Raw genomic sequence first — 110,893 nt, 5'->3', positions numbered from 1 at the left:
GGGCGATCGCCTCATTGATGTCGTGGGTGACGAACAGGATCGTCTTCTCTCCTCGTTGCCACAACTTGACGAGATCCGACTGAATATGGAGCCGAGATTCGGCATCGAGCGCCCCGAATGGTTCGTCCATCAGGATGACGGGCGGATCGTAGGCCAGCGTTCTGATGATGGACGCGCGCTTGCGCATGCCGCCGGAAAGTTGGTGTGGGTAATACCCTTCGAAGCCACCTAGCCCCACAGTATCGATCAACTCGTCGACGCGCGCCCTGGTCTCGCTGTTGAGTCGACCCTGGACAACGAGCGGATACTCGACATTTTCCCGCAGAGTCCGCCAGGGCAAGAGATTATCGTCTTGCATCACATATCCGATGCGACCGCCGCATCCCGGAGAAGGCCTGCTGCGGCTCGAGTCGTTGATGACTTCGCCGCGAAACAATATCTCCCCTTTCGAAGGAATATCGATCTGCGCGATCATATTGAGCAACGTCGATTTTCCGGAGCCTGAGGGTCCGATCAGCGTGACGAATTCACCTTCGTAGAGCGCAAACGACATTCCCTCTACGACCCAGCGAATTCCGTCTTTGCTCTGCCCTTGGAATCGCTTGCCAAGATTGCAGACATCCAGGAGCGGCTTACCATTCTGTCTCATGTGAGGCTTCCCGAACTAACGCCTTTGGAATGAGAACCCTTCCAAGCCAGCAGGCGGTCGTGCAAACGATCGATGCCGACGTTGGTGATGGTTACGACTAGCGCGAGAGCAGTTACGGCGGCGAGCGCGCCCGTGACTTCGAAATTCCCCGCAGAAAATTGAACAAGATACCCCAATCCGCGGTTCGAGGAGATCAGTTCGGCAATGGCTGCTCCGCCAATCGAAAGAGGTAGCGTGACCTGCACGGCCTGAAAAATGAACGGCAAAGCAGAAGGCCAGACGACGGTGCGCAACAACTGCGCTTCACTCGCACCAGCAACCTTTGCCATCCGGAGCAGGCGAGGATCGACGCCTCGAACGCCTTCCATCGTACTGAAGAACACGAGGAAGAAGCTGACGCTCGCGACGAGTGCAACTTTGCTCCAGATGCCGATTCCAAACCAAATGATGAAGAGGGGAATGAATGCGACTTTGGGCAGCCCGTATCCAATCAAAATGAATGGATCGAGCACCGCCGTCACGAACGGCCGTTTCCGCAGGACAAACGGAAGCACCACGCCCGGCAATCCGCCGACAACAAATCCGAGGACGGCAGCCAGCAACGTATAGCCTGCGTTGGCACCCAGGACGCCGTTGAGCGACCACAGATACAGCTGCTGCCCAACGAGAAGCGGCGAACTTATCAACTCGGGCCCAGTCCAGACACTTGCTGCTTGCCACACAAGCAGCAGCATGGCTCCGAACCCGAATCTATCGAAGGTTGCTCTACTCATGGGTTCTATTCCGCGGTCCCTCTACGGAGTGAACGCTGTTGAATAAAGTTCCGACTCGGGGGGCAGTTTGGCGTCCGGAGGAATGATTCCGCTGATCCGATCGAAGGCGATGACGTTGTCCAGCATCGCGCTGGTCAGCTTCATGTCCGGCTGAGCGAACGGGGCAAACACCTCGTAGGATGCCTTCAGGATATCAGGCTCCATCTTGTCGAATGACTTGCCGAGCGCCTCCAGACTCGCGGAGCGGTCCGCTTTCATCAACGCGATCGCGTCCTTCAGAGCCGCCACGAATCCCTGACAGCGCACCGTTTCGGTATCGCAGTAGCCCGGCCGAACCAGAACGACGTTATATGGAAAGGGCTTCAACTCGGGGAGAGATACTTCCGGCCCCGACAGCCATCGAATACCCCCTTCTTTGACGGCCAGAAGAGAGAACGGAGGCGAGAACACCATGGCGTCGATCGTACCCGCCTTGAGCGCCGCGACCATCGCGGGTGGCTGTAGCGCGGTAATCGTGAAATCGGTTTCCGGGTTCATTCCCGCCTTGACCGCGACAAACCGCAGGAAACTGTGGGGCAGACCATTGATTGCGTCGACCCCGATCGTGAGTCCTTTCAAAGCGCGGATTTTCGCCGTTGCGTCCGCGTTCGGCGCTATTTCCAGCTTTTTGGCTACCGCGTCGCGGATCACGATATCCGTCGTGAAGCGATCCTGTGTATTGGCTATCGCGACGAGCTTTTGATTTCGGGCCGCGGCCGCGATTTGGATGCCTCCCGAGATCAACGAGAAGTCTGCGCTCTTGCCGAGCATCGCGTTGATGACGCCGGGACCGGCGACATAGATGACCTTCGGCTCGATCCCATGTCGGCGAAAGAAGCCGCGCTCCTGCGCGATGTAGAGCGGCGCGAATAGGAGGGATTGAGCCGGCAAGGCAATCGTTGTCGGGACCGGCGATTGTGCGAGCGCTGGCGAGGAGCCGTGCAGGGCGCCCAGAGCGATCATCGCAAGACTCAATATTCGTCCTGCGTACTGCATTCCCTTGTTCATAGAGTCCTCCCTGGCATTATTGTTGATGTCGTGATTTGCGTTGCTCTCAAGCGGCGGACGGCTCCTCGTCGCTTCTGATGTCCGCTCCCGCCAATGCCGTTCCAAGAGCACGTTCGACGAATTTTTCTGGATCGGGCACGGCGTTGAAACTACGCGCGGCTACGTAGCCGTCGGGCCTGATCAGGACCATCCCTCGCGGACCGATGCCGTACGATTGGGCGAAGAGTCCGTCTTGATCGATGTAATCGCCGCCCGCGCCAATGCTGCAGGAGCGCCCTGGAACATGAAGCTCTGCGGAAACCTTCGCAAAGGCGCGCCGCCAATCTTCTGCGCCGGGCGTCGTCAGCATCAAGAAGTAGCCGGCACCGGCAAGATCGACGGTCGACAATCTTCCGCTTGGTCCTTGCAGCCAGAGATGGGGTGCTCGGTGTCCGGGACAGGCGACCGGTTCGTACTGCTCAATGCGGAAGGGCGGAGCCGACGTCCCGTCAGGCGATATCCATCGGGAGGAATAGGCCTGGCCGAATGTCTGACCTATGTAGTCAAAATGCTCGCGAAGGCTCGGGATCACGTCCCGAATGTGACGCTCCGCTGCGGCGGAATCCGGGCCCTCGAGCATCTTGGCGATCGGGCTGTCGTGCGTTGCCATCCCGGAGAGACCACTCTCCGCCATCTTCATTGCGTTGTGAACGCTCTGCTCGATATTGGTCTGAGCGACAGGACGGCGCTCCTCGTTATAGCTTTCGAGAAGCGAGGCCGGAGCGTTGCCGCGCAACACGAAGGCCAATTTCCACGCCAGATTGTGCACGTCACCAATGCCGGTGTTCATTCCTTGCCCGCCCGTCGGCGGCAGCGGATGGGCGGCGTCCCCCGCGATGAAGACCCGACCTTTGCTGAACTGGTCCGCAAGGCGAGCCTGCATTCTCCACGGCAGGATGCTATGGATCTCGAGCGGAACGTCGTTCGAGCCGATGGCTGCGCGAACGATCGCTTCGCAGCGCTCGGTCGTGAACGACTCGACGCTTTCCTGGTCTGGATCGAAGGCGAAATTGTACGTCCAACGTCGTCGGCCATCGAGAGCAATGAGCACTCCGCATGTCGCGGCGTTGTAGATCCACCACAGCAGGTAAGGCCGCTTTTCGACGAACTCCCATAGGTCGGCCTCGAAGTAGATGCCGATCTGCCGGCCGATTCGTCCTCGTCCCGTCATCCCGATGCCGAGGCGCTCCCTCACGAAGCTGCGCGCGCCGTCCGCGGCAACCACGTAGCGCGCGTCGATCATGAGGTCGCCGGCCCCCTGCCGACATTCGAGCCGCACACCATCAGGTCGGGACGCGAGTTCTTTGAGCTCGGTCGAGAACAGCAATTTGACGGGCGCAAAGCTTCGCGCGACATCAACCAAGATCGGCTCAAGCACGTCTTGAGGGCATGACGTCTTGCGGCTCGGACTGGCGGCTTGATGGGCCCGGTCGCGGTCGGGAATGCCCCGCGTCGCCAATACCGCGATATCCGGTCCTATCAGCCGGGACAGGAACGAGACTCCCGCGTTGCGCTCTGGAGGCAAACCGGCCTTTGCTACTGGCTCGTCGCAACCGATCGATCGGAATATTTCCATCGTACGCGCGTTGACCACATGCCCCCGCGGATGAGCCGATGTCGACGCATTTCGTTCGATGAGGATCGTGTTCACGCCCAACGAACCCAGCAAGCCGGCAGCCGTCAGACCCACCGGTCCGGCACCGACAATTGCCACTTCGGTCTCCATGAGACCTCCTCCCGATCGCCCTGAATTATTTTTCGCGACCGAGAACCAAGCGCAACTTTGACTGACAGTCAATATAATTTTGACTGACAGTCAATGACGCGGCGCGGTATGCGCCATCAACCCTCTGTCACACGGATGGAAGATTCTTTTCGCCAAGAAGCTCGGCGTTGGCAACCGCAAGCGGGAAAAGCCGAAAAGCCATCTCGACGATGGCCGCCTTGTTCGAGATCTGTCCCTGAACCCAGGCCAGAACGAGCTCATCGAAATAGCCGAGCCAGGCCCGCGTCGCGACAGCAAGTTCGAGCGAGGGCGCAGTCACGCCATAGAAGCCCAGGACCAGCCGAATTCCGTGGCTGCGCGAACGTTCCCAAATGTCCTGGATTGCCGCAGTCCCACCGCCGCGCGAATGGAAAACGTAATCGACTCGGCGTCGATAGACCTCCTCCATATGCGCGACCAAGAAGCTGCGGAGCTTTTCGGGACCCGACCCCGTGAGTGTCGCCTGCAGATGAATACGGTCCAGCCGGTCGGCGGCAGCTTGTGAAATTTCCTCGTAAAGCTTGGACTTCGATCCAAAGTAGTGGAACGTGAGTCCATGGGCCACGCCCGCTTCGCGGGCAATATCTTCCGCTGAGATCTCGTCGAACCGACGTTGGGTAAACAGTCTGGTTGCTGCTTCAAGGATTCGGTCGCGAGCCGGAATGTCGGCGCGCTTCTTCTTTCGTGCAGTGACCACCGGTTCGACTCAGCCATTGAACTGTGACGGCATGACCTAACCACTCAGATTGACGGCGAGTCAACCGACGACCGCAATGGGTGGTGGACCGGACGCGAACCGTGCTCATTTGACCATTGGCGGTGACTTGGCACGTTAAGCTGTTCGCGTAGGTAAGCTGCTAGTGGCCGTGCCCGCCTTGCCTTGAGCATGTGGCTTGGCGACGTCGCGAACGCGCTTGGCGAAGGCTTGCGCGACCGGGCTCAGCATTCGACCTTAAGCGCGAACGCTGCCGTGTGCAGGTGCCACCTCAGCAATGCGACGAATAGCGCCCTCAGCACATTGGCTGGGGCCGAACCGCAGCGCCGAGCTCGTCCAGATGGAGGACAGTCTCACCGAAGGGGCGGTCGCAGAAAGCTAACGCCGCCGCGCGACCGCGACGCCAAAGAGGAAAGCCACGAACAGGCTGGCAAGCGGCGCTTCGCGCGTGATCGCCGCGACCGTCGCGAGGGCGCCGCCGGGCTTGCGCGATTCCTCGATGGTCGAGGTGAAGCGGTCGACGGCCGCGTGCAAGCCGCCCGCGACTTCACCGATCGTGCGGGAGACATCCGCTGCCGTATCGATGGCACGCTCGGCCATGCCGGGTTGGGACGAGGATTGCGGTATCTCCGTGCTCAAGTGCGCGACCTCCAAACCTGATGGCGGAGGCCGGCACCTTTGGCTATCCGCGCGAGCGCTTGTTTTGAACAGCGGGTCTGACGACCTTTGGCTATCCGCGACAGGCGCCGTCATTAACGGCGGGTGCCGGCCTTGGATGGGCAATGCAGCGCAGGGGCTTTTGTTCCAGTCGGATGGCAAGTGCCCCGTGAAACGACGGATGCGAATCTCTGTTAGGCTGGCTCGACCTTGTTGGATCAGGAGGCGGCCGTGACCGATCGGACCATGACGGATCGAGCCCGGCGCATCGCTTTGCTCGGCGCGCCCATCGATATGGGCGCATCGCAGCGCGGCACATTGATGGGTCCTGCGGCGCTGCGCACCGCGGGCCTTGCGACACTGCTCGAAAGCCTGGATTTCGAGGTCGTCGACTACGGCGATCTTTCCGCTGGCGGAGTCCCGGACCTCACCGACAGGCCGCCGGAAAGAGCCAATCACTACCGCGAGATCCAGCGCTGGACCCGCGCTCTGAGCCGCAAAGGCTATGAGATCGCGAAGACCGGTGCGCTGCCGATCTTCCTGGGCGGCGATCACACGCTGTCGATGGGATCGGTCAATGCGATGGCGCGCCATTGGCAGGAGCGTGGCCGGGAGCTGTTCGTGCTCTGGCTCGATGCCCATGCCGATTACAACACGCCGGAGACGACGATCACCGCGAACATGCACGGCATGTCGGCCGCGTTCTTGTGCGGCGAACCCGGCCTCGACGGCCTGCTCGGCGACGACCCCCGCGCGTCAATCCATCCGGACCGGCTCGACCTGTTCGGCGCGCGTTCGATCGACAGGCTGGAGAAGGAGCTGATGCGCGCGCGCCGGATCAGGGTCGTCGACATGCGCCAGATCGACGAGTTCGGCGTTGCCGTGTTGATCCGGCGCGTCATCGAGCGGGTCAAGGCGAGCAACGGGGTGCTGCATGTCAGCTTCGACGTCGATTTCCTCGATCCCTGCGTGGCGCCGGGCGTCGGCACCACGGTGCCGGGTGGCGCGACCTATCGCGAGGCACACCTGATCATGGAGCTGCTGCACGATTCCGGCGCGGTCGGATCGGTCGACATCGTCGAGCTCAATCCCTTCCTGGATGAACGCGGCCGGACGGCACGCACGGCTGTCGAGCTGATCGGCAGCCTGTTCGGCCAGCAGATCACCGACCGGCCGACGCCGAGCAACGCGATCGCTCCGGGCGAGTGAAGCGTCGGCGATGATGATGATGAGCTTCAATCTGCCATAGGTCCCAGCTTGTCGCTTGGCGGTATCAGGGCTTCATCGTCGACGAGGAGAATTGAAGCACTCACGGATTGCGGAAACCTCAGGCGGGACCCGTTTGCTGCGAGCCCGCGTTCAAGAGCTGAGATACAGCGGCAACCACTTGGGCCGGCGCAAATGGCTTCTGCAACAGGATGCTGTTCGGCACCCCTAGGACGGGCCATTGATCGGCAGCGCCGCCCGTCATGTAAACCACCGGAAAACTCGGATCGATCTCCCGGGCCGCTCTTGCGACCTCCCAGCCATCGAGGCGTCCGAGGAGATTGACGTCCGTGACAAGAGCCCGGTAGGGCCTGAGACGGCCCTTCAGCAGTGTACTGGCTTCCTCGCCCGTCTTCACGGTTGCGATCTCGAAGCCTCCCTCGGTCAAGGCATCTTCAACGATAGCCTGGATCATATCGTCGTCTTCGATAACAAGAATGATCGGACGCTCTGTCACGGCACCAGTCCCCCTGTCATCTTCCCCGTCTGTTACAAAGTGTACACAGCGCCGTTTGTTCCCCGGCGGAACAAATCACCTGGATTCAAGAGTGGAATAGTCGGGTCCAATTCCGCGGGCCAGGAACTTTCCTGTAATTGCCAAGTTTTCCCGATGCCCTTCCCCAAGGGTGACCCCGGTGGCCCCAGCTCCAACGCCCCCCTGATCCCCGCGAGCTGGGGCCCTTTTTTTATCAAGACCGGGCCGCGGGCGCGGCCGGAACTCTGCCCGCGCATCACCATTCCAGGTGCGCAGGCACGAACGTAGGCGGACGCCATGAAATGGATGCTTGTGGTCCTCGTCGGTGGCGTCGCGCCGGTCAATACCGATCTCGTATTCGACAAGTTCAGCGACTGCCTGTCCGCCGAGGCGCAAATGCGACAGCATTACTCTGACGCGTTCGATGCCTGGGACCGAGTCGCCGCGGCAAGAATCGACCGGCGTAGCGATTACAGGAAGGCCCGCGAACTCGAGGCGAAGAGACTGCTCAGCAACGTCGGGACCTGTGTGCCCCATGGCGGGGAAAAGTCTGTTGCGCCGGCGGAGCCGCCCAAGCCGCCTGCCGCACCTTCACAGCAACCTGCTGCGCCGGCGCAGCCAGCGCCGCGAACCTAGCAAGACGCGCGCCTCATCGAGAGAAAAGCCGCGCTCCTGGGGAGCGCGGCTGCATTGCGATTTTGTTCATCGAGATACCCGTTCACAACGCATGACATCCGCCCCGGAGATAATGGGAAAAATAGGCAATAGTTGCCAAGTGAAAGATCGTCCCCGCCAAGGGCCAGTCTGCCTGCGTCAGAGCCCCCCACGACCGAAACCGTCCCGCGCGATGTCGTCCGTTCGACTAAAGATGCCGGGAAAAACTGGAAACATCAGGAGTGCCTTGAGTTGGCAGCGATGGATCCGGTGTCGTGGAGAGCAAGCATCGTGGACGACGTTTTGAAGAACGCCGCCGAAACGGCCTGGACGGTGTACCGGGCGTGGAATCCCGACGTCGACGCATGCGACAGTCGGCGATGCCTGCTGGAACGCCATTTGCTCAGGAGAAGGGAAGAGCGCGAGAGCGATGCCGAAGAGCTCGTCAGCTTCGGGATAGCCTACCTGTCCCGGCTTCCCAGCGACGAATGTTGACGAGCATGAAGATGCTCGTCGCGCGCGTAGCCCGCGGAAGCACAAGGCCGAGTTGGACGCTGCTGGCGATTTCGTTTCTCATCTCGGCGGTCATCGTGATCGCCTTGCGCATCGTCTTCGGCGGTTAGTTGCGGAGACACCCCGCAATGCCGGCCCGGATCGCGCCGAAGGACTCTAGGTCTAGGGCAGGGGACTGCAGTCCAGGACCTTGATCCTGCCGGAGGTGTCAAACGCCAGTGCCGCGCTCATGACGCCCGTGCTGGTGAGGTAGGAGATCACGGTTCCGCGGTCCGAAGGATTGAGATCGTCCAACGTGCCCGCCGGATATTTTCGGAGGTGCTCGATCCAATAGGCACGAAGTGCTTCGCGGCCGGTGATGGTCTGGACGCCGTTGCAGCCGCAGTGCACCACGGCATCGTCGGCATGAAGGTCCAGGATCGCTTCGATGTCGCCGGCGCGATAGGCGTCAAGCCAGTCGACCGCAACGGCCATGGGGTCAAAGGAGATATTTGTCACTGACTGCCGTCCAACCTTATTGAGGCCAGGGGAACCAAATCGATTGCTTGTATTTTATTATTCCACCCGGCCACGGCCATATGCCGAAGGACATAGAGGACCGGGCCGAGGCAAAGTCGATGTTGGACGCGTCCGCCAAGCAGGGAATCCTCAAACCCATCCGGCTTGTGCTTGTTGATCGGCAACCGATCGTCCTGCAGGGACTGAAGTCAGTCCTCGGGACACAGCAGGATTTCGATGTTGTTGCGTCCGCCAGCGACGGGGCAAGCTGCCTCGAGGCCATCCGGACTCTGTCGCCCGACGTCGCGCTCATTGCCGATACCTTGCAGGACCTGACGGCGTCCGACATCCTCGCGATCGCGAAGGCCGAGAAGCTTTCGACACGCCTGGTGTTCTTTGTCGAATCCGACGCCAACCACGGTCTGGCCGCAGCGATCGCTGCCGGCGCCTGCAGCGTGATTTCGAAATATGTGGCTCCCGGCCCCATGCTGCGATCGCTGCGGCTGATGGCCAAGAGCGGTGTGTCGCTGGAGCAGACCGATCTCGTACCAGGCGGCGAGGACGGCGACGGCGGCAGCAAGCTCGAAAAGATGCTGGAGCTATTGACGCCGCGAGAACGTCAGATCGTCCGACTGGTCGCGGAAGGGATGTCGAACAAGGAGATCGCGCGCCGGCTCGACGTTTCCCAGGGGACAGTCAAGGTCCACCTGCACAACATCTTTCAGAAGCTCGAAATCACCAACAGAACGGTGCTTGCGACCCTCTCGTGGCTGCAACGCACCTCCGGCTTCAGCGCGCTCGCACTGGCCTTTCTGGCATTCGCGATTGCGGACGAACTCAAGGCGTCGGACGCGAACGACATGTTGGCGAACGACGATGGCCCAGGCCAGACGGCCGAGCAGGCCGGATATGAGGTCTGGAAGAAGGCCATCCTCCAGCGCTTCATCGTCTCGGAATCCGGCGAGACGTTCCCGCTTGCCGCGAGGGACTTGCTTGCGAAAGCCAGCCAAGCCACGAACCCCGCGACGGCAATGGAAGCGCTGCGCGCGGCGGAGCAATTCCTGGGTTCGCGACCGTGGAAAGACGGCGCTGCTGTCGGATCCGGCGCGCCAAGTCTTGCTGCGCTCTTGCAGCGAGAAGCCAACGACACTCCGACCGCAGGTGACCTTACCGCGGAAAATCACCTTCCGCGGTCGGTTGTCCATCCAACGTCGATCCCCGGAGGCTATGCCACCTTCGCCGCTCTCGCCGGCGCGTTGATCTACACCCTCAATGATTCCCATCATGGCGCGCAGGCGCGTGAGTTGGATCAGGCATCGATCGACAGCTTCCTGACCGGCACCGGAGACGATGCGGCCACAAAGCTCGCCGCGATCACGCATGTCGACGCCGATCGCGCTGAGAACTCAGCCCCGCATTTCCTTCCGCACGATGATGGCCGGCCTTCCGGCCCTGTGACCGGAAGCGGTGACCTGGCTCACCAAGGCGTTCAGGGGGAAACGGGCCGGGGCGCGGCAGGCGACATTGGCCAAGGAGACAATGGCCACAGAATTGATGGCGTGTTGAATCCTGGCGATCCTTCCGGCCCCGGCGGCGATGGCCGCGATCAACTGATGGACGGCAACGTCGAAAACGTTGTTCATCGCGGCTCGTCCGATTCGAAGTCCAGCTCTTCCGACACGGCGGATGTCGTAGCCGAACCGGACAGGCTCAATCTGGCGGCTTTCGGGGCACTTGCTTACTTGCATCTGACGGCGGCAGCCAAATTCATACCGCCACATACCCTGGCCTGGATCTACGATCCCGCAAGCAACCAGACGATCGTCTATGTCAATCCGACCGACCATATCCTCGAGATCGGGGATCGCGGCCTGCTGGAAATCCATCTGCAGGGAATCGTATCCGTCGCGGACCTGGATGTCGTTCACCAATCAGATGGCGCGGTTGTCGCGGTCACGCTGGAGCAGCTCGAACAAGCGCTGATACCCGTGACGGCAAGCGATGAGGCTGCTTCCAGTACGGACAGCATCCATGGGAGCGGGAGTGCACTTGGCGCGGTTTGGAGTGCCTTGGCAGACGACAATTCGAGCTTCCAATTCGCACGCGTTGGGACAGGCTCCGGAACGCCGGCAAAGTCCGGCGCCTTCACGCGCGCCCCGACGGATAGGACTGAGGACAGCGCCGGAGAGTCCAGCGCGTCCGCCTCCGCATCACCGATCGTGGCGGGTCATGGTGGGACGCCTCCGACAGTCGAAAATCCCACCTCGAAGAGTGAGCCGGCGAACGCCCGCGCTCCGTCGACCACGCAGAACGAGATGGTGCCACCGGGTCTCCAAACGGCCGACAGCGTCAGCCGTGGCAATTCCGATCACGCTTCGGACCCGGGACCGGAAAGGGTCGCGGAGAAGACCGAAGCGGACTCCAAATCCCATGATGGCGCTGGGAAGGACAAGGAGCATCATTCCCAGGCTGCGGACAATTCCCCGGGGGGGACCAACGCGCCACAGCCGAGCGCCGCCGACCACGGCAATTCGGGCCACTCGGCTTCTGGCAAAGCAGCGGAAGCAGGCGAGCGCGGCGCAACGCAAGGCAACACTGACCACGGAAAATCTCAGCATGCTGCGAAGGCGGAATCCACAAAGGCGGCAACCGCCGAGATGGCCGAGGCCAGGCCCGACCCGCACAGCAACGCCGGGAAGGACAACAACCACCATTCCCGGGCTTTGGATGGTCCGCAAGGAGCGGTGGCGGAGGCAGAACCCGGCGGCGCCAGTCACAGCAAATCGGGCCATTCATCTTCGGCCCAAGGAGCGAACGCAGACGAGCGCGTCGCAACCAACGGCGACACCGACCATGGCAAACCGCAACAGGTTGCGCATTCAGGTGGAGGCGGATCAGAACCCGCGCAGCCGGCAAAAGCTGCCAGCGATCCTGGCGGCGCCGATCAACAGCCAGTATTCCGCTTCGATGGCGAGGCAGCTGCGGCAACGTTCGTCGGGTCCGTCGATCCTCAAGACCATCACAACCCGCACGCCGCGCCCGGTCAGGAAGGCCTCAGGGCGATCGTCGAAATGGTCCCTCATGGTCCGGACGAACACGTGGTGCCGCTGGGCCATCATGGTCAGCATCCCGGCATTCTACCTGGGTCCCATGATTTGCTGACTTGAACATCCTCATTGCACGACACGTGCAGCACCGCGACGCCGCGGCGCAATGTCGAGTGGAACCAGGTTGACGTTGCAAGGGAACCGGCAGGGGCGCTTTCGAGTTAACCTGCAATAGGACAATAGCGGATCATGTGATGAAAAGCGGTCGCTTTGGCAGTTCGATTTCTACCGCCCTTCGCCATCCCGGCGTGATCGCGTTGGTCGTGGCCGGCGTGGCGATTGCGGCCATGCTGATCGTCGATCACGGCCCGTGGAATCGTGCCAAGACCCAGCCGGCCCATGTTGCGATGTATGCGACCACGGGCGAAGCGGCACGGGCCGCCGGGGCCAAGGTGCTTCCGACCACTCCGAAATCGCCGATCGAGCCGGCCCGACCCGGGCCCAAGACGTCCCCTGTCGTCAATCCCGTGACGCCGTAATCTCGTCAGTCCTTGCGAGCGAAGGTCAAAGCCCGCTGCTCGCCTTCGCAGCTTGGTCGCGTCAGCCGATCGCCGATGAGGCGAGCAAAGCGAGGACGGCCAGCGCCATCAGCGCGGTACCGAGCCAGCCAAGCGCGATCAGCGACGGCCTTGCCCTGAAGCGGCCCATGATCGCGCGGCTCGAGACGATCAGCATCATCATCGCCATGATCGGGACGGCGACGATGCCGTTCAGCACCGCGCTCCACACCAGCATCTGGATGGAGTCGATCCCGGTGAAGCCGAGGCCGAAGCCGATGAGGGTCGCCGCGGCGATGATGGTGTAGAAGCCGGCCGCTTCGTCCGGCTTGGCCTCCAGCGTGGCGCGCCAACCGAAAATCTCCGCAACGCCGTAAGCGGCCGAGCCCGCCAGCACCGGGATCGCGAGCAGGCCCGTGCCGATGATGCCGAGCGCGAACAATGCGAAGGTGAAGTCCCCGGCGAGCGGTCGCAGCGCTTCGGCCGCTTGCGTCGCCGAATCGATGTTGGTGATGCCGTTGGCGTGCAGCACCGACGCGGTGGTCAGAATGATGAAGAAGGCGATGCCGTTGGACAGCAGCATGCCGGAGATGGTGTCGGTCTTGATGCGGTCGAGCTCCCGATGGCCGCCGCGCTTGAGCTCGCGCAGCGGCTTGTCGCGTGTGCCCTGGTTCATCTCCTCGACCTCCTGCGAGGCCTGCCAGAAGAACAGATAGGGGCTGATCGTGGTGCCGAGCACGGCGACGACCATGAGGAAATAATCGGCGCTGACATGGGCCTTGGGCCACACCGCGGCGAGCAGCGCCGTGCTCCAGGGGATCTTCACGGTGAAGGCGGTCGCGACATAGGCGAACAGCGCCAGGGTGAGAAATTTCAGCACCGGCGAATAGCGGCGATAGGGCAGGAAGACCTGCAGCAGGGTCGAGCCCGCCGCGAAGATCAGCGCGTGCTCGTGGTTGAGCCCGCCGATCACGAGCGACAGCGCCTCGGCCATCGCGGCGATGTCGGCGGCGATGTTGAAGGTGTTGGCGGCAACCAGCATGGCGACGAGACCCAGCACCGTCCAGCGCGGCGCGATCTGCATGACGTTGGCGGCGAGCCCCTTGCCGGTGACGCGGCCGATCCGCGCGCTGACGAGCTGGATCGCGATCATGAAGGGGGTGGTGAGAAACACCGTCCACAACAGCCCGTAGCCGAATTGCGCGCCGGCCTGCGAATAGGTGGCGATGCCCGAGGGATCGTCGTCGGCAGCTCCGGTGATTAGGCCCGGCCCCAGCCGTTGCAGAAGCGTCGGCGCGGATTTCGTCGGTGTAAGGGCGCTGTCGCTCATGGAAGGGGGACCTCGATCGGGCGGTGCTTTCATAGCAAATACTAAGAACGGAACATAGGTTCCATCCTGAGCGGGGGCGCCGCCGCTTCTGAAAATGCTAATTCAACTTGACCGCCGGGCAAAACACGTGTAGATTGCCATCATCGCAAGCCTTCTAAACCGCTGGTCGCTTGGGCGACTCCATCGCGTTCAGGCGGAGTCTGGAGCGGTCGCGACGGGAGGTCCTGCGCCGCCGCGCTACTTGATGCTGACGAACATGCCCCAGGCCGCCGCCAGCGCCGCGCCGGAAAAGACGATCAGCGGGTTGTCGCAGAATGCACCACCATAGGTGCACATGGTGACGCCGAACGAGCCGATCTCGTGATGGCTCGCCGAATAGAACAGTCCCGACAGCACCAGCAATGCAGCGGCGACGTAGTACATGGGTGATCTCTCCGAGGCTCGTCCGATGGCGCCCGCGCAAAGAGAGCAAGCGGCGCGCTTCAGCATGGCGCGAGGAGCTTTCATTCCGCCAAATCCGATGCGCCGGATTTTGCTAAATTTGGTGCGATTTCCGGTTTGTCCCGATGGGGCAGAGGTGGATCGCGCTCATGAAAAAAGGCCCCGCATTGCGGGGCCTTTGCCGTTATCTTGCTTGACGAGCGCTTATCGCCGCGTACCCGCGCCGTAGAGCTCGCGCTCGCGGCCGATGTCCTCCGGCGACAGCGGCGGGCTTGCCGCATCGAAGTCGGTCCAGCCGCTCTTCTGCCAGGCCGCACTGCGGTCCTGCAGGTTCACGGCTCGCTCGTTGAGCAGCGCATCGAGCCGCGCGTGGTCCTGGTCAGGCACCCGCGCCGACACCAGCGTGCCGCCGCGCCGAACGCCCTCGGCATAGCGCGAGGCCTCTTCCTTGGAGACGCCGGCTTCGGTCAGGGCACCGACGATTCCGCCCGTGGCCGCACCAGCGGCTGCGCCGGCCGCCATCGAGGCGAGCCACCCTGCCGCGACGACCGGCCCGAGGCCGGGGATGGCGAGCAGGCCGAGACCTGCGAGCAGGCCCGCCGCGCCGCCAAGGCCGGCGCCGATGCCGGCACCGGTGCCGGCGCCTTCGGCGCGGTCGTCGACGCCGTCGCGGTCACGATCGACCTTGCCGGAGCGGGAGCCGTACCAATTATCGGAATTGTTGGCGACGATGCTGATGTCGGAGTGCGGCACGCCGGCGCCTTCGAGACGGGTCACGGCGCGCTCGGCATCGGCATAGGAGTCGTACAGGCGGGAGATGGTGGTTGTCATGTGCATGATTCCTTACTTGGTCGGCCTTACTTGGCGGGGTTCACGTTGCCCTGGAAGTCCAGGCTGACGTCGGTCTTGCTGCCGGCCTTGTCGGCCTTGCCGCGCCAGACGCCCTGGTCGTCCTTGTGCAATCCGGACACGTTGGAATAACCGGCGCCCTCGATCCGCGATTTCGCCTGTCCCTCGGTGAAGCTGTTGCGGCCCTCGACCGGCTTGTTGGAATTGTTCTGGTCCGAGCTGTTGACGGCGTTGTTGCCCGGCCCGCTTTGGGCGGGCTGCGACTGCGCGCTTGCGGGCACGGCTGCGAGCATCAGCAAGGTCGTGACGAGTGCGGTAAGACGTCTCATTGTTTTGTTCTCCGGCGGTGAATGTGCCGGCGACAACACGTCAGATTCGAATTGGTTGCTATCGTGCGAAGCTGCGAATGCGGCAGCGGCGTCTTGCTTCGATCGCGGTCGCGCCGGTGAGGGGCGCGAGCAACGATTGCCACGCTAGTCGGAGGAACTTCGCCTCCGGCGACCGATTGTCTTCGCTTTCACAGCAGGCGAGACAGCTCAGACCATGCAATCACGCTATCCGTTGTTGAAGAGGTGGATGACGGAGGAGCATGAGCAGTTGAAGACCATGGCTGAGGCCGGCAAGCGGCCCGACGAAATCGCCTCCGCGCTCCGACGGAGCGAAGCGGCCGTGAGGGCGCGGGCCTGGCAGCACGGCATCGATTTGCGGACTGTGACGGGAAAACGCAGCAAATAGGCGGCTTGGCTGGTCGCGTTACTTCGCCGGCTGAGCGTCCGCGCGGGTCGCTGCCGGCTCCCACGGGGCCGGCAGGATGACGCGGATGGGGCGAACTTCCGCATCGCCCTGCACGGCTGAGGCGGCGCGATCCTTTGTCGGCTCGGCCAGCGCTACGGACATTAACGCGATCAGCATCGCCAGCGACGTCGTCACAAGTCTTACATCCAGCATCGAAGCCTCCAGTTTGCGCCTTCAACGCTGGCGCTCGCAATTGGTTCGAGGCCCAATCCGGGAACAAGTGGCAATATTTGAAGTTTAAAGCAGACAGGTCCGGATCACCGGGTTGCTGGAGGAGGACGTTATGAAGATTAAGACCATCATTGCTGCTGCCGCCGTGCTGACGGCGTTCGCGGCGCCCGCATTCGCGCAGTCGTTCTACGTGGTGCAGGACGTCAAGACCAAGAAGTGCACGATCACCGAGGCGAAGCCGACCACCACGGAAACGACGGTCGTCAGCGGCGACACGATCTACAAGACCAGGTCTGAAGCCGAGGCCGGCATGAAGACCGTCAAGGTCTGCACCTCGAACTGAGGATGCACTGAGACGACGATCGGCGCCGGGGCTCCTCGGCGCCGCGCTTTCGAGGGAGGCCGCGCAAGCGGCAAACGAAAGCCCGCGTGGAGCGATCCGCGCGGGTTTTTGATTGATGAGCGGCTCAGGCGGAAACTGCCTCACCCCGCGAGCGAGACGTCGATCCGTTCGAATCCCCGCACCGCCGGCAGCGACATCAGGGCGGGCCTTGCGAAATAATAGCCTTGAAATAGCGCGATTCCGGCGGTGCGCAGGGTGACGAGCTCGGCCTCGCTCTCGACGCCCTCGGCCAGAACCGTGATGTCGAGCTCGCGCGCGATTTGCGCCAGGCCTGAGACGATCACCTGCTAGGGTCGGCTGAGATGGATGCCGCGCAGCAGCTCCATGTCGATCTTGATCAGGTTCGGCTGCAGCCGCGCCAGCAGGCCGAGGCCGGCATAGCCGGCGCCGAAATCATCCAGCGCCGTCCAGAAGCCGAGCGCCTTGTAGGTGCGCACGATGTTCTCGACATGGGCCGGATCGCTCATCCGCTCGTTCTCGGTGAACTCGAACATCAGGCTGGACGCGGGAAAATTCACGCGGCGCGCCGCTTCCAGCGATTTCCGGATGCAGGCGCGCGGCTCGTACACGGCGTTCGGCATGAAGTTGATCGAGAGCCGCGTGCGCGGATCCACAAACAGCCGGCCGGCGGTTTCGATCGCCATCACGCGGGCGGCCTGGTCGAAGCGGTAAAGCTCCTTGTCCGTGAGCTGGCTGAGCACGCTATGCGCGCTCTCGCCGCTGGGGCCACGCACCAGCGCCTCATAGCCCCAGATCCTGTTCTCGGCGACGTCGACGATCGGCTGGAATGCCATCTTGAACTCGAACGGCAACTCCGCCCCGTCAGCGCATCCGGCGCACGTCACGCCCATCTTGCAAGTCTCCTGCAGCCCTTCACCTGCGCGGACGTTATGGCGCACCCGTTAAGGAACAGCGAAGCGCGGGCAGGGGCTCCCTGAGGGCGTTGCCCAGGTTCATTTGTGAACACAAGCAGGCGGGCCATCAGCGTCAGGATCTGACGAAACACGCCTGAAACAATGCTGAAACCCGATTGTCCTGAACTTCGTTCGCCCGGGCCTCGACCAACGGAGCGAAAAGGAGATCATCATGATCCAGATCGGTTCGAAGGAAGAAGTCGCGTTCCTGCTGGCGCTGTTCGGCACCCACACCCAGCCGGTGCGGCGGCCGAAGCCGAAATCGCAGCAGAGGTGAGAAGCAAACCCATGCCCGGTTTGGCCGAATGCCAGAGCCTGCTCCGGCTCCTGATCGCCAGGGGCGATCCCAAGGCCATCCCGCTCGCCAAGGGCGCCATCGATCAATATCTGAACACGGCGCCGGTGAGCTGCCGCGGACGGGGCCTGCGCGTGCTCCAGCGCGACGCACTCGACCAGCACGACGTGGCGGTCGGCGTGCAGCGCTCGTTCGCCGAGACGGTGGACGCCTATATCGAGCGCAAGCTCGCGGAAGAGTAGGGGACTGGCGTCAGCGGGCCGGCTTTCTCTCGGCCGGTCGATGCGACAGGAGTCTCCGGACCCATCGGGTCGAACGGAATGTTTCTCCTCGTTTGCAACCTTTGCCTGCTTCTCGACCTGTTAGGGCAAAGGGAATACACACATGCCGCGATATTACTTCGACTTACATGACGAGCTCGGCACGGCGATCGACGAGGAGGGGCTGGAACTGTCCAGCATGCGCGCGGTTCAGGGCGAGGCCGCCAAGTCGGTCGGCGACATGGCGCGCGACGCCATTCTTTCCGCGCCGACAACCGGCGTCAGGCGGAGGATGGCGATCGACGTTCGCGACGCCGGCGGGCCTGTCATGCAGGTGACATTCAGCTTCGCGATCGAGACGTTCAACGCACGAACGCCATCCGGCGATCATTGACGCGTCAGCGTCGGCCGCGATGGCTGCGGCGGTGGCGGCCAGGATTGCCCGGACTCGAGCACCGCGATCTTGCGGCCGAGCTGCCATACCTCGACCTTACCGTGCCGCGTGAACTGCCGCGCGAAGGCCAGGGCGGAATCGTCGGACGCCGCTTCGAAGGCTTCGGCCGAGCGGAAGACGCCGTTCTCGCCGACGAGATAAGCGCGATATTGCTGGTTCATGTCGGCGCCCTCAGGCCGGGCGAGCGCAGCCAGGCCTCGATCTGCATGGCCGTCTCATCCTGCCGGGCCCGGCGCAGCAGCATCTCGCGGCGGCGTCCCGGCGCGAGCGCGCGCGCTTCGTCGCGGCAGCGCGCCGCTTCGTCCGCGAGACGTTCGGTCAGTGTTCTGGTCTGCTTGAAACGGCGACGCGTCAGCATGGCGCATGTCCCTTGTTCGAGGGGGGCGGGAGCGCGAACCGGCGTTCTCAACACCGGTCTCGTGCCACGGGCCTTGCGGTGATGCCTGAAGGCTACGCCCGCTGCATGGGTGAGTCTGTATCTTTTGATGCGTCTCCAGATTAAATTTCGAAGCACAAGCTGAGCTTGTTGAGCGGCTTACTCAATTTGAGTGCGAGGCTTTGCGCGAGCTCATTTCGCTGGCGCGTGCGCACATGCCGCGAGCCGCCGGCCGACTTTTGCCGAACGCAAACAAAGGCAAGTGCGTGGCGAAGGACGCGTCGGCGGCGGTGCGGGCTGCGGCAACGCCCGCGTTCGCGCGGGGGCGGCGCGCACCACGGGCCGTCTCCTGCGCGGCCGGGATCCTCCTCGGCTCCTCCAAAAACGTCGATTGACACCGTTCTCTTTTTGTTCTAGTTGATCCATATTTCAACCTGTGGGCGAACGCCGACGCATCGGTGTTGGCCTGATTTTTTTCGCGGGGCAGTCGATGAGTAGCTCGCTTCTGGCTTTTGTCTTGTTGGACGATCCGGTGACGCCGGACATGTCGGCGGTCGCCAAAGTTCTTCGCGCCCGCCATCCCGAGCTGGCAACGGAGGCGACCGGGGAAGAGCGGGCGCAGCAGGCCCAAGCAAATTCACCGCTCATTCGCTGCGGCAACGAGCTCGTCGCCGTCATGCCGATGCCGGCGCCCATCCCGCACGACCAGGGGCTGTGGGCGCGGGCCGCCACGAATTGGCCGGAGAGCAAGGCCGTGGCGGGGCGGCATCGCGGTCATCTGATCGTATCGACGCTCGGAAAGAGCGAGCAGCCGCTGGTCTCCGCACGCATCACGACCGCGGTGATCGGGGCTTTGATCGCGACGATGCCGGAAGCCTGCGGCGTCGTGTGGGCCGGCCGGGTCGCGCGGCCCGCCGAGCTCTGGCTCGAGACGTCCCGCGATGCTTTCGCACCGTTCCCCGACTATCCCTTCACGCTCTGGGTCGACATTCTTCCGTTCCGGTCCGGCGCCAGGATCGGTGCGGTCACGATGGGATTGTCGGCCTTCGTCGGCCGCGAGATCGAGTTCGTCACGGCCAAGCTCACGCTGCCCGCGTTGTTCGACAAGGTGGCCGGCCTTGCCGCGTATCTCATCGAGCATGGCAGCGTGGTGAAGGACGGCGACACGATCGGGGCCAGCGCGAGCGAGCGAATCCTGGTGCGTCACCAGGACTCCGAGGCGTTTGGCGGGATGCCGGTGTTTTACTGCGTGGATGAGTTCGTGCAGTGATGTCGAGGCGCGACTTGCGATCGGGACTGGCGGCACGATTCATTGCTCGAAATCGGTCGTTTGACACGTCGGGCAAAACACCAGCAGAATGGCATCATCGGAAGAGCCCGACCGATCGCGGGAAGCCGCGAGGTTTATTGTTGCGCAGTCGATCGTGGTCTTCGCCGCGCGTCATTGCAGACATGAGGCCTGATAGGTTCAAGTTATGAGCGACGACAAGGCGTATTCTGTTGCAAAGCGGCCCAGACCGAGCAAGCGCCGTTTCTACGAAATCGGCCACAGTTTTAACAGCCGACCGGGCTTTCAGGTTTTGGACGAGAGCGTCTTTCCTCCCTACCGAGAACGTCGGCTGCCGGCTTCTATGCCGCCCGTGCCTTACATGTTTGACAAATCTGATGGCAGGCTGGATTACGACCTAGCTCTCTGCTTCGCTTGGTGGCTTGTTTCGGATCGAACCAAAACGGTCTTCGAGAGGGTTGACCCGGAAGCCTTTGTTTTTGTGCCGTGCGACGTGCGAGTGCCGCGAGGTCGCTATCATGGGCCGGACTATTGGGTCTGCGATGTTGTTCGCGTCCTCGACGCACTGGATGAATCGGCGTCTTCCGTGAGCATCGGAGTCCAGGACGATGTTCGCTGTATCAATTACGGCCAGAAATATTACACGCTCATTTCCGACTTCAAGCTGGCCTTCAGAGAAGCTGCGATCGGCGACGCGCACATCTTCCGCATGGCCTACAACGACCTGACTGTCATCTGCGATCAAGAATTAAAGGACGCTTGCAAGTCGGCGGGGCTGAAGGGAATTCGCTTCCACGACACCTCAAAGGGCTTGTTTTGACGTCGAGCCTTTCTGAGAGGTGACGTTGGCTGCAGGCGGCTGCGCTTCGCCGAACATGCGAGAGCAGCCGGCCGCCCTCGCTTCGACGATCCATCGGTTCAGGCCTGCTGATTTCTGCTAGCGGACAAGGCTGATTCCACCGAGCAGACGGGCCGCCAATGCTTCTTCTCCTCCAAAAAATAGCACTTCATAAGGTCTGGGGCTTCCGGACCCGTGACCAATTCAGCGCGCCATAAGGTTCGACTGCGGTCGGTCTGATTGATCATCATACGTCTGCTCCAAACTCCTTCGGAATATCCAAGCCTTGTTGACGAACGCGCGGGCCTTCCCGCGGCGGCCGCGCTTGCGCGCTTCATCCGTTCATTTCGCCAGCTCCCATACTTGATGAGATCCCTTTGTGAGGGTGCATGTCGATTTTTTTCGATCATCACATTATTCCCAAGTCCCTTCGAGGCCACAGCGCGTTTCGAGGTATCGACAAGAAGACGTTCTCGACGCGCCCGCAAACCGTGTCTACTTGCCCGCTGATCAGCAGCTCGCGGCAAGGTTGAACGTGTCGCCTCATCCCGGCGGGCATCTTGACCCGTACGAGCAGCTCGTTTGTCAAAAGCTCAAGAAGATCGGAGAGATTGAGAGTCCAGACGAGCGACTAGCGAAGATCAAAACTCTCATCGATGCTATGCGCGTCGGCTTCCTGAACGGCCATCTCTATACGAATGTGCCTATCGGTAAAACACGAGAGGAAGTTGTCGAACAGCTTAGCAAGGTTTTGGCGGACCCTGAGGCTTACAGCAGTCAATATCCGGATCAATTGAGGTTCATCAGAGATGTCGAGCGAAGGGGAGCGGACGCCGGTCAGGAGCATCTGATCAAATGGTTGCTCTACCTGGATCATCCGGAGCGGCGGAAAATAATAGATGAGGCAATTGCTCGCAATCCCGATGCCAACGTGACGGCTGGCAATCGCGATCTGCGCGGAACGGATTGGTCCAAGTTCGAAGCGTCCGACCCTTCCTCGGATATTCTTCACACACCGGGTATCGCGCCAGCGAAGCCGGGCGACTTCCCGCCGCTGCCGGGCTACAATTCACCCTCGATTGCAGGTCTAGATCAACAGGAGGGGTTCGCGCGAAGTGATCCCCGCTTCACACGCGCGCTGCCTCCGTTTCCTCAGCTGGATCCCGATGAACAACGGATCGGTCAATTGCCTCCGACAACCGCCGCTCCATCAGATCCGCTCGTGCTCCAATCCGATCCGCACTCCGGAGTGACGTATCAATACTACGACAATCCGTTGGCTGGAGGCACGTCTCCGGAGCGCAGTGTTCTCCCTTGGTTGGCCGGAGGTGCCGCCGTCTTAGCGGCTCCCTTCGTTCCCAGTTGGCTGCTTGCCCTAGGGAGCGCTTTGGCGCTTTCGCGCGTTGTCAACGCCCAGGAAAGCACCCGGGGCGCGACGACAGGCACCGCCGCTCCTAGCGGAGGAGTGTTGTCGACAGGGGCCTCGCCGTTCATCGGCACTGGATTGAACGTCGACGACACGGCTGGGAACGCCGGCTCTTCGGCCTCATCGAGCCTCGGGCGACAGTTGGGCGGAGCTTCCTCGATCGATCCAGAGACCCACGCTAGCAATTTTGCGGATCGCTTTGGCAATTGGGCCAGCACGCCAGACGGCTCCGTGCCCGCCGAGAACGTGGATAACGTGCCGGACACTCCTGCACGCGGAACAGTGGCGCCCGAAAACGTTCGGCGCCTCACGCGGACCAACGCGTCCAATGCCGGCAGCGTGTTCACGTCCGGGAGTGCGCCGGTCCCTCATCTGCCTTCCACGGAATTCAGCGAGCGGTTCGGCAACTGGACAGTGCCGATCGCTGGCGGCGGGCGACCGCAGCCCAGCAGGCCGGTCGGTCTATTTGCCGACGAGCCGAGCTATCTCGTTCCACCTCCGATCTTCGGCGTGGACAATCCAGGCAATCCTCGTACCGACGCCGAGGAGTGGTTCTCGCGCTGGATACGGCCGTTGCTCCCACCGCGGTGAGGACCGTACGGGGCGGTCGACGCCGATCAGATCGATCGTTTGACACGTCGGGCAAAACACCGGCAGAATAGCATCATCGGAAGAGTTCGGATCGAGCCCGCGGCATGCCGCGGGCCTTCTTTATTTCGAGCAGCTGCCACGTTGTGCTCTACGCGCCACCCGGTCCAAACCACCTCGTCAACGCCTCCGCAAGCCCGCGCTGGCTCCCGTCTCCCACCCAGGCCACATGCCCGTCGGGCCGAACCAGCACGGCGCCCGGCGCGGCAACCCGTCCGACCACCGGAAGCTCCCAGGCGTTATCGGTGGCGGCGTCGACGACATCGATCCGATTTGTCCAGGGCGCCGGGTCGATGCCGCCTTCCTCGCCGAAATTCAGCAGCACGCCGCGCGCGCGATGCAGCAGCGTGAACAGTCGCAGCTTCCTCCCCGCAATGCTCAGCTCGAGATCGGGCATGCGCCGGCCGAGCAGCGCGTGGCCTTCGCCGAGATCGTAGGCGATGTCGAGCCCGCTCATCATCGCGCCGAAGCGCCGGCGCGGCTCGTCCATGGCGAGCAGCTCGGCGATCGCCTCGCGCGCGGCCTTGCGGCCGTCGTCGCCGCGGCGGAGCAGGGCGATCTGCGCCCTCGTGTTCTTCAACACGCGCGCGGCCACCGGATGGCGCTCGGCGTGGTAGCTGTCGAGCAGGCTGTCCGGCGCAAGGCCCTTGACCACCTGCGCCAGCTTCCAGCCGAGATTGACCGCGTCCTGCACACCCAAATTGAGGCCCTGTCCGCCGACGGAATGATGGATATGGGCGGCATCGCCGGCGAGCAGCACGCGGTCCTTGCGATAGCAGGCGGCCTGCCGCGCCGCATCGGTGAAGCGGGAGATCCAGGCGGGGCTGTGCACTCCGAAGTCGGTGCCGTAGACGGCGATGAGGGCCTCGCTGAGATCGCGCAAGGCCGGCTGGCCGGTCGCCGCGAGCGTTGCTTCCGTCACCACGACCAGCACGCGGCCGCTCTCGGTCCTGCTGAGGCCGTGAAAGCCGAGCGCATCGTGACGCAGGCCGAACGCCGGCGCCTCGCGCATCTCGACCTCGGCCATGAGGTTGACAAGCGTCGGCGAGGTGCCGGGGAAATCGATGCCGGCCGCCTTGCGCACCAGGCTGCGGCCGCCGTCGCAGCCGACCACATATTTTGTGCGCAGGCGCGCGCCGCCGGACAGCGTCACGGCGATGCCGGTCTCGTCTTCCGCAAAGCCGGTGACCTCGCGCTCACGATAGAAGGGGACGCCGAGCTCCGTGGCCCAATCGGCCAGGATGCGCTCGATGCGGGTCTGCCGCAGCTTGAGCCCGTAAGGATGCCGCGTGGGCAGATCGCTGATGTCGAGCGGGGTCCAGGCAAAGCCTGTGAGCTGGAGGATCTCGCCTTCGCGCAGGAAGCGGTCCGCGACGCCGCGCTGATCGAGCACCTCGATGGTGCGGGCGTGCAGGCCGCCGGCGCGCGTCTCGACGATCGCCTGGTCGGGGCGTCGCTCGACCACGGCGACGTCGACATCGGCAAGCGCGAGCTCGGCGGCCAGCATCAGCCCGGTCGGGCCGCCGCCGGCGATCACGACGGCATGCTCTCTCGGCGTTGCCATTGCAGCGTCGGCGCGCTGGGCGCTGCGGCGTGAACGGGACGTCGGAAGCAGGACAGGCATGTTGACCCCCTCGATGGTCTGGTTGGGTCGGGGGTTCTACGGCAGGATCGGGGACTTGAAGCAAGCCCGTCGCGCACCACATATTGAGCTGGGAGGAGGGGCTTTCGCTTCCGCACCCGCCGCGTTGACACGTCGGGCAAAACACCGGCATAGTGGCATCATCGAAAAAATTGAGTTCAGCCCGCGCGGACGCCATCCGCTGCGGGTTTTTCATTGGCCTCTTTTATTGGCTGTGGTCAGTGAATGCCTGCGGTTCGCTGCAAGACGTCGGCGAGCTCCTCGAACGAGAACGGCTTCCGGATCATCGGCAGGCCGCCGCGCCGGGGCTCGCGCCCCGACAATTGCAGCATCTTCAGCTCGGGGCGGAGGCGCCGCGCCAGCTCGGCCAGTTCATGACCGTCCATGCCCGGCATGTTGATGTCGGTGATGAGGACCGAAATGTCGCGGTTCTCCCCGAGCCGCTCGAGTGCATCCGCGCCGCTCCTGGCGCTGATCACCTCGCAGCCGAGATCCTCGAGCATGGCCACGATGGTCTCGAGGACGGGGGGATCGTCGTCAACAACCAGGACAGTGTGACTCATCAACGTTCCCTCCAACCAGGACGTCAACGCGCCTCTCGCCGCGTAAGTTCCGGCGCACCTAATCGTCCTTCGACAAATCGCCTGGCCTCGCCGGAAGTTCGATCGTGCCGCCTTCGCCGCGCGCGAGGTCGCGGCCGCCGTCGGCGCCCTCGCCGGGCTGTTCGATGACGGCATGGTCCGGGCCGCGGTCCTTGTCGTTGCGCGGCTTGGCTTCGCTGCGCGGCTTGGCGTCGCCGCGCGGCTTGGCGTCGCTGCGCGGCTTGCGATCTGTCGTGGGTGTCATAACGGTCCTCCGACCGATCAACTTCGGCGCGGCGCATTGGTTCGTTTGACACGTCGGGCAAAACACCGGCAGAATGACATCATCGAGACGAGTATGATCGACCCGCGCGGACATCATCCGCCGCGGGTTTTTTCGTCTCGGTTGCAGAATCGGACGGTGGCCGCGCATCCGGCCACGCACTCGACAAACCTGGAGCGCCGATCGGCGCGCCGCCGTCCGAACCATTGCTGGCCGTGCACGCGCGAACGTGCCGGCCTGCGGCGCTGGGGCCGATGGCCCGCGCCGCTGCGGTCTCCGGAAGACACGGAGATAGGGTTCGCGCCCGAAACGATCGCGCTTCGCCTGGCCGATCTGCCGCGCATTTTCTTCGCATGGAGGATGATGATGACCGCTTATCTGATTTCGCTCGCGCTCGCGGGCCTCGTCGCAATCGCGCTGTGGGAGATGGCGTCGTGAGCGAAGACATCGAGATCGCAGGCGAGCCTTCACCGCCGCCGGCGGTGAAGGCAAAGTCCAGGGCGCGCACGCCGACCGAGATCCGCTTGCTCGCGCGTGGCCACACCAAAGCCGCCCTGAAGGTGCTGGTCGGCCTCATGCGCAACGACGAGGCGACGCCGGCGGTGCGCCTCTCCGCGGCCAACGCCATCCTCGATCGCGGCTGGGGCAAGTCGGCTCAGCCGATCGAGAGCGGCGAAGAGGGCTTGGAAACGGTCCACCGGGTCGAGCGCATCATCGTGCGGCCCGAGGACGCCGTGGAGGGCGATGCCGACCCCAAGGCCTGAGATGCCGGATATCTCGATCCGGTGTTCGTCTCGATTCGTTTGTGGCGGGGTGGAGAATGCGGGCGAGGGGGGAGCGAGGGAGCCTCATCAGAGGCGGGGATGGCGTCTTTCGTCAAATTCTGCACAATCCCGACCTTGAATCGTCGAAATCCTTCATGATTCAAGTCCGACTTTGCGAAGGGGCATCCGATATCGGCGAACCGCGGTCACTGCGGACGTAGCCGTCCCCGAAGGTTGGTGGAGGCGAGTGATGGACACTGAGCAGCTCGTGGACGCGATGCCTGCGATCAATGATATCTCGACGGTCGCCTCTATCGTATGCGTGCTTCCAACATACTTTATTCGTCTTCAGCCTGCGGCTTATAGGCTCGTCCTGTCCCTGGGCATCATTTCCGGTCTTTCGACGTTGGCGGTCGCTGTGGCAACGATCGTTTGGCCGGCTCCGCATCAGTTTGATCGGTTGGCTATATTCTCTCCGGTCGTCTATTTTTCGCCGCTCGTCGTTATCCTCATCGCGGTACTTGCAAACATCGCGCTTGTATCCCGCGTTGGCGTTTGGAGCACGGTGGTTCTGGCTTGCCTCGTCCTCGATTGGGCCGGGATCTTTGCGCTTTTCTTTGCTCTTTCTTAAATCCCCGCGTGCCGAGGCGTCTAGGTCCGGAGTGTCAGCTGAAGTGATCGCGGGGGCTTTGGCTCAAGAGCTATGACATGACCACGTCAGGTCCGTTTCTTGGAATCGGTATAGATCTGTTGCATCGCGTCTGGACAATAGGCCATGGGGCCTCCGGGGCGCCTGAATTTGCCGTCTTGGGTCTCGCGCACAAAGATCGTCCTCTCGTCGATCTTCTTCAGGAGAAAGACCTCTTTGTAGGAACGTTCTCCTCTCTCGGCAGAATGGCAGACGACATCGAGCTTGATGCTGCCGGGAGCGGTATCCGATAGTTTGGTGATCTTGCAGCCCTCTTCGCCACCCGAGATGAAGTTGGAGCTCCAATCGATCTGTGCGTCGCCATACTCTCCGCATCTCGCATCGAAGCTGGGGCCCGGCTCTGCATAGGTGCCGTCCTTTGGCCGCCATTTGCCGGAGGTGCTCTTGGGGCCCTCCTGCGCGTGGAGAGACAGGCCGACGCATGGCAATAAAACCACGGCAAGCGTCGACGCCATAGTGACGCGATTCATACGGTTCAATTTCAACAATTCAATCCTCCAGAGATTTGGTCCTGATCTGTATCTGGGCGCCAATCTCAGAATAGTGGACCAACCACAGGTTGGGCAAGTGGCCGTGCGTTCTTACGCAACCTGGTCAAGCACAATCGTTCGATCACGAGGAGATCTGCATGTCCTGGGAAGACGCACTGCGACGAATGTTGCCGCCGGCAGACGGTTTTCAACCGCACACCACCAGCCCATACGGTGTGCTCCGGAACGTCGGCACATCGCCACATCGTGGCGTGGATGCGAACTATAACGTCGGGCCAAACGGACAGCAGAGGGTCAATCTGAGACATCCCGCCTTGCGGTCTCCAGTCGATGGCATCGTGACGAATGCCGGCGAAGGATCCGCAGGTCGAATAGCGATCAGGGACGCCGACGGCATCTCACACGAACTGCTGCACACGCACAGGCAATACGTCAGTATCGGTGATCGCGTTGTCGCTGGGCAGATGGTCGGTACGATGGGCAACATGGGAGTGCGCGCGAAATACGTGGAGAGTGGTGATCATCATCTTCATTATCAATTGATCGATGCCGCCGGGCGGCGTCTGAACCCTCAGGAATATTGGGATCAACGCGAACTGCCGGCCCCGAGCCCCCCCGTTTACGTTCCGGAGCATCAACGATATCTTCAAGATGCGGCTCTCGTCCCCGGGACGCGCCCCGAAGATGTGCGGATTCTGAGGCGGATGTCCGCAGGAAAGTCGGATCGATCCGTCTTCAATTCGAGCGATGGCGCGCCGGTGCCTTTTGTCTCTCCCGATGAGTCGTTTCCGCTCTCGCCACAAAGCGACTTGGAGGGACGATTCGGATCGTGGCCGGCGCCTGCCGGCGGCGTCCTTGCTGGTGTCTATCAAGCTCCGCAAAGTCCATCCGACACACCAAACAACGAAGACTGGTCCGCGATGTGGCGCAGGCGCACCGGCCTGCCCTAGGGCCAGCGCGGTTTTTCGTTCGATGCCTTCGGCTAATTCTTGGTCTGCTTGCTGGTCCGGCGTTGCACGGCGTAGGCACGCTGCACCTGGTCGCTGCAATAGGACAGCTTTCGGCCATCGCCGGTAAAGTGTCCGTCCTTGATGATCCAGAGGATGACGGTCTTGTCGTCGATCTTCTTGAACATCAGGTTCTTGCGGTCCTGAATGGTGTCCGGGTCCTGCACGCCGACGGCGTCAGGGCCTGGAGGGGATTGCAACGTGCAGTCGGAGTCGATCCTGACCGTGTCGGGAAGCTGAACCTGCGTATTCCTGATCTGGCAGATATTCGAGGCCGTCGTGATCGACTTTCCGGAGAACGTAACGACCGTGTCGTTGAACTTCGCACAGCGCTCCTCAAAGTCGGGGCCGGCCGCTGCATAAACACCGTCCCGCGGGTGAGCGCCTTTCAGAGCTTGCTCCAGTTCGGCCTTCCGTTTTGCTTCCACCTTGGCCCTCAGCGTGGCTTCGGCAATCGCGCGCTGGGTCTTTAGAGGGCAATAAGCCGCACGCCAGGGAGGGTCCTTGAGCTTTCCGTTCAAACTCTTCTGAACGGAGATCGTCGCGTCATCGATCCGCTTGACGAACATGACTTCGTTGAATTGCCTGGTCTCCCAGTTGGGATCGCGCGGGTTGAGGTTCTGCGCCAGATTGTAGTCGCTGCAGATCATTCCCACTTTCAGCGAGCCCGGGGCGAGATCGACAATTCTCTTGACTTTGCAACCCCATTCAGAGCCGCTGACCGACTTCTCGCCGAGATCGATCGTCATGTCATTGCCTTCGTCGCAGTTCGACTCGAAATTCTTGCCAGGTTCCGCATAGGCACCGGCCTTAGGACGCCATTTGTCCGCAGCCATCGCGGGCCCTTCTTGGGCAACAACTGACAGATCAGCTGCCAACATCAGAAGAACGACGACCGCCATGAACGACGCGCCACGTCTTATCTCATCAAGCCTCACGAATTGCTCCTGCATTGAGGGTGGGCGTCCAGCCGCTCGCGATGTGTTGCGTCTTCGTGCGCAGAATAGTGGAACACCCAGAAGTTGAGCAAGGGGCTCTATCGTCGGGTACCGCGCTCTCGGCTCAGGAATGGTGCTTGGAAATATTGGAGAGTGGAATGTCTTGGCAGGAAGCCTTGCGGCGAATGTTACCCCCAATTGCGGGTTTCGAACCTCATACAACTAGTCCATACGATGCGATACGGGACCGTGGTACCTCACCACATCGGGGCGTAGACGGAAATTACAACGTCGGCCCCAATGGGCAGCGGGGAATCAATCTGAAGCATCCTGCGTTGCGTTCTCCGGTAGACGGTATCGTGACAAACGCTGGCGAAGGCACCGCCGGCAGAATCGCGATCAGGGACGCCAATGGTTTTTCGCATGAGCTTCTGCACACGCACCGGAGATTCGTGAGTGTGGGCGATCCAGTCGTGGCAGGGCAGTTGATCGGAACGATGGGCAATACAGGAGTGAGGGAGCCGTATGTCGAAAGTGGCGATCATCATCTTCACTATCAATTGAAGGACTCTGCCGGCCGACGGCTCAAGCCACAAGCGTTTTGGGAGCAGCAAGGCCCAATAGATCCAAACCCGGCACCGCCCGCCTATGTCGACGAGTATCGCGAATATTTGCGCGATGCACGGGGCGTTCCTGCAACCTCTCGGAAAGACGTGAGAATTCTGACGAGAATGCCTGCAGCAACCCCAAACCGATCCGCGTTCGACACAAAGCCGCCAGAGGTCCTGAACGTCGGCCCCGCTTCCACGCTCCCACCAGCTGCGCAGAACCAGTTCGGCGGGCTCTTCGGGCTCTGGCCGCCATTCTCTGAAAACGCGACCTCTCCTGACCTGGGCCAAACCCGGCAAGGACAATCTGACCCCCCCGACCACGAAGACTGGTCCGCGATGTGGCGCAGGCGCACCGGCCTGCCCTAGGGCGAGCGAGCGTAGCCATTGTCGATCCTGAAAATTCCGACGGCCAAGATCTTCGAGCCGCTGCTGAAGCCTGCGCGCTACAAGGGCGTTTACGGGGGGCGCGGCTCGGGCAAATCGCATTTCTTCGGCGAGCTCCTGGTCGAGACCTGCCAGGCCGAGCGGGGCACGCTCGCGGTCTGCATCCGCGAGGCGCAGCGTTCGCTGGCGCAATCCTCCAAGCGTCTGATCGAGGGCAAGATCGCGAGCCTGCGGCTCGGCCACGGTTTCAGGCTGTTCAGCGACAAGATCGAAACACCAGGGGACGGGCTCATCATCTTCCGCGGACTGCAGTACGACGCCGGAAAATATCGCTTGATGATGAAGGCGAAGGATGCTGTGACGGCTAAGCCGATGCCGCCAGTGCAAAGGCCGGGCATGGCGTCAAGCCGGGGCGAACGTGATCAACACGATCTCCGAGCGCTGAACGCGCGGCTTTCCAGCACGGGCGATCTCAAGGACGCGGTTGCGCTTTATCGCGCGAAGACGGCCGCTCGACCATGAGGCGTGTACCGGCGCGCCTTCGCGTATCATAATATCGAACCAACCTTGGTCGTTTCGGTATAGAGGCTCTGCTTACTGGATAGGGTGCCAATGCTGTTCAGACTTGTTTTGTCCCTCGTGATTGTCGCGACAGGCCTTCTTTTCTCGCTCGAGGCCGCCTTTGCCGGTGACTACATCGTTTCGTATGCCTTCGACGGTACGACGAGGGCGGACGTTGCCGCTGGCGCGACGAGCGGGCTCAACGAAGTCGGGAGCACGAAGGAATGTCAGTACGACAGGCGTTGCAGGATCGAGCTGACAAAATCGGATCTGGCGATATCGCTCTACGTCGAGCGTCGAGGGGCCCATGAAGTGATGGTCTTCGCCGATGGCGGCCGCAGCCTCAGCGACAATTGTTGCTATTTTTGGGGTGGCGATCGCCTGGTTACCAGGAAGCTTGCCGAGCCATTGCTTCGCCTTTGGATCTACGAAGGGCAATCTCGCAAGAGAAATGAATACGTTGAGAATCGTCCCTTAGGGCTTCTGTATCTGCAGTTCTCGGACTTCAAATTGGTTCGCGCCCGGGCGCGCGGCAATCTGCCGTTGGCCGTATGTTACCGCGATCTAGATGTGGTCGCTGAGCACGATCGGTTCGCCTTCACAGGAGTCCACAATGGCTGGGATGAGCGACAATATCTGGCTCCACCGGACACCGCGACGACTCTCGCAGAGACGGATCGTCAGCGCGCCTAACGGGAGGACGAGATGAATTTATCGACGGTCCAGTGGCTATCGATCGTCCTGCTCGATGTCTTAATCAAGTTCGTGCTTGTGACGGCGGTGGGCCTCTTGGTGACCTACGGGCTCATATCCATCGCGATGCTCGTCATGGCGGCGATTTCTCTATCGATGCTGCATTTCGTCTGTCTTTTCGTGGGCGCAACTCTCGTCGTGATGCCGGAGCTGTTTGGCGTCAGATTTTCGCCGAGGCTGAGGTTCACGCTCGGCGTGGCGCTCGCCAACATATTGTTCGTAGGGGTTCTCGTTGTGATGATGTGGCCCGGTCCGCACGACATTCCGCGAACCGCAGATGGCCCCATCTCGGTGGCTCTTGTCCTGGCCGCAACCAATCTCGTTGCATTCTTCGCGGTTGCGGCCGCAAGCCGCCTGTTCAGGTGGATCAAGCCGGGGTCAGGCGCTGGCGAATCCCCGCCAGGCGTCTGAGCCGGTTTGCTGCTCCCACCTTGATTCCTGAGCTTGGGATCTTCAGCTTCACGGATCAGGTTGCGCTTTTCGATGTTCATTGGCTGGGTGTCGCTCTGCGATCGGCATGAGGGCGAGCCCCGCATCCGCGCCGCTGCAAACCTTCAGGCCGCTGCGCCGCTTACGCGGCGCTCGACCTACTTAATCGATCCTCCACATCTTTAACCATCGAGACTCGCACACCTCGAGAGGCCGTGCGCTCAATTGTCATTGCAGGCAAGCGGAGTATTTCGCGTGGACCCCACGATGCAATCCCCAATCAAACTTGGAATCCCCTTTTCAGGCGGCAGACAGATCACAGTTCCGAGCGGGCCGCACCATTATCGAAGGGAGCAGTGGGTCGGAAATACCAGGCAGGGCAACACCCCCCAATCAGCGTTCGAATCGCTCAAGAGACACGCGATACCCTTTCAAGGTGGCCAAATCAGCAGCAACGGAGCGGTCATGAATGTCCCGGGTTTGGGGCAGATTCGCCAGCATGTGGATGACGATCGATGGACGATCGTGAATGCCACGATGCCTGGGCATGTCCTCCATCCGGGTAACGTCTTCCGGTCGATCATCCAGAGAGGCGACGATCTCTATGTGGTGACCGAAGGGTACGGGACAGGAGCTCTTCCCCGCCCGAACGAGAGGGGAGAATTCATCTGGTCCTGGCCGGATCACATGATGCGACGGGAGCTCAATCCATATCCGGCCTCCGGGTATGCGATGGATGAGATGAACGCGTCGGCCGCAACCGGGGTCCCGATGGACACAATGTCCGGCTCCACGCCGACGCCGCAATCGGTCGAGAGACCGGAGCATCGCATTCCGCCGCCGATCTTCTTGCCGTACTGACCGGCCAATCGAAGTGAAACGTCCGAGGGAGCATATTCATGACTGAAGACGACAGGAATTTCATCGAACGCGCCGAATCCATTACCGGAAATCTTTACGGCGAGCCGATGTCGCCGGATCGCATCGCGGAGAACTTCGCGCTCTATGGACTGAAGAAGCGCGTGGCCGCGCTCGAGCGATTCGACGCTGAACTAGGCGGCGAGATCGATTCCAGCCCGCACAGCTTGCGAAAGCGCGTTCAGCTGGTCGATCTGCGCCGGCGCATGGGCAATCTCCATGAGGCGCTGCGCAAGGCCAGGCGATGACCCATCCACTGCTGACGGCGCTTGCGCAGGCGCGCCTCCGCGATGCGCCGATGTTCGTCAAATGGTGCGAGTTGAACGGTGTGTCGGCCTGTCCGGCGTCGCCTGCGTCGGTGGCGTGCTTCGTCACCGACTGCGCCTCGCTCGGCATGAGCCGTCTCTGGCCGGCCGTGCAGGATATTTCGCGGATGCACGTATCGCTCGGCCTCGCCGACCCGACGCTGGGCGGCGCGGCCGCGAGCGCGATCAGCGCGATTGCAGCCATCCCCCCGCCGCGGTCCTGGCCGGGACCGTTCAAGCAACGGTTCGCCGCGCTGCCCTACGACATCCAGCTCCATCTCGCCGCGCACGAAGCCCAGCGCGAACGCGCGCTCCGGCGCGCACAGAACGAGGCCGCGGCCGCCCGCCAGAAACTGGCGGCGTTCGAGACCGAAACCAAGGAGGGAAAGATTGATGGCAACGAAGCCGCAACGCGCGACCAGAATTGAAGACCGCATCGAGGAATTGCGAGCCGAGATCGACGGGATCATCGACGCACGCGTCGCCCGGATCGCAAGCGAAAGTCCGGGCGTCCCCACGGGCGTGATCCGCAACCTGCTGACGGCCCGAGCGCCATCCTGTCGCTGCGCTCAGTACATCGAACTATGCAGCAATGAGCCCACGGCGCCGGACTGACGGCGGGGCAGCGGCGAGTTGCTTGCTACGTATCGGCAGCTCATGAGCGCCTTTTCACACCAAGGATACAGTATGACCCTCTACAAATGGTCTCAAACGGCGTCCGTCGACGCCACTGCGGATTCGACGATCAACTGGGCGGAAGGGCAGTCCCCCGCCAGCGTCAACGACTCGGCGCGCGCGATGATGGCGGCGATTGCGAAATACCGGGATGACATGACTGGCGCGATCGTGACGACCGGCACCAGCACGGCCTATGCGGTCAACAGCTATCAGGTGTTTCAGACCCTCGCGCAATTGAGCGGTCAGGTCATCGCGTTCACGCCGCATGCGACGAATGGCGCGACTGTAACCATCAACGTCGATGGTCTTGGTGCGAAGCCGCTGCGATCGGCGCCTTCGACCGACTTGCCGGCTGGTGTTCTAGTGCAAGGAACGCCTTACGCGGCACTATACAATTCGAGCGATGCGGCGTTCTATCTTCAGGGCTTCTACGGCAATCCGTACAGCGTCCCGATTGGTGGGAGCATCGACTATTGGGGCACAACCGCGCCGAACAGTTCGTTCGTACTAGCCTACGGGCAGGCGATCTCGCGCACGATGTACTCGGGCCTGTTCTCTTTGTTGAGCACGACTTTTGGCGCGGGAGATGGTTCTACCACGTTCAACGTCCCGGATCTTCGCGGGCGCGTCGTCGCTGGCGCTGACGGGATGGGAGGCGTATCGGCCAACCGTCTGACCGATGCCGTTGCTGGCATCGACGCTTTGGGCGATGCGGGCGGTGCGCAATCGCGAACGCTTATCACCGCGAACCTTCCTCCCTATACGCCGGCAGGATCGCTAACGGGATCGCAAAGCTTCGTAAACATTCAGCAGAACAGTACAACTTTCAACCCGCAGGGCGGGGGCTCTGGTACTGCGGCATTCGCTAATAATACGACGATTGCTGTTCTCGGCAGCGGCTTTCCCTTCACTGGGGAGGCGCAGGGCGGCACCAGCACTCCCTTTTCCATCGTGCAGCCGACAATCGTTGCGAACAAGTTGCTGCGAGTTATCTAGCTGAGAAAACAAAGTTTGAGCAATATCCGGCGCTCTTCCAGAACCATTCACCCTCCCTCCGCTGGTGTGTTTCTTCGCGGAATTGAGAGACCGGGAATGTCTTGCCACGGCGGACGAAGGAGCCGTGATATCCGATCTTCTCAAGGCGTCGGAATACATCACTGATGTTGCTCTCTCCGAGGTGCCTTGCTTCGCACTCGAATACCAGCAGCGGCTTGTCTCTGCGGAGAATTCGGTCTGCGCCTCGGAAGACATCCGTTTCGGCACCCTCTACGTCGATCTTGAGGACCGAAACGAAATCGCGCTCGGGGAAGTAGTCGTCCAGTGCCACGGTGGGAACGGTGATCGTGTGTAGCGTAGCGTACGATAGGCCCCCGGCCTTCAGTGAGGCGCCGGGTTGATGCCCGTTCGGGATGAACAATTCTCGTTCGCCGGTTTCAGAAAAGGCGGCGCGTTCTTCGACGATAACATTCTGAAGCTTCAGCGCTGAACACATTCGCGCGAGATACGCCGCCAACTCTGGCTGCGGCTCGAACGCGACCACCTTGCCGGCTTCGCACCAACGAGACAGCCAGAGTAGGAAGCTGCCCTTGTTGGCGCCAACGTCGCACACGACGCCGCCCGGCCTGATGTGGCCGCGAATGGCCGCAAGTTCCGCGCGGTGATCTCGGAAGCGAGACCTCAGCGCACGCCAAATAAACCGGGAAATCTCAGCATCCATCCCGGAGGAATATCACCGCAACCCACGATAGATCAAGGCAACCGAAAGGATCTGCCAATGACCGACTTCAACGCCCTCACGCGGGCGAACCTAACCCGCTGGAAAAATGCCAAGCCGACCCGGAAGAGCCTGAGCGACAAGATCGCTCAGGCTCTGGTTTCCGCCAAGATCCGCTATCAGGCGGTCGAAGCCAAGACCGGCGTTCCGTGGTTCGTGATCGCCGTCATCCATGAACGGGAATCGTCCCAGAATTGGGGCCGGTCGCTGGCCCAGGGCGAGCCCTGGAATAAGGTCTCGGTTCACGTTCCGGCAGGCCGCGGCCCGTTCAGCTCCTGGGAAGAGGCTGCGATCGATGCGCTGCTCAATTGCCACCCTTACCTCGCCAAGCGCAAGGACTGGTCTCTGGCCGGCGTCCTGATCGCGCTCGAGATGTACAACGGTCTTGGCTACGCCAGCAAGGGCGTTCCGAGCCCGTATCTCTGGGCCGGCACCAATCAGTACTCCTCCGGGAAGTACGTCCGGGATGGCGTCTATGACCCCGGCCATGTCGATCAGCAGCTCGGCTGCGTGGCGATGCTGCTCTCGATGATGGCGATCGACCCGACCATCACCTTCACGGGCGCGAAGATCGCGCCGGCCTCGCCGAAACCATCCGCCGCCAATCCTTCCAAGGGTTCTATCGGCGCATTCATCGCCAACATGTTCAACGTCATCTCTAGGAGGAAGCCATGACCACCTGGTGGGACAAGACCAAGGCCTGGTTCAAGGATTCGATGACGATCCTGTGGGCGCGCATTCAGTATCTCGTCGGCATTCTCGCCGCCGGTATGATCGCGGCATTTTCCGGGTACGACTTCACCCAGCTCACGAGCATGGACGCCAAATCGGCATTCAAGATGCTCTGCGCAGTCGCTGCCGCCGGCATCCTTACCGAAATCGCAAGGCGCCGGACGCTCTAAGATGTGGATGACCATCATCTCATTCCTCGGCGGGCCCGTCATCAAGGGGCTGATCGACGCCTACCAGGCCAAGCTGAAGGCCGAGAATGTCGACAGCAAGATTGCCGCCGATCTCGCAGCAGGCGAGATCGCGGCGCAGACGGCCGAGATCAACGCCGTCATGCAATATCGCATTGCCGAAATCGGGCACTGGCACGAGCCGGATAAGCTGATGGGATATTGCGTAGCGCTGTATTTCGCGAAGCTGCTGGTCTGGGACAAAGTCCTCGGTTTGGGCTCCACGGACGCCCTGGCCGGGTTTGCAGCGATCACGGCAAATCTGGTTGTCTCCTTTTACTTCGCCAAGCGCGGCTTCGAGAACGTTGCGAGGATCATCAAGCGGTGAAGATTCAGGACGAAGAGATTCGGGCGATTGTCGCGCAGACACTGGCCGAGCAGCAAAGGGTTCAGCAGGAGAGCGTCGACGCCATCGTGTTGAAATCGGTGGCATCAGTCCTGGCCTCCTTCGGAATCGAAGACGATGACCGGAAAGAGCTTCGGGCCGACTTCCAGCATCTGCGGCGCTGGCGAAAGAGCGTGGAACAGGCGCAGAGCTATACCTTCAAGGCTGTGATCACGGTGGTCGCAACCGGCTTGATGGGGGCGGTGTGGCTCGGCGTCAAGGTCGCGCTGGGCAAGTGAGCCTCGACCACTAAGGCGGCGCAGGTCACGCAGTTGCGACGATCCCTGCCAATAGGGCCATCCCATGTACAGAATTCGGATCGTCGATGCGGACGATGACGAGACCGCCGAGACTCTCGGCGAGTTGCACCGGCTGACATTCTTCGATGGGGCCGCCGTGCCGCAGTTCGAGTCGGGGGCATGGTGGATCGCCTACCACGATGACGACGCAGTCGCCTTCGCCGGCGTCGTGCCGTCGACGCATGCGCGGAACAGCGGATATTTCTGCCGGGTCGGGGTCTTGCGGCGGCACTGGGGACGGGGACTTCAACTCAGGCTGATGCGGGCTATCGAAGTGCGAGCGCGGCGCCTCGGATGGGACAGCATCGTCTCCGATACGACGGACAATCCGGTCTCGGCCAACAATTTTATTAGTGCGGGTTATCGGCTCTACGAGCCCGACGCGCCGTGGGCCTGGTCGCATACGCTCTATTGGCGAAAATGGCTGCGCTGATCGATCGGAGCGGGTTTCCCGTGATGCGGAACGTGACCTTCTCAAACCAGAATGGCTGCGCAACGCGCGTGACCTTCATACACCCGGAAATGTCTAGCGGCCCGGCAGCTTGACGGCTGCCGGGCCGTTTCTGCGTTTCGGGAAAAGCAAGCGAGGTACTTGCGAAGCTGGTGGTGCCGGGCTTTAAGTTTGCTATTGCAGGAAATTCGGCGGCCACAAGCCGATGTAAGGGAGCGCCATCCATGCCCAACAAGCCTCAATTGCCGGAACGGCCGTCGCGGGCGGCGGCAGGGCTGACTGCGCTCGATGGTCTCTTGGTCATCGATTTCACGCGTGTCGTCGCCGGACCAGCCTGCACGCAGACGCTGGCCGATTTTGGCGCGCACGTCATCAAGATCGAGAATCCCGACGGCGGCGACGACACGCGCGCCTATGAGCACGCCGAAATCGGCGGCGAGAGCGCCGCCTATCTCAGCCTGAACCGCAACAAGCGCGGCATTGCGCTCGACCTTTCCGTGCCGGAAGCCCGCGAGATCGCGCTGGATCTGATCCGCAAGGCGGACGTCGTCGTGGAAAATTTCTCGAGCGGGGTCATGAAGAAGTTTGGACTCGACTACGAGTCGGTCGCGCCGCTCAATCCACGGCTGGTCTATTGCTCGATCTCCGCCTACGGCCGCTCCGGACCGTTCGCCTCGCGGCCCGGTTTCGATCCCATCACGCAGGCGGAGAGCGGCTTCATGTCGCTCAACGGGTTTGCCGACGGCCCCGCGGTTCGCACCGGCCCGCCCATCGTGGACATGGCGACGGGGATGTCTGCCTGTAACGCCATCCTGCTGGCGCTGCTCGCGCGCGACAGGCTCGGCCGCGGACAACGTGTCGAAGTCGCACTGTTCGACGTCGCGATGGGAATGACCGGCTTCTACGGTATGGCTTATCTCATCAACGGCGAAAATCCCGGCCGCTTCGGCAATTCGCCCAGCGGGTCGCCAACCGTCGGCGTCTATGAGGCCTCAGATGGGCCACTTTACATGGCCTGCGCCAATGATCGGCTCTATCGCCGGCTCGTGGTCGAGGTCCTGAACCGGCCAGATCTCATCACCGATCCCAAGTTTGCCACGCGCAAGGCCCGTTCCGAGAACAAGGAGCTCTTGCGCGCAGCCATTGCCGAGGTCTTTGCCAGCGATACGCTCGAGAGCTGGATGGCGAAGATGAAGCAGGCCAATATCCCGGTCGGCTATCTCCGGACGGTCGAGGAGGGGTTCAATGCGCCCGAGGCACGCGAGCGCCAGCGCTTGAACCGGATTCGGCACCCGACGGCGGAATGGGTGCCCAACATCGAGCCGCCGATTACCATGAGCCTGACCGGCACAGTCGATCCCGTTGCCGCCCCGCTGTTGGGCGAGCATACCGAGGACGTCATGCGCAATATTCTCGGTTACGACGAGCGTCGGATCACCGAATTTGCCCAGAAGGGAATCTTTGGCGCGAGCAAACCTTCGACGGGCTAGCCCCGCGCGATCGGTCCCCATGGCACTGGGCTCCGGCTTGCGGGCCGGTGCCGGCTGCATGGCTTGATTTGGCGGTGGGGCGGCCGCATAAATGTGTGAAAGCGAGGGACACAAATGGCGCCTGGTCGAAATCCGAGCATGGATCAGCCCGCCGGCCCGGAAGCCGGCGGACGCGCCCACGCAGAAATGATCGCGAAGGCTGGGGCGCTCGTGCCGCGACTACGCGAGCGGGCGGCGCGAACAGAGGAGCTGCGGCATCTCCCGCCGGAAACCGAAAGGGATCTCCACGATGCCGGCCTGTTCCGAATGCTGCAACCGGCACGGATTGGCGGCGCAGAGCTTGACTATGTCGCCCTCGTCGATTGCGCCGAGCTGCTCGGACAAGCGGATGCGTCGGTCGCCTGGAATCTCGCCAATCTGGCGAGCCATCACTGGATGCTCGGCATGTTCGAGCAGAAGGCGCAGGATCTGGTCTGGAACCGTGATCCGGACGTGCTGATCGCATCCTCGTTCATTTTTCCTGCCGGACGCGCCACGCGGGTGCAGGGCGGATACCAGCTTCGCGGCAGCTGGCCGTTCTCCTCCGGCGTTGCCTCGTGTGAATGGAACATGCTGGCAAGCGTCGTGTACTCTGACGACGAGGCGGACGGCATCGAGTATCGCATCTTTCTGCTGCCCAAGGGCGACTACAACGTGCTGGACACCTGGAATGTCGCGGGATTGCGCGGGACGGGGTCTTGCGACGTGGAGGTCAGGGACGCCTTCGTGGCCGACTATATGACCGTCGCTGTCGGCGATCTCGCCGGCGGCCGGACGCCGGGGAGCAGGGTCAACCCGAATCCGCTGTATGCGCTGCCTGTGTTCTCGTTGTTTCCCTACGTCCTCTCGGGTGTTGCGCTTGGGAACGCGCAGGCGTGCCTCGACGATTACGTCGAGGTCGCACGTCACCGCATTTCGACCTACAACCGCGCCAAGCTGAGCGATTTTCAGAGTACCCAGATCAAGATCGCGGAGGCCTCGGCGAAGATCGACGCCGCACGCCTGATCATGCGGTCGGCATGCCTCGAAGCCATGGAGGACGCGCGGCGCGGTCACATCGCCGATATGGCGACCAAGACCCGATATCGGCGCGATGGATCCTTTTCCGTGAACTTGTGCACGGACGCGGTCTCGATGCTGTTTGCCGCGAGCGGGGCGCGCGGCCTGTTCACGAGCGGCGTGTTGCAGCGCCAGTTCCGCGATGCGCACGCGATCAACTCGCATCTCGCGTTCAACTTCGATGCGGCCGGAACCAATTATGGACGTGTGGCGCTAGGGCTGCCGTCCGAAAATCTCACGCTGTGAGGCCGGCCGATGAATGATCAGCCGCAGCAGCCCCGTGTGCCCCATCCCGCCAACGAGTTCGCGAGCGACAGCTCGTCAATCGATCCTCGCGACTTTCGCAACGCACTCGGAACCTATGCAACGGGCGTCACGATCATCACGGCCGCGGCGCCCGATGGCAAACCTTACGGCCTTACGTGCAACTCGTTCGCCTCGGTCTCGCTGAATCCACCGCTGGTGCTGTGGAGCCTCGTCGTCTATTCCTCGAGCCTGACCATCTTCCAGAACGCCAGCCATTTCGCGGTCAACGTGCTCGGCGCTTCGCAGCAGGCTCTTGCGAACAAATTCGCAAAATCCTCGGACGACAAGTTCACCGGCGTAGACTGGACGCCGGGCCTCGGCGGGGCGCCGGTGCTTGCCGAGAGCGTTGCCAACTTTCAATGCCGGTCCGTGAATCGCTATTATGGCGGCGACCACGTGATCTTTCTCGGTGCGGTCGAGGCCTATACCTACAGCACGACCGAGCCGCTGCTCTTCGCGCGAGGGGCATTTGGCCGATTTCTCGCCGACGACGAGCGCAAGAAGTGATCCTGATGGGTTTTAGCGTGCGCTCGACAGCTCAGCCCTTTGCGGCTGAAAGCTTGTAGATCTCCAATGCGTCCGCATCCGCGCCGTGCGCGGCCCTGGCCAACCTGAAGAGTTGTCCGGCAAGCGAGGCCATCGGCACCGGCGTCGAGGTCGCCTGTGCGACATCGGCTACCGTATCGAGATCCTTGAGCATCGTGGCGATGTGACCAAGCGGCGGCGAGTGAATGCCTTGCGCCATCCTCGGCACGAACAGCTGAAGCGGAATGGAATCCGCGAAGCCACCGGCGAGCGCCTCGGGCAGGCGATTGGCGTCAATCCCGGCGTTGACGGCAAGGCGCGTGGCTTCTGCCAGCACGGCCATCGCGCACCCGACGATCACCTGATTGCAGAGCTTGGTGGTCTGGCCGGCGCCGGTCGGGCCCATATGGGTGAGCCGGCGCGCCATGGCCAGTACGTAGGGTCGGACCCGTTCGATATCGTCTGCTTCCCCGCCGGCCATGATCGCAAGCGTGCCTTCCTCGGCGCCCTTCGTCCCGCCGGACACCGGCGCATCGATCCAGCCGGCGCCATTGGCGTCTTTCAATCGCTTTGCGAGGCGGCGCGCGGCATCGGGGTGTATCGATGAGAAATCGACGACGAGCTTGCCGGCACCAGGCGCCGCAGCGAGCCCCTCCGGTCCGAAGATCACCTCCTCGACGGCCGTCGCATCCGTCACGCACATGAAGGCGATATCGGAGTTCGCCAGGAGATCGCGAGGCGTAACTGCGCGCTTGGCGCCGGCCTCGATGAGCGGAGCCGTCTTGCCCTCCGAGCGGTTCCAGACCGTGACCTGATAACCGGCCTTGAGCAGGCGCCGGGTCATCGGCGTTCCCATCAGCCCGAGGCCGAGATAGCCAAGCCTCTCGGCGCCGTGCGGGTTTGCCTTGCTCGCATCAGCCATAGGTTGCCTCATTCTGTCGCAGCGCGACGCCGGCTTATCATACATTTCGCGTCGGACGGCAGAACCCTTCGGCCCGCATGGCTTGCCTGAATGTTTGAACCATGAAACATTTGAGGCGGTCGGGTTGGGTGGCGCCCGTCGGCGCCGGAGCAGCGGAGTGGGCACGATGCGAACCGTTTCGAAGTGGATCCTGGCTTTGGGGGCGGCAGCTGCCGTGAGCGCGGGGGCAAGCCCGTCATGGGCGCAACAGACGATCCGCGTTGGCTGGACGATCCCGGCCGAGGAATCCAAGTACTGGATGATGCGCCGTCAGGCTGAATTTCCCAACCTCGGCAAGGCCTACAACATCGAATGGACCCAATTTCAGGGCACCGCGCCGATGACGCAGGCCTTGGCAGCCGGCGCGCTGGACTGCGCGACGCAGGCACCGCTGTCGCTTGCCAATGGCGTGGTCGGCGGCAATCTCAAAGCCTACATCGTGGCGCAGCACGTGTTCGAGAAGCCCGGCGGCTTCTCGGTCTACTGGGCTGTCAAAGACGACTCCCCGATCAAGACCATCGCCGATCTCAAGGGCAAGACGGTCGGCATTTCCGTGATCGGCGGCGGGACCCAGGGTCCGTTCAATCTGCTCCTGAAGCAGAATGGCGTCGATCCAGCCAAGGATATCAAGCTGGTCGAGGTCGGTTTCGCGGTCTCCGAGGACGCGCTGCGCCAAGGCCGTGTCGATGCGGTCAACATGAACCAGCCGTTTGCCGCGCGCGCGGAGGCAAAGGGCGGCACGAGGAAGCTGTTCTCTCTGTCGGAGGCCATGCCGAACATCGTGCATATCCTGGAAGCCTGCCGCGCGGATTTCGTCGACAAGAACCCCGAACTGGTCAAGACCTATGTTCGCGACATCACCTCGGGCATGAAGAAGGCGCTGGCGAACCGCGAGGAGACTCTCAAGGTCGTCAACGAAGTGCTGAAGGCGCCCGTTCCGGTGCTCGAGACCTATCTGCTCAAGGACAATGATTTCGGCCGTGATCCAGGCGCGGCACCGAACTTCCCCGCGATCCAGAAGATGCTGGATATCTACGCCGAGACCGGAATGCTGCCGAAGCTGGATGTCACGCAGTTCAAGCATCCGACCATCGTCGCTCCGCTGGAATAGGCGGGCCAGCGATCCGGGCAGGGATCCAGCCGCGTCCCGGATCCGGGACGCCGCACAATGAAGATGCACGCATGAAGAAGCTGCGATCACGAGTAACGACAGACGGCCTCGACCGGGCCCCGCATCGCGCATTCATGCGCGCCATGGGGCTCGACGACGCAGCGATCGCGAAGCCGATGGTAGGCGTCGTCAGCATGAAGGGCGAGCAGACGCCCTGCAACATGACCCACGACTTCCAGGTGGCTGCGGCCAAGACTGGCATCGAGGAAGCCGGCGGCACACCGCGCGAGTTCTCGACCGTGTCGGTATCCGACGGCATCAGCATGAACCACGAGGGCATGAAGTTCTCGCTGTTCTCGCGCGAGCTGATCGCCGACTCGATCGAAGCTGTCGTCCATGGTCTGGCCTACGACGCGCTGATCGGATACGGCGGATGCGACAAGACGCTTCCGGGCGTCATGATGGGCATGGTTCGCTGCAACGTGCCGTCCATCTTCATCTATGGCGGCAGCTCGCTGCCGGGCCGCGTCGATGGGCGTACGCTGACGGTGCTCGATTCCTATGAGGCCGTCGGCAGCTTCATGACCGGCGAGATCGACGGCGCCACGCTCGAGCGGATCGAGCGTGCCTGCCTGCCGACCATCGGCGCGTGCGCCGGCCAATTCACCGCGAACACCATGGGCATGGTCTCGGAGGCGATGGGACTGACCATTCCCAACGTCTCGATGGTGCCCGGCGTCTATGCCGAACGCGCGCAGATCTCGCGACGGGCGGGACGCCTGATCATGCAGATGCTGGAACGCGGCGGGCCGCTGCCACGCGACATCGTGACGCGGAAAGCCCTGGAGAACGGCGCGGCGATCGTTGCGGCGACGGGAGGTTCGACGAACGCTGCGCTGCATCTGCCGGCGATTGCGAACGAGGCCGGCATTGCATTCACGATCGATGACGTCGGCGAGGTCTTTGCAAGGACGCCGTTGATTGGGAACCTGCGGCCGGGCGGCAAATACACGGCAAAGGATGTCTACGACATCGGCGGCGCCGCCGTGGTGATCCGCGAGCTGATCCAGAGCGGTCACATCGATGGCAGCTGCATCACCATCACCGGCCGCACGCTCGCTGAAGAATACGGCGCGGCCAACGCACCGGATGGAGAGGTGGTCTACGCGGCTCGCGCGCCGATCATGCCTGACGGCGGCGTGGCGGTGCTAAAGGGAAATCTCTGTCCCGATGGCGCGGTGATCAAGGTTGCCGGACTGAAGAGCCAGTTCTTCGAAGGCGTGGCGCGCGTGTTCGAGGATGAGGAGGCCTGCGTCAAGGCGGTTCGGGATCGTACCTACGCGGCGGGCGAGGTTCTCGTCATCCGCAATGAAGGGCCGGTCGGCGGCCCCGGCATGCGTGAGATGCTCGGCGTCACTGCGCTGATCTACGGGCAGGGCATGGGCGAAAAGGTGGCGCTGATCACCGACGGCCGGTTCTCCGGCGCCACCCGTGGCATGTGCATCGGTTACGTGTCCCCGGAAGCATTTGTCGGCGGTCCGCTGGCGCTGGTTCGCAACGGTGACAGGATTCGGATCGATGCCGCAAACCGGCGGATGGACGTCCTGCTCGACGAGGGTGAGCTCGGCGCGCGACGACGCGATTGGAAGCAGCGTCCGCCACGCCATCGTGCAGGGGCGCTTGCGAAGTATGCGCGACTGGTTGGTCAGGCGCCGGGCGGAGCCGTGACGCATGAAGGCCCCGCAGAATGGCCGTGGTTCGAATGACGTATCGCACGGGTGCGAAGACGATCGTCAGTCTGGCAGGCTTCTTGCTAAGTCCGTGCCTCACGGTGAAGCGAGCGACGGGATGACGGTGGTGCCTGCGAGATCGAGCGAATGGGTGAGACCGGTGACATCACGAGAGCCGGCTTCGGCAATCATCGAGATTGATCGCGTCTCGCAGGTCTTTCAGACCTCCGCGCGCAGGGATCATGTGGCGCTCTCGGACATTTCGCTGACGATCGAGGAGAGAGCCTTCGTCTCCATCCTGGGTCCGTCCGGCTGCGGCAAGTCGACACTGCTTTATATCGTCGGCGGTTTCGTCAATCCGACCAGCGGTGCGGCGAAGATGAAGGGACAGGCGATCACAGGCCCCGGTCCAGATCGCGGGCCGGTGTTCCAGGAATTTGCGCTGTTTCCCTGGAAGACCGTTCTCGGCAACGTGATGTATGGCCCCCGGCAGCAAGGTGTGCGCGCTAGCGAGGCCGAAGCGCAGAGCCTGGCTTTGCTCGAGATGGTCGGCCTCAAGGGTTACGAGAGTTTCTATCCCAAGGAGTTATCGGGCGGCATGAAGCAGCGCGTGGCGCTTGCCCGGACGCTCGCCTACCATCCCGAAGTGCTCCTGATGGACGAACCGTTCGGTGCGCTCGATGCCCATACGCGGACGCGCTTGCAGAACGACCTTCTCAACATCTGGGAGCGCGATCGCAAGACGGTGCTGTTCGTCACTCATTCGGTTGACGAGGCCGTCTTCCTCTCTGACAAAGTCGTCATGATGTCGAAATCGCCCGGCCGCATCCGCGAGGTCATCGACATCGATCTGCCGCGGCCGCGCCGTCGCAGCGAGCTGTTGCTCGACCCGCGCTATCAGAAGTATGTCGTCGATATCGAGCGCATGTTCGATGAAAGCGACGAAGCCGGGACTGCGGTATGATGTCGCCGGCTGCCCTGATCAGACGAGCCGCTCCGGTGCTGGCCTGTATCGGGTTGCTCGCGGTGTGGCAGCTTGCGTCGCTCGCGCTCAAGAACGACAGCTTCCCGACCGCGGTCGAGGCGATCCGGGCGATTCCGGACATTCTCGGCGACAAGGAATCCCTCCTCAACATCCTGGCGTCGCTTCGCCGCATGGCGCTCGGGTTCTGTGTGGCGGTCCTGATTTCGATTCCGCTGGGCTTGTTGATGGGACGAAGCCGGAGCGTTGCGGCTTTTTTCAATCCGCTCCTGATGGTGATCTATCCGGTGCCGAAGGCCGCCTTGATGCCGATCATCATGCTGTGGCTCGGCGTCGGCGACATCACGAAGACGTTGGTGATCTTCCTCGGTGTCAGCCTTCCCGTGATCTATCACAGCTTCGAGGGCGCCAAAGCTGTCGAAGAGAAGATGCTATGGTCGGGTGCCGCGATGGGACTTTCGCCCGCGCAGCGCCTGGTACGGATCGTGCTGCCCGCGGCGCTGCCGGAAATCCTGACCGGCTGCCGCACGGGTCTGGTACTGGCGCTGATTACGATGATCACCAGCGAGATGATCGCGCGGCAGTCCGGCGCCGGCAACATCCTGTTCAATGCGCTCGACATGGGCCAGTACGACACCGTCTTTGCGATGATCATCATCGTGGGCACCATGGGAATCTGCCTCGACGCCATTTTTGAAAGGGTCCGAGCCAGGCTCGTGCGTTGGTCCGAGCCTCAGTTCGACATGCCGCTGAGTTTCTCCTGATGTCGCGCCTTCTTCCCGCAAACGTCCTTCTTGGCATTGCCCCGATCGCGCTGATCATCGCCCTGTGGCAGGGGCTGGTGTCATTCGGCTTTGCGCCCGCGGTCTTGCTGCCGCCCCCGGGCTTCGTCTTCAGCCGGCTGCTCCAGCAGCTCGCGACGTGGGGCTTTCAGCAGGAGATCGCGGCGACCCTGATCCGGCTGTTTGCCGGGTTCGCCATTGCAGTCGTGCTCGGCGTCAGCATCGGCATTGCTGCTGCCGCAAGTCCGGCGATCAACGCCGTGGTTCGGCCGATTGTCCGCATCCTGGCCCCGCTGCCCAAGGTTGCGCTCTATCCGGCGCTCCTGCTCTTGCTCGGGTTTGGCCACGGATCGAAGGTCACCTTGGTGGCCGCGGACGCGCTCTTTCCCATTCTGCTCTCGACCTATTACGGTGCGTCGACCGTCGAGCAGAAGCTGATCTGGTCGGCCATGGCGGCGGGAACGCCGCGCATCCAGATTCTGTTCAGGGTGGTGCTGCCGGCGGCGATGCCGTCGATCCTGACCGGATGCCGGATCGGACTTGTCATTTCCTGCATCGTGGTGTTTCTGGCCGAGATGATCACGTCGACGGACGGATTGGGGCACGCGCTCGTGACCGCGGCGCGGACTTTTCAGGCCGTCGACATGTTCGTGCCGCTGATCACGATCTCGCTGCTGGGGCTGATCCTGAACGCCTTGCTGGGTGCTCTGCGGTCGTACCTCTTGCGCGGCTTTCCAGACGCGTGATCTGAACGAAGAATAGACAAGACCGGGAGTGACCCATGCTGGCTGACCGCATCGAGGCAAAATGGATCGACGCATTTTGCGAGATTTTCGAGCGATGTGCCGTCAAGGCCGGCGATACTGCGGCGATCCTGTCGGAGACGCAGTCGCGTGCGCTGAACGTTCATCTGGCGGAGCTCGCGCTGCTGCGCCTGGGCGCGCGGCCGTTTCACGTGGTGATGCCGACGCCGCGCAACCGGAACATCGTTCCGGTTCGCTCCACCGGCGCGAGCGAGGCGATCCAGAAGCTTGGCCCGGTCATCACCGCGCTGCAGCAGGCCGGCTTCGTGGTGGATTGCACGATCGAGGGCCTGATGCACGCGGTGGAGACGCCCGAGATCCTCAAGGCCGGAGCACGGATCCTGGTGATCTCGAACGAGCATCCCGAAGCGCTGGAGCGGATGGTGCCGGATTCGGCGCTCGAAAAGCGCGTTCGGGCCGCGGCGAAGATGCTGCGGGGAACCAAGCGGATGCGCGTGACCTCGAAGGCCGGCACGGCGCTCGACGTCGACATGGTCGGCGCGTCCACGGTCGGTGTGTGGGGCTGGACCGACAAGCCCGGCACGCTGGCGCATTGGCCTGGCGGCATCGTCGTCAGCTTTCCAAAGAGCGGGACGATCAACGGCACGCTGGTGATGGCGCCAGGCGATATCAATCTCACGTTCAAGCGTTACCTGACGTCGGCCGTGAAGATGACTCTGAAGGACGATTATGTCGTCGAGCTGGAGGGCGAGGGCACCGATGCCGCGATGATGCGTGCCTATCTCGCAGCCTGGGGCGATCGCGAGGCCTATGCGGTCTCGCATGTCGGCTTTGGCATGAATCCCGGAGCGCGTTATGAGGCGCTCTCGATGTACGACCAGCGCGACACCAATGGCACGGAGATCCGGGCCGTCTCCGGCAATTTCCTGTTCTCGACCGGCGCGAACGAATTCGCCGGCCGCTACACGGCGGGGCATTTCGACCTGCCGATGATGGGAACGACGATCGAGCTCGATGGCGTCGCGGTGGTCCGGGAAGGCGTGCTTCAGGACGTCTTCGGCTAGTCGGGATCGAGCACTGGCGGACGCGCCAGATCGAAGTGGCGGAGCAAATCCACCATGGCCTGCAGCCGCTTCGCGCGATAGGCGTCGACGTCCATCCCCGAATAATCGAGAAAGCCGGCGCCGGTGCGCAGGCCGATGCGGCCCTCATGCATGTTGCGGGAAATGACATCCGGCGCCCGATAGCGGTCGCTGCCGAGCGCGCCCTCGAGATAGCGGCTTGCGTAGTAGAGGATGTCGCCGCCGCCCCAATCGATGAATTCGAGCAGGCCGAGCACGGCATAGCGGAAGCCGAAGCCGTAGCGGATCGCCTTGTCGATCTCTTCCGCGCTGGCGACGCCCTCCTCGACCATGCGCGCGGCCTCGTTCATCGCCAGCGCCTGGATACGCGGCACGATGAAACCGGGCGTCGCCGCGCAGACCACCGGCACCTTGCCGATGCGTTCGAGCAGACTCTTGACCTCGTCGATGATGGCGGGGTCGGTGGCCTTCCCAGGCGAAACCTCGACGAGCGGAATGAGGTAGGCTGGATTGAGCCAGTGCACGTTGAGAAAGCGGCGGGGATTTACGATCGCACCCGAGAGATCGTCGACGAGGATTGTCGATGTGGTCGATGCAATGATCGTGTCAGGTCCGACCTGCCTTGAAGCCGCCCCGAGCACCTCCCGCTTGAGCTCGACGACCTCGGGAACCCCTTCGAAGACCATGCCGGCGTCGGATAGCGCTGCGCTGCTCTGGCTGACGGGCACTACCGAGACGCGCGCGATCAGAGGGCCAACGTCCGCTTCGCTCAGCATTCCCAGCTTCGACAGGCTGGCAAAGGTCTTGCCGATTTCACCCAGCGCGTCCACCTCCAGCTTGGCGAACTCCTCCGCGGAGCGCGCCTTGACATCGATCATCGTGACTTTGTGTCCAGCATAGGCGAACGCGACGGCAATGCCGCGCCCCATGCGGCCAGCGCCGAGACAGGCGATATTGGCGCGATTTGTCATCGATCAGAATCCATTGCGAAGCAGCGTCTGCAATTCAGCCTTGCTGAGATTGTCGAGGCCCAATGTCTTGAGCGTCCGGCCACCCTGCGAAAAATCCTCGCCGCAGACCGCCCCGCCGATCGACAGGAACGCTTTTGCCAATGGAGTGGCCACGCCAGCCAGGCCGGCGATGGAGACAAGCAGCGACAGTCCGAGCCGCAAATCTTCGCGCATATAGCGATGCTCGGTCAGCACGATCCGTTCGCGCCAGTCGCCGGAATCGGTCAGGCGGTCGTGCGAGCCGCGGCCGTACATCCAGATCTCGCCTTCCCTGGCGTAGTGATGCGCCAGCGGGAAATGCGGCGCGCCATAGCCGAGCGCCTCGCGCACGGCAATCCGCTCGGCGTCGAGCGCATCCGTGACCCGCCGGATCGCGGCCTGCGTGCCTTCCTTGTGGATATCCCATTTCTCGAAATGCTCGATCGGGCCTGCGTTCATCACGATCAGCGGCGGATGGATGATCGGGCCGGCATTCATCAGCGCGCCGGACAATGCGTCTCCGCACGGTTCGACCGCCTCGGGGAATGCCCGCCCGATCACGTCGAGGGCGTGCGGCGCCTGGTCGAGTGGGAACACACCGACCGGTAGCCGCTTGGCGCGGATGGTGATGGCGACTTCAAACGGTCCGTGCTTGCGCGTCAGCCACGGCAGCGTGCCGGTTTCGGCAAAGCTTGTCTTGGCACGGTTGCCGGCATCTCGCATGGCCTGAGCGAAGATCATGGAGCCGAAGGTCGCCGGCGGCAAGAAGACGACCTGGCCGTCCCGCAGATGCGGGGCGAGCAGGCGAGCGATATCTGCTTGCGCGAAGGCAGGGGCGGGGCACAGGATTAGCGCCGTTCCGCCGACGGCCTCGGCGATGTCGGTCGTGACCAACGCGAGCGTCACGTCGTGGCGGCCGTTATGGTCCTTCACCAGAATGCGCGAGCCGGCGGCGCGATGCGCCGCGACCTGATCGGCATCGCGGCGCCAAAGCCGCACCTCGTGTCCCGATAGGGCAAGATCGCCTGCGGCTGCGAACGAGCCGTTTCCCCCACCCAGAACTGCAACCTTCAAGATGCTTCTCCTTGCGCGCGAGACTGCGCATCGAGCTGCTTCAGCAGGAAATGCTGGACCTTGCCGAGCGCCGTGCGCGGCAGATCGGTGACGAAGACGATGTCGCGCGGCACCTTGTACCGTGCGAGTTGCGCCTGGATATGTGTTCTGAGTTCATCCGCTTCGAGCGGAGAGCCGGATCTCCGGATCACGTAAGCGATGGGGACCTCGTCCCAGCGTGGGTCGGGTCTGCCGATCACGGCGCATTCGCTGACATCGGGATGTTCGAGCAGGACGCGCTCGACCTCGGCCGGATAAACGTTCTCGCCGCCTGAAATAATCATGTTCTTCTTGCGGTCGCGGACCCAGAAATAGCCGTCGGCGTCGCACAGGCCGATATCGCCGGTGCGGTACCAGCCGTCGTGCAATGCCTCGCGCGTTGCGGCTTCGTTGCCCCAATATTCAAAGAACACGTTGGGGCCGCGCACCGCGATCTCGCCCGGCGTGCCCGCCGCTACCTCGCTGCCGGAATGATCGACCACCTTGGCTTCGCAGCACAGGCCGGCGAGGCCGGTCGATCCCGTACGCGACAGATCGCCGCCGAGCCGCGTGTAGATGGCGACGGGGCAGGTCTCGGTCGAGCCGTAGACCTGGAGCACGGGAACGTTCCGGGCGACGAAACGCTCGATCAGGTGCGGAGGCACGATGGTGGAGCCGGTCGCGACGGCCCTGAGTGACGAAAGATCGGTGCTCGTCCAGGCGGGATGCTCGCTCACGGCCTGGATGATCGCAGGCACCATCACCGTGAGTGTCGGTCGTTCCCGTTCGATGGCTGCAAGCGCGGTATCCGGCGCAAAGCGCGCGTGAATCGTGACGGTCGCACCCAGCTGCAGGGCCGGCGTGGTCTGGATGTTGAGGCCGCCGACGTGGAAGAATGGCAGCACCGTCAGCACGTGGTCGTCGGACGTCATATTATGCATGTGCTGGCTCATGACGCCGTTCCAGAACAGCGCCTCCTGGCGCAGCACCGCGCCTTTGGGCCGTCCGGTCGTTCCTGACGTATAGACGATCAGGAGCGGGGAAGAGAGGTCGGTGTGCGGGTTTCGGCTGGTGCCGTCACTGCGGGCCAGCAGGCTTTCGAATGTGGTGCCGCGAGGCGGTACGAAGTCGAGGCCAACGACTGACGTCCCCGGCGCAAGCTCGGGGAGAACCCCCTCGAACGCCCGTTCGAGCACCAGGACCTTGGCTCCTGCATCGGCGAGAATGAAGAGCTGCTCGGCGACGGCGAGCCGCCAGTTCAGCGGCACCAGCATCGCGCCTAGGCGTGCGCAGGCATACAGCAAGACCAGATAGTCCGGCCGGTTCAGACTGAGGATGGCGACGCGATCGCCGCGGCCGACGCCGAGTTCCTGCTTCAAGGCCGTTGCGGTCCGTTCGATGCGCGCCGCGAACGCGGCATAGCTCAGCCGCTCGCCTTCGAAGGCAATAGCGGTCTTGTTAGGCGAAAACGCCGCGTTGCGATCGATCAGGCTGCAGAGGTCCACTGTCAGTCGTCCGTCTCGCCGGCCTCGTATAGCGCCTCGCGTCCAATGCGATCGAGGCAGAGCTCGGCCGTCCAGGGCAGCATCAGCGAGCCGCAGCGGCTGTCGCGGTAGATCCGCTCCAGCGGCAGCGAGCGAAGCATCGCCTGGCCGCCGCAGGTGCGGATCGCGAGCGCGGCCAGCTCATTGGCGCCTTCCATGACCGAATATTGCGCAGCATAGGCCCGCAGCACCTGCTCCTTGCTTGGATTGGCGCAGGCTTCGGTGACAGCCTGGAACCAGATCCCCTTGATTTGTTCCAGCTTGATCTGCATCTGCGCGACCGCGATCTGCTTGGTCGGGTACATCCGGCGCTTCACCGGCGGCATGCCCGGAACTTCGCCGCGCAGATAACGCACGGTGAAGTCATAGGCGGCTTGAGCCAGGCCCATATAAGTCGGCGACAAGGTCAGGAACATGTGCGGCCAGCGCATCGCGGCCTGGAAATAGACCCCGGGCGGCATCAGCGCAGAATCCTCCTGAACGAACACGTCCTTGAACAGCAGCGTGCGCGACACCGTTCCGCGCATGCCGAGCGGATCCCAGTCGCCGACAACCGAGACGCCTTCCGACTTGGCCGAGATGGCGAGGTAAAGCGTGTTGCGGCGAGACGCTTTCTCGCCTTCCTCGATCTCGGTGCAGAGCACGCCGTAATAGTCGGCATGGCCGGAGAGCGACGCAAAAATCTTCTTGCCGTTGACGATCCAGCCGCCTTCCACGGGCTTCGCCTCGGTGCCGAACGCGACGCCGCCCGCGGCCGCCGCGCCACCCTCGGAGAAAGGCTGCGAATAGATCGCGCCATCCTCGACGATCCGCTTGTAGTGGATCGCGCGTCTCCGTTCGTGGTCGGCGCGGGTCGCCGCGTCCATGTCGAGATCGTCGGCGAGGGGGCCCGACCACAGGGTCGAGCAGACATGCATATTCCAGGTCAGCGCGGTCGCGCCGCAGTAGCGGCCGATCTCGGCGGCTGCCAAGGCGTAGGTCTGGTAGTCCGCGCCAAGCCCGCCGTGTTTCTTGGGAACGGCAATGCCGAGCAGGCCGACGCGATGCAGATCGCGATAATTCTCCGTCGGGAAGATTGCCTCGCGATCGTAGGTGGCGGCGCGATCGGCAAACACGGTCTGCCCGATCTCCCTGGCGCGGGCGATGATGCCGGCCTGTTCGTCGCTCAGGCGGAACGCGACGGGATCGAAGATCGGCGCATCCAGCGCGACCTTATCAGTCGTGCCGAGAGTCTTGCTGACTTGCATGGTCATTGCGCAGTCACCTTACGCTTTGGTCGCGAGAGAGTTCAGGAACCTGCCCAGCGCTTCGTCGAAGGCATCGGGCCGCTCGAGGTTGGCGAGATGGCCGACGCCGGGAAGCTCGACGTATTCGGCCCCCGGGATGTAGGTCGCCGTCTTCGCCATCATCGGGGCCGGCGCGTTGTTGTCCTTGGAACCGGATAGCAGCAGCGTGGGGACCGAGACATCCTTGAGCGTGCTGCGCTGATCGAAGCCGATGAGAGCGAGCATCATGGCGCGATAGCTTGCCTCGGGTACGCTCCCCATGCATTCGCGCGCAAGCTCCATCCCCTTTTGGTCTGGATCGTCGCCGACCAGCTCTTTCACCAGCGAGGGCGCCAGCGACTGCATCGTCTCGCCGCGATCGAGCGGGCCGAGCCGCGCCGCGATGAACGATTTTTGCCAGTCGCCGTCGGCCTTGCCGAAGGCAGGGCTGGTCTGCGCCAGCACGACGGCGCGCGCCAGTTTGGGGGATTGCACGAGCCATTTCTGGACGATCATGCCGCCGATCGAGTGACCGACCAGGATGGGTCTGGTGGCACCGAGCTGCGAGATGAATTGCTGGAGCGCGTCCGCCAGGGCAGCGATGCTGACGCTCGCGAGCGGTGCCGAGCCGCCATAGCCCGGCATGTCCCACGCGATGGCGCGAAAGCGGTCGCCGAACGTAGCCAGCTGCCGTCGCCAGGCTCGCGCCGCGCCACCGATGCCATGCAGGAAGATCAGAGGGATCGCGTTCGGATCGCCCGCGGTTTCATAGGCGAAGCGTCCGTCCTCTGTTATCATTGGCCCAGGCTGCGGCACGCGACATCCTCTTGCTTGCCCCATCGATGCTAACAGGCCTTTCGGGGATGGGAAGCTATAATTTTACACTTAAAGCAATTTCCGGGCCGGTCTCCGTCGCATGAGTTCTGCGCCTTCGTTGCAAAAGTTTGAAGGTTAAAATATATCGGTGCAACGGTCACAGATCCGAGGGAGCCAGCGCATGTCCGGATTGCCGCACTCGCCGCACGCGCTGGTCACCGGCGGAGGCCGCGGCATCGGCCGCGCGATCGCGGCGGCCCTTGTCGGCGCCGGCGCGACCGTGACGATCATCGGCCGGAATGCCCAGGTCCTCGATGAGGCGGTCAATGATGGCGCCGCGCATTTCGGCGCGGTCGCCGACGTTGCGAACGAGACGGCCCTGAAGGCCGCCATTGCCGAGGCCCATGCGCGAAGGCCGATCGATATCCTGATCGCCAATGCGGGCAGCGCCGAATCCGCGCCATTCGCGAAATCGGACAGTGCCCTGTTCGCGCGCATGATGAACATCAACTTCATGGGCGTGGTTCATTCCATCCACGGCGTGCTGCCGGGCATGAAGGACCGCCCCTATGGCCGTATCGTCGTGATTGCGTCGACCGCGGGCCTCAAGGGCTATGCCTATGTCAGCGCGTACGTAGCGGCCAAGCACGCTGCGATCGGTCTGGTTCGTTCGCTTGCGCTCGAGCTCGCCGGCAGCAGCGTAACCGTGAACGCGATTTGCCCGGGGTTTACCGACACGGACCTCGTCGCCGGCAGCATCGACAACATCATGAAAAAGACCGGACGAAGCCGCGAGCAGGCCATCGCCGAGCTTGCCAAGCACAATCCCCAAGGGCGCCTGATCGCGCCTGAAGAGGTGGCGGACGCCGTGCTTTGGCTGTGCGGGCAGGGCGCCAGCGCGATCACCGGGCAGGCCATCGCAGTCGCAGGCGGCGAAATCTAGCGCGCGGAACAGACATACCAAGGAGATCGCATGAGCAGACCAGCCAATCCCGTCACCGTGCCGCTCGCGGACTATTCGCCGCAGCATTTTCTTCTGGCCGTGGTCGATGGCGTTGCGACGGTCACGCTCAACCGGCCCGAACGGAAGAATCCGCTGACGTTCGAAAGCTACCGGGAACTGACCGACTTCTTCCGCGCCTGCGCCTTCGACGACGAGGTCAAATCCATTGTCGTCACCGGGGCCGGCGGCAATTTCTCCTCGGGCGGCGACGTGTTCGAGATCATCGGCCCGCTGGTGAAGATGGATACCAAGGGGCTGACCGCCTTCACGCGGATGACCGGCGACCTCGTCAAGGCGATGCGGGCCTGTCCGCAGCCCATCGTCGCCGCCGTCGAGGGCATCTGTGCCGGCGCTGGTGCGATCGTCGCCATGGCCTCGGACATGCGCCTGGCGGCAAGCGGGTCCAAGGTTGCCTTTCTCTTCAACAAGGTGGGGCTGGCTGGTTGCGACATGGGCGCCTGCGCGATCCTGCCGCGGATCATCGGACAGTCCCGCGCCTCCGAGCTGCTTTATACCGGCCGCTTCATGACGGCGGAGGAGGGCGAGCGCTGGGGCTTCTTCAGCCGCATCGTCACGTCCGAGCAGGTGCTGCCCCAGGCGCAAGTCCTGGCCAAGCAGATCGCGGAAGGTCCGACCTTCGCCAACACCATGACTAAGCGGATGCTGGCGATGGAATGGGCCATGTCGGTGGAAGAAGCGATCGAGGCGGAGGCCGTTGCCCAGGCGCTGTGCATGACCACGGCCGATTTCGAGCGTGCCTTCGAGGCCTTCGCCAACAAGGTCAAGCCGGTCTTCCGAGGCGACTAGGGCCGGTCAGCCTGTGACTAGGCCAGCAACGGGGACTTGCGCGAAATTATTTTAGGCTTAAAATAGTTTCATGGCCGGGTGAATTGGCGAGGCTCCCCATGAAAGTCGCGATCATCGGTGGCGGACCTGCGGGTCTCTATGCTGCGATCCTGCTCAAGAAGCAGCGCCCCGGCGCCGACATCACCGTTTACGAGCGCAATCGGGCCGACGACACCTTCGGCTTCGGCGTGGTGTTCTCGGATGCCACGCTGGACAATTTCGAAAAGCATGATCTGCCGAGCTATCGTCGCATCACCCAGGAATTCGCGTACTGGGACGATATCGCGGTGCACTTTCGCGGCACCGTGCACCGGGTCGGCGGCAATGGTTTCTGCGGCTGCTCCCGGCGCAAGCTGCTCTTGATCCTGCAGGAGCGGGCGCGCGAGCTCGGGGTCGTCCTGCACTTCGAGGTGGACATCGAGGACGAAGCCCGCTTCGCCGATGCCGATCTCGTCCTGATCGCCGACGGCATCAACAGCCGCTTCCGCGAGAAGTATGTCGATCATTTCGAGCCGGAAGTCGATCTGCGTGCCAACAAGTTCGCGTGGATGGGCTCGACCAGGCCGCTCGACGCCTTCACCTTCATCTTCCAGGAGACCGAGTGGGGGCCGTTCATCGCCCACGCCTATCAGTATGAGGCCGGACACTCGACCTGGATCTTCGAGACCGATCCCGAGACGTTCGAGCGGGCCGGCCTGACAGGGCTGGACGAGACGCAGTCCGCCGCGCGGATGGCCGCAATCTTCGGCTGGTTCCTCGATGGGCATAAGCTGCTCACCAATCGCTCGATGTGGCGCAATTTCCCGATGATCCGCAGCAAGCGCTGGGTCAAGGACAACATGGTGCTGCTTGGCGATGCCAAGGCGAGCGCGCATTTCTCGATCGGCTCCGGCACCAAGCTCGCGATGGAAGACGCGATCGCGCTCGCCGACGCGATGGAGACGGCCCCGGACATCAAGGCCGCGCTCGACATTTACGAGCACGGCCGCCGCGAGGAGGTCGAGAAGACGCAACACGCGGCCGACGTGTCGCTGGTCTGGTTCGAGCACGTCGACCGCTTCTGGGATTTCGACCCCGTACAGTTTGCCTTCGGCGTGATGACGCGGTCGAAGGCGATCACCTACGACAATCTCAGGCTTCGCGCGCCCGACTTCGTGGCTGAGGTCGAGAAGTCGTTTGCCAGACAGGTTCGCGACAGCGGCTTTGAGGTCGACACCAAAAAGCCGGCGGTGCCGTTGTTTCAGCCGTTCCGGCTGCGCGAGATGGAGATCGCCAATCGCGCCGTAATGTCGCCGATGTGCATGTACTCGGCGAAGGAGGGCGTGCCGACCGATTTCCACCTCGTGCACTACGGCTCGCGTGCGATTGGTGGCGCTGGCCTCATCTTCACCGAGATGACCTGCGTCAGCCGCGATGCCCGCATCACGCCCGGCTGCGCCGGATTGTGGAACGACGAGCAGGAAGCGGCTTGGCGGCGCATCGTGGATTTCCTCCACGGCAACTCGGCTGCAAAGATCTGCCTGCAACTCGGCCACGCCGGCCGCAAGGGCGCGACCAAGCTGATGTGGGACGGGATGGACCGTCCCCTCGAGGAGGGCGGCTGGGACGTGGTCTCGGCATCGCCGCTGCCCTATTTCCCGGACAGCCAGGTGCCGCGCGAGCTCGACCGCGCCGGCATGAACGCGGTGAGGGAGGCCTTCGTTGCGGCGGCCGAGCGCGGCGAGCGCTGCGGCTTCGACATGCTCGAGCTGCATTGCGCCCACGGCTATCTGCTCGCGAGCTTCATCTCGCCGCTGACGAACACCCGCACGGACGAATATGGCGGCTCGCTCGAGAACCGCCTGCGGTTCCCGCTCGAGATCTTCGAGGCGCTACGCGCTGTCTGGCCGTCGCACAAGCCGATGTCGGTGCGCATTTCCGCGACCGATTGGGCCGACGGGGGCATCACCGGTGACGACGCCGTCGCCATCGCGCGCGCCTTCGCCGAGGCCGGCGTTGATCTCGTCGACGTCTCGACCGGACAGACCGTGCGCGATGCGCAGCCGGTCTACGGACGCATGTTCCAGACGCCGTTCTCGGATCAGGTTCGCAACGAGGCGCGAGTGGCGACGATGTGCGTCGGCAACATCACGACGGCCGACCAGGCCAATACGATCCTGGCAGCCGGCCGGGCGGACCTCGTCGCCCTTGGTCGGCCGCATCTGGTCGATCCCTTCTTCACGATGAAGGCGGCGGCTTGGTACGGCGCAGAGAACGCGTTCTGCCCGCCGCAATATGTGCCGGGAAAAGAGCAAATTTTCCGCAACAGCGTGCGCGACCGGCAGGACCTCGAGGAGCTGAGAATTAAGGCTAAGCCCAAGACCCGGGCCGAGCTCAAGGCGGAGGCGACAAAGCCGCTTGCGGCGGAGTGACCGCCCGTGCGACGTTAACCCATTGCCTGTGTTTCGAGTGGAGTAAGGGCGATGAAGGCGATTATCGTCGGTGGCGGTATCGGTGGTCTCACCACGGCATTGATGTTCCGCTCGCGCGGCCTCGACTGTGAGATTTTCGAGCAGGCCGACACCATTCGCGAGCTTGGGGTCGGCATCAACACGTTGCCGCATGCCATGCGGGAACTTGCCGGTCTCGGTCTGCTCCAGAAGCTCGACGACGTCGCGATCCGCACCGATCAGCTCTATTATCTCAACCGGCATGGTCAGGAGGTCTGGCGCGAAGCCCGCGGCATCGACGCCGGCCACGACGTGCCGCAATTCTCGATCCACCGCGGCCGCCTCCAGGGCGTGATCCACCGCGCCGTCGAGGAACGGCTTGGCGCTGATGCCATCCACACCGGCTGCCGGCTGGGCGCGTTCACGCAGGATGAGGGCGGCGTTACCGCCTACTTCTTCGATCGCGCCGGCGCACATGTCCACACCGCGCGCGGCGACATCTTGATCGGCGCCGACGGCATTCATTCCCGCGTCCGCGAGACGTTGTTCCCGAACGAGGGGCCGCCGTGCTGGAACGGCTTGATGCTGTGGCGCGGCGCGCGCGACTGGCCGCTGTTCCTGACCGGCAAATCGATGATCGTGGCCGGCGGTCTCAATGCCAAGGTGGTGATCTATCCGATCGCGGAGGGATCAAGTCCGTCGAGCCGCCTGACCAATTGGGCCGTGCTGGTGAAGGTCGGGGAGGGTAACGTTCCGCCGCCGCGCAAGGAGGACTGGTCGCGGCCGGGCCGCCGCGAGGAGCTGATGCCGCACGTCGCGCGCTTCTCGGTGCCCTATATCGACGTGAAGAGCCTGATCGCGGCGACGCCTGAATTCTACGAATATCCGACCTGCGACCGCGATCCCCTGCCTTACTGGTCGTCAGGACGCGTCACGCTGCTCGGCGATGCCGCGCATCCCATGTATCCCGTCGGCTCCAACGGCGCCTCGCAGGCGATCCTTGATGCGCGCTGCCTTGCCGACGCGCTGGTGCGCGCCGAGCATCCGCGCCAGGCGCTACTCGAATATGAGAAGAAGCGGCTGCCGATGACGGCCGATATCGTTCGCTCCAACCGGCGCGGCGGCCCCGAGGGCGTCATCGACGCCGTCGAGCAGCTCGCCCCTGATGGATTCGACAATGTCGACAACGTGCTGAGCTATTCCCAGCGCGAGGCCATCGTGCGCGGCTATGCCGCCAAGGCCGGTTTCGCCGCCGTGCCGGGACTCGCGGCGGTGCGCGCCTGAACCGCTTTAGGTTGTTGTTTAAGCATGATCTTTTCGGAAAACCGCTACGCACTTTTCCGGATCATGCTTTAGCCGCCGGGCGGCGGCGGCAGGAAGTGGATGTTGAACTCGGCGGCCATCGCCACCACGTCCTCCGGCTTCTGCTCCTTCATGTTGTGAAGGCCCCAGAACAGGTCGAACAGCTTGCGGCTCGGGGAGACCCAGAACAGCACCTTGGCGGTCTGCTCCGACTTGTTGAAGATGCCGTGCGGCACGCCCATGCCGAGCCGGATCAGATCGCCGGCGGTGGCCTGCGCCTCGGAATTGCCGAGCACGAAATCGAGCTTGCCCTCAAGCATGTAGAGATATTCATCCTGATCGGGATGGATGTGCGGCGGAACGAACGTGCCCGGCGGCAGCGTCGCATGCCAGGAGAAACTGTTCTCGGCGTAGCTCTTCGGCACATAGGTCTGGCCAAGAATATTCCAGGAGATGCCCTGGATGCCTTCATTGGCCCGCGTGATGCCGGTGATTTCACTCTTCATTGCAGCAGTCCTCCCTTAACGCAGTACGCCGCTTAGTTCGCCGCCTTGCAGTCCTTGGCATAGCGGTCGCCGTAATTCTCGAAGACCTTCTGCACGATCTCGGTCTGGAACTTGCCGTCGGGACGCTTGGCGACCTTGGTCAGATAGAAGTCCTGGATCGGATAGCCGTTGGTGTTGAACTTGAAGGCGCCGCGCAGCGAGGTGAAGTCGGCCTTCTTGAGCGCCGCCTGGACCGCTGCCTTGTTCGACAGATCGCCCTTCATGGCCTTGACCGCGCTGTCGATCAGCATCGCGGCGTCATAGGCCTGGAAGGCGTAGGTGCCGGGCACGACGTTGTAGGCGGCCTCGTAGGACGCCACGAACTTCTTGTTCTGGGGATTGTCGAGATTGGGTGCCCAGTTCGCACCGCCAAACATGCCGACAGCTGCGTCCTGCTGGGCCGGCAAGGTCGATTCATCCACCGTGAACGCCGAGAGCACCGGAATGCTGTCGGCGAGGCCGGCCTGCCGGTACTGCTTGACGAGATTGACGCCGAGACCGCCCGGCATGAACGTGAAAAGAGCGTCCGGCTTTTGCGAGGCGATCTTGGACAGCTCCGGCTGGAAATCCAGTGTGTTCAGCGGCATATAGGATTCCTCGACGATCTCGCCCTTGTAGTCGAGCTTGAAGCCCGCCACCGAATCCTTGCCGGCCTGATAGTTCGGCACCATCAGGTACATGCGCTTGTAGCCGCGATCCTGCGCGACCTTGCCGAGGATCGCGTGCACCTGGTCGTTCTGGTACGAGGTCACGTAGAAGAACGGATTGCAATCCTTGCCGGCGAAGGTCGACGGACCGGCATTGGGGCTGATCAGGAAGGTTTTCGATTCCGTGATAGGCCGGTGGATCGCCTGCAGGATGTTGGAGAAGATCGGGCCAACCACGAAGTCGACCTTGTCGCGCTCCAGCAGACCCTTGACCTTGGTCACCGCCGCATCCGGCTTGAGCTCGTCATCCGCAACAATCACCTCGACATCGCGGCCGCCCATCTTGCCGCCGAGATCCTTCACCGCGAGCGCAAAGCCGTCGCGGACTTGCTGACCCAGCGCAGCGGCGGGCCCCGACAGGGTCACCACCACGCCCAGCTTGATCTTCTCCTGCGCCACGGCTGGATTGAGGGCGGTGCCGACCAGCAAGGCTGCGGCCAAGGTCAATTGCGTCTTCATGATCTGTCCCCGTGACATCGAGGCTTGCGCTGCAAGCCGCGTACTTCAATCCAAGCTTATGCCGATGACGGCTGCCGCGGCAAGCAGCGCGCAAACCATTGCCATCCAGCGGGCAGCACGCATGCAAGCGGCGCGCCAAATATTTGAAGCCTAAAGAAATTCCTCTGCGGTCGATTGTTGCAGCTTTGGACTTGCGGCCGGCTCCGATTTACTTGAAGCTCAAAATGTTGGGGAATCCGTGCTGGCGCCAATGCCCGCCGAGAGTGACTGCATCGAGATGCTCGATTCCGAGACCAAGGCCGTCGAAACGCCGGAAGACCACGCCGACGAGCTGCGGCTGTGGTTGCGCCTCTTGACCTGCACGACGCTGATCGAGGGCGAGGTCCGCGGCCGGCTGCGGCAGCGGTTCGACGTCACGCTGCCCCGGTTCGACCTGATGGCGCAGCTCGACAAGGCGCCTGACGGCATGACGCTGTCCGATGTCTCCAAACGCATGATGGTGTCGAACGGGAACGTCACCGGGCTGGTCGAGCGCCTTGTGGAGTCCGGTCATCTCGACCGCCGCACGTCGGAAACGGATCGCCGTGTCCAGGTGATCCGCCTCACGAAGCTCGGTCGCGCCGAGTTCCGCCGGATGGCTGCGGAACACGAGACCTGGATCGCCGATCTGTTCGCCGATCTCTCGCCGAAAGACGTCCGCGAATTGATGCGGCTGCTCGCCAAGACTAAGGCGTCGGCGCAGAAATCGGCCGCGCGCCGCCGGCCGTAAGCGCGGGGTCGGAGGGCCGCCCCATCCCTTTTGCCGCATGAAAAAGCACGGGATGCCCAAAATCCACTATTGCGCCGAATTGTTTTAAGCCTAAAATGTTTTCCAGATCGTGCTGCCGGGTGCAATCCATGCTGAAAGGAGCGTGCGATGGCCAACGCCGCCAAGGTTCAAGTGACGGGCTCGCATGACGGCAACGCCGCCACGGCCCATGTCGACACGTTTGCGCAGCAGCATCTGCCGCCGCGCGAGCTCTGGCCCGACTTCATCTTCACGCGGCCGGAGTTGACCTATCCGCCCCGATTGAACTGTGTCAGCTACTTCCTCGACCGCTGGGTCGGGCTGGGCCACGGGGATGCGCCCTGCGTCATCAGCCCCGCCGTCAGTTACACCTACCGCGATCTGCAGGCGCTCGTGAACCGGATCGCCAATGTGCTGGTCGGCAAGCTCGGCCTCGTCCCCGGTGGGCGGGTGCTGCTGCGCTCTGCCAACAACCCCTTGATGGTTGCGACCTATCTCGCGGTGATCAAGGCCGGCGGCATAGTCGTGGCCACGATGCCGCTGCTGCGCGCCAAGGAGCTGTCCTATCCGATCCAGAAGGCGGAGATCGCGCTGGCGCTGTGCGACGGCAAGCTCGCCGAGGAAATGGAAAAGGCGGGGGCTGCCGCCCCCCATCTGAAGCGTATCGTTTATTGGGGCAACGGCGCGCCGGACTCGCTCGAAGCGCTCATCGCCGACGCACGTCCGGAGTTCGAAGCCGTCGATACCGCCGCCGACGACGTCTGCCTGATCGCCTTTACGTCCGGCACGACAGGCGATCCCAAGGGCACCATGCATTTCCACCGCGACATGCTCGCGGTCTGCGACGGCTATGCGCGCAACATCTTGAGGGCCGAGCAGACGGATCGATTCGTCGGCTCGGCGCCGCTCGCGTTCACCTTCGGCTTTGGCGGCGTGCTGTTTCCGATGCACATCGGCGCCTCCTTCGTGGTGCTGGAGAAGACGACGCCCGACGACATCCTGACGGCGATCGAGCAGCACAGGATCACGGTCTGTTTCACCGCGCCCACGGCGTATCGCGCCATGATCGGCAAGCTCGCCGGGCGCGACATTTCATCGCTGCGCAAATGCGTCTCCGCCGGCGAGACTCTGCCCAAGCCGACCTTCGACGCCTGGCTCAAGGCCACCGGCATCAAGTTGATGGATGGCATCGGCTCGACCGAGCTGCTGCACATCTTCATCAGCGCGACCGAGGATGAGATCCGTCCCGGCGCCACCGGAAAGCCCGTGCCGGGCTACGAGGCCAAGATCGTCGATGACGACGGCCATGACGTGCCGGCGGGCACGATGGGCAAGCTCGCGGTGCGCGGGCCGACCGGTTGCCGCTATCTCGCCGACGAGCGCCAGCGCAAGTACGTCCAGAACGGCTGGAACATCACCGGCGACACCTATCTCATGGATAGCGACGGCTATTTCTGGTACCAGTCCCGCTCCGACGACATGATCGTGTCCTCCGGCTACAACATCGCAGGCACGGACGTCGAAGCGGCCCTGCTCACCCATCCGGCGGTCGCCGAGTGCGGTGTGGTCGGCGCCCCCGACGAGGCACGCGGCATGATCGTGAAGGCCTATGTCGTCGCTGCACCCGGCGTGACGCCGGATGCTCAGCTCGTGGCCGAGCTGCAGGAGCATGTCAAACGCGAGATCGCCCCATACAAATATCCGCGGGCCATCGCGTTCGTGACGCAACTGCCGAAGACCGAGACCGGCAAACTGAAGCGCTTTGCCCTGCGGCAACTGGCGCAGGCCGCGATGACGTCCTCGGGCGTCGCGGCGGAATGAGAAAAGGATGACGAATTGTCCGTGACGACGCCGAAGGGCCCGCAGCTTGCGGTGCTGCCGACTGCCGCCGAGGATGGCACCCGTTCGCGGGTGCAGGTGCTCCAGCCGTCGGGCTGGCCGATGCCGAAGGGCTATGCCAACGGCATGGCCGCCGAAGGGCGCATCGTCGTCACCGGCGGCGTGATCGGCTGGGACGCCGAGGAGCGTCTCGCCGACGGCTTTGTTGCGCAGGTGCGGCAGACCCTGAGCAACATCGCGACGATCCTGGCCGAGGCCGGCGCGCGGCCCGAGCACCTCGTGCGGTTGACCTGGTACGTCGTCGACATGGACGAGTACCTGTCCAACCTGAAGGCGCTCGGCAAGGTCTACCGTGCCATCTTCGGCACACATTACCCCGCGATGGCGCTGGTGCAGGTGGTCCGCTTGGTGGAGAAGGCGGCTCGCGTCGAGATCGAGGCCACCGCCGTCATTCCGCGCTGATCGCCCAGACTCAGGCTCGCCTTGTCAGCCTACCTTGTCAGCTCGCTTTGGCGAGTTCGTCGTCTTCCGGCGAGTTCAGATAGATGCCCGACATGGTGTCGACCCAGCACAGATGGTCATGCACCTTCTTCACGCCTTCGACGTTCTCGGTGGCGACGATCGCCGCCTGCCGTGTGCGCTCTTCGGTGATGACGCCGCTGAGGTGAACGATGCCGTCACGGACGATGACATTGAGCCCGAACGGGCACCAGTCGTTCTTCTCCATGGTCTCGATGATACGGCTGCGAATGTGATCGTCGTCGGCCGTCGGATCCGGCACCTCGCGGGCGAGCCCCGCCACCGCCTGCAGCAGGTTGGCTCGCGATACGATCCCGACGACCTTGTCGCCGCGCACCACGGGCAGCCGCTTCACGTTGTTGCGCTCCATGAGGTCGACGATCTCGGCGAGCGCCGTATCCTCCGTGATGGTGATGGGCGTGTCGGTCATCACTTCCGAGACCTTGCGGCCGTGCTCGTGGACGAAATCGCTGGCGGATTTGCCCGGACCCAGGATGAACCGCAGCCAGCGTCCGCGCTTGCGTCCGGTGCCGATTTCGCTGCGGCGGATGAAATCGCCTTCGGAGACGACGCCGACCAGCTTGCCGGTCTCGTCGACCACAGTGAGGCCGCTGACATGCCGCTTCAGCATGATATTCGCTGCCTCGACGATGCTGGTGTCGGGGGTAACCGAGATGACCGACCGGGTCATGATCTGGTGGGCGCGCATGGACAACTCCGCTGGCTTGTCAAATTTCGATGCGCGAAAACTACCCCGGGCGCCCGGGTGCGGCTTGACGCAGGTCAATGGGACGTAGCCCGTCCGTCCCAATGAAGCGATTGTGACCCGCCCCTGGTTTGATGCAGCTCAACGCTTATCCGAGGCCTCGCCATATTCTTCCATCGACATCAGACAGCAGCCCTTGGGATCATTGAGCCATGAGCGTCGTGCAGATATTTCCACGGGCCGAGGAGCCGGCGGTGCAGGCCCTCCCGCTCAGTCCCGCCGATGCTCCCGGAGCTTCGACGGCGAGCGTCGAAAAGCCCGCAGAAAAGACGGTCGCCACCGATCCTCTGCCTGAATCCGAGCCATATCCACTCGACCGCGCCTTTCACGCCATGCTGGCACGGTTCACCGGCGGAATTTCGCCGCTGGCCTTGTCGCTGGCCTGGCTCGATTGGAGCTCGCATCTCGCTGCGGCGCCGCAGCGCCAGATGGAGATTTCCCGCACTATCCTGCGCGACATCGGCCGGCTGGCGGAAGCCGCCGCGCACGCGGCGTCGCCGGAGCAGAAGCCGTGGTCCGTGATCCAGCCGCAGGGGCGGGACCGCCGTTTCAGTGGACCGCAATGGGAGACTGCGCCCTTCAATCTGCTGGCGCAGGGCTTCTTGCTCGCAGAACGCTGGTGGCGCGATGCCGCGACGGGCGTGCGTGGCGTGTCGCACGCCAATGAGGCCATCGTCGAGTTTTCGATGCGCCAGATGCTCGACATGCTGGCCCCGTCGAATTTCGCGGCGACCAATCCGAAGGTGCTGGAGAAGGCGTTCCAGAGCGGCGGGGAGAATTTCGTCTTTGGCTGGCAGAACTGGTGCAGTGATCTGATGCGCCTGCTCTCCAACTCGAAGTTGGCGGGTGGGGATCAGTTCGTGGTCGGCAAGACCGTGGCGGCTTCGCCCGGCAAGGTCGTGTACCGCAACGAGCTGATCGAGCTCATTCAGTACCACCCGACCACCGCGCAGGTGAGGCCCGAGCCGATCCTGATCGTGCCGGCCTGGATCATGAAGTACTACATTCTCGATCTCTCGCCGCAGAACTCGCTGGTCAAATATCTGACCGGCCAAGGGTTCACCGTGTTCGCGATCTCCTGGCGCAATCCGGACGCGAGGGATAGGGATCTTGCCTTTGACGATTATCGCAGGCTGGGCGTCATGGCGGCGCTGGACATGATCGGCCTGATCGTGCCGGGGCGGAAGACGCATGCGCTCGGCTATTGTCTGGGCGGCACGCTGCTGTCGATCGCCGCGGCGGCGATGGAACGCGACGGCGACAACCGCTTCGGCACCGTCACTCTTCTTGCTGCCCAGACCGATTTCACCGAGGCCGGGGAGCTGACGCTCTTCATCAACGAGAGCCAGGTCGCCTTTCTCGAAGACATGATGTGGCAGCGCGGCTATCTCGACACGACGCAGATGGCCGGCGCCTTTCAGCTGTTGCGCTCCAACGAGTTGATCTGGTCGCGTCTTTCACATGACTATCTGATGGGCGAGGGCGCGCCGCCGAGCGACCTGATGGCCTGGAATGCGGACGCAACCCGGCTGCCTTATCGCATGCATTCGGAATATCTGCGTAAGCTGTTCCTCGACAACGATCTGGCCGGCGGGCGCTATCAGGTCGGCGGCAGGAGCGTTTCGCTGTCCGATATTCACGCGCCGATGTTCGTGGTCGGCACCCTCGCCGATCACGTGGCGCCGTGGCGATCCGTCTACAAGATCCACTACCAGGTTGATGCCGACGTGACGTTCCTGTTGACCAGCGGTGGCCACAATGCCGGTGTCGTTGCATCACCCGAGGAGCCCGGCCACAGCTATCAGGTGCTGACCAAGGCTGCCGACGCGCCCTACGTTGGTCCGGACGAATGGCTGAAGCTGGCTCCGCACGTCGAGGGATCGTGGTGGCTGGAATGGGCCAGTTGGCTAGCGGCGCACTCTGGCGCGCCCTGCGATCCGCCGCGGACCGGAGTTGGTGACGCGCTGGGACTGCCTGATGCGCCGGGGGATTACGTCCACACCTAAGATTCCGGTTCGGATCCTGGCGCGAGATCCGAGGAGCGGAAGGGCTTGGTCTTGTCCAGTTTGCGGTAGGCGGCCGACGCCTTCCGCAGCAGCTTCTTTTCCCGCTTGCGGTTGAGGAAGCGCTTGCCGGATTCGTGGCCGGCGCCGTTCAATGACGCGGCCAGCGCCTGGCCGCGCGCGTCGTCGTTCAATTGTCCGAGCGACCGTTGCGCCTTGCGCAATCGCTTCAGGATGGACTTCTGTTTCGTCAGCGATTCATCGCCGAACAGGTCCTGGAGCGACTCGATCGAATAGGTCATTCGCTTGTTGAGGAGCCGCAGCTTGTGACGTTTCTCGACGTCGAGCTTGCGAAGCTTCCGCGCCTTCTTGAGCAGCGTCGTCTCCCACTCGGCCAGCCGCTTCATTGCATGGTCAGCGAGCGTGCAGCGGCGCAACCGGATGGCTTCCTTGCTGCGCCGAGTCGACCAGGGGCCGCTCTCGATCCAGGCCGAGGTCTGCTCGACAAGGCGGCGGTAGCGCGGGGATTGCAGTGCGCGCGCCAGCTCGCGGTGGCTCTCGGCGCGTTTTTCGTCCCAGTGTTGAAGCTCGGCGATCACGGCGAGCTCATCGCCGCTCTCGGCGACAACCCGCTCAATCGCCACATCGAGGTCCCGCACCATGCCGAGCTGACCGTTCAGCCATTTCAGCTCGACCCAGATCGTCGGCCGCAGGGCGTCGTCGACCATCGGCGAGAAGAAGCGGATGGCGGTGCGCAGATGCGTCAGGGCAATCCGGATCTGGTGCAGCGCATCGGGATCGCCGCGGCAGGTGCCGTCATGCTGGGCGAGGATAGCGGCAAGGTGACGGCGCGCGATGATCCGGAACGCGGTATCGCAGGCCATGCCGGGACTGAGGCGGCCGGGCAAGGCATTGCGACGTGCCGCCGGCGCGACGCGCGCGGCCGTCGAGATCGTGCTAGGTCGCGCCATCTTTGCCCGCGCCAATCAGATTGCCCTGTTTGCCTGCAGCGATCGCGTTCCGGCAGTTCTGGAGCGTCTGCTCTTGCGTCCCGGATGCATCGATGGTCGCCCAACCGACACGGCCGATATTATAGCGCTCCTGCAGCGCGGCAACCTCTTGCGTAGCGTCGGATGCGTCGCCCCGGCGGCTTCCGATCCGCATCTGCCGGGTCGCGAGGTCCGCAACCAGGAACAGGCCGTCCAGCGGCACGTTGCACTCCCTCGCCAGTGCCGCGATCGCGTCTCGTTCGTCCTCGCGGGCAAACACGCCGTCAATGATCGCCGAATGGCCTTGCGCCAGCACCCGCCGGGCGAGCTGAGCCAGCGTGTCGTAGACGCGGGCTGCATGCTCCGGCGTGTAGGCGGTGGGCGGCAGGCGGTGGGTGTCCTCGACCCCGAACATCTGCTTGCGGACGATGTCGCTGCGCAGCACGACGGCTCCGGGCGGCGGTGCGATGCGGGGCGCCAGCGCTTGCGCCAGAACTGTCTTGCCGGTGCCTGACAATCCGCCGACGGCGATTAGGCGCGGGGCGGCAGGATGGATCAGCATCGTGGCGAGGTCAAAATAGCGCCGTGCCTGCTCGAGAATGCCGGGGTCGTCGGAATGCGGCGGCCTCAGCCGTGCCAAAGCCACCTGGGCGCGGATCGCTGCCCGGACGGACATGAACAGCGGCAGGGCCGAGAGCGCGTCCAAATTATATGCGGGCGTCGCGGTGAGATATCGGTTCAGGACGATGTTGGCCGCGTGCGGCTGATCGTGGTGCAACAGGTCCATCAGCGTGAATGCGAGATCATAGAGCACGTCGACGGTCGCCATCTGCGCATCGAACTCGATGGCGTCGAACAGCACGGGCCGGTCATCGATCAGAACGATGTTTGCGAGATGCAGGTCGCCGTGGCAACGGCGGACAAAACCCTTCCGGCCGCGCTCCGCGAGCAAGGGGCGGAGACGCGAATAGGCTTCGTGCGAGGCTTGACTGAGTTTTTCGATGTCTTCCGGGCCAAAACGCCCGCCAGCCCGCAGGCCCTGACTGTTGCCGTCAATCAGGGCGGGGATGAATGAGACCCATGCTTTTCCGTCGGGGTCGGCCGCCCCTGCATGCGAAGCCACGATCGCGTCTGCGGCGGCCAAGGCGAGCTTTGGATCCAGTGGCCCGGACTTTGCCAGATGATCCAGCGTTTTGCTTTCGTCGAAGCGCGACATTTCCACCGCATACTCGATCGGCCGGCCGGCGCCGCCGACCTGCACCGATCCATCCGGCTCTTCCGTGATCGCGACGACGCGATGATAGACCTGCGGCGCCAACGGCCGATTGATCCTGATCTCTTCTTCGCACGCCGCCTTGCGCTTTTCGAGCGTCGAATAATCGAGGAAGGGAAACCGGACGGCGCGCTTGATCTTCAGCGCGCGCTTGCCGTCGAGGAACACCGAGGCTCCATGTGTGTCGATCCGCGTCACGCCGGGATGGCCCGTGAGCATCCGGAAGACCCGCTCCTGGGTCGCCATTTCGTCTTTCATGGAAATCGGCATCCGAGCACCATCAGGGCGTCAGCACGGCCGCGCCGAGAATCTGACCGGCCCGCAGCATGGTCAGAACTTCGTTGGCCTGCTCGAGCGGAAATGCCGTCGTTTCGGTGCGCACGCCCGCTTGTGGAGCGATCTTGAGGAAATCGATGCCATCCTGCCGGGTCAGGTTGGCGACGGAGATCAGCTGCCGCTCCTGCCAGAGCAGATCATAGGGGAAACTTGGAATGTCGGTCATATGGATGCCCGCGCATACGACGCGTCCGCCTTTGCGGACCGCGCGCAGCGCAGCCGGCACAAGCTCGCCTGATGGTGCGTAGATGATGGCGGCGTCGAGCGGCTCGTCTGGCAGCTCGTCTGATGCTCCCGCCCAGACGGCGCCGAGACGACGTGCAAGATCTTGCGCGGCAGCATCGCCGCGTCGCGTGAATGCATGGACCGATCGCCCCTGCCAGTGCGCGACCTGCGCAATGATGTGGCCGGCCGCGCCAAAACCGTAGAGGCCGAGCCGTTCGGCAGGGCCGGCCAGTACCAGCGAGCGCCAGCCGATCAGCCCGGCGCAGAGCAGAGGCGCAATCTCTACGTCGTTGCCGGCCTCACCGAGCGGGAAAGCGTAGCGGGCGGCGGCGACGGTGTGGGTCGCGTAGCCGCCATCGCGGGTGTAGCCGGTGAACAGCGGTGCGTCACACAGGTTTTCCATGCCGTTCCGGCAGAATCGACATTTTCCGCAGGTGAAGCCGAGCCAGGGAATGCCGACGCGGTCGCCGGGCGCATGCGTTGCGACATTTGGGCCCACGAGATCGACCCGGCCGACGATCTCGTGACCGGGTACGATCGGATAGCGAATATCGGGCAGTTCGGCATCGACGAGATGAAGATCGGTCCGGCAGACCCCGCAGGCGCTGATTTTCACGCGGAGCTGACCCTCGCCGGGTATCGGGTCGGGCCGCTGCTCCAGCTGGAGCCGCGTTCGCGGGGCCGGCAATACCATCGCGCGCATGAGCTTCTCCGGGGCGAACCGCTCCGACTGAACTATCCATAGAATAGCCGATGGGCCAGTCCTTGACGCCGGTCAACGCCGGCTCCAGACCGCGTTTCCTTGGCTTGACGAGGATCAAGCGTCTCGACGAGCGCCGGCCTATCGTGGCGCCAAGGAGAATCCCGATGACCATCAAGAATGTCTTTCTGCCGCTTGCCGGCCAGCCGCGCGGGTCCAAAATTCGAGAACGTCATGATCGCCTGGGATCACTCCGCGCATGCGGGACGTGCGGTCGGCGACGCGTTGCCGGTCCTGCAGGCGGCGGCCTCTGTTCGCGTGGTGACCGTGGCGGATGAGAAGACCGACCCGATCGTGCAATCCGGAACCGCTCTGGTCGATCATCCGAGGGAACACGATGTCCATGTCTCGTTCGAGGCGGCGAAGAGCCGCGGCAGCTCGATCGGCAAGGTCTTGCGAAATTGGGCGAATTCCCCCGGCGTGGACGCCATCGTGATGGGCGCCTATCATCATTCGCCCTTGAATGAGATGGTCTGGGGCGGTGTGACGACGACCGTCATTGGCGAGCCACCATGCTGGGTTATGATCTCGCACTAGGCTCGCCATTCGTCCAGCCTGATCGTCAACCATCGAACCGTCGCCGAGCGGGTGCATTTGCTTTCATGTCAACTTATCGTCTGAATAGTCTTTTGGCGCCGCGTTCAGTTGCGCTCGTCGGCGCAAGCGCCCGTCCGGTCTCGGTGGGACGCGCCGTTCTCGAGAACATTCGCAAGGCCGAATTCAAGGGGCGATTTGGCCTCGTCAATCCACGCCATGCCGAAATCGGCGGCATCGCCGCGGTCAAGAGTCTGGATGCTCTCGATTTCGTGCCCGAGCTCGTCATCGTCACCGCGCCTGCGCGTGAGATTCCCGGCATCATCGACCAGGCCGGCCGTCGCGGCTCGGCGGGCGCCTTGATCGTCTCGGCCGGGCTCGGCCACGGACCGGGATCTCTGCACGAGGCTGCCATCACCGCAGCCCGCAAATACGGCATGCGGCTAATCGGACCGAACTGTCTCGGCATCATGATGCCCGGGGTCAGCCTGAATGCCAGCTTTGCTGCGCATATGCCGGGGGCGGGCAGCCTCGCGCTGATCTCGCAATCGGGCGCGATTGCCGCCGGCATGGTCGATTGGGCCGCGCAACGCGGTGTCGGCTTCTCCGGCATCGTCTCGATCGGCGATCAGATCGATGTCGACATTGCCGATCTGCTCGACTATTTCGCGATGGATCACAAGACGCGCGCGATCCTGCTCTACATCGAGTCCATCAAGGACGCGCGCAAGTTCATGTCGGCTGCGCGCGCCGCCGCGCGCGTGAAGCCCGTCGTCGTGGTGAAGTCCGGCCGCATGGCGCAGGGCGCGAAGGCGGCTGCCACGCATACCGGCGCGCTCGCCGGCGCCGACGCCGTCTACGACGCGGCGTTCCGCCGCGCGGGCGTCCTGCGGGTCTCCGACCTGCGTGAGCTGTTCGATTGTGCCGAGACACTCGGCCGCGTCGAATCGCCGGCCGGAAAGCGCCTCGCCATCCTGACCAATGGCGGCGGCATCGGTGTGCTCGCCGTCGATCGACTGGTCGAACTCGGTGGAATTCCGGCGACCATCTCGGCGGAGACGCGCAGGAAGCTGGATGCTGCGTTGCCGCCGACCTGGTCCGGTGCAAATCCCGTCGACATCGTGGGCGACGCCGATGCCGCGCGCTATGCGGCGGCGCTGGAGCTGCTGCTGGCCGATCGCGACAATGACGCCGTTCTGGTTCTCAACGTGCAAACTGCGATCGCCTCGGCGGCCGAGATCGCTCAGACCGTGACGGAGCTCGTCGGCAAATACCGGAAGGAGCACCGCAACTGGGCGAAGCCCGTATTGGCGGCCTGGGTCGGCGCCGATCAGCACATCATTCAGGCGCTTTCAAGCGCGGGTGTGCCGAACTATCCGACCGAGGACGACGCCGTGCGCGGCTTCATGCATCTGGTCCGGCACCGCGAAGTGGTGGAGGAGCTGAGCCAGGTTCCCCCCGCGATGCCCGACACGTTCGTTCCGGACGCTCGAGGGGCGCGGCAGATCGTCACCGCCGCGATCGCGGATGGCCGGCAATGGCTGGAGCCGGTCGAGATCAAGAATCTGCTCGAAGCTTATGACATCGCGATGGTGCCGACCTATGCGGCGGCCGATGTCGAGCAGGCGGTGGCCTATGCAAACGATATCTTCGCACAGGGCGACACAGTCGTACTGAAAATCATGTCGCGGGACATCGTCCACAAATCCGATGTCGGCGGCGTCGTGCTCAATCTGACGACGCCCGAAGCAGTCCGGGGCGCGGCCACGGGCATTATGGCACGTGCAAAAAAGCTGCGCCCGGAAGCCCGCATCGGCGGCGTCATCGTCCAGGCCATGGTCGTCAAGGCAAAGGCGCGCGAGCTGATCCTGGGCCTCGCCGACGATCCCACTTTCGGAACCGTCGTCGTGTTCGGCCGTGGCGGCACGGCGGTGGAAATCATCAACGACAAGGCGCTTGCGCTGCCACCGCTCGATTTGCAGCTCGCCCGCGATTTGATCGACCGCACGCGCGTGTCGCGGCTGCTGAAGGCCTATCGTGATGTGCCGGCGGTCAAGCAGGACGCGGTCGCCATGGTGCTGGTCAAGCTGGCGCAGATGGCCGCCGATATTCCCGAGATCCGGGAATTCGACATCAATCCGTTGCTGGCGGACGAAACCGGCGTGACTGCGGTGGATGCCCGCGTCGCGGTCGGTCCGCCACAGCGGAAGTTCGTCGGCTCCGGCCCGGCCAATTTCGCCGTTCGCGCCTATCCGTCGCAATGGGAGCGCCGTCTCAAGCTCAAGGATGATTGGCGCATCTTCGTGCGGCCCATGCGCCCGGAAGACGAGCCGACCATTCACGAATTCCTGCGCCACGTCACGCCGCACGACCTGCGTCTGCGTTTCTTCGCGCCGATGAAGGAGTTTACCCACGAGTTCATCGCGCGCCTGACCCAGCTCGACTATGCGCGCGCGATGGCCTTCATTGCATTCGACGAGGCCACCGGTGAGATGGTCGGCGTGGTCCGGCTCCATTCGGATTCGGTCTACGAGAACGGTGAATACGCGATCCTGCTGCGGTCCGACCTGAAGGGCAGGGGGCTCGGCTGGGCCCTCATGCAGCTCATCATCGACTACGCCAAGTCGGAAGGACTGAAAGTCATCTCGGGCGACGTGCTCCAGGAGAACATCGTGATGCTCGAAATGTGCCGAAACCTGGGTTTCGAGGTCAAGCCGGATCCGGCCGAACCCGACATCTGCGACGTCAAGTTGAAGCTCTGAACGCCAGCTCAGGAGGACGGTTCGGCCGAACCTGCGGCGGTAGATGTCTTGGCCGATGCTCTGGCCGTCGACCGCAAATTCTTCACGACGATCGCGATCAGCGGCACCAGCACCGGCACGATCGTGCTCAGCGGATGATGCACCGCGCCCGACACCTGGGCCTGGAGTGCGCGGGCCTCGAGTTGAAGCGCTTCGATGGAGGCGTCGTGAATTTCGCCGGCGAGTTCGATGTCACGCCCGGACGGAGCGCGGCCGGCGATGACGAAGATGGCTGCCGCGATGGCGAAATTGACGGCACCGAGGATGGCCGCCGCGGCGATCGCGCTCCAGATCTGAACCAGCGCGAAATAGGCCGCCAGCTCCAGCATCAGAAGCCCGAACGCCGCAATCAGTGCCGCGAAGGCGCGCAGGCCGAGGCCGATCAGCAGATGACGCAGCCTGATGTCCGCGATGATCCGGTCGGTGCGCCACAGCGCGCGCAGGTGTTTGACCACGTTCTCGGTATTCACCTAGTGTCTCCTCAGCATGAAGCCGACGACCACGCCGAGCGCGAAAGCGGAGGCGAGCGATGTGATGGGACGGTCCGCAATGAGGCTCTGGAGCTGCTCCTGCTCCTCCTCGACGGTCTCGCCGAGCTCCGTGAGCGCAGCCCTGATCTGATCGGCGAGCGCCTCGGCGCGATCCTTCGAGCTCTCGAACATCTCCTCGCCGGCGGTGCTCAGCAAGCGCGTCACATCAACCTTCAGCGTGCGCAATTCTTCGCTCATCCTGTCACGGTCGAACATGGACCTGATATCCCCATTGAACGAAGGCAAGCCTAGGGCCCGCGTGCCCGGTCGCGCTTGATTTGCGTCAATCGGCACTGCAGTTCGCTCTTGAGACAGGTCAAGCCCGCCGCCATATGCTGGCCTAGAAATGCCGTCTGAATGGGGACCGATTGTCCCGACGAGGTGGAAGCGTGAACCACGAACCGCTGTTGCTCGCGACGCCATCCGGCGACGTGCTGAACTTGCGCCCCGAAGGGCCCTGGACCGCCGCGAATGTGGTGACGCTCGAGACATTGTCCCGGTCGGTCGGAGCCGACGTCGATCGCTCGCGCGCCGTCACCCTGGACATGTCGGGCGTCAGTGCGCTCGACACGCTCGGCGCCTGGGTCCTGGAGAAGCTGTCGCGCAGGGCCGCATCATCCGGAAGGTCGGCCCAGTTCGTCGGCGTCGCCGATCATTTCAGCGGGCTGATGGATGAGGTGCGCCAGGTCAACCAGCACACACCGGCCCCCACGGCTGCGCCCAACCCGGTGCTGTCGAGGCTTGGCGATCTCGGCAAGTCGACGGTCGGATCGCGTGAGGACATCACGATCTTCCTCCAGATGCTCGGTGCCTTGTTCATGGCTATTGTCGGCGTGCTGCGCCGGCCGGGCTCGCTGCGGCTGACCTCGCTGGTCTATCAGCTCTACCGCATCGGGTGGCAGGCGATTCCCATCGTTGCGCTGATCACCTTCCTGATCGGTGCCATCATCGCGCAACAGGGCTTCTTCCATTTCCGCCGGTTCGGCGCGGAGTCCTACACCGTCGACATGGTCGGCATCCTGGTGCTGCGCGAGCTCGGCGTGCTGATCGTCGCCATCATGGTCGCCGGCCGGTCGGGAAGCGCCTACACCGCCGAGCTCGGCTCGATGAAGATGCGCGAGGAGATCGACGCGCTGTCGACCATGGGGCTCGATCCCGTCGACGTCCTGATCCTGCCGCGCGTTGCGGCCCTGGTCATTGCCTTGCCCATTCTCACTTTCATTGGATCGATTGCCGCGCTCTATGGCGGCGGCCTCGTTGCACAATTCTATGGCGACATGGGACCGGCGATCTACATCGCGCGGCTGCACGAGGCCATCTCCGTCACGCATTTCGAGGTGGGCATCCTGAAGGCGCCGTTCATGGCGCTGGTGATCGGGATCGTGGCCTGCAGCGAGGGACTTCGGGTCAAGGGCAGCGCCGAGTCGCTCGGGCGGCAGACCACGACGTCGGTGGTGAAATCGATCTTCCTGGTGATCGTGCTCGACGGCCTGTTTGCGGTCTTCTTTGCCTCGATCGGAATGTGACGATGGACGCATCGCAAGACCAGTTCGCGATCCGCGTCCGTGATCTCGTGGTCGGCTTCGGCCGCCAGACGGTGCTCGACCATCTGTCGCTCGACGTCCGCCGCGGCGAGATCCTTGGGCTGGTCGGGGCGTCCGGCGGCGGCAAGTCGGTGCTGATGCGGACCATCATCGGCCTGATACCGCGCCGCGGCGGGACCATCGACGTCATGGGACAACCGACCGGGGGGCACGGTCGAGGCGCAGCCACGACATGGGGCATCCTGTTCCAGCAGGGGGCGCTGTTCTCCTCGCTGACGGTCCGCCAGAACGTCCAGTTTCCCTTGCGCGAAAATCTGGTCTTATCGCAGGAGCTGATGGACGAGATCGCGATCGCCAAGCTCGAAATGGTCGGCCTGCGTCCCCAGGACGCCGACAAATATCCGGCGGAGCTGTCCGGCGGCATGACCAAGCGCGTGGCGCTGGCCCGCGCGCTCGCGCTGGATCCGCCGATCCTGTTCCTGGACGAGCCGACCTCCGGCCTCGATCCGATCGCCGCCGGCGATTTCGATGCGCTGATCAAGACGCTGCAAAAGACGCTTGGGCTCACCGTGTTCATGGTGACCCACGATCTTGCGAGTCTGACCACCGTCTGCGACCGCGTTGCCGCGCTCGCCGACGGCAAGATCGTGGCGATTGGCCCGATGCGCGAATTGCTGCAATCCGAGCATCCCTGGGTGCGCGCCTATTTCCACGGCAAGCGCTCGCAGATGCTGCAACACGAGATGAGATAAGACATGGAAACCCGGGCTCCCTACGTGCTGATCGGCAGTTTCGTGCTGGCCGCGATCCTCGCGGTGTTCGGCTTCGTCTATTGGCTGAACAACACCGGCGGTATCGGGCCGCGCACGAACTACCATGTGCAATTCCAGGGGCCGGTCCCAGGCCTCCTGGTCGGGGCCGGCGTGCTGTTCAACGGCATCCGCGTCGGTGAGGTGACCCAGCTCGGGCTCGCGCCGGACAACCCGCGCTTCGTCAATGCCACGATTTCGGTTGCGACCGCCACGCCGGTCCGCTCCGATACCAGGGTCGGTCTCGAATTCCAGGGCCTGACCGGCGTGCCGGTGGTGACGTTGGAGGGCGGTATGATCGTCGCCAAATCCGGCGAGTCCGTGACCCTGATCGCCGAGGCCGGCGCCGGTCAGAGCATGACGCAGGCGGCGCGTGATGCGCTGCGGCGGGTCGATACGGTGCTTCAGGACAATTCCGGCCCGCTGAAGGACACCATCGCGAATTTCAAGACGTTCTCCGATGGGCTCGCGCGCAACACCGGCAAGATCGACGGCATTCTGGCCGGCCTGGAGAAGATGACCGGCGGCGGCGCTCCCGCGCAGAAGGTCACCTACGACCTGCACATTCCGCAGAACCTCGGGCCTGCCGGCAAGACGCTCTCGGCGTCACTGGCCATCCCTGAGCCGAGCGCGGTCGCAATGCTGCAGACCCAGCGCATGCTGTTCGTGCCCGTCGGCGACAGGCCGGGCTTTGCCGACTTCCTCTGGGCCGACAGCATTCCGAAGCTGGTGCAGGCACGCCTGATCGACAGTTTCGAGAATTACGACATCGCCCACGCACCGCTGCGCACGAGCGATCTCGGTCAGGCGGATTACCAGCTCTTGATCGACATCCGGCGCTTTCGGATCGCCACGGAGGGCGAGGCAAGGGTAGAGATCGGACTGTCGGCGCGGATCGTCGACAAGAACGGCAAGGTGGTTGCCTCGCGCCTGGTCGAGACCAGCGAGAAGCTCGACAAGGTCGAGCCCGCCGCTTCAGTCGCCGCCTTCGACGCGGCCTTTGCCCGCATCGCCAGGGAGCTGATCGGCTGGACCGTGCAGGCGGTATGACGCCGTCTATTCCAGCGTTTTCAGGTAGGACAGAAGGTCGTGGATCTGGTCTGGACTGAGCTCGAAGGCCGGCATGTCGGCGTGACCGGTGTTGATTCCCTCGGCCAGCGCCTCGCCCAGGGTCTCAATGGGGTAACGCCGATGCAGGATGCGCAGCGGGGGTGCGCCCTCGAGCGGGCTGCGGGAGGCGCGGTCAATGGCATGGCAGTGCGCGCAATTGGCCCTCGCAAAAGCCTTACCGCGCTGTTCGGCGGTCGGTGCCGCCAGGGCAGGCGCAATTAGAAGCAGCCCAATCAGGCTGTGACGTAGGGCGCCTTGCAGCATGGAAGAATGATCCCGTCGAACTCTGGAGCAGAATAAAGCGGGGATGCCCCCCAAATTTGATCTGAGTCAATTGGCTTTGGCGCAGTGCAGTAAAATCCAGCCGCGCGGTGGACTCGGCCTGGGGGCGGGGTGCAGCCGGCGCGGGGAGCGGTGGATGAAGCCTTCCGTGGTCATGATTGAGCCGAACGGACATTTTTGCAGTGATTGTGCTGTACGCGGTGCGGCTGTTTGTTCGTCGCTGAATGCGATCGAGCTCAGGGAGTTCGAGCATCTCGGACGCCGCGTTCATTTCGAGTCGGGCGAGACCGTTTTCTCCGAAGAGGACATCACGACCTCGTTCTACAACGTCCTTGAGGGCGTCATGCGGCTGTACAAGCTGCTGCCCGACGGCCGGCGGCAGATCGTCGGTTTCGCATTGCCTGGCGATTTCCTGGGGATGAACCTTTCCGGCCGGCACAATTTTTCGGCCGATGCGATCGGTGTCGTGACCGTGTGCCAGTTCGCCAAAGCTCCGTTCAGCCGTTTCATCGAAGACCGGCCGCTTCTGCTCAAGCGGATCAACGAGCTGGCCATTCGCGAGTTGAGTCAGGCGCGCGATCATATGGTGCTGCTGGGCCGTCGTTCGGCCGACGAGAAGGTAGCGACCTTCCTGCTCGGCTGGCGTGAACGGCTGGTCGCGAACAAGGGCCTGTCCGACACGGTTCCTCTGCCGATGAGCCGCCAGGACATCGCCGACTATCTCGGCCTGACCATCGAAACCGTCAGTCGCACCTTCACCAAGCTGGAGCGTCACGGCGTAATCGAGATCATTCACGGCGGTATAAGCCTGCTCGATCCCGCGCGCGCCGAGGCCCTGGCCGCGGCCTGACCTTCCGCCGCAGCGCCCGACGTTTTTGATCTCGATCAATGACGCCGGCCCGCTGCAGCAAAATAATGCTGCAAACCATGGGGGAGGGAACAATGCCCGCTGACGCGTTGCTGGTGACCGTTATCGTGGTCGCAATCTTCGTCGTATTTGCCGCTGTCCTGGCTTGGGCCGACCGGCAAACCAATTCCATCCGGCTCGACCCGGATTCCAAGCGCTGAAGCTCCCAAGATCGTCGTCCGCCCAGACCTGCCAACAGGCTGACGCTCGCCCGGCCGGCTTGGCTGTTCGCCGGCCTCTCGACGCATCGCGGCCTTGCGTCGCCCGCAACTCTGCATCGATTCGAATGCCCTGGTGCAGCCTTCGGATGCGGGCTTTCGGCTCGATCGCGGCCTTTTCGCCTCATTTGTCTCAAACCCCGCGCGTGCTTTCCGGTTGAAAAGCCTGATAACGTTGACTACGCAGGAACCTCAGTGCCTCGCAGTCTTAGGAGCCGCGGCGTGCCTCAGGACAAGACCGGCGATCCCCGACAGTCGGCGGGCAACAAGCTATCGGTCCTGCGCAAGCACCCGATCTTCGCGGATCTGGAGCCGGAAGCGCTCGATCAGCTTTGTCGCTACGCCAAGCACACCACCGTGAAGCGCGGCGCGACGATCGCCGCCAAGGGCGATCCCGGCAACAATCTGTTCGCGGTGATCTCGGGGACGGTGAAGATCTCCTCCTCCTCGCCGGACGGCCGTAACGCGATTCTCAACCTGATCGGTCCCGGGGAAATCTTCGGCGAGATCGCGGTGCTCGACGGCGCGCCGAGATCGGCCGATGCAACCGCCAACACCAATTGCGAGCTCTACATCATCGACCGCCGGGACTTCCTGCCGTTCGTGAAGAGCCAGCCGGCGCTGGCGATGAAATTCATCGAGCTGCTCTGCGCACGCCTGCGCTGGACCAGCCAGCAGGTCGAGCAGGTGATCCTGCAGAATCTGCCGGGCCGGCTCGCGAGCGCGCTGCTCGGTCTCACCGAGGAGCGCAAGTTCGACTCCGGCAGCGGCACGCTCGCCATCACGCAGCAGGAGATCAGCGAGATGGTGGGGATGACGCGCGAGAGCATCAACAAGCAATTGCGCGCCTGGGCCGGCCGCAACTGGGTTCGCCTCGAGCACGGCGCCATCGTCGTGCTGGATACGGATGCGCTGCGCGAACTCGCCGAGAGCGGCCTCGACGGCGAGTGACGGCGTCCAACTAAGTGTCGATGATGGCGACGGCGCGGGTCCAGCCCGCCGAGGCGCGTTCGATCTTGACCGGGAAGCATGAGACCGTGAATCCGGTCGAAGGCAATTGGTCGAGGTTGTGCAGCTTCTCGAGATGGCAATAGCCGATATGCCGTCCTGCCTTGTGGCCCTCCCAGATCAGGCCGGCGTCGTGCGTCTCGGCATATTTCTTCGCGGTATAGACAAACGGCGCGTCCCAGCTCCAGCCGTCGGTGCCGGTCAGCCGCACGCCGCGCTCGAGCAGGTACATGGTGGCTTCATAGCCCATGCCGCAGCCGGAATTGACGTATTCGGCCTTGCCGAACTTTGCGCCGGCGCTGGTATTGACCACGACGATCTCCAGCGGAGACAAGGTGTGCCCGATGCGTTTCAGTTCCTTCTCGACGTCGTCGGCGCTCGCCACGTAGCCGTCGGGCAGATGCCGGAAGTCGAGCTTCACGCCTGGCTGAAAGCACCATTCCAGTGGGACCTCGTCGATCGTCCATGACCGTTCGCCGTGGTTCATGGTCGGATGGAAGTGCCAGGGCGCGTCGAGATGCGTGCCGTTGTGGGTCGACAACGAGACCTGCTCGACGGCCCAGCCCTGTCCGTCAGGCAGATCCTGGGCCTTGAGGCCGTCGAAGAACTGCAGCATCCGCGGCAGGCCCTGCTGGTGGTCGATATACTGGATGGTCGGATGGTTGCCCGGCGGATCGGCCGTCACGTCGTTTCTGAGCGGCACCGAGATATCGATCAGCTTCCGCGGCATTGGGCATTCCTTCGAGATGGTCCGCTGTGGCGGTCATCTTGAGGGGCCTCGATTGCTGGCGTCAAGTCACGTGCCGGGCGGCAGCCTGCCCGCCCGACCCCATCGCAATGCGAATTGCGCCAGAAATCGATCGATGCAAGTGTTGCATCGATCGATGCCGGATTTGGCTTGGACAGGGAATGCCGCCCGCCCTACGGACGACATTGGCGCTTGACTACATGCTTGAGGTGGAGCGACCCAAGGCGGCCCGCAGCATCCGCCGGACCAAGATAAAATCAACCCAGGAGGAAAGCCCAGATGAAGACACTCACCGGTATCATCACAGCCGTTGCACTGGCGGTCTCAGCGCCCCTGGCGTCCGCGCGGGATTTCCGTTCGGCCGACGTCCACCCCGCCGATTATCCGACCGTCGAGGCGGTCAAGTTCATGGGCAAGCAGCTCGCGGCGGCGAGCGGCGGCAAGCTTGGTGTGAAGGTGTTTCCCAATGGAGCCCTGGGCTCCGAGAAGGACACCATCGAGCAGCTCAAGATCGGCGCACTCGACATGATGCGCATCAACGCATCGCCGCTCAACAACTTCGTGCCCGAGACCATCGCCCTGTGCCTGCCCTTCGTATTCCGCGACACCCAGCACATGCGCGCCGTGCTCGATGGGCCGATCGGCGACGAGATCCTGGCGGCGATGGAGCCTGCGGGCCTGGTCGGTCTCGCCTATTACGACAGCGGCGCCCGGTCCATCTACACCGTCAAGGCACCCGTCAAGTCGCTCGCCGATCTCAAGGGCCTGAAGATCCGCGTCCAGCAATCCGATCTCTGGGTCGGCATGATCCAGAGCCTCGGCGCCAACCCGACGCCGATGCCGTATGGCGAGGTCTACACCGCGCTGAAGACCGGCCTCGTCGACGCTGCCGAGAACAACTGGCCGTCCTACGAGTCCTCGCGCCATTTCGAGGCGGCCAAGTTCTACAACATCACCGAGCACTCCCTCGCGCCCGAAGTCCTCGTGATGTCGAAAAAGGTCTGGGACACGCTGAGCAAGGAGGATCAGGCGACGATCCGCAAGGCGGCCAAGGAATCGGTGCCCGTGATGCGCAAGCTGTGGGACGAGCGCGAGCAGGCGTCCCGCAAGACCGTCGAGGCGGCCGGCGTTCAGGTCGTCACGATCGCCAACAAGACGGAATTCGTCGATGCGATGAAGCCGGTCTATCAGAAGTTCGCCGGCGACGAGAAGCTGCAGAGCCTCGTCAAGCGCATCCAGGGCACGAAGTAGACGCCAGCGCCGCGGGCCCGGCATCGCCGCGAGGTGGCCCGGGCCCTCGCAAGGAGACGCGGGATGACAGACCCACACGTCGCAGATCACGAGCATGACGCGGTCTCCGGGCGCCGGTCCAACGGCGTGCTGTCGCGGATCAACGCCCCCATTGCGCGCGTGGGCATGTATCTGTCGGTGACCGGACTGCTCGTCATCGTCGCCATCGTCTTCTACCAGGTATTCGGACGTTACGTGCTCAATTCCAGTCCGACCTGGACAGAGAACCTTGCGCTTGTGCTGATCCTCTATGTCACGCTGATCGGCGCCGCCGTCGGCGTGCGCGATGCCGGACATATCGGCATGGACAGCCTGTTGGTGATGCTGCCCGACCACGCGCGAGAGAAGATCGAGATCGCGATCCACGTGCTGGTCGCCGCGTTCGGCGTCGCCATGGCCTATAATGGTTGGATCCTCGGGGCGTCCGTCGGCACCGTGAAGATCCCCAATCTCGGCCTTCCCGAGGTGATCCGCTACGTGCCGCTGATCGTCTCCGGCCTCCTGATCGTCTCCTTTTCCATCGAGCACATCATTGCTCTTCTGCGCCGCGAAGAGGTCGTCCCCTCATGGAACTGATCATCCTCGGCGCCACCTTTTTCGGCTTCCTGATCCTCGGCGTGCCGGTTGCCTTTGCGATCGGCCTCTCCGCGATCTGCACCATCCTCTACGAAGGCCTGCCGGTCGCCGTCATCTTCCAGCAGATGATGTCGGGGATGAACATCTTCTCGTTCCTCGCGATTCCGTTCTTCGTGTTCAGCGGTGAGCTGATGCTGCACGGCGGCGTCGCCGACAAGATCGTCCAGCTCGCCAAGAATCTGGTCGGACACATCCGCGGCGGCCTCGGCATGTCGAACGTGGTCGCCTGCACCCTGTTCGGCGGCGTCTCCGGCTCGCCCGTGGCCGACGTATCGGCGATGGGCGCGGTGATGATCCCGATGATGAAGAAGGAAGGGTTCGACACCGACTACGCCGTCAACGTCACCACGCACGCTTCGCTGGTCGGCGCCTTGATGCCGACCAGCCACAACATGATCATCTATGCGCTCGCCGCCGGCGGCAAGGTCTCGATCGGCGCGCTGATCGCGGCCGGCCTGCTGCCGGCGCTCGTGCTGATGGTCTGCATGCTGGTCGCTGCCTACGCGGTTGCGGTGAAGCGCGGTTATCCAGCCGGCAAGTTTCCGGGTTGGGCCGAGGTGTTCCGCTCGTTGGCAGCCGCGCTGCCGGGCCTTCTGATCGTCGGCATCATCCTGGCGGGCATCCTGTCCGGCGTCTTCACGGCAACTGAATCGGCGGCCATCGCGGTCACATACACGATGCTGCTGACGTTCTTCATCTACCGCACCATGACCTGGGGCAATTTCCTGCGCGCGGCCGCCAAGGCGGTGAAGACGACGGGCGTGGTGCTGCTTTTGATCGGCGTCTCCACCATGTTCCAATATCTGATGGGACTGTACGAGGTGGCCGACCTCGCCGGCGAAATGATGAGCAAGATCTCGTCGCAGCCCTGGATGATCTTCCTGCTCATCAACGTCATTCTGTTCGTGCTCGGCACCTTCATGGACATGGCCGCGACCATCCTGATCTGCACCCCGATCTTCCTGCCGATCGCGATGAAGGCGGGCATGGATCCGGTGCAGTTCGGCATGCTGATGCTGATCAATTGCGCTCTGGGGCTGAACACGCCGCCGGTCGGAACGACGCAGTTCGTCGGCTGCGCCATCGGCGGCATCTCGGTGGGCGCGGTGATGCGCACCATCCTGCCGTTCTACGCTGCGCTGATCGCAGCTCTGATGGTCGTGACCTACGTCCCCGCATTCTCGCTGTGGCTGCCGCGCCTCTTGATGGGCTACAAGGGATAGCAGCAGTACAGGAGAGGCTATCAGTGACGGACTATCGCAAGCTCTTCGATCTCACCGGCAAGACGGCCGTGGTGCTCGGCGCCGCCTCGGGTATCGGCAAATCGTCGGCCGAGGCGCTGGCCGGGCTGGGGGCCCGCGTTGTCTGTGCCGATCGCGCGCTTGACGGGGCGGAGGCGACCGCCACCGGCATTCGCGACGGGGGCGGCTGGGCGGAAGCAGCCAGCTGCGACGCGGCGAGCGCTGCGGACGTCGATGCGCTCGCCAAGCTCGTGATGCAGAAGTTCCCGCGGCTCGACATCGCCGTCACGACGCCCGGGCTCAACATCCGCAAGACCATCCTCGACTACACCGAGGAGGATCTCGACCGCGTCCTCAACCTCAACGTCAAGGGCACGGTCTACTTCTTCCAGGCCTTCGGCCGCATCATGGTCGAACAAAAGGGCGGCAGCATCATCGCCTGCTCCTCGGTGCGCGCGGTCACCATTGAGCCTGGCCTCGGCGTCTACGGCTCGACCAAGGCGGCGATCGGCCTGCTGGTGAAGGGCTTTGCCTCCGAGGTCGGCCATGCCGGCGTGCGCGTCAACGCGATCGCACCGAGCATCGCCGAGACCGCGCTCACCGGTCCGTTCAAGCAGCGGCCCGACATCTACAATCTCTATGCTGGCCATACCGTGTTCAACCGCTGGAGCAGTGCGGACGAGGTCGCGACCGCCGTTGCCTATCTCGCTTCGGATGCCGCGAGCTATGTCAGCGGCAGCACGCTGTTCGTCGATGGCGGCTGGACCGCCGTCGACGGTCCGCCGACCGGGCTTACCCAGCTGCAAAAGTAACGCAGCCCGTTTCGGCATTGCGCATGCGCGTCACGGCCGCCGTGTGGCGCAACCGTGCCGTCTTCGCTGTTGCAGCAGGAACCGCCGGCGCACACGGTTTGAGCAATTCGCATGGGCGCTGCCGGATAAATGCCCCTCGGCTGGCCGGTATTTTGGTGTTACGAATTGGAGTATGAACCAGCACGCCAAGATCGACGCCAAGATCGAAATCCGCCATTCGACCTGTCCGCATGATTGCCCCTCGGCGTGCGCCCTCGATGTCGAGGTGGTCGAGGGCCGCAGCATCGGCCGCGTCAGAGGTTCGAAGCGGCAGACCTACACCGCCGGCGTCGTCTGCGCCAAGGTCGCCCGCTACGCCGAGCGTATCCATCATCCTGAACGGCTGATCTACCCGCTGCGCCGCACTGGACCGAAGGGCTCCGGGCAATTCGCGCGGATCTCCTGGGACGAGGCGCTGGACGAGATCGGGCACCGCTTCAACGCCGCCGAGCGCGAGTTCGGCGCGGAATCGATCTGGCCCTATTACTACGCCGGCACGATGGGGCTGGTGATGCGTGACGGTCTCAACCGCCTGACGCATGTGAAGAAATATTCGCGCTTCTATCAGACCATCTGCGCCAATGTCGCCCGCATCGGCTTTGCGATCGGGACGGGCAAGATCGCCGGCGCAGATCCGCGCGAAATGGCGCTGTCCGACCTCGTCGTGATCTGGGGTACCAATCCCGTCAACACCCAGGTCAACGTGATGACGCACGCCGCCCGTGCGCGGAAAGAGCGCGGCGCGAGGATCGCGGCGGTCGACATCTACGACAACGACACCATGAAGCAGGCCGACATCAAGATCATCCTGCGGCCCGGCACCGACGGCGCCTTTGCCTGCGGCGTCATGCATGTCCTGTTCCGCGACGGCTATGCCGACCGCGCCTATATGGACAAGTACACGGACTGCCCTGCCGAGCTCGAGGCGCATCTGAAGACGCGCACGCCGGAATGGGCGTCTGCGATCACAGGCGTGCCGGTGGCGGAGATCGAGGCCTTTGCCAAGGCAGTCGGCGAGACCAAACGGACCTTCTTCCGCTTCGGCTACGGCTTCACGCGCAGCCGCAATGGCGCCACTCAGATGCACGCGGCAAATTGCATTCCCGCGATCACCGGTGCCTGGCAGTATGAAGGCGGCGGCGCCTTCTTCAACAATTTCGCGCTGTGGCACTTCAACGAATCCATCATCGAGGGCCACGATGCCATCGATCCTGGCATCCGCGCACTGGACCAGTCCAAGATCGGCCGCATCCTCACCGGCGACGGCGAAGCCCTGCGTGGCAAGGGCCCGGTCAAGGCGATGCTGATCCAGAATACCAATCCCATGACGGTGGCGCCGGAGCAGGCGCTGGTGCGGCAGGGCTTTGGGCGCGAGGATCTGTTCGTCGCGGTGCATGAGCAGTTCATGACCGAGACGGCGCAGATGGCCGACATCGTGCTGCCCGCGACGATGTTCATGGAGCATGACGATCTCTATTACGGCGGCGGGCACCAGCACATCTCGGTCGGGCCGAAGCTGATCGACCCGCCCGGCGAATGCCGCTCCAACCACTGGGTTCTGCAGGCGCTGGCGCCGCGGCTCGGCGCCAGGCATCCGGGCTTCGAGATGACTCCGCGCGAGTTGATCGACGCGACTCTGAAGCTGAGCGGCCACGGCGACATCGGCGGCCTTGAGGCCGACATCTGGCGCGACCTGCAACCGGATTTCCGCACGTCCCACTATCTCGACGGCTTCGCCCATGCCGACGGCAAATTCCATTTCAAGGCCGATTGGGCGCACCCGCCATTCGGCGTGACCATGGGCGATGTCGACAAGATGCCGTCCTTGCCGGATCATTGGGCCGTGATCGAGCAAATCGATCAGGCCCATCCGTTCCGGCTCGCGACCAGCCCCTCGCGCAGCTTCCTCAACACCACTTTCAACGAGACGCCGTCCTCGCAGGCCCGCGAGGGCAAGGCCAGTGTGATGATCCATCCGCTGGATGCCGCCGCGCTCGGCATCGCCGACGGCGACGCGGTGACGCTGGGCAATACGCGCGGCGAGACCACGCTGATCGCAACGTTGTTCGACGGCGTGCGGCGCGGTGTCCTGATTGCGGAATCCGTTCATCCGAACAAGAACCATATCGGCGGCCGCGGCATCAACATGCTGACGGGCGCCGAAGCTGTCGCGCCGATCGGCGGGGCCGCGTTCCATGACAACAAGGTCTGGATCAGGAAAGCGGTCGTGGCCTGAGGGGCGCTCCGCGTTAATCTCGAGCAAATTTGCGTCGAGACGCTAAAGCGCCGCCGCGCCGTAGTTTGCGCTTGCACCTTGCGTCGCAGCTGCCGCAAATGGCGGCACGAAGCGACGGAAGCGAGCCTACCATGACCGACACCACAGCAATCATCACCGAGAAGCGCGGACAGGCCTTCTGGATCACCATCAACCGGCCCGAGAAACGCAACGCGCTGAACGGCGACGTCATCGCCGGCATCACCAAGGGCTATCGCGACGCGCATGACGACAAGGACATCCGCGTCATCGTGCTGACGGGCGCGGGCGACAAGGCGTTCTGCGCCGGCGCTGATTTGCAGAATTCCGGCGCCGCCTTCGCGATGGACCATTCCAAGCCAAATGTCGACTATGCTGACCTGCTGCGTTTGTCGCAGAACGCCACCAAGCCCGCGATTGCGCGGGTCGGCGGCGTCTGCATGGCCGGCGGCATGGGCCTGTTGTGCATGACCGACATGGCGATTGCCGCCGACAACGTCATCTTCGGTCTGCCGGAGGTCAAGGTCGGCGTGTTCCCGATGCAGGTGCTGAGCCTGCTCCAGCGCATCGCGCCGCCGCGCCTCGTCAACGAATGGGCGCTCACGGGCGAGCCGTTCGACGCCAAGGCCGCGCAAGCCGCGGGCCTGCTCAACTACGTCGTGCCCGCCGCCGAGCTCGATGCCAAGGTCGACTGGCTGATTGGCCGCATCGTCGACAAGTCCCCGACCGCGATCCGCCGTGGCAAGTACGCCATGCGCGCGATCGCCGCGATGTCGTTCGACGAGAGCATCGCCTACACCGAAAGCCAGATCGCGCTGCTCGCGATGACCGAAGACGCCAAGGAAGGCCTCAAGGCGTTCAGCGAGAAGAGGAAGCCGGTCTGGACGGGAAGGTAGAGGAGAGCACCGCTCTCGTGTCCCGGACGCGCCGCAACGCCTCGGCGTTGCTGCGCAGAGCCGGGATCCAGGGCGGCACGGGGACACGTAGCGACATGGGCCCCGGCTCTGCAGCGCACCGCCAAAAGCGCTGCGCTGCGTCCGGGGCACGAGAGCGTGTCCATCAGCTCCATTCGATTTTCAAAGAGAGTGCAGCCACATTCTCCAGCGTCATTCCGGGGCGCGCGTAGCGCGAGCCCGAAATCCATCGTGCAGCACACGATCCGGGGAAATGGTGGCGCGCCCGGAATGACAAGCTACCCCGCATTTGCCTTCAACCCCGCGGCTTGAATGCCCGCCGCCGCGCAGGCCTCGTCATTGTCAGAGGTGTCGCCGGAGACGCCGACTGCGCCGAGCAGCGTCGTGCCGTCCATGATCAGCACGCCGCCGGGCACCGGCACCAGCGCGCCCTTGGCCATCGTGTTCACGGCATCGATGAAATAGGCCTGCTCCTGGGCGCGTTGGAACAGCGCGCGCGAGCCCATGCCCATGGCGAGTGCGCCATAGGCCTTACCGTGCGCGATCTCGGCGCGCATCAGGCTGGTGCCGTCCTGTGCGGCGGCAAGCTTGAGCACGCCGCGCGCGTCCAGGATGGTCACGACCAACGGCTTCAGCTTGAGCTCGCCGGCCTTCGCGAAGGCGGCGTCGAGGATCTTGCGGGCGGTATCGAGCGTGAGGTCAGCCATGGCTGGGTTCCTTTGCGGCTTGAGAGGTCAAATGGGGTTCGGCGCGATCGAGGCTCAGCGCCAGCACGCGCGCGACGTGAAGCGCCTCGCGCTGGGTGCCGTCGTGGATCTGGTAGCGGCAGGAGGTGCCGTCGGCGACGACCAGCGTCGTCTGGTCCGCGCGCCGCACGGCAGGCAACAGCGACAGCTCGGCCATCTCGATCGAGGCATCGTAGGTGTCGGCGCCATAACCGAAGGCACCGGCCATGCCGCAGCAGCTGGACTCGATGGTCTCGACCTTGAGGCCAGGAACGAGCCGGAGCACCTGCTCGACCGGCTTGAAGGCGCCAAAGGATTTTTGGTGACAATGGCCGTGTACCACGGCCTTCTCGGCCACGCTGCCGAGCGGCAGTTGCAGCCGGCCGGCTTCGGCCTCGCGCACCAGGAATTCCTCGAAGGTCAGCGCATGAGCGCCGACCGCCTTGGCGTCGTTGTCCTTGCGCAGCGAAGCGAGCTCGTCGCGCAGCGTCAGCAGGCAGCTCGGCTCGAGGCCGACGATCGGCACGCCACGCGCTGCAAAGGGCACAAAGGCGGTCACGAGCCGGTCGAGCTCGGCTCTTGCTTGGTCGACGAGACCGGCGGAGAGGAAGGTGCGGCCGCAGCAGAGCGGGCGGCCGCCGCTTGCCGGCCTGGGCAGATGTACGCGATAGCCGCCGGCCACGAGCACGCGCAGTGCGGCGTCGAGGTTTTCCCGCTCGTAGATGCGATTGAAGGTGTCGGCGAACAGCACGACCTCGCGGCCGGCTTGCGGGCCGACGCTTTCGGTCGGCGGCACGAACACGTCGCTGCGGAAGGCGGGCAGCGCCCGGCGCGCGCTGATGCCGGCAAAGCGCTCGAACAATCGTCGCAGCCACGGGCTGCGATTGCGCAAATTCGCCAGCGCCGCGAAGCGCGAGGCGAGGCTGGCATAGCGCGGCAGATACGCGACGAGACGATCGCGCAGCGTCAGGCCATGGGACTGCGCGCGTGCCGCCAGCACCTCGATCTTCATCTTGGCCATGTCGACACCAACAGGGCATTCGTGGCGGCAGGCCTTGCAGGAGACGCAGAGTTTCAGCGTCTCCATCATCTCGTCGGACGATAGCGCATCAGGGCCGAGCTGGCCGGAGATCGCAAGCCGCAGCGTGTTGGCGCGTCCGCGGGTGACGTCCTTCTCATTGCGCGTGGCGCGATAGGACGGGCACATCACGCCGCCCTCCAGCTTGCGGCAGGCGCCGTTGTTGTTGCACATCTCGACCGCGCCCTGGAAACCGCCGCCGGCGCCGGGATAGGCAGACCAGTCGAGCTTTGTTTTCAGCTCACTGACGCGATAGTCGGGCTTGAAGCGAAACAGCGAGCGGTCATCCATCTTGGGCGCATCGACGATCTTGCCTGGATTGAGGACGCCGCCGGGATCGAAGCGCTGCTTCACCTCCCTGAAATCGGCCACGAGACGCGCGCCGAACATGGTCTCGTGGAATTCCGAGCGGACCAGGCCGTCGCCGTGTTCGCCGGAATGCGAGCCCTTGTACTCGCGCACCAGCGCAAAAGCCTCCTCGGCGATGGCGCGCATCGCCTTGACGTCCTTTTCCAGCTTCAAATTCAGCACGGGGCGCACGTGCAGGCAGCCCTCGGAGGCGTGCGCATACATCGTGCCGCTGGTGCCGTGCCTGGCAAACACCTCGTTCAGCCGCGCTGTATAATCGGCAAGGTGCGGCAGCGGCACCGCGCAATCCTCGACGAAGGAGACCGGCTTGCCTTCCTGCTTCATCGACATCATGACATTGAGGCCGGCGGCGCGGAAATCGGCGATGCCGCTCTGCAGCGCGGGCTCGGTGATCTCGATCACTCCGCCCCATTTGCGCGTGTGGTTATTCCAGCCGAAGCCGAGATCGCCCATCAGCTCGCCGAGCTGCTTCAGGCGGATGAGGTTGTCCGTCTGGTCCTCCTCGGCGAACTCGACCACCAGCACGGCATCCGGATCGCCCTTGATGGCCGCGGAGATGACGGGTGCGAACATCGCGATGTCGCGGCCGAGCGCGATCATGGTGCGGTCGACCAGCTCGACCGCGATCGGCTTGAGCTTGACCAGATGCTGGGCCGCGTCCATCGCCTCGTAGAAGCTGCCGAAATGGCAGACGCCGAGCGCCTTGTTGCGGATCACCGGCCACAGCTTCAGCTCCACCTTGGTGGTGAAGGCCAGCGTCCCTTCCGAGCCGACCAGGAGATGCGCCATGTTGTTCGGCGCGTTGCGCGGCACCAGCGCATCGAGATTGTAGCCGCCGACGCGGCGTTGCACTTTGGGAAACCGCGCCGCGATCTCCTCGGCTTCGCGGGAGCCGAGATCGAGCATTTCGCGAAACAGCGCCCGGACTTTGACGTCTGCATCTACATCGGAGAGATCGCGCGAGACTTCGCCGAAGCGGCTCAGCGTGCCGTCGGCGAGCGCGGCCTCCATCGAGAGCGTGTTGTCGCGCATGGTGCCGTAGCGCAGCGACCGACCGCCGCAGGAATTGTTGCCGGCCATGCCGCCGATGGTGGCGCGCGAGGCGGTGGAGACGTCGACCGGAAACCACAGCCCGTGCTTTTTCAGCTGCCGGTTGAGGTCGTCGAGCACGATGCCGGGCTCGACTACGCAGGTCCGGCCCTCGACGTCGAGCGACAGGATCCGGTTCAGATGCTTGGAGAGATCGACCACGAGCCCGTCATTGACGGTCTGGCCGCATTGCGAGGTGCCGCCGCCGCGCGGAGTGACCTTCAGCCCCTCGTCGCGGGCGATCGCCAGCGCCCGCAGCGCTTCGTCCATGGTCCTGGGCGCCACCACGCCAGCTGGCACGATCTGATAGAACGAAGCGTCGGTGGCGTAGCGGCCGCGGCTGAAGGGGTCGAACAGGACGTCGCCGGTCAGCTCCGACCGCAGGCGCCGTTCGAGCGAGGAGGCGTTTGTCATCCCTGATCCCGGACTGATCCAGTGAGGCTCAGCCTTACTGAGTTATTCATTATCGTTCCCGACCGACGCGTTATGAATGCAAAAGTGAGCGGGTTGGCTGCCTTCAAGGCGAGGCCGGCGCGGGCTCTTGGGGCTCGGTCAGGTGCTCGATCGCCGCCGTCCGCTTGTTGCGCAGGTGCTGGAACAGGATGTCGCTAAGCTCGCTACCGGCCCTCCGGCGCAGCGCATCGAGGATCGCCTCGTGCTCGCGCATCGCTTCCGCCCAGCGCTGCCGCTTGCGGGCGAAATTGGCGGAGTAGCGGACGCGGCGGATTCGGCCCGCGAAATTGGCATAGGCCGTCTTCAGCGTCTCGTTGCGCGCGGCCGCGACGATGCTCTCGTGGATGTGCTGGTTGGCCTGGAAATAGCCGTGCATGTCGCGGTGCAGATAATGGCCATACATCTCGTAATGCAGCTGCTCGATCGCGGTGATTTCCGCGTCGCTGATCGCCTCGCAGGCAAGGCGCCCGGCAAGGCTCTCCAGCCCTGCCATCACGTCGAACAGCTCCTCGAGGTCGCGCTGGCTGAGCTGGCGCACTCGTGCGCCGCGGTTGGGCAAAAGCTCGATCAGGCCCTCGGCGGCAAGCACCTTCAGGGCTTCGCGCAGGGGCGTGCGAGAGATGCCGAGCATCTCGCAGAGTTGCCGCTCGGGAATGCGGGCCCCTTCCGGGATGTTGCCTTCCACCACGTAGTCGCGCAGCCGCAGCAGGATCTCGCCATGAAGCGAGGCCTCGTGACGGTTTTCCTGGCGGTCGCCGCCATTGCCTGCGGCGGGGGTGATCGGAACCCCGTTGTCGGGAATCGTGGATTTCATTTGCAGCACAATAATTTGCCCGTCTGGTCGCGTCGACGTCCACAATCGAATACCAAAATTCGATTGTAATGACAAAAAATGAATGCAAAATTGGGCGAGTCAAGTCGGTCAGGGTCGCCGACTGGGAGGTTTTCATGCATCAGGGACGTCATTTCCTTCAGATTCCAGGCCCAAGCCCGGTCCCTGAGCGCGTCCTGCGCGCCATGGACATGCCCGTCATCGACCACCGCAGCGCCGAGTTCGGCGAGCTCGGCCGCGCCGTGCTCGAAGGCAGCCAGCAGATCTTCCAGACCAAGGGTCCGGTCGTGATCTTCCCCTCCTCGGGCACGGGGGCCTGGGAAGCTGCGATCGTCAACACGCTGTCGCCGGGTGACAAGGTGCTGATGGTCGAGACCGGTCATTTCGCCACGATGTGGCGGCAGATGGCCGGCCGCTTCGGCATCGAGGTCGATTTCGTCCCGGGCGATTGGCGGCGGGGCGCCGATCCCGCACTGATCGAGGCAAAGCTCATTGATGACACCGCGCACGCGATCAAGGCCGTCATGGTCGTGCACAACGAGACCTCGACCGGCGCCACCAGTCGCATCGCCGAGATCCGCGCTGCGATCGATCGCGCCTCGCATCCGGCGCTGCTGATGGTCGACACCATCTCCTCGCTCGGCTCGGTTGACTATCGCCACGACGAGTGGAAAGTCGACGTCAGCGTCAGCTGCTCGCAGAAGGGATTCATGCTGCCGCCCGGCCTCGGCTTCAACGCGATCTCGGAGAAGGCGCTGGCTGCGTCCAAAGCCAACCGGATGCCGCGCTCCTATTTCGACTGGGAGGAGATGCTCAAGCCGAATGCAAAAGGCTTCTTCCCCTACACGCCCGCGACCAATCTGCTCTACGGCCTGCGCGAGGCGATCGCGATGCTGCTGGAGGAGGGGCTCGACAACGTGTTCGCGCGTCATCAGCGGTTGGCGGCTGCGACCCGGGCCGCCGTCAATCATTGGGGCCTCGAGATCCTCTGCCAGGAGCCGGCCGACTACTCGCCGGTGCTCACCGCGGTGCTGATGCCGCCGGGGCATGACGCCGACCAGTTCCGGAAAGTCGTGCTCGATAATTACAACATGTCGCTCGGCTCGGGCCTGTCGAAGGTCGCAGGAAAGGTCTTCCGCATCGGCCATCTTGGCGAATGCAACGCGCTGACGCTGCTCGGTGCGCTCACGGGCGTCGAAATGGGCCTCTCGGTCGCCGGCGTGCCGCACCGCGCCGGTGGCGTCGACGTCGCGATGAAGCTGCTGGAGCAGCGCCCGCAGGGCAATGCCTCGCCGCATCTGAAGATCGTCGGCACGTAAGAGGGCGACTATGGCAGGGACGGCAGTCGAGGGCAGGCCGGTCCGCCATGGATGGACCAACCCTTTCGAAAGAGGACAAGCCGGTCAAATGGTGCTATTCGGCGCCCACCAAACCAAGGCTAGACCGGGAAGGACGCCGATGACCGTGCATACTGGAAGGCATTTCTTACAGATTCCAGGGCCGACCAACGTGCCCGATCGCGTGCTGCGGGCGATGGACATGCCGACGCTGGACCATCGCGGTCCGGAGTTCGCCGAGCTGGGTTTTGCCGTCCTTGCTGCGATGCAGCGGGTGTTCCGCACCAAGCAGCCGGTGATCATCTTCCCGTCTTCCGGGACCGGCGCCTGGGAAGCGGCGATGGTCAACGTGTTCGCGCCGGGCGACAAGGTGCTGATGTGCGAGACAGGCCAGTTCGCCGTGCTGTGGCGCGGCATCGCCGACAAGTTCAAGCTCGAGGTCGACTTCATCCCGAGCGACTGGCGCCATGGAGCCGACCTCGCCGAGATCGAGAAGCGCCTGTCCGCCGACAAGCAGCATGCGATCAAGGCCGTCTGCGTCGTTCACAACGAGACCTCGACCGGCTGCGTGACGCCGCCGCTGGAGGTGCGCAAGCTGCTCGATCGGATCAAGCATCCGGCGCTGTTGATGGTCGACACCATTTCCGGCCTCGGCTCGATGGAATACGAGCACGATGCCTGGGGCATCGACGTTTCGGTCGCCGGCTCTCAGAAGGGCCTGATGCTGCCGCCGGGCCTCGGCTTCAACGCCGTCTCGGAAAAAGCGCTCGCGGTCGCCAAGGCCAACCCCAGCATGCGCTCCTATTGGGACTGGCAGGAAGTCATCAACTTCAACAAGCTCGGCACCTTCCCTTATACGCCCGCCACCAATTTGCTCTACGGCCTGCGCGAAGCGGTCAAGATGCTGGAGGAGGAAGGGCTGGAAAACGTCTGGGCCCGCCACAAGCGCCACAGCGCCGCCACGCGTGCTGCGGTCAAGGTCTGGGGCCTGGAGACGCAGTGCTCCGACCCGGCCGCGCACTCGCCGGCGCTGACCGGCGTGCGCGTGCCTGAGGGCTTTGATGCCGACGCGTTCCGCAAGGTGGTGCTGGAGAACTTCGACATGTCGCTCGGCACCGGCCTGAACAAGGTCAAGGGCAAGGTCTTCCGCATCGGCCATATCGGCCATTTCAACGATCTGATGCTGATGGGCACGCTCGCCGGCGTCGAGATGGGCCTCGATCTCGCAAAAATTCCGCACCGCAGCGGCGGCGTGTTGGCGGCCATGGACGTCCTGAAGGGGCGCGAGGCGGTACCAATGACCAAGGCTCAGGTGGCCTGAACGAACTTGGAAAGTGAGCGCGTGATGAACGCACCTGCGACGACCAACGAAGACCTGCTCTACTCCGTCCAGGACGGCATCGCGCGGATCACCTTCAACCGCCCCCAGGCGCGCAACGCCATGACCTTCGCCATGTACGATCGCATGGCGGAGATCTGCCTGGAGATCAACGCCGATCGCTCGATCAAGGCGTTGATCCTGACCGGCGCCGGCGACAAGGCGTTCGCCTCCGGCACCGACATTTCCCAGTTTCGTGCATTCAAGACCGCGCAGGACGCGCTCGACTACGAGGCGCGCATCGACCGCGTGCTCGGCACGCTCGAGCAATGCCGCGTGCCCGTGATCGCGGCCATCGCCGGCGCCTGCACCGGCGGCGGCGCAGGCATTGCCGCCTGCTGCGATCTGCGCATCGGCACCGAGACGACGCGGATCGGCTTTCCGATTGCGCGCACGCTCGGCAACTGCCTCTCGATGTCCAACATCAGCCGCGTGGTCGCCTTGGTCGGACCCGCCCGAACCAAGGATATGATCTTCAAGGCGCGCCTCGTCGAGGCACCGGAAGCCCTGGCGCTCGGCCTGCTCAACGAGGTCGTACCCGACGTCGAGACGCTGCAGCGTCGCGCCGACGAGACCGCAAAGCTCGTGGCCAGCCACGCCCCGCTCACGCTGGAGGCGACCAAGGAAGCCGTGCGTCGCATCCGCCGTACGCTGTCGCGCGAAGAGGGCGAGGACCTGATCCTGAAGGCCTATATGAGCGAAGATTTCCGCGAGGGCATGGACGCCTTCCTCAACAAGCGCGCGCCGGTCTGGAAGGGAAGGTGAGTTTCACGCGCTTTCGGCTTCGTCAGCCGAAAGTCATAGGGTTCGACTGGCTCGCTTGCTTGAACCCGTCGGTGTTAGTCCGCACAATGCAGGGATAAAAGTTTCCGCGCTACAACTCAATAAACATCAGGGGACGAAACTCGTGCGAATTCCAGTGAAAGCCGTCGGCGCTGCAATGGCGCTGTTGTTGAGCACGCCGGCCGTTGCCGGCTGGGAGCCGGCCAAGCCGGTCGAGATCGTGGTGGCGGCAGGCGCGGGCGGTGCCTCCGACCAGATGGCGCGGATGATGCAAGCCGCGATCCAGAAGAACAATCTGATGAAGCAGCCGATCGTCGTCTCGCTCAAGGGCGGCGCCTCGGGTGCGGAAGCGCTGATGTACATGAAGTCCAGCGAGGGCGACCCGAACAAGGTGCTGATCGCCTATTCGTTGATCTACATGCTGCCGCTTTCGGCGAAGATCCCCTTCAACTGGCGTGAGCTGACCCCGGTTTCGGTGGTCGCGCTCGACCAGTTCGTGTTGTGGGACAACAGCGCGGGCCCCAAGACGGTGAAGGAATTCGTCGCGGCCGCGAAGGCCGCGAGTGCGCCGTTCAAGATGGGCGGCACCGGCTCCAAGCGCGAGGACCACGTGCTGACCGTTTTCCTCGAGCAGAAGACCGGCGCGAAGTTCTCCTATCTGCCCTACAAGTCCGGCGGCGAGGCCGCGACCCAGCTAGTCGGCAACCACACCGAAGCCAACGTCAACAACCCCAGTGAGAACCTCGAAGTCTGGCGCGCGGGTCAGGTGCGTCCGCTCTGCGTGTTCGACAAGGAGCGCATCTCCTACACCAGCAAAGTGACCGACACCCAGTCCTGGGCCGACATTCCGACCTGCAAGGAAGAGGGCGTCGACGTGCAATATCTGATGCTGCGCGCGATGTTCCTGCCCGGCAAGGTGACGGCCGAGCAGCAGGCGTTCTATGTCGATCTCTTCCACAAGGTGACGCAGACCTCGGAGTACAAGGACTACATGGAGAAGCAGGCCTTGAAGCCGATCTTCCTCACCGGCAAGGACATGGTGCAGTTCCTCGAGGAGGATGACGCGCTCAACAAGTCGCTGATGACCGAAGCCGGTTTCGTCGCGAAGTAACCGCTCTTCTTTCTCCCTCGCCCCGTTCTTACGGGGAGAGGGTCGGGGTGAGGGGCTCTCTCCGCGAGTCCAATTCTCACCGTGATCGCGGAGACTCCCCCTCATCCCAACCCTTTCCCCGCAAGCGGGGAGAGGGGGAATTGGCCGCATTCCGTCCCTGGCAGCTCATGTCCCAAACCGATATCGAAATCGTCGTCGACGATCCCACTGCGCCCGAAGACGATTCGCCCTCCGTCGTGTCCTCGGGCACGATCGAGATCGTCGTCTGCCTCCTGCTGCTCGCGCTGGCCGTCACGCTCGGCTACGACAATTGGCGCACCGGCGCGTCCTGGGATTCGACCGGGCCCGAGCCCGGTTATTTCCCGTTCTATCTCTCCATCATCCTCGGCGGCGGAAGCCTCTATGGCCTGATCGCGACACTCGTCTCGCACCGCACCGCGCGCCAGACCTTCGTCACGCGCGCGCAGGGCCGCCGCGTGCTGGCGGTGTTCGTGCCGACGCTGCTGTTCTGCCTGGCGATGCAGTTCCTCGGCCTCTATGTCGCGAGCTTCCTCCTGATCGCCGGTTTCATGCGTCTGGTCGGCAGGATCGCGCTGTGGAAGTCGCTGCTGACCGCCTTCGTGTTCACGGCGATCATGTTCGTCACTTTCGACGTCGCCTTCGACGTCATCATGCCGAAAGGGCCGCTCGAAGCGGCCTTCGGCCGCTAGGCGGGCCTGCCATGGAAGCTTTCGGTCTCCTGCTCCACGGTTTTGCCGTCCTGCTGACGTGGAAGATGCTCGTCCTGATGATGGTCGGGCTGGTGCTCGGCATCTTCGTCGGCGTGCTGCCGGGCCTCGGCGGTCCCAACGGGGTCGCGATCCTGTTGCCGCTCACCTTCACGATGGATCCGACCTCGGCGATCGTGATGCTGTCTTGCATCTATTGGGGCGCGCTGTTCGGCGGCGCGATCACCTCGATCCTGTTCAACATTCCCGGCGAAGCCTGGTCCGTCGCGACCACCTTCGACGGTTATCCGATGGCGCAGCAGGGCCGGGCCGCGGAGGCGCTGACGGCGGCATTCACCTCTTCCTTCATCGGCTCGCTGGTCGCGGTGCTGCTGATCACCTTCCTTGCGCCGATGATCTCGTCCTTCGCGCTGAAATTCGGCCCGCCCGAGTTCTTCGCGGTATATCTGCTCACCTTCTGCTCCTTCGTCGGACTGGGACGCGAGGCCAAGCACAAGACGGTCATCTCGATGTCGCTGGGGCTGCTGCTGGCCGGCATCGGCATGGATACCGTGTCGGGCAATCTGCGCATGACCTTCGGCTCGCCGGAATTGCTCCGCGGCATCAACTTCCTGGTCGCCGTCATCGGCCTGTTCGGCATCAGCGAGATCCTGCTGACGATGGAGGAGCGGCTGGCGCTGCGCGGACATGCGGCGAGCATTTCCCTGCGCGTCGTGCTCGGCGTCTGGAGGGACCTGCCGAAATACTGGATGACGCTGCTGCGCTCCTCCTTCATCGGCTGCTGGCTAGGAATCACCCCGGGCGGCGCGATCGCGGCCTCCTTCATGGGCTACAATCTTGCCAAGCGTTTCGCCAAGGAGCCGGAGAGCTTCGGCAAGGGCCGCATCGAGGGCGTGTTCGCGCCCGAGACGGCGGCGCATGCCTCCGGCACCTCTGCGCTGCTGCCGATGCTGGCGCTCGGCATTCCCGGCTCGGGCACGGCGGCGATTCTGCTCGGGGGGCTGATGGTGTGGGGGCTCAATCCGGGACCGCTGCTGTTCGTCGAGCACAAGGACTTCGTCTGGGGCCTGATCGCCTCGATGTATCTCGGCAACGTCGTTGGCCTGGTGCTGGTGCTGACGACGGTGCCGATCTTCGCCTCGATCCTGCGCGTGCCTTTTGCCGCGGTGGCGCCGATGATCGTGGTGTCCTGCGCGATCGGCGCCTACGCGATCCAGAACGCGATGTTCGACATCTGGCTGATGCTCGGCTTCGGCGTGGTCGGCTACGTCTTCAAGAAGATCGGCATTCCGCTGGCGCCGTTCACCCTCGCGCTCGTGCTCGGTAACCGCGCCGAGGATGCCTTCCGCCTCTCGATGATCGGCTCCGGCGGCACGCTGAAGGTGTTCTGGTCGAACGGGCTGGTCGGCTCGATCACGACACTCGCGATCGTCCTGCTGTTCTGGCCCCTGATCGAGCGCTTGCTCGGCCGGGTCGGCTGGAGTCAGCAGGACAAACCGGCGAGGCCATGACAAGCGAGTTTTTTCAGTGTCTTAGCTTGTCCTGTCGCGATAGGCCGGTTGCTCACGCCTAGTGCTTCTCCCCAAATGTTGCTGCCGGGCGACAGCCTCGGCCGTCCTTGGCGCCTATGCTCCCCCTGGATTTCCAGTCTTTCAGAGGGCATTGCAATGAAACAGGTTGTGATAGGCATTGTGGTGGCATCGCTGCTCGCGAGCAGTGCATTGGCCGCCGACCTGGCATCGAAACCCTACGTGAAGGCCCCGCCGGTCGTCGATCCGGTCTGGAGCTGGACGGGCCTCTATGCCGGATTGAACGCCGGATACAGCTGGGGCCGCGCGGACACGACCATCGCGCCGATCGCACTGCCATTCCCGGCCACGCAATTCGGCGCGTTTGGCCAGAATGTCGATGGTTGGCTGGCCGGCGGTCAGCTGGGCTACAACTGGCAGGTCGATCCGAAATGGGTCGTCGGCCTCGAGGGCGACATTCAGGCGACCGGGGAGCGTTCGTCGCGGACGGTGACCACGACAAGCGCGCGCTACGGTTCGAATATCATCGGTCTTCCCATCGGCTCCGACTTCAATTCCATTGCAACGCTCACCGCAAATCTTTCCTACGACCTGCAGTGGTTCGCGACGTTCCGCGGACGCGTCGGCATCCTGTCGGATCCGCAGACCCTCTGGTACGCGACCGGTGGTCTCGCTGTCGGCGAGTTCAAGTATTCGTCCGCGACCAATCTTGGAATCCAGGTCTTCGGGCCGGGCCTCGGCGGCACCACGCCGGTGGGCGCGTTCAGCTTTCCGATCGGGGCGGCGGTGTCCAGCAGCGATACCCGGCTCGGCTGGACATTGGGCGCCGGCGTCGAACGCAAGTTCACCCGGAACTGGTCGGCCAAGCTCGAATATCTCTACATGGATTTCGGCGCCAAGACTTACTTCGCGGGAACCGCCAACCAGGCGGACGTCAGTTTCCACGATCACGTGCTGCGTGCCGGCTTCAACTATGCGTTCACCCCGACGCCTGTCGTCGCGAAATACTGAGCTGTCCTGCGCGAACCGCCTTCCATGCCCGGCCATCCAGCAGGACAACGGATTCCTGCTGAGCTGACGGCGTGGACGTCGATCGACGCAGTTTAGGTCGTTAGCCGGCGCGATTTCGAAGACGGCTGCCGCGCGCCGGACGCCACGGCTTTGCAGCTCACCAGGCGTACTTGAACACGCCCTTACCGGAATAGCTGGTGACGTTGCTTGAGAACTCGCCGTCGAAGGTGGCGGCGATCGAGAAGCCGCTCAGCCATTTCATCTCGGCGCTGCCGCTCACGAGTGCGGAGTCGGCATCGACTTGAGCGCCGTTCACCACGAAGCTGGTGCCGGGCAGAGTCTGGAACAGCGCGGTGACTGCGCGGCCCGGATTGTAGTCGTGCGCCCAGGCGGCGCGGCCGCGTAGCGTCAGGACGCCATTCTGCATCGCGTAGGACTTGTCAGTGCGCAGGCCGAGCTCAGAGCGGGTATCGGTCAACGACTGCGAAGCATAGTTCAGCCCGAACAGCCCGCCGCCGTTGAGGCTGATTTCGGAGTAATCGGGAAGATTGAAGTTCGTCACCTGCGCCGCGGCGTAGGGCGTAATGCCGACCAGCGTCGTCGCGAAGCGATGACCGCCCTCGAAGCGGGCCGAGAATGTGTCGGCCTTGAAACGGCCCTGGAGCTGGTCGAAGCCGCCGGGCGCCACGGTGCGGTTGGTCGTGACGTCGTGCCAGCCATAGGCGAGCGCAGCCGATACGTAGGCCGGCCCGAAATTGTGCCGGCCATAAACGCCGGCCTGCAATAGGTCGGCCGAGCCCGAGCCCATCGCGTCGGCGAGCGAGTAATTCAGGCCGCCGCCACCGAGCGCAAAGCCGACCAGCGTGTCCACCGAGATCCTGTAGTCCGCGCCGGCTGCGGCGCCCCAGACCCGCGCCGCCAGATCGTGCGAGCCGACCGGTGCGTTGCCGCCGACCTGGGCCGAACCGCCATAGCCGGCCGCCCAGACGCTCCAGCGGCTGCTTGGCTGCGAGGAGAGGAGCGGCGCCTTGGTCGCCATCGCATAAGCCTCGCGCTCGCGCGCGGTGGCCGGCCGCATCGCGGCGTAGGAGGCGCCCTCATTGCCCCCGGCGAACTGTGCGACGCTGCCCGCCTTGGCGAAGCCACCGCTGCGTCCGGCGACGGTCGGGTCGAGCATCAGGTTGAGGAACTGGCCGTCGGCATTGATCGCCGCCTGGATGATACCGGTGCCGAGCTCGCCCGAGGCGGTGGTCAGCCCCGCTGGCGACAGTGCCGCGAAGGCCAAGGGAATACCGCCCCTGGTGTTGAAGAAGCTGGTCAGTGTGTTCGCGACATTCTGTTGGTTGACCTTGAGCCCGCCACCTTGCGCGAAATTGACATTGACGTTGAGGAACACGTTGTTGGGGTCGTAGCTCAGCGTTCCCTTGAGCGTCGGCACGTTGGAGGCGACGTTCGGGTTGAAGGTGCTGCCGGCCAGGGTGCCGGCCGCGGTCAGGATCGTGTACTGCTTCTTGACCGTACCCGATGTGAAGTTGACGCTCACCGCCGCGCCGCCGAGACCGGCTGCGCCCGTGACCTGGGTGAGGCTCGCATTGGCCGAGGAGACCTGGATCAGATAGGTCGAGGCGGCGGTAAAGGTCAGCGATCCGCTGATCGTCATCGGGCCGAACGGGTTCGTCGTGCTGCCGGGCGCCAGCGTACCGCCGTTGACTGCGACGCCCGCGATCGTGCCGCTGCCGGCGAGCGTGCCGCCGGCGTTGACGCCGGTCGGGCTGTTGAGAATCGAGCCGTCCACCACCAGCGTGCCGCCGTTCACGGTGGTGGCGCCGGTATAGGTATTGATGCCGGTCAGGGTCTGCACGCCGCCGGTGAGTGTGAGTCCGCCGCCGGCGCCGCCGTCGTCGATGACGCCGGCAAAGGTGCCGTTGCCGCTCGTGATCGTCAGCGCGTTGGCGCCGAGATTGATGGTGCCCGCGCCCGAGAGCGATTTGATCGCAGTGCCGGTGCTCAAGGCCGTGATGTCGAAGACGCCGTTCGCGATCACGTTGCTCGAGGTCGCAATGCTGCCATCAGTGCCCCCGGAGGTGACGAGGTCCAGCTCGCCGAGGGCCTGGATGGTGGTCGTCCCGGTATAGGTGTTGACGCCGCCGAGCGCCTGAACGGCACCGCCGGCGATGACGACGCTGCCGCCGCTGCTGCCGGCAATGCCGCCGTCCTGGATCACGCCGCCGAACGTGCTGCCGGACGTGATCGTCAGCGTCTTCGATCCCAGCGCGACAATGCCGCTGCCGCCGGGCGAACCGAGGCCGCGGATCGACGTGCCGGAGGCCGTCTGCGAGATGTCGAGCGTGGCATTTGCCGCGCTGAACGAGACGAACGCCGAGTTTGCGATCGAGCCCGCCCCCTTCAGTGCCAACGTGGCGCCGGCATCGATCTGGGTCGCGTTCGAGTAGGTATTCACGCCGGACAGCGTCTGCGTTCCACCGAAAACCTCGAGCCCGCCGGTGCCCTGGATCGTGCCTGCAAACTCGGTCGAACCATTGGTGATCACAAGCCCGTTGCCACCCATGTCGACGACGCCGGAAGCGCTGCCGGCAAGCGTCGCGATTGCGTTGAACGGAACGGCGGACGCTGCAATGTCGAGTGTCGCGTCCACCGTGACGACGCTGGATGACGAGATGCTGCCGAAGCCGGAGATTGCCAGCGTTCCCGCCGAGATCATCGTGGCGCCGCTGTAGGTGTTGGTCCCGGCCAGCGTCAGCGTGCCCGTGCCGACCTTGGTCAGGCCGCCGGCGCCGGATATGATGCCGTCGACCTGGGTCGAGGTGTTGACGCCGCCGGTCGTGAGTGTGTTGGCACCGAGAACATAATTGCCCGCGCCTTCGATCGATCCGGCCGTCATTCCGCCGCTGGTCAGGCCTGAGATATCGACGGTACCGCCGGCATTGGTGATGATTTTGGCGTTACCGCCGGTTGCCGTGCCGGTGAAGTTCGTCGTTGCGCCGTTGTTGGTGGTGATCGTGGCACTGCCGGCAGAGGCCGAATTCTCGAACGTGACGATGCCGCTGTTGGCGAGACTTGCCGTTCCGGCCGTGCTGCTCTGACTGAATTTGACGTTGCCGCCGACATCGTTCGTGATGATCACGATCCCGGCGCCGCCGCTCGCGGTGCTGCCGTTCTGAAACACCAGATTGTTGCCGGAGGTGACCTCGAAGTTCTGGGTATTGACCGTGTCGTTGTTGATGATGCCCGTTGCGTTGACGGTGAACGGGTTGCCGATCGTGAACGTGTAGGCCTGCGAGGTGTTCGCGAAGCGGATGGTGCCGATGCTGACGCCGCCGTTGTTGTTGTCGACCGCCGTGCTGCCAGCGTTGGCGAAGGTCGCGGTCCCGTCGGGCACGCCCGGGTTGGACGACCAATTGGCCGGATTGCTCCAGTCCGAGGAGCCGCCGGTCCAGGTGCCGTCCAGGGCGTGCGCGGTGACGACGCCGAGTGCGGTGGTGGCGAGGAGCATCGCGAGGGAACGGCGCCCAATGGATCGCAGCCCGTCTCCGATGCAACCACCTGCCTTTGACGGTCCGGCCATCTAGATCTTCTTCAAATCAGCAAAGGAAACAATCATGAATATGCAACCGGGGCGCATCCTCGTGCCCGACAGCCCCGCCATGTTCCCATGGCGCCGCAACGACCTGCAATGAATGGACATCCATTTGCGCCGGGTTCTCGCCTGCCGCACCCGGCATTTTCAGCCATCGTGGCTATCCGGCAACATATCCAATGGTTCGCTCGTCCCCCGTCCCACGTAGAATGGGACAACAGAGGTTCGCCGCAAGGCCTATATGAGCGAAGATCGCGAGGGGCATGGAACAGCGGCAGCCCACCTGGACAGAAAGCAGTCCGATGATATCGCAGGACTAAGATTAAGGGGGCGCTTGGATTTATTCCCCGCGGCCAAAACCACCCGGCGCGTCTACAGCTCGCGAGTTTTCTCGGTAACCTGTGGCTTCATCAATGAGAGACGTCGTGCCTGAGCGTTGGAGGTGCTCGGCGATAATTTCGGCGCGATAAGCAATGTTCCGCTGAGTGGCTTTTAAGACTCCGGCCTGTTGGGCCCGCGCAAAGATGGCGCAAATCTCCGGGAGGAAATTCGCTGCGTAGCCAACCGCCTTCATGCCCTGCTCGGTGCGGAATTCGATTTGATTGGCCAGTATGACCAAATCTTCGCCGACAAAAGGCTTGAGATTTTGCATTGCCAAGAAGGCGGGCAAGTTGCCGCTCCTGCGATACTGACGCCCTTTGGGGGGACGAATGCGGCCCAGGCCCCACATGAAGCCATTCTGAGTAATCACACGCTGGCCGTTGTCGAGGATGGCGACCTCGATCTCGATGTCGCCAAGTCGAAGGACGCCTCGATGCGTCGCCTGTGGCAAGTGTCTCGCCCAACGGGCCTTGGCGGCCTTCCGAGCGATCTCCCTCCGCTCGTCACCTGACAGCGCGGCTGCTCTTGCAGTGCCGCCAGCGGCTCGGGCCGGCACTCCCCACTGCACCTTCCAGCGCGTTCTCCGCCGTTCGTGGTCTAAACTTACTTTTCTACGGGTATTCATTCTTCAGGAATCTGGCCGGATCAGACAAAAGCAGGTATCGGCATACCAGCTAAGAGGGGCCATGTTAGTGATCGTCCGCGCCAATGTCACGCCGTGCGTAAAGCCGGATCATTTAGGACGGTTTTGACGCCTGCGGGGGAGGGGCAGTGCCAGACGGCGGTGCAGAAGGCTTTGAGCATCACATCCCCACACCGAATTTGAGGAACCGGCCGGAAGGTTGCGAGAATAGCTTGAGCAACGCTGAGCGCCTGGTAGACATCCCGTTCCTGATAGAGCTTCGTACCAAGGAGGCTTCCGAGCAATCCGCCCCAAAAGCTGTGCTTGTGAGAGCGTACGACGACACCCTTCTTGCCCACGTAGATCCAACAGGCGTCTCCGTTCTCCAGTATGATGGTCGCGTCGTGACCAAACCTTTCGTTGATGTAGAGCAGGCGCGGCATCACCAGTGACCTTAAGCTTCTTCCTTTTCGGGAACTTCCCTCGAAGCGGTTAGTACTAGTACTCGGAGTAGTTGGCTCGCTCATAACGCAGCTGCCTGGGTTTGTCCCATTTCAGATATCATTCCAAAGTCGGAACCGCCAACCAGGTAGACGTCAGCTTACACTCACCTGCCCGGCTTCAACTATCGTTCACTCCGACGCCCGTCATCGCGAATTACAGAACTGTCCAGCGCGAACTGCCTTCGATGCGAGGCCATCTTACCCGGGGGAGCGAGTTTCGGCGTCCAGCCACCCAGACTGTTATTGCTTGGATCCGACTGAATGAGCGACGGACTGCCTGACCGTCCGCGCGGCATGCCGTCAAAGGCAATTTGTTATTGACTCTTCCGGGACCACAGGGCATCGGCTTCTGGACGAGCCGATTTTGCCTCTTCGCTGTTTCGAGTGGTGCCACGGGTCGCTGCAATGAAAAGCAAGTGTCTAGGTTTGAAGCGCCCCTAATCTGTAAATGAGCATCGGCTTTGGGCTTGTGATCTGGGGAACGAAATCCGCTCCGCCTAGCCAGAGCAAGTTGGCGATACAGTACGTGTCGATTGAGCAGACAATGAGAGAAGATCGTCTTCGCCATTTAGCCTTCGGCGGTTTATTCTATCTCCTGGATCGTTGGAGAGTCAGGCACATGCCGCTTGTTTGTCCAAACTGTTCTGAGCAAGCCTCGTCGGTCACCTACGCGCAGGGACGATGCGCGGTTCGTAAGGACTTGCATTGCGACGCATGTGGCGCAACGAGCGATGTTGCTGGATGGCGATTGGCGGCAGATTACAAAAAGAGCGGGGCGAAGTTGCCGTCACTGTCCGACAACTGAAAGTTCGATTTTGTTGTTCTTCCATAACTGGGCAGTCGGTCAGGTGATTTTTTCCAGGTGGCACTTGTCGAGGCCGCTGTTCTATCTTGGGGCCCCGTAACTTTGTTGCTATGTTGGAGGATCCGCCCTGCTGCGAGACTGACGCCTATGACGTAGATCCAGCCGGGCGCAAAATCGAACAGATGCGAATTGAAAAGCGAGCTAACTATAAGGTGATCGCAGCTCAATGAGTTGAGCAAATCAGACAACGCCGGCTTCTCTCAAAGTTGCGATCTCGTCCGCACCGAGGCCGAACTCCTTCAAGACCTCCTCGGTCTGCTCGCCGAATTCCGGTGGGCGCGCCACCATCCTGCTCGGCGTCCGCGACAGCGTCACGGGTTGGCCGACCAAGCGGATCTGGCGGCCCTCGTCGTTCGGTACGTCCTGGGCGATGCCGAGATGCTTGACCTGGGCGTCCTCGAACATCTGGTCGATGGCATAGATCGGCCCGCAGGGCACGCCGGCCTCGTTGAGCTCACGGACCCAGGTCTCGGTCGACTTCGTCACGGTGCGCTTCTCGATCTCGGCGTTGAGCGCGTCGCGGTTCTTGGAACGGGCAGGAGCCGTCGCATAGTCGGGATGGGCATAGAGCTCCGGTGCGCCGATCGCCTGCGCGCAGCGCTCCCAGATCCGTCCACCGGTCGTGGCGATGTTGATGTACCCGTCCGAGGTCTTGAATACGCCGGTCGGGATGCTGGTGGGGTGATTGTTGCCGGCCTGCCTGGCGACCTCCTTCTCCATCAGCCAGCGCGCGGCCTGGAAGTCGAGCATGAAGATCTGGGCCTGCAGCAGCGACGTCTGCACCCACTGGCCCTTGCCGGACACCTCGCGCTCGAGCAGCGCGGTGAGGATGCCCATGGCGCAAAACAGGCCGGCGGTCAGGTCGGCGACGGGAATGCCGACCCGCATCGGGCCCTGGCCCGGCGCCCCGGTGATCGACATCAGGCCGCCCATGCCTTGCGCGATCTGATCGAAGCCGGGCCGCTTGTGATAGGGGCCGTCCTGGCCGAAGCCGGAGATGCTGCCATAGACGATGCGCGGGTTGATCGCGGCGAGGCTGTCATAGTCGATGCCGAGCTTCTTCTTCACGTCGGGCCGGAAATTCTCGACCACGACATCGGCCTTGGCGGCGAGGCGCTTGAACACGGCGAGCCCGCGCTCGTCCTTCAGGTTCAGCGTCATGGCCCGCTTGTTGCGGTGCAGATTCTGGAAGTCGGAACCTTGCCGCGGGCCGCCCGGCTGCTCACCGCCGGCGTCCTCGGTCAGCGCGTCGATCTTGACGACATTTGCGCCCCAGTCCGCCAGTTGCCGCACGCAGGTCGGCCCGGAACGGACGCGGGTCAGATCGAGCACGGTGAAGCGCGACAGGGCTTCCGAGGCATGCGGAAAGGGCATCTTGAAAGGCTCCGGGACAGATTGCGGGCCTACCATAGTGCCGAAAGATCATGCCACAAGTCCGCGCCGACGCCGATCCCGCCTGCCGAAATGCCATGCCTGATGCTGCCTGCAAGATCAGCGCGACAGGCGTTTCAGTTCGACGCGCGCCTGCTCGGCCAGGGGATCGTCGGGGTGGCGTGCGATGAAGAGCTCAAGGGCCTCCCGCGTTCCCTTGCGGTGCGCGGCTTCGTATTCCTCTGCCACCGCAACAGCGGGGTCGCGGGCCATCGGCATCACGGGCGCGCGCACCGCCTTGCCCTTGTCGTCGGCCTTGGCCTTTTCCACCATGACAGGCAGTCCTTCGAGGGGGTGATGGCTCAATCCGGCGAGCACGAGCAGGGCGCCAAGCAGGCGAGCTGGAAATCGAGGTCGTGTCATGAAAGCCCTGCAAATCATGGGTGTTCCGGGAACCGAGACCCTATTCGCGGCCCGTACGACTACGGGTTTTGATGGCTAACATCGTCTTATCGAAGGCGCGCGCACGCCAGTGCCCCATTTAAACCAAACGTTTAACTCTCAAGCTAGAATCATGTGCCTCCGTGGCGAATCACGCCCAACGCGTTGCTCTGGAGAGTCAATTGGCCACCGCTGTCAGTGTCAGTGCCACCAACAACGCCGAGATCGACGGCCTGCTGTCCGGTTACAAATGGACCGGCACGATCACCTATAGCTTTCCCGACGCCTCGAGCGACTATTCCAACCCTTATTACGGCGGCGACAGCGAGCCGACCACGTCGGGCTTTGCCTCTGCGCCGGCCCAGATCCAGGCGGCGATCAACTACGCGATCGGGCTGATCCTCGGTTACACCAACGCCAACATCCAGTACGCGGGCACGAACGGTGCCGACATCATGGTCGCGCAATCGCCGGCGGCCAATCCGACTGCTTACGCCTACTATCCCTTCAATTATGCGCCCGGCGGCGACATCTGGTTCGGCACCCAGTACAATTTCTCGCTGGCCAAGCTCGGCAATTACTATTTCACCACTGCGCTCCACGAACTCGGCCACGCGATCGGCCTCAAGCACAGCCAGGAGGCCGGCGGCCCAGCCAACGTCGCGGTGCCGAGCGCGCATGACAGCAGCGAATACACCGTCATGAGCTATCGCAGCTATGTCGGCGCTTCGACCACGGGCGGCTACACCAACGAGGCGTACGGATATTCGCAGACCTACATGGCGAACGATATCCTCGCGCTCCAGACAATGTACGGCGCGGACTTCACGACCCAGAGCAGCAACACCGTCTACACCTGGAATCCGGCCACCGGGCAGCAATCCATCAACGGCGTCGGGCAGCTCGCGGCGGGCGGCGGGGTCGGCGGCTCGGCCAACCGCATCTACGAGACGGTCTGGGACGGCGGCGGCGTCGATACCTACGACCTGTCGAACTACACGACGAACCTGAGCATCAACCTCAATCCCGGCGCTTCGTCGGTGTTCTCCTCCGTGCAACTGGCATATCTCGGTGACGGCCATTACGCCTCTGGCAACGTCTACAACGCCTATCTCTACAATAGCGACGCACGCTCCTACATCGACAACGCCATCGGCGGATCCGGCAACGACACCATCATCGGCAACGCCATCGCCAATACTCTGAACGGCGGCGGGGGCAACGACACGCTCACCGGCGGGGCGGGCAACGACACCATCACCGGCGGCGCCGGCACCGACACCGCGGTGTACTCGGGCGGCCGGGCCAATTACACGATTACGTACAACACGACGACACAGACCTTCACCCTGGTCGACCTGCGCGGCGGTTCTCCTGACGGCACCGATACTGTCACCGGGGTCGAATATTTCCAGTTCGCTGACGGCTCAATCTCCAGTGCCTCGCTGACAAGTCCGCCTGTGACCATCGAAGCATTCGGCGCGACGAGCTTGGTCCAGGCCGGCAACAACTTTTTCATGAACCCGACTACGGGCGGACCTGAGCTGAAGTACGGTGGATCGGCAGTCGTTGCCGGACAATTTGGAGGTTGGGTACCCGTCGGCGCAGAACAGACGTCGTCA

The 110,893-nt window shown here is 63.4% G+C and carries 113 protein-coding genes and 3 pseudogenes (1 of these 116 running past the window's edge); 70 read left to right on the top strand and 46 right to left on the bottom strand.

The genetic code is table 11. The features are described 5' to 3' along the window. The 6 genes from K410_RS37315 to K410_RS0126770 form a co-directional block, all read right to left on the bottom strand. Nucleotides 1-649: the 5' portion of an ABC transporter ATP-binding protein gene (locus K410_RS37315; protein ID WP_049820329.1), read on the bottom strand. It extends 149 nt beyond the left edge of the window; the window shows 649 of its 798 coding nt (coding positions 1-649); its start codon is at nt 647-649; the stop codon falls past the left edge of the window. Further along, nucleotides 646-1,383, bottom strand: coding sequence for an ABC transporter permease (locus tag K410_RS0126790; RefSeq protein ID WP_028137723.1), 738 nt, complete (start codon nt 1,381-1,383; stop codon nt 646-648). Before K410_RS0126790 ends, K410_RS37315 begins: the two co-directional genes overlap by 4 nt. A gap of 60 nt (nt 1,384-1,443) precedes the next feature. After that, nucleotides 1,444-2,469: an ABC transporter substrate-binding protein gene (locus tag K410_RS0126785; RefSeq protein WP_028137722.1), complete on the bottom strand. Its 1,026-nt coding sequence runs from the start codon at nt 2,467-2,469 to the stop codon at nt 1,444-1,446. A 46-nt stretch (nt 2,470-2,515) separates the two neighbouring features. Further along, the gene (locus K410_RS37310) at nt 2,516-4,234 is read right to left on the bottom strand and encodes an FAD-dependent monooxygenase (protein ID WP_049820328.1); all 1,719 of its coding nucleotides are present in this window, start codon (nt 4,232-4,234) and stop codon (nt 2,516-2,518) included. Between the two features lie 127 nt (nt 4,235-4,361). Continuing rightward, nucleotides 4,362-4,970 carry a TetR/AcrR family transcriptional regulator gene (locus K410_RS0126775; RefSeq protein WP_080672255.1) on the bottom strand — a complete coding sequence of 203 codons (609 nt, stop codon included), beginning with the start codon at nt 4,968-4,970 and terminating at the stop codon, nt 4,362-4,364. Between the two features lie 396 nt (nt 4,971-5,366). After that, entirely contained in the window at nt 5,367-5,627 is a 261-nt protein-coding gene (locus K410_RS0126770; RefSeq protein ID WP_028137720.1) for a hypothetical protein, read from the bottom strand. 249 nt (nt 5,628-5,876) lie between these two features. Here K410_RS0126770 and rocF point away from each other — a divergent pair, with 249 nt between their 5' ends. Continuing rightward, on the top strand, nt 5,877-6,854 hold the full coding sequence (gene rocF, locus K410_RS0126765) for an arginase (protein ID WP_028137719.1): 978 nt from the start codon (nt 5,877-5,879) through the stop codon (nt 6,852-6,854). 118 nt (nt 6,855-6,972) lie between these two features. On the opposite strand, the gene K410_RS0126760 is transcribed toward rocF, so the two are convergent. Next, nucleotides 6,973-7,368 carry a response regulator gene (locus K410_RS0126760; RefSeq protein ID WP_028137718.1) on the bottom strand — a complete coding sequence of 132 codons (396 nt, stop codon included), beginning with the start codon at nt 7,366-7,368 and terminating at the stop codon, nt 6,973-6,975. A 315-nt stretch (nt 7,369-7,683) separates the two neighbouring features. Between K410_RS0126760 and K410_RS0126755 the strand changes: the two genes are divergently transcribed. From K410_RS0126755 to K410_RS41310, 3 genes are all read left to right on the top strand, one after another. Beyond that, nucleotides 7,684-8,022: a hypothetical protein gene (locus K410_RS0126755; protein ID WP_028137717.1), complete on the top strand. Its 339-nt coding sequence runs from the start codon at nt 7,684-7,686 to the stop codon at nt 8,020-8,022. Nucleotides 8,023-8,331: 309 nt separating this feature from the next. Beyond that, nucleotides 8,332-8,535, top strand: coding sequence for a hypothetical protein (locus K410_RS0126750; RefSeq protein WP_245269542.1), 204 nt, complete (start codon nt 8,332-8,334; stop codon nt 8,533-8,535). 5 nt (nt 8,536-8,540) lie between these two features. Then, complete coding sequence (locus K410_RS41310; RefSeq protein ID WP_283805937.1) at nt 8,541-8,663, top strand: hypothetical protein; 123 nt, start codon at nt 8,541-8,543, stop codon at nt 8,661-8,663. A gap of 52 nt (nt 8,664-8,715) precedes the next feature. Here K410_RS41310 and K410_RS0126740 read toward each other — a convergent pair whose 3' ends face one another. After that, nucleotides 8,716-9,051 (bottom strand): YybH family protein, encoded by a 336-nt coding sequence (locus K410_RS0126740; RefSeq protein ID WP_245269540.1) that lies wholly within the window; start codon nt 9,049-9,051, stop codon nt 8,716-8,718. 47 nt (nt 9,052-9,098) lie between these two features. Between K410_RS0126740 and K410_RS0126735 the strand changes: the two genes are divergently transcribed. Next, the gene (locus tag K410_RS0126735) at nt 9,099-12,218 is read left to right on the top strand and encodes a LuxR C-terminal-related transcriptional regulator (RefSeq protein WP_245269538.1); all 3,120 of its coding nucleotides are present in this window, start codon (nt 9,099-9,101) and stop codon (nt 12,216-12,218) included. 134 nt (nt 12,219-12,352) lie between these two features. Continuing rightward, nucleotides 12,353-12,637, top strand: coding sequence for a hypothetical protein (locus K410_RS0126730; protein WP_028137713.1), 285 nt, complete (start codon nt 12,353-12,355; stop codon nt 12,635-12,637). A 61-nt stretch (nt 12,638-12,698) separates the two neighbouring features. Here K410_RS0126730 and K410_RS0126725 read toward each other — a convergent pair whose 3' ends face one another. From K410_RS0126725 to K410_RS0126710, 4 genes are all read right to left on the bottom strand, one after another. Further along, a complete protein-coding gene (locus K410_RS0126725; protein ID WP_028137712.1) occupies nt 12,699-13,985 on the bottom strand; it encodes an NRAMP family divalent metal transporter in 1,287 nt (428 codons plus the stop codon). Nucleotides 13,986-14,222: 237 nt separating this feature from the next. Continuing rightward, on the bottom strand, nt 14,223-14,408 hold the full coding sequence (locus K410_RS0126720) for a hypothetical protein (protein WP_028137711.1): 186 nt from the start codon (nt 14,406-14,408) through the stop codon (nt 14,223-14,225). A 222-nt stretch (nt 14,409-14,630) separates the two neighbouring features. Continuing rightward, a complete protein-coding gene (locus K410_RS0126715; RefSeq protein WP_028137710.1) occupies nt 14,631-15,257 on the bottom strand; it encodes a hypothetical protein in 627 nt (208 codons plus the stop codon). A gap of 26 nt (nt 15,258-15,283) precedes the next feature. Then, nucleotides 15,284-15,604 carry a hypothetical protein gene (locus K410_RS0126710; RefSeq protein WP_028137709.1) on the bottom strand — a complete coding sequence of 107 codons (321 nt, stop codon included), beginning with the start codon at nt 15,602-15,604 and terminating at the stop codon, nt 15,284-15,286. 247 nt (nt 15,605-15,851) lie between these two features. On the opposite strand from K410_RS0126710, the gene K410_RS40565 reads away from it, so the two are divergent. After that, nucleotides 15,852-16,010, top strand: a complete 159-nt coding sequence (locus K410_RS40565; protein ID WP_245269537.1) for a hypothetical protein — start codon at nt 15,852-15,854, stop codon at nt 16,008-16,010. Nucleotides 16,011-16,028: 18 nt separating this feature from the next. Here K410_RS40565 and K410_RS0126700 read toward each other — a convergent pair whose 3' ends face one another. Then, nucleotides 16,029-16,223: a hypothetical protein gene (locus tag K410_RS0126700; RefSeq protein ID WP_049820325.1), complete on the bottom strand. Its 195-nt coding sequence runs from the start codon at nt 16,221-16,223 to the stop codon at nt 16,029-16,031. Nucleotides 16,224-16,353: 130 nt separating this feature from the next. Here K410_RS0126700 and K410_RS0126695 point away from each other — a divergent pair, with 130 nt between their 5' ends. Then, the gene (locus K410_RS0126695) at nt 16,354-16,584 is read left to right on the top strand and encodes a hypothetical protein (protein WP_028137706.1); all 231 of its coding nucleotides are present in this window, start codon (nt 16,354-16,356) and stop codon (nt 16,582-16,584) included. A 140-nt stretch (nt 16,585-16,724) separates the two neighbouring features. Here the strand turns inward: K410_RS0126695 and K410_RS0126690 are convergent. Next, nucleotides 16,725-17,495, bottom strand: a pseudogene (locus K410_RS0126690) (EAL domain-containing protein). Nucleotides 17,496-17,846: 351 nt separating this feature from the next. Between K410_RS0126690 and K410_RS0126680 the strand changes: the two are divergent. Together K410_RS0126680 and K410_RS0126675 are read left to right on the top strand one after the other, a co-directional pair. Then, on the top strand, nt 17,847-18,095 hold the full coding sequence (locus K410_RS0126680) for a hypothetical protein (protein ID WP_028137705.1): 249 nt from the start codon (nt 17,847-17,849) through the stop codon (nt 18,093-18,095). Nucleotides 18,096-18,237: 142 nt separating this feature from the next. Beyond that, the gene (locus tag K410_RS0126675; protein WP_028137704.1) at nt 18,238-18,507 is read left to right on the top strand and encodes a DUF6894 family protein; all 270 of its coding nucleotides are present in this window, start codon (nt 18,238-18,240) and stop codon (nt 18,505-18,507) included. Here K410_RS0126675 and K410_RS0126670 read toward each other — a convergent pair. Both K410_RS0126670 and K410_RS0126665 read right to left on the bottom strand, forming a co-directional pair. Continuing rightward, on the bottom strand, nt 18,501-18,728 hold the full coding sequence (locus tag K410_RS0126670; protein WP_028137703.1) for a hypothetical protein: 228 nt from the start codon (nt 18,726-18,728) through the stop codon (nt 18,501-18,503). The genes K410_RS0126675 and K410_RS0126670 overlap by 7 nt on opposite strands. Then, nucleotides 18,725-18,925, bottom strand: a complete 201-nt coding sequence (locus K410_RS0126665; RefSeq protein ID WP_028137702.1) for a hypothetical protein — start codon at nt 18,923-18,925, stop codon at nt 18,725-18,727. Before K410_RS0126665 ends, K410_RS0126670 begins: the two co-directional genes overlap by 4 nt. A 508-nt stretch (nt 18,926-19,433) precedes the next feature. Between K410_RS0126665 and K410_RS0126660 the strand changes: the two genes are divergently transcribed. The 3 genes from K410_RS0126660 to K410_RS39830 all read left to right on the top strand — a co-directional run bounded on the left by K410_RS0126660 (nt 19,434) and on the right by K410_RS39830 (nt 23,086). Next, a complete protein-coding gene (locus K410_RS0126660; protein WP_028137701.1) occupies nt 19,434-20,213 on the top strand; it encodes a DUF4261 domain-containing protein in 780 nt (259 codons plus the stop codon). Nucleotides 20,214-20,418: 205 nt separating this feature from the next. After that, nucleotides 20,419-21,051: an imm11 family protein gene (locus K410_RS37305; RefSeq protein WP_080672254.1), complete on the top strand. Its 633-nt coding sequence runs from the start codon at nt 20,419-20,421 to the stop codon at nt 21,049-21,051. 517 nt (nt 21,052-21,568) lie between these two features. After that, nucleotides 21,569-23,086: a hypothetical protein gene (locus tag K410_RS39830; protein WP_196236071.1), complete on the top strand. Its 1,518-nt coding sequence runs from the start codon at nt 21,569-21,571 to the stop codon at nt 23,084-23,086. Between the two features lie 148 nt (nt 23,087-23,234). Here the strand turns inward: K410_RS39830 and K410_RS0126645 are convergent, their stop codons facing one another. From K410_RS0126645 to K410_RS37300, 3 genes are all read right to left on the bottom strand, one after another. Further along, on the bottom strand, nt 23,235-24,767 hold the full coding sequence (locus K410_RS0126645; protein ID WP_028137699.1) for an FAD-dependent monooxygenase: 1,533 nt from the start codon (nt 24,765-24,767) through the stop codon (nt 23,235-23,237). A gap of 236 nt (nt 24,768-25,003) precedes the next feature. Further along, nucleotides 25,004-25,348, bottom strand: coding sequence for a response regulator (locus K410_RS0126640; RefSeq protein ID WP_028137698.1), 345 nt, complete (start codon nt 25,346-25,348; stop codon nt 25,004-25,006). Between the two features lie 58 nt (nt 25,349-25,406). After that, entirely contained in the window at nt 25,407-25,631 is a 225-nt protein-coding gene (locus K410_RS37300) for a hypothetical protein (RefSeq protein ID WP_049820323.1), read from the bottom strand. 93 nt (nt 25,632-25,724) lie between these two features. Between K410_RS37300 and K410_RS0126630 the strand changes: the two genes are divergently transcribed. The 3 genes from K410_RS0126630 (at nt 25,725) to K410_RS0126620 (ending at nt 27,044) form a co-directional block, all read left to right on the top strand. Next, on the top strand, nt 25,725-26,087 hold the full coding sequence (locus tag K410_RS0126630) for a hypothetical protein (protein ID WP_028137697.1): 363 nt from the start codon (nt 25,725-25,727) through the stop codon (nt 26,085-26,087). Further along, the gene (locus K410_RS0126625; RefSeq protein WP_028137696.1) at nt 26,084-26,413 is read left to right on the top strand and encodes a hypothetical protein; all 330 of its coding nucleotides are present in this window, start codon (nt 26,084-26,086) and stop codon (nt 26,411-26,413) included. Before K410_RS0126630 ends, K410_RS0126625 begins: the two co-directional genes overlap by 4 nt. A gap of 250 nt (nt 26,414-26,663) precedes the next feature. Beyond that, nucleotides 26,664-27,044: a hypothetical protein gene (locus tag K410_RS0126620; protein WP_028137695.1), complete on the top strand. Its 381-nt coding sequence runs from the start codon at nt 26,664-26,666 to the stop codon at nt 27,042-27,044. A gap of 86 nt (nt 27,045-27,130) precedes the next feature. On the opposite strand, the gene K410_RS0126615 is transcribed toward K410_RS0126620, so the two are convergent. Continuing rightward, nucleotides 27,131-27,610 (bottom strand): hypothetical protein, encoded by a 480-nt coding sequence (locus K410_RS0126615; RefSeq protein ID WP_155253706.1) that lies wholly within the window; start codon nt 27,608-27,610, stop codon nt 27,131-27,133. 140 nt (nt 27,611-27,750) lie between these two features. On the opposite strand from K410_RS0126615, the gene K410_RS38705 reads away from it, so the two are divergent. Further along, nucleotides 27,751-28,563: a M23 family metallopeptidase gene (locus K410_RS38705; protein ID WP_080672253.1), complete on the top strand. Its 813-nt coding sequence runs from the start codon at nt 27,751-27,753 to the stop codon at nt 28,561-28,563. 32 nt (nt 28,564-28,595) lie between these two features. Here the strand turns inward: K410_RS38705 and K410_RS0126605 are convergent, their stop codons facing one another. Then, complete coding sequence (locus K410_RS0126605; RefSeq protein ID WP_196236070.1) at nt 28,596-29,573, bottom strand: hypothetical protein; 978 nt, start codon at nt 29,571-29,573, stop codon at nt 28,596-28,598. A 143-nt stretch (nt 29,574-29,716) separates the two neighbouring features. On the opposite strand from K410_RS0126605, the gene K410_RS38700 reads away from it, so the two are divergent. From K410_RS38700 to K410_RS0126565, 9 genes and pseudogenes are all read left to right on the top strand, one after another. Beyond that, nucleotides 29,717-30,535 carry a M23 family metallopeptidase gene (locus K410_RS38700; RefSeq protein ID WP_196236069.1) on the top strand — a complete coding sequence of 273 codons (819 nt, stop codon included), beginning with the start codon at nt 29,717-29,719 and terminating at the stop codon, nt 30,533-30,535. A gap of 18 nt (nt 30,536-30,553) precedes the next feature. Beyond that, nucleotides 30,554-30,865: pseudogene (locus K410_RS40560) on the top strand (phage terminase large subunit); the annotation flags it as partial. 300 nt (nt 30,866-31,165) lie between these two features. Further along, complete coding sequence (locus K410_RS0126590) at nt 31,166-31,807, top strand: hypothetical protein (protein WP_028137690.1); 642 nt, start codon at nt 31,166-31,168, stop codon at nt 31,805-31,807. Between the two features lie 12 nt (nt 31,808-31,819). Beyond that, nucleotides 31,820-32,278, top strand: coding sequence for a hypothetical protein (locus K410_RS0126585; protein WP_028137689.1), 459 nt, complete (start codon nt 31,820-31,822; stop codon nt 32,276-32,278). A gap of 483 nt (nt 32,279-32,761) precedes the next feature. Then, on the top strand, nt 32,762-33,157 hold the full coding sequence (locus K410_RS0126580; protein ID WP_028137688.1) for a hypothetical protein: 396 nt from the start codon (nt 32,762-32,764) through the stop codon (nt 33,155-33,157). Nucleotides 33,158-33,195: 38 nt separating this feature from the next. Next, nucleotides 33,196-33,462, top strand: a complete 267-nt coding sequence (locus K410_RS0126575) for a hypothetical protein (protein ID WP_028137687.1) — start codon at nt 33,196-33,198, stop codon at nt 33,460-33,462. Nucleotides 33,463-33,512: 50 nt separating this feature from the next. Beyond that, a complete protein-coding gene (locus K410_RS0126570; RefSeq protein WP_245269536.1) occupies nt 33,513-33,947 on the top strand; it encodes a hypothetical protein in 435 nt (144 codons plus the stop codon). Continuing rightward, nucleotides 33,913-34,134, top strand: coding sequence for a hypothetical protein (locus tag K410_RS38690; RefSeq protein WP_080672250.1), 222 nt, complete (start codon nt 33,913-33,915; stop codon nt 34,132-34,134). The genes K410_RS0126570 and K410_RS38690 overlap by 35 nt, the downstream gene beginning before the upstream one ends. A 72-nt stretch (nt 34,135-34,206) precedes the next feature. Then, entirely contained in the window at nt 34,207-35,193 is a 987-nt protein-coding gene (locus K410_RS0126565) for a phage tail protein (protein WP_028137685.1), read from the top strand. Here K410_RS0126565 and K410_RS0126560 read toward each other — a convergent pair. Then, nucleotides 35,186-35,914, bottom strand: coding sequence for an FkbM family methyltransferase (locus K410_RS0126560; protein WP_028137684.1), 729 nt, complete (start codon nt 35,912-35,914; stop codon nt 35,186-35,188). The genes K410_RS0126565 and K410_RS0126560 overlap by 8 nt on opposite strands. A 57-nt stretch (nt 35,915-35,971) precedes the next feature. On the opposite strand from K410_RS0126560, the gene K410_RS0126555 reads away from it, so the two are divergent. From K410_RS0126555 to K410_RS0126520, 8 genes are all read left to right on the top strand, one after another. Then, a complete protein-coding gene (locus K410_RS0126555; RefSeq protein WP_049820322.1) occupies nt 35,972-36,646 on the top strand; it encodes a hypothetical protein in 675 nt (224 codons plus the stop codon). Beyond that, nucleotides 36,643-36,873, top strand: a complete 231-nt coding sequence (locus K410_RS0126550; protein ID WP_028137682.1) for a hypothetical protein — start codon at nt 36,643-36,645, stop codon at nt 36,871-36,873. Before K410_RS0126555 ends, K410_RS0126550 begins: the two co-directional genes overlap by 4 nt. A 1-nt stretch (nt 36,874) precedes the next feature. After that, nucleotides 36,875-37,258: a hypothetical protein gene (locus K410_RS39825; RefSeq protein ID WP_028137681.1), complete on the top strand. Its 384-nt coding sequence runs from the start codon at nt 36,875-36,877 to the stop codon at nt 37,256-37,258. Continuing rightward, the gene (locus K410_RS0126540; protein ID WP_028137680.1) at nt 37,255-37,554 is read left to right on the top strand and encodes a hypothetical protein; all 300 of its coding nucleotides are present in this window, start codon (nt 37,255-37,257) and stop codon (nt 37,552-37,554) included. Before K410_RS39825 ends, K410_RS0126540 begins: the two co-directional genes overlap by 4 nt. A gap of 64 nt (nt 37,555-37,618) precedes the next feature. Further along, nucleotides 37,619-38,047, top strand: a complete 429-nt coding sequence (locus tag K410_RS0126535; protein WP_028137679.1) for a GNAT family N-acetyltransferase — start codon at nt 37,619-37,621, stop codon at nt 38,045-38,047. 242 nt (nt 38,048-38,289) lie between these two features. Further along, the gene (locus tag K410_RS0126530; RefSeq protein ID WP_028137678.1) at nt 38,290-39,555 is read left to right on the top strand and encodes a CaiB/BaiF CoA transferase family protein; all 1,266 of its coding nucleotides are present in this window, start codon (nt 38,290-38,292) and stop codon (nt 39,553-39,555) included. Between the two features lie 114 nt (nt 39,556-39,669). After that, nucleotides 39,670-40,899: an acyl-CoA dehydrogenase family protein gene (locus K410_RS0126525; protein WP_028137677.1), complete on the top strand. Its 1,230-nt coding sequence runs from the start codon at nt 39,670-39,672 to the stop codon at nt 40,897-40,899. A 9-nt stretch (nt 40,900-40,908) separates the two neighbouring features. Then, nucleotides 40,909-41,466: a flavin reductase family protein gene (locus K410_RS0126520; RefSeq protein WP_028137676.1), complete on the top strand. Its 558-nt coding sequence runs from the start codon at nt 40,909-40,911 to the stop codon at nt 41,464-41,466. 31 nt (nt 41,467-41,497) lie between these two features. Here K410_RS0126520 and K410_RS0126515 read toward each other — a convergent pair whose 3' ends face one another. Further along, the gene (locus K410_RS0126515; protein WP_028137675.1) at nt 41,498-42,406 is read right to left on the bottom strand and encodes an NAD(P)-dependent oxidoreductase; all 909 of its coding nucleotides are present in this window, start codon (nt 42,404-42,406) and stop codon (nt 41,498-41,500) included. 166 nt (nt 42,407-42,572) lie between these two features. Between K410_RS0126515 and K410_RS0126510 the strand changes: the two genes are divergently transcribed. The 6 genes from K410_RS0126510 (at nt 42,573) to K410_RS0126485 (ending at nt 48,878) form a co-directional block, all read left to right on the top strand. After that, nucleotides 42,573-43,556: an ABC transporter substrate-binding protein gene (locus tag K410_RS0126510; RefSeq protein WP_028137674.1), complete on the top strand. Its 984-nt coding sequence runs from the start codon at nt 42,573-42,575 to the stop codon at nt 43,554-43,556. 71 nt (nt 43,557-43,627) lie between these two features. After that, entirely contained in the window at nt 43,628-45,322 is a 1,695-nt protein-coding gene (gene ilvD / locus K410_RS0126505) for a dihydroxy-acid dehydratase (protein ID WP_028137673.1), read from the top strand. An 82-nt stretch (nt 45,323-45,404) separates the two neighbouring features. Next, entirely contained in the window at nt 45,405-46,250 is an 846-nt protein-coding gene (locus K410_RS0126500) for an ABC transporter ATP-binding protein (RefSeq protein ID WP_049820321.1), read from the top strand. Next, nucleotides 46,247-47,032 carry an ABC transporter permease gene (locus K410_RS0126495; protein ID WP_028137671.1) on the top strand — a complete coding sequence of 262 codons (786 nt, stop codon included), beginning with the start codon at nt 46,247-46,249 and terminating at the stop codon, nt 47,030-47,032. Before K410_RS0126500 ends, K410_RS0126495 begins: the two co-directional genes overlap by 4 nt. After that, the gene (locus K410_RS0126490; protein WP_049820320.1) at nt 47,032-47,796 is read left to right on the top strand and encodes an ABC transporter permease; all 765 of its coding nucleotides are present in this window, start codon (nt 47,032-47,034) and stop codon (nt 47,794-47,796) included. Before K410_RS0126495 ends, K410_RS0126490 begins: the two co-directional genes overlap by 1 nt. A gap of 35 nt (nt 47,797-47,831) precedes the next feature. After that, on the top strand, nt 47,832-48,878 hold the full coding sequence (locus tag K410_RS0126485; protein ID WP_028137669.1) for a 2,5-dihydroxypyridine 5,6-dioxygenase NicX family protein: 1,047 nt from the start codon (nt 47,832-47,834) through the stop codon (nt 48,876-48,878). Here the strand turns inward: K410_RS0126485 and K410_RS0126480 are convergent. From K410_RS0126480 to K410_RS0126460, 5 genes are read right to left on the bottom strand one after another with little or no spacing between them, the layout of a single operon-like run. Further along, nucleotides 48,875-49,867 (bottom strand): 3-hydroxybutyryl-CoA dehydrogenase, encoded by a 993-nt coding sequence (locus K410_RS0126480; RefSeq protein WP_028137668.1) that lies wholly within the window; start codon nt 49,865-49,867, stop codon nt 48,875-48,877. The two genes, K410_RS0126485 and K410_RS0126480, sit on opposite strands and share 4 nt — an antisense overlap. Nucleotides 49,868-49,870: 3 nt before the next feature. Next, complete coding sequence (locus K410_RS0126475) at nt 49,871-50,959, bottom strand: NAD/NADP-dependent octopine/nopaline dehydrogenase family protein (RefSeq protein WP_028137667.1); 1,089 nt, start codon at nt 50,957-50,959, stop codon at nt 49,871-49,873. Beyond that, nucleotides 50,956-52,482: a class I adenylate-forming enzyme family protein gene (locus tag K410_RS0126470; RefSeq protein ID WP_028137666.1), complete on the bottom strand. Its 1,527-nt coding sequence runs from the start codon at nt 52,480-52,482 to the stop codon at nt 50,956-50,958. The genes K410_RS0126475 and K410_RS0126470 overlap by 4 nt, the downstream gene beginning before the upstream one ends. Before the next feature lie 2 nt (nt 52,483-52,484). Next, nucleotides 52,485-53,774 carry an acyl-CoA dehydrogenase family protein gene (locus K410_RS0126465; RefSeq protein ID WP_028137665.1) on the bottom strand — a complete coding sequence of 430 codons (1,290 nt, stop codon included), beginning with the start codon at nt 53,772-53,774 and terminating at the stop codon, nt 52,485-52,487. A 12-nt stretch (nt 53,775-53,786) separates the two neighbouring features. Then, nucleotides 53,787-54,584 carry an alpha/beta fold hydrolase gene (locus K410_RS0126460; RefSeq protein WP_049820319.1) on the bottom strand — a complete coding sequence of 266 codons (798 nt, stop codon included), beginning with the start codon at nt 54,582-54,584 and terminating at the stop codon, nt 53,787-53,789. Between the two features lie 199 nt (nt 54,585-54,783). On the opposite strand from K410_RS0126460, the gene K410_RS0126455 reads away from it, so the two are divergent. From K410_RS0126455 to K410_RS0126440, 4 genes are all read left to right on the top strand, one after another. Next, nucleotides 54,784-55,545 (top strand): SDR family NAD(P)-dependent oxidoreductase, encoded by a 762-nt coding sequence (locus K410_RS0126455; protein WP_028137663.1) that lies wholly within the window; start codon nt 54,784-54,786, stop codon nt 55,543-55,545. Between the two features lie 30 nt (nt 55,546-55,575). After that, nucleotides 55,576-56,412 (top strand): enoyl-CoA hydratase family protein, encoded by an 837-nt coding sequence (locus tag K410_RS0126450; protein ID WP_028137662.1) that lies wholly within the window; start codon nt 55,576-55,578, stop codon nt 56,410-56,412. Between the two features lie 98 nt (nt 56,413-56,510). Then, the gene (locus K410_RS0126445; RefSeq protein WP_028137661.1) at nt 56,511-58,862 is read left to right on the top strand and encodes a bifunctional salicylyl-CoA 5-hydroxylase/oxidoreductase; all 2,352 of its coding nucleotides are present in this window, start codon (nt 56,511-56,513) and stop codon (nt 58,860-58,862) included. Nucleotides 58,863-58,913: 51 nt separating this feature from the next. Continuing rightward, complete coding sequence (locus K410_RS0126440) at nt 58,914-60,164, top strand: flavin-dependent oxidoreductase (RefSeq protein ID WP_028137660.1); 1,251 nt, start codon at nt 58,914-58,916, stop codon at nt 60,162-60,164. A gap of 68 nt (nt 60,165-60,232) precedes the next feature. On the opposite strand, the gene K410_RS0126435 is transcribed toward K410_RS0126440, so the two are convergent. Further along, the gene (locus tag K410_RS0126435; RefSeq protein ID WP_018643141.1) at nt 60,233-60,688 is read right to left on the bottom strand and encodes a cupin domain-containing protein; all 456 of its coding nucleotides are present in this window, start codon (nt 60,686-60,688) and stop codon (nt 60,233-60,235) included. A 32-nt stretch (nt 60,689-60,720) separates the two neighbouring features. Then, a complete protein-coding gene (locus K410_RS0126430; RefSeq protein WP_028137659.1) occupies nt 60,721-61,893 on the bottom strand; it encodes an ABC transporter substrate-binding protein in 1,173 nt (390 codons plus the stop codon). 250 nt (nt 61,894-62,143) lie between these two features. Here K410_RS0126430 and K410_RS0126425 point away from each other — a divergent pair, with 250 nt between their 5' ends. The 3 genes from K410_RS0126425 (at nt 62,144) to K410_RS0126415 (ending at nt 64,981) form a co-directional block, all read left to right on the top strand. Beyond that, nucleotides 62,144-62,662: a MarR family winged helix-turn-helix transcriptional regulator gene (locus K410_RS0126425; RefSeq protein WP_028137658.1), complete on the top strand. Its 519-nt coding sequence runs from the start codon at nt 62,144-62,146 to the stop codon at nt 62,660-62,662. A gap of 147 nt (nt 62,663-62,809) precedes the next feature. After that, the gene (locus K410_RS0126420) at nt 62,810-64,501 is read left to right on the top strand and encodes a benzoate-CoA ligase family protein (RefSeq protein WP_028137657.1); all 1,692 of its coding nucleotides are present in this window, start codon (nt 62,810-62,812) and stop codon (nt 64,499-64,501) included. 21 nt (nt 64,502-64,522) lie between these two features. Then, nucleotides 64,523-64,981 (top strand): RidA family protein, encoded by a 459-nt coding sequence (locus K410_RS0126415; protein WP_028137656.1) that lies wholly within the window; start codon nt 64,523-64,525, stop codon nt 64,979-64,981. A 37-nt stretch (nt 64,982-65,018) separates the two neighbouring features. On the opposite strand, the gene K410_RS0126410 is transcribed toward K410_RS0126415, so the two are convergent. Then, nucleotides 65,019-65,747, bottom strand: a complete 729-nt coding sequence (locus K410_RS0126410; RefSeq protein ID WP_028137655.1) for a CBS domain-containing protein — start codon at nt 65,745-65,747, stop codon at nt 65,019-65,021. Nucleotides 65,748-65,956: 209 nt separating this feature from the next. On the opposite strand from K410_RS0126410, the gene K410_RS0126405 reads away from it, so the two are divergent. Then, nucleotides 65,957-67,810, top strand: coding sequence for a PHA/PHB synthase family protein (locus tag K410_RS0126405; RefSeq protein ID WP_028137654.1), 1,854 nt, complete (start codon nt 65,957-65,959; stop codon nt 67,808-67,810). Here the strand turns inward: K410_RS0126405 and K410_RS0126400 are convergent. The 3 genes from K410_RS0126400 to K410_RS0126390 are packed head-to-tail and all read right to left on the bottom strand — an operon-like array spanning nt 67,807 to nt 71,333. Beyond that, nucleotides 67,807-68,778 carry a CHAD domain-containing protein gene (locus K410_RS0126400; protein ID WP_028137653.1) on the bottom strand — a complete coding sequence of 324 codons (972 nt, stop codon included), beginning with the start codon at nt 68,776-68,778 and terminating at the stop codon, nt 67,807-67,809. The genes K410_RS0126405 and K410_RS0126400 overlap by 4 nt on opposite strands. Next, nucleotides 68,765-70,327 carry a bifunctional aminoglycoside phosphotransferase/ATP-binding protein gene (locus K410_RS37285; RefSeq protein ID WP_049820318.1) on the bottom strand — a complete coding sequence of 521 codons (1,563 nt, stop codon included), beginning with the start codon at nt 70,325-70,327 and terminating at the stop codon, nt 68,765-68,767. The genes K410_RS0126400 and K410_RS37285 overlap by 14 nt, the downstream gene beginning before the upstream one ends. A gap of 22 nt (nt 70,328-70,349) precedes the next feature. Beyond that, nucleotides 70,350-71,333: a zinc-dependent alcohol dehydrogenase family protein gene (locus K410_RS0126390; RefSeq protein ID WP_028137652.1), complete on the bottom strand. Its 984-nt coding sequence runs from the start codon at nt 71,331-71,333 to the stop codon at nt 70,350-70,352. A gap of 213 nt (nt 71,334-71,546) precedes the next feature. On the opposite strand from K410_RS0126390, the pseudogene K410_RS37280 reads away from it, so the two are divergent. Then, nucleotides 71,547-71,927 (top strand): annotated as a pseudogene (locus K410_RS37280) (universal stress protein); the annotation flags it as partial. Between the two features lie 65 nt (nt 71,928-71,992). Then, entirely contained in the window at nt 71,993-74,686 is a 2,694-nt protein-coding gene (locus tag K410_RS0126380) for a bifunctional acetate--CoA ligase family protein/GNAT family N-acetyltransferase (protein WP_028137651.1), read from the top strand. 8 nt (nt 74,687-74,694) lie between these two features. On the opposite strand, the gene K410_RS0126375 is transcribed toward K410_RS0126380, so the two are convergent. Both K410_RS0126375 and K410_RS0126370 read right to left on the bottom strand, forming a co-directional pair. Then, nucleotides 74,695-75,195: a hypothetical protein gene (locus K410_RS0126375; RefSeq protein ID WP_028137650.1), complete on the bottom strand. Its 501-nt coding sequence runs from the start codon at nt 75,193-75,195 to the stop codon at nt 74,695-74,697. After that, a complete protein-coding gene (locus K410_RS0126370; protein WP_028137649.1) occupies nt 75,196-75,471 on the bottom strand; it encodes a hypothetical protein in 276 nt (91 codons plus the stop codon). Between the two features lie 173 nt (nt 75,472-75,644). Between K410_RS0126370 and K410_RS0126365 the strand changes: the two genes are divergently transcribed. Genes K410_RS0126365 through K410_RS0126355 form a run of 3 tightly spaced genes read left to right on the top strand, consistent with a single transcriptional unit; the run spans nt 75,645 to nt 78,658 of the window. Beyond that, nucleotides 75,645-76,781, top strand: a complete 1,137-nt coding sequence (locus tag K410_RS0126365) for an ABC transporter permease (RefSeq protein WP_028137648.1) — start codon at nt 75,645-75,647, stop codon at nt 76,779-76,781. Between the two features lie 2 nt (nt 76,782-76,783). Beyond that, nucleotides 76,784-77,551, top strand: a complete 768-nt coding sequence (locus tag K410_RS0126360; RefSeq protein ID WP_028137647.1) for an ABC transporter ATP-binding protein — start codon at nt 76,784-76,786, stop codon at nt 77,549-77,551. 3 nt (nt 77,552-77,554) lie between these two features. Then, nucleotides 77,555-78,658 (top strand): ABC-type transport auxiliary lipoprotein family protein, encoded by a 1,104-nt coding sequence (locus K410_RS0126355; protein ID WP_028137646.1) that lies wholly within the window; start codon nt 77,555-77,557, stop codon nt 78,656-78,658. 6 nt (nt 78,659-78,664) lie between these two features. On the opposite strand, the gene K410_RS0126350 is transcribed toward K410_RS0126355, so the two are convergent. Continuing rightward, the gene (locus tag K410_RS0126350) at nt 78,665-78,982 is read right to left on the bottom strand and encodes a c-type cytochrome (RefSeq protein WP_028137645.1); all 318 of its coding nucleotides are present in this window, start codon (nt 78,980-78,982) and stop codon (nt 78,665-78,667) included. 154 nt (nt 78,983-79,136) lie between these two features. Here K410_RS0126350 and K410_RS0126345 point away from each other — a divergent pair, with 154 nt between their 5' ends. The 3 genes from K410_RS0126345 (at nt 79,137) to K410_RS0126335 (ending at nt 81,076) form a co-directional block, all read left to right on the top strand. After that, nucleotides 79,137-79,850 (top strand): helix-turn-helix domain-containing protein, encoded by a 714-nt coding sequence (locus K410_RS0126345; RefSeq protein WP_028137644.1) that lies wholly within the window; start codon nt 79,137-79,139, stop codon nt 79,848-79,850. Nucleotides 79,851-79,942: 92 nt separating this feature from the next. Next, the gene (locus K410_RS41305) at nt 79,943-80,068 is read left to right on the top strand and encodes a hypothetical protein (RefSeq protein WP_283805936.1); all 126 of its coding nucleotides are present in this window, start codon (nt 79,943-79,945) and stop codon (nt 80,066-80,068) included. A 279-nt stretch (nt 80,069-80,347) separates the two neighbouring features. Beyond that, entirely contained in the window at nt 80,348-81,076 is a 729-nt protein-coding gene (locus K410_RS0126335; protein WP_028137643.1) for a Crp/Fnr family transcriptional regulator, read from the top strand. 10 nt (nt 81,077-81,086) lie between these two features. On the opposite strand, the gene K410_RS0126330 is transcribed toward K410_RS0126335, so the two are convergent. Next, nucleotides 81,087-81,863, bottom strand: a complete 777-nt coding sequence (locus K410_RS0126330) for a cyclase family protein (protein WP_028137642.1) — start codon at nt 81,861-81,863, stop codon at nt 81,087-81,089. Between the two features lie 297 nt (nt 81,864-82,160). On the opposite strand from K410_RS0126330, the gene K410_RS0126325 reads away from it, so the two are divergent. The 6 genes from K410_RS0126325 to K410_RS0126300 all read left to right on the top strand — a co-directional run bounded on the left by K410_RS0126325 (nt 82,161) and on the right by K410_RS0126300 (nt 89,049). Then, nucleotides 82,161-83,132 carry a TRAP transporter substrate-binding protein gene (locus tag K410_RS0126325; RefSeq protein WP_028137641.1) on the top strand — a complete coding sequence of 324 codons (972 nt, stop codon included), beginning with the start codon at nt 82,161-82,163 and terminating at the stop codon, nt 83,130-83,132. Between the two features lie 63 nt (nt 83,133-83,195). Next, nucleotides 83,196-83,747 (top strand): TRAP transporter small permease, encoded by a 552-nt coding sequence (locus tag K410_RS0126320; RefSeq protein ID WP_028137640.1) that lies wholly within the window; start codon nt 83,196-83,198, stop codon nt 83,745-83,747. Continuing rightward, a complete protein-coding gene (locus K410_RS0126315) occupies nt 83,738-85,030 on the top strand; it encodes a TRAP transporter large permease (protein WP_028137639.1) in 1,293 nt (430 codons plus the stop codon). The genes K410_RS0126320 and K410_RS0126315 overlap by 10 nt, the downstream gene beginning before the upstream one ends. 23 nt (nt 85,031-85,053) lie before the next feature. Further along, the gene (locus tag K410_RS0126310; RefSeq protein ID WP_028137638.1) at nt 85,054-85,860 is read left to right on the top strand and encodes an SDR family NAD(P)-dependent oxidoreductase; all 807 of its coding nucleotides are present in this window, start codon (nt 85,054-85,056) and stop codon (nt 85,858-85,860) included. Between the two features lie 172 nt (nt 85,861-86,032). Beyond that, nucleotides 86,033-88,135: a molybdopterin oxidoreductase family protein gene (locus tag K410_RS0126305; RefSeq protein ID WP_028137637.1), complete on the top strand. Its 2,103-nt coding sequence runs from the start codon at nt 86,033-86,035 to the stop codon at nt 88,133-88,135. 131 nt (nt 88,136-88,266) lie between these two features. Continuing rightward, entirely contained in the window at nt 88,267-89,049 is a 783-nt protein-coding gene (locus K410_RS0126300; protein WP_028137636.1) for an enoyl-CoA hydratase/isomerase family protein, read from the top strand. 296 nt (nt 89,050-89,345) lie between these two features. Here the strand turns inward: K410_RS0126300 and K410_RS0126295 are convergent, their stop codons facing one another. From K410_RS0126295 to K410_RS0126285, 3 genes are all read right to left on the bottom strand, one after another. Beyond that, nucleotides 89,346-89,774 (bottom strand): GlcG/HbpS family heme-binding protein, encoded by a 429-nt coding sequence (locus tag K410_RS0126295; protein WP_028137635.1) that lies wholly within the window; start codon nt 89,772-89,774, stop codon nt 89,346-89,348. After that, nucleotides 89,767-92,742: an FAD-binding and (Fe-S)-binding domain-containing protein gene (locus tag K410_RS0126290; protein WP_028137634.1), complete on the bottom strand. Its 2,976-nt coding sequence runs from the start codon at nt 92,740-92,742 to the stop codon at nt 89,767-89,769. Before K410_RS0126290 ends, K410_RS0126295 begins: the two co-directional genes overlap by 8 nt. A 103-nt stretch (nt 92,743-92,845) precedes the next feature. Beyond that, nucleotides 92,846-93,595, bottom strand: a complete 750-nt coding sequence (locus K410_RS0126285; RefSeq protein WP_049820316.1) for a GntR family transcriptional regulator — start codon at nt 93,593-93,595, stop codon at nt 92,846-92,848. Nucleotides 93,596-93,729: 134 nt separating this feature from the next. Here K410_RS0126285 and K410_RS0126280 point away from each other — a divergent pair, with 134 nt between their 5' ends. The 7 genes from K410_RS0126280 to K410_RS0126250 all read left to right on the top strand — a co-directional run bounded on the left by K410_RS0126280 (nt 93,730) and on the right by K410_RS0126250 (nt 101,490). Next, the gene (locus K410_RS0126280) at nt 93,730-94,932 is read left to right on the top strand and encodes a pyridoxal-phosphate-dependent aminotransferase family protein (RefSeq protein ID WP_028137632.1); all 1,203 of its coding nucleotides are present in this window, start codon (nt 93,730-93,732) and stop codon (nt 94,930-94,932) included. Nucleotides 94,933-95,071: 139 nt separating this feature from the next. After that, nucleotides 95,072-96,271, top strand: coding sequence for a pyridoxal-phosphate-dependent aminotransferase family protein (locus K410_RS0126275; protein ID WP_028137631.1), 1,200 nt, complete (start codon nt 95,072-95,074; stop codon nt 96,269-96,271). A gap of 24 nt (nt 96,272-96,295) precedes the next feature. Next, on the top strand, nt 96,296-97,093 hold the full coding sequence (locus K410_RS0126270) for an enoyl-CoA hydratase/isomerase family protein (RefSeq protein ID WP_028137630.1): 798 nt from the start codon (nt 96,296-96,298) through the stop codon (nt 97,091-97,093). Between the two features lie 175 nt (nt 97,094-97,268). Further along, nucleotides 97,269-98,222 (top strand): Bug family tripartite tricarboxylate transporter substrate binding protein, encoded by a 954-nt coding sequence (locus tag K410_RS0126265; protein ID WP_049820315.1) that lies wholly within the window; start codon nt 97,269-97,271, stop codon nt 98,220-98,222. A 167-nt stretch (nt 98,223-98,389) separates the two neighbouring features. Continuing rightward, on the top strand, nt 98,390-98,932 hold the full coding sequence (locus K410_RS0126260; RefSeq protein ID WP_028137628.1) for a tripartite tricarboxylate transporter TctB family protein: 543 nt from the start codon (nt 98,390-98,392) through the stop codon (nt 98,930-98,932). 11 nt (nt 98,933-98,943) lie between these two features. Continuing rightward, entirely contained in the window at nt 98,944-100,461 is a 1,518-nt protein-coding gene (locus K410_RS0126255) for a tripartite tricarboxylate transporter permease (protein WP_028137627.1), read from the top strand. Nucleotides 100,462-100,536: 75 nt separating this feature from the next. After that, nucleotides 100,537-101,490: an outer membrane protein gene (locus K410_RS0126250; RefSeq protein ID WP_245269532.1), complete on the top strand. Its 954-nt coding sequence runs from the start codon at nt 100,537-100,539 to the stop codon at nt 101,488-101,490. 157 nt (nt 101,491-101,647) lie between these two features. On the opposite strand, the gene K410_RS0126245 is transcribed toward K410_RS0126250, so the two are convergent. The 5 genes from K410_RS0126245 to K410_RS0126220 form a co-directional block, all read right to left on the bottom strand. After that, nucleotides 101,648-105,076, bottom strand: a complete 3,429-nt coding sequence (locus K410_RS0126245; RefSeq protein ID WP_028137625.1) for an autotransporter outer membrane beta-barrel domain-containing protein — start codon at nt 105,074-105,076, stop codon at nt 101,648-101,650. A gap of 352 nt (nt 105,077-105,428) precedes the next feature. Then, complete coding sequence (locus K410_RS37270) at nt 105,429-105,920, bottom strand: hypothetical protein (RefSeq protein ID WP_155253699.1); 492 nt, start codon at nt 105,918-105,920, stop codon at nt 105,429-105,431. Nucleotides 105,921-106,180: 260 nt separating this feature from the next. Next, nucleotides 106,181-106,534 carry a hypothetical protein gene (locus K410_RS0126230; RefSeq protein WP_028137624.1) on the bottom strand — a complete coding sequence of 118 codons (354 nt, stop codon included), beginning with the start codon at nt 106,532-106,534 and terminating at the stop codon, nt 106,181-106,183. A 1,105-nt stretch (nt 106,535-107,639) separates the two neighbouring features. Further along, the gene (locus K410_RS0126225) at nt 107,640-108,833 is read right to left on the bottom strand and encodes a CaiB/BaiF CoA transferase family protein (protein WP_028137623.1); all 1,194 of its coding nucleotides are present in this window, start codon (nt 108,831-108,833) and stop codon (nt 107,640-107,642) included. 117 nt (nt 108,834-108,950) lie between these two features. Further along, entirely contained in the window at nt 108,951-109,163 is a 213-nt protein-coding gene (locus K410_RS0126220; RefSeq protein ID WP_373568083.1) for a hypothetical protein, read from the bottom strand. A gap of 290 nt (nt 109,164-109,453) precedes the next feature. Here K410_RS0126220 and K410_RS37265 point away from each other — a divergent pair. Then, nucleotides 109,454-110,893 (top strand): M10 family metallopeptidase (locus tag K410_RS37265; RefSeq protein ID WP_196236067.1); only part of this gene is annotated, 1,440 nt, incomplete at its 3' end.

The organism is Bradyrhizobium sp. 22 (genome assembly GCF_000482425.1).
Lineage (GTDB): Bacteria > Pseudomonadota > Alphaproteobacteria > Rhizobiales > Xanthobacteraceae > Bradyrhizobium > Bradyrhizobium japonicum_B.
The sequence above is the reverse complement of the archived record's forward strand: the minus strand, read 5'-3'. Positions and strand labels throughout refer to the sequence as shown.

What these genes read in the sequence shown, in the direction of transcription:
- K410_RS0126790 (WP_028137723.1), bottom strand. Translation starts at nt 1,383, where the DNA reads ATGCTGCTGCTTGTGTGGCAAGCAGCAAGTGTCTGGACTGGGCCCGAG.
- K410_RS0126785 (WP_028137722.1), bottom strand. Translation starts at nt 2,469, where the DNA reads ATGAACAAGGGAATGCAGTACGCAGGACGAATATTGAGTCTTGCGATG.
- K410_RS37310 (WP_049820328.1), bottom strand. Translation starts at nt 4,234, where the DNA reads ATGGAGACCGAAGTGGCAATTGTCGGTGCCGGACCGGTGGGTCTGACG.
- K410_RS0126755 (WP_028137717.1), top strand. Translation starts at nt 7,684, where the DNA reads ATGAAATGGATGCTTGTGGTCCTCGTCGGTGGCGTCGCGCCGGTCAAT.
- K410_RS41310 (WP_283805937.1), top strand. Translation starts at nt 8,541, where the DNA reads ATGAAGATGCTCGTCGCGCGCGTAGCCCGCGGAAGCACAAGGCCGAGT.
- K410_RS0126730 (WP_028137713.1), top strand. Translation starts at nt 12,353, where the DNA reads ATGAAAAGCGGTCGCTTTGGCAGTTCGATTTCTACCGCCCTTCGCCAT.
- K410_RS0126725 (WP_028137712.1), bottom strand. Translation starts at nt 13,985, where the DNA reads ATGAGCGACAGCGCCCTTACACCGACGAAATCCGCGCCGACGCTTCTG.
- K410_RS0126720 (WP_028137711.1), bottom strand. Translation starts at nt 14,408, where the DNA reads ATGTACTACGTCGCCGCTGCATTGCTGGTGCTGTCGGGACTGTTCTAT.
- K410_RS0126715 (WP_028137710.1), bottom strand. Translation starts at nt 15,257, where the DNA reads ATGACAACCACCATCTCCCGCCTGTACGACTCCTATGCCGATGCCGAG.
- K410_RS0126710 (WP_028137709.1), bottom strand. Translation starts at nt 15,604, where the DNA reads ATGAGACGTCTTACCGCACTCGTCACGACCTTGCTGATGCTCGCAGCC.
- K410_RS40565 (WP_245269537.1), top strand. Translation starts at nt 15,852, where the DNA reads ATGACGGAGGAGCATGAGCAGTTGAAGACCATGGCTGAGGCCGGCAAG.
- K410_RS0126700 (WP_049820325.1), bottom strand. Translation starts at nt 16,223, where the DNA reads ATGCTGGATGTAAGACTTGTGACGACGTCGCTGGCGATGCTGATCGCG.
- K410_RS0126695 (WP_028137706.1), top strand. Translation starts at nt 16,354, where the DNA reads ATGAAGATTAAGACCATCATTGCTGCTGCCGCCGTGCTGACGGCGTTC.
- K410_RS0126680 (WP_028137705.1), top strand. Translation starts at nt 17,847, where the DNA reads ATGCCCGGTTTGGCCGAATGCCAGAGCCTGCTCCGGCTCCTGATCGCC.
- K410_RS0126675 (WP_028137704.1), top strand. Translation starts at nt 18,238, where the DNA reads ATGCCGCGATATTACTTCGACTTACATGACGAGCTCGGCACGGCGATC.
- K410_RS0126670 (WP_028137703.1), bottom strand. Translation starts at nt 18,728, where the DNA reads ATGAACCAGCAATATCGCGCTTATCTCGTCGGCGAGAACGGCGTCTTC.
- K410_RS0126665 (WP_028137702.1), bottom strand. Translation starts at nt 18,925, where the DNA reads ATGCTGACGCGTCGCCGTTTCAAGCAGACCAGAACACTGACCGAACGT.
- K410_RS0126660 (WP_028137701.1), top strand. Translation starts at nt 19,434, where the DNA reads ATGAGTAGCTCGCTTCTGGCTTTTGTCTTGTTGGACGATCCGGTGACG.
- K410_RS37305 (WP_080672254.1), top strand. Translation starts at nt 20,419, where the DNA reads ATGAGCGACGACAAGGCGTATTCTGTTGCAAAGCGGCCCAGACCGAGC.
- K410_RS0126645 (WP_028137699.1), bottom strand. Translation starts at nt 24,767, where the DNA reads ATGCCTGTCCTGCTTCCGACGTCCCGTTCACGCCGCAGCGCCCAGCGC.
- K410_RS0126640 (WP_028137698.1), bottom strand. Translation starts at nt 25,348, where the DNA reads ATGAGTCACACTGTCCTGGTTGTTGACGACGATCCCCCCGTCCTCGAG.
- K410_RS37300 (WP_049820323.1), bottom strand. Translation starts at nt 25,631, where the DNA reads ATGACACCCACGACAGATCGCAAGCCGCGCAGCGACGCCAAGCCGCGC.
- K410_RS0126630 (WP_028137697.1), top strand. Translation starts at nt 25,725, where the DNA reads ATGATCGACCCGCGCGGACATCATCCGCCGCGGGTTTTTTCGTCTCGG.
- K410_RS0126620 (WP_028137695.1), top strand. Translation starts at nt 26,664, where the DNA reads ATGGACACTGAGCAGCTCGTGGACGCGATGCCTGCGATCAATGATATC.
- K410_RS38705 (WP_080672253.1), top strand. Translation starts at nt 27,751, where the DNA reads ATGTCCTGGGAAGACGCACTGCGACGAATGTTGCCGCCGGCAGACGGT.
- K410_RS0126605 (WP_196236070.1), bottom strand. Translation starts at nt 29,573, where the DNA reads ATGCAGGAGCAATTCGTGAGGCTTGATGAGATAAGACGTGGCGCGTCG.
- K410_RS38700 (WP_196236069.1), top strand. Translation starts at nt 29,717, where the DNA reads ATGTCTTGGCAGGAAGCCTTGCGGCGAATGTTACCCCCAATTGCGGGT.
- K410_RS0126590 (WP_028137690.1), top strand. Translation starts at nt 31,166, where the DNA reads ATGCTGTTCAGACTTGTTTTGTCCCTCGTGATTGTCGCGACAGGCCTT.
- K410_RS0126585 (WP_028137689.1), top strand. Translation starts at nt 31,820, where the DNA reads ATGAATTTATCGACGGTCCAGTGGCTATCGATCGTCCTGCTCGATGTC.
- K410_RS0126580 (WP_028137688.1), top strand. Translation starts at nt 32,762, where the DNA reads ATGAATGTCCCGGGTTTGGGGCAGATTCGCCAGCATGTGGATGACGAT.
- K410_RS0126575 (WP_028137687.1), top strand. Translation starts at nt 33,196, where the DNA reads ATGACTGAAGACGACAGGAATTTCATCGAACGCGCCGAATCCATTACC.
- K410_RS0126570 (WP_245269536.1), top strand. Translation starts at nt 33,513, where the DNA reads ATGTTCGTCAAATGGTGCGAGTTGAACGGTGTGTCGGCCTGTCCGGCG.
- K410_RS38690 (WP_080672250.1), top strand. Translation starts at nt 33,913, where the DNA reads ATGGCAACGAAGCCGCAACGCGCGACCAGAATTGAAGACCGCATCGAG.
- K410_RS0126565 (WP_028137685.1), top strand. Translation starts at nt 34,207, where the DNA reads ATGACCCTCTACAAATGGTCTCAAACGGCGTCCGTCGACGCCACTGCG.
- K410_RS0126560 (WP_028137684.1), bottom strand. Translation starts at nt 35,914, where the DNA reads ATGGATGCTGAGATTTCCCGGTTTATTTGGCGTGCGCTGAGGTCTCGC.
- K410_RS0126555 (WP_049820322.1), top strand. Translation starts at nt 35,972, where the DNA reads ATGACCGACTTCAACGCCCTCACGCGGGCGAACCTAACCCGCTGGAAA.
- K410_RS0126550 (WP_028137682.1), top strand. Translation starts at nt 36,643, where the DNA reads ATGACCACCTGGTGGGACAAGACCAAGGCCTGGTTCAAGGATTCGATG.
- K410_RS39825 (WP_028137681.1), top strand. Translation starts at nt 36,875, where the DNA reads ATGTGGATGACCATCATCTCATTCCTCGGCGGGCCCGTCATCAAGGGG.
- K410_RS0126535 (WP_028137679.1), top strand. Translation starts at nt 37,619, where the DNA reads ATGTACAGAATTCGGATCGTCGATGCGGACGATGACGAGACCGCCGAG.
- K410_RS0126530 (WP_028137678.1), top strand. Translation starts at nt 38,290, where the DNA reads ATGCCCAACAAGCCTCAATTGCCGGAACGGCCGTCGCGGGCGGCGGCA.
- K410_RS0126525 (WP_028137677.1), top strand. Translation starts at nt 39,670, where the DNA reads ATGGCGCCTGGTCGAAATCCGAGCATGGATCAGCCCGCCGGCCCGGAA.
- K410_RS0126520 (WP_028137676.1), top strand. Translation starts at nt 40,909, where the DNA reads ATGAATGATCAGCCGCAGCAGCCCCGTGTGCCCCATCCCGCCAACGAG.
- K410_RS0126515 (WP_028137675.1), bottom strand. Translation starts at nt 42,406, where the DNA reads ATGGCTGATGCGAGCAAGGCAAACCCGCACGGCGCCGAGAGGCTTGGC.
- K410_RS0126510 (WP_028137674.1), top strand. Translation starts at nt 42,573, where the DNA reads ATGCGAACCGTTTCGAAGTGGATCCTGGCTTTGGGGGCGGCAGCTGCC.
- ilvD (WP_028137673.1), top strand. Translation starts at nt 43,628, where the DNA reads ATGAAGAAGCTGCGATCACGAGTAACGACAGACGGCCTCGACCGGGCC.
- K410_RS0126500 (WP_049820321.1), top strand. Translation starts at nt 45,405, where the DNA reads ATGACGGTGGTGCCTGCGAGATCGAGCGAATGGGTGAGACCGGTGACA.
- K410_RS0126495 (WP_028137671.1), top strand. Translation starts at nt 46,247, where the DNA reads ATGATGTCGCCGGCTGCCCTGATCAGACGAGCCGCTCCGGTGCTGGCC.
- K410_RS0126490 (WP_049820320.1), top strand. Translation starts at nt 47,032, where the DNA reads ATGTCGCGCCTTCTTCCCGCAAACGTCCTTCTTGGCATTGCCCCGATC.
- K410_RS0126485 (WP_028137669.1), top strand. Translation starts at nt 47,832, where the DNA reads ATGCTGGCTGACCGCATCGAGGCAAAATGGATCGACGCATTTTGCGAG.
- K410_RS0126480 (WP_028137668.1), bottom strand. Translation starts at nt 49,867, where the DNA reads ATGACAAATCGCGCCAATATCGCCTGTCTCGGCGCTGGCCGCATGGGG.
- K410_RS0126465 (WP_028137665.1), bottom strand. Translation starts at nt 53,774, where the DNA reads ATGACCATGCAAGTCAGCAAGACTCTCGGCACGACTGATAAGGTCGCG.
- K410_RS0126460 (WP_049820319.1), bottom strand. Translation starts at nt 54,584, where the DNA reads ATGATAACAGAGGACGGACGCTTCGCCTATGAAACCGCGGGCGATCCG.
- K410_RS0126455 (WP_028137663.1), top strand. Translation starts at nt 54,784, where the DNA reads ATGTCCGGATTGCCGCACTCGCCGCACGCGCTGGTCACCGGCGGAGGC.
- K410_RS0126450 (WP_028137662.1), top strand. Translation starts at nt 55,576, where the DNA reads ATGAGCAGACCAGCCAATCCCGTCACCGTGCCGCTCGCGGACTATTCG.
- K410_RS0126445 (WP_028137661.1), top strand. Translation starts at nt 56,511, where the DNA reads ATGAAAGTCGCGATCATCGGTGGCGGACCTGCGGGTCTCTATGCTGCG.
- K410_RS0126440 (WP_028137660.1), top strand. Translation starts at nt 58,914, where the DNA reads ATGAAGGCGATTATCGTCGGTGGCGGTATCGGTGGTCTCACCACGGCA.
- K410_RS0126435 (WP_018643141.1), bottom strand. Translation starts at nt 60,688, where the DNA reads ATGAAGAGTGAAATCACCGGCATCACGCGGGCCAATGAAGGCATCCAG.
- K410_RS0126430 (WP_028137659.1), bottom strand. Translation starts at nt 61,893, where the DNA reads ATGAAGACGCAATTGACCTTGGCCGCAGCCTTGCTGGTCGGCACCGCC.
- K410_RS0126425 (WP_028137658.1), top strand. Translation starts at nt 62,144, where the DNA reads ATGCCCGCCGAGAGTGACTGCATCGAGATGCTCGATTCCGAGACCAAG.
- K410_RS0126420 (WP_028137657.1), top strand. Translation starts at nt 62,810, where the DNA reads ATGGCCAACGCCGCCAAGGTTCAAGTGACGGGCTCGCATGACGGCAAC.
- K410_RS0126410 (WP_028137655.1), bottom strand. Translation starts at nt 65,747, where the DNA reads ATGCGCGCCCACCAGATCATGACCCGGTCGGTCATCTCGGTTACCCCC.
- K410_RS0126405 (WP_028137654.1), top strand. Translation starts at nt 65,957, where the DNA reads ATGAGCGTCGTGCAGATATTTCCACGGGCCGAGGAGCCGGCGGTGCAG.
- K410_RS0126400 (WP_028137653.1), bottom strand. Translation starts at nt 68,778, where the DNA reads ATGGCGCGACCTAGCACGATCTCGACGGCCGCGCGCGTCGCGCCGGCG.
- K410_RS37285 (WP_049820318.1), bottom strand. Translation starts at nt 70,327, where the DNA reads ATGAAAGACGAAATGGCGACCCAGGAGCGGGTCTTCCGGATGCTCACG.
- K410_RS0126390 (WP_028137652.1), bottom strand. Translation starts at nt 71,333, where the DNA reads ATGCGCGCGATGGTATTGCCGGCCCCGCGAACGCGGCTCCAGCTGGAG.
- K410_RS0126380 (WP_028137651.1), top strand. Translation starts at nt 71,993, where the DNA reads ATGTCAACTTATCGTCTGAATAGTCTTTTGGCGCCGCGTTCAGTTGCG.
- K410_RS0126370 (WP_028137649.1), bottom strand. Translation starts at nt 75,471, where the DNA reads ATGTTCGACCGTGACAGGATGAGCGAAGAATTGCGCACGCTGAAGGTT.
- K410_RS0126360 (WP_028137647.1), top strand. Translation starts at nt 76,784, where the DNA reads ATGGACGCATCGCAAGACCAGTTCGCGATCCGCGTCCGTGATCTCGTG.
- K410_RS0126355 (WP_028137646.1), top strand. Translation starts at nt 77,555, where the DNA reads ATGGAAACCCGGGCTCCCTACGTGCTGATCGGCAGTTTCGTGCTGGCC.
- K410_RS0126350 (WP_028137645.1), bottom strand. Translation starts at nt 78,982, where the DNA reads ATGCTGCAAGGCGCCCTACGTCACAGCCTGATTGGGCTGCTTCTAATT.
- K410_RS0126345 (WP_028137644.1), top strand. Translation starts at nt 79,137, where the DNA reads ATGAAGCCTTCCGTGGTCATGATTGAGCCGAACGGACATTTTTGCAGT.
- K410_RS41305 (WP_283805936.1), top strand. Translation starts at nt 79,943, where the DNA reads ATGCCCGCTGACGCGTTGCTGGTGACCGTTATCGTGGTCGCAATCTTC.
- K410_RS0126330 (WP_028137642.1), bottom strand. Translation starts at nt 81,863, where the DNA reads ATGCCGCGGAAGCTGATCGATATCTCGGTGCCGCTCAGAAACGACGTG.
- K410_RS0126325 (WP_028137641.1), top strand. Translation starts at nt 82,161, where the DNA reads ATGAAGACACTCACCGGTATCATCACAGCCGTTGCACTGGCGGTCTCA.
- K410_RS0126320 (WP_028137640.1), top strand. Translation starts at nt 83,196, where the DNA reads ATGACAGACCCACACGTCGCAGATCACGAGCATGACGCGGTCTCCGGG.
- K410_RS0126315 (WP_028137639.1), top strand. Translation starts at nt 83,738, where the DNA reads ATGGAACTGATCATCCTCGGCGCCACCTTTTTCGGCTTCCTGATCCTC.
- K410_RS0126305 (WP_028137637.1), top strand. Translation starts at nt 86,033, where the DNA reads ATGAACCAGCACGCCAAGATCGACGCCAAGATCGAAATCCGCCATTCG.
- K410_RS0126300 (WP_028137636.1), top strand. Translation starts at nt 88,267, where the DNA reads ATGACCGACACCACAGCAATCATCACCGAGAAGCGCGGACAGGCCTTC.
- K410_RS0126295 (WP_028137635.1), bottom strand. Translation starts at nt 89,774, where the DNA reads ATGGCTGACCTCACGCTCGATACCGCCCGCAAGATCCTCGACGCCGCC.
- K410_RS0126290 (WP_028137634.1), bottom strand. Translation starts at nt 92,742, where the DNA reads ATGACAAACGCCTCCTCGCTCGAACGGCGCCTGCGGTCGGAGCTGACC.
- K410_RS0126285 (WP_049820316.1), bottom strand. Translation starts at nt 93,595, where the DNA reads ATGAAATCCACGATTCCCGACAACGGGGTTCCGATCACCCCCGCCGCA.
- K410_RS0126280 (WP_028137632.1), top strand. Translation starts at nt 93,730, where the DNA reads ATGCATCAGGGACGTCATTTCCTTCAGATTCCAGGCCCAAGCCCGGTC.
- K410_RS0126275 (WP_028137631.1), top strand. Translation starts at nt 95,072, where the DNA reads ATGACCGTGCATACTGGAAGGCATTTCTTACAGATTCCAGGGCCGACC.
- K410_RS0126270 (WP_028137630.1), top strand. Translation starts at nt 96,296, where the DNA reads ATGAACGCACCTGCGACGACCAACGAAGACCTGCTCTACTCCGTCCAG.
- K410_RS0126265 (WP_049820315.1), top strand. Translation starts at nt 97,269, where the DNA reads ATGGCGCTGTTGTTGAGCACGCCGGCCGTTGCCGGCTGGGAGCCGGCC.
- K410_RS0126260 (WP_028137628.1), top strand. Translation starts at nt 98,390, where the DNA reads ATGTCCCAAACCGATATCGAAATCGTCGTCGACGATCCCACTGCGCCC.
- K410_RS0126255 (WP_028137627.1), top strand. Translation starts at nt 98,944, where the DNA reads ATGGAAGCTTTCGGTCTCCTGCTCCACGGTTTTGCCGTCCTGCTGACG.
- K410_RS0126250 (WP_245269532.1), top strand. Translation starts at nt 100,537, where the DNA reads ATGTTGCTGCCGGGCGACAGCCTCGGCCGTCCTTGGCGCCTATGCTCC.
- K410_RS0126245 (WP_028137625.1), bottom strand. Translation starts at nt 105,076, where the DNA reads ATGGCCGGACCGTCAAAGGCAGGTGGTTGCATCGGAGACGGGCTGCGA.
- K410_RS0126230 (WP_028137624.1), bottom strand. Translation starts at nt 106,534, where the DNA reads ATGCCGCGCCTGCTCTACATCAACGAAAGGTTTGGTCACGACGCGACC.
- K410_RS0126225 (WP_028137623.1), bottom strand. Translation starts at nt 108,833, where the DNA reads ATGCCCTTTCCGCATGCCTCGGAAGCCCTGTCGCGCTTCACCGTGCTC.
- K410_RS0126220 (WP_373568083.1), bottom strand. Translation starts at nt 109,163, where the DNA reads ATGGTGGAAAAGGCCAAGGCCGACGACAAGGGCAAGGCGGTGCGCGCG.